This window comes from Methylovulum psychrotolerans, assembly GCF_002923755.1.
Classification (GTDB): domain Bacteria; phylum Pseudomonadota; class Gammaproteobacteria; order Methylococcales; family Methylomonadaceae; genus Methylovulum; species Methylovulum psychrotolerans.
In genome coordinates this window covers 761,959-874,890 of sequence record NZ_PGFZ01000001.1, presented here as the reverse complement: position 1 = coordinate 874,890, position 112,932 = coordinate 761,959, and the positions used below count along the sequence as shown (strand labels likewise).

109 protein-coding genes and 4 tRNA genes (1 of these 113 only partly in view) are annotated in these 112,932 nt (G+C 51.0%); 84 read left to right on the top strand and 29 right to left on the bottom strand.

All coding sequences use genetic code 11. The features are described from left to right. The 6 genes from AADEFJLK_RS04045 to AADEFJLK_RS04015 form a co-directional block, all read left to right on the top strand. Positions 1-37, top strand: the final stretch of a protein-coding gene (locus AADEFJLK_RS04045) for an S-methyl-5'-thioinosine phosphorylase (RefSeq protein ID WP_088619300.1). 704 nt of this gene lie to the left of the window's left edge; the window shows 37 of its 741 coding nt (coding positions 705-741); its start codon lies off the left edge, out of view; it ends in the stop codon at positions 35-37. A 21-nt stretch (positions 38-58) separates the two neighbouring features. Next, positions 59-544: a DUF6882 domain-containing protein gene (locus tag AADEFJLK_RS04040; RefSeq protein WP_103973371.1), complete on the top strand. Its 486-nt coding sequence runs from the start codon at positions 59-61 to the stop codon at positions 542-544. 340 nt (positions 545-884) lie between these two features. After that, entirely contained in the window at positions 885-1,541 is a 657-nt protein-coding gene (gene nth / locus AADEFJLK_RS04030) for an endonuclease III (RefSeq protein WP_088619302.1), read from the top strand. A 163-nt stretch (positions 1,542-1,704) separates the two neighbouring features. After that, on the top strand, positions 1,705-2,316 hold the full coding sequence (locus AADEFJLK_RS04025) for an HvfA family oxazolone/thioamide-modified RiPP metallophore (RefSeq protein WP_088619303.1): 612 nt from the start codon (positions 1,705-1,707) through the stop codon (positions 2,314-2,316). Positions 2,317-2,475: 159 nt separating this feature from the next. Next, on the top strand, positions 2,476-3,327 hold the full coding sequence (locus tag AADEFJLK_RS04020) for an HvfB family MNIO-type RiPP peptide maturase (protein ID WP_088619304.1): 852 nt from the start codon (positions 2,476-2,478) through the stop codon (positions 3,325-3,327). An 8-nt stretch (positions 3,328-3,335) separates the two neighbouring features. Next, positions 3,336-4,082 carry an HvfC family RiPP maturation protein gene (locus AADEFJLK_RS04015; RefSeq protein ID WP_088619305.1) on the top strand — a complete coding sequence of 249 codons (747 nt, stop codon included), beginning with the start codon at positions 3,336-3,338 and terminating at the stop codon, positions 4,080-4,082. A 63-nt stretch (positions 4,083-4,145) separates the two neighbouring features. Here AADEFJLK_RS04015 and AADEFJLK_RS04010 read toward each other — a convergent pair whose 3' ends face one another. Both AADEFJLK_RS04010 and thiO read right to left on the bottom strand, forming a co-directional pair. Then, on the bottom strand, positions 4,146-5,159 hold the full coding sequence (locus tag AADEFJLK_RS04010; protein ID WP_103973370.1) for a quinone-dependent dihydroorotate dehydrogenase: 1,014 nt from the start codon (positions 5,157-5,159) through the stop codon (positions 4,146-4,148). A 69-nt stretch (positions 5,160-5,228) separates the two neighbouring features. Beyond that, positions 5,229-6,329, bottom strand: a complete 1,101-nt coding sequence (thiO, locus tag AADEFJLK_RS04005) for a glycine oxidase ThiO (RefSeq protein WP_103973369.1) — start codon at positions 6,327-6,329, stop codon at positions 5,229-5,231. Between the two features lie 356 nt (positions 6,330-6,685). On the opposite strand from thiO, the gene AADEFJLK_RS04000 reads away from it, so the two are divergent. The 5 genes from AADEFJLK_RS04000 to AADEFJLK_RS03980 all read left to right on the top strand — a co-directional run bounded on the left by AADEFJLK_RS04000 (position 6,686) and on the right by AADEFJLK_RS03980 (position 9,846). Beyond that, positions 6,686-7,630, top strand: coding sequence for a porin family protein (locus tag AADEFJLK_RS04000; RefSeq protein WP_232463802.1), 945 nt, complete (start codon positions 6,686-6,688; stop codon positions 7,628-7,630). 139 nt (positions 7,631-7,769) lie between these two features. Next, a complete protein-coding gene (locus AADEFJLK_RS03995; protein WP_088619308.1) occupies positions 7,770-8,024 on the top strand; it encodes a type II toxin-antitoxin system Phd/YefM family antitoxin in 255 nt (84 codons plus the stop codon). Next, a complete protein-coding gene (locus AADEFJLK_RS03990; protein ID WP_088619309.1) occupies positions 8,017-8,292 on the top strand; it encodes a Txe/YoeB family addiction module toxin in 276 nt (91 codons plus the stop codon). The genes AADEFJLK_RS03995 and AADEFJLK_RS03990 overlap by 8 nt, the downstream gene beginning before the upstream one ends. A gap of 22 nt (positions 8,293-8,314) precedes the next feature. Then, positions 8,315-9,274 carry a prolyl aminopeptidase gene (gene pip / locus AADEFJLK_RS03985; RefSeq protein ID WP_103973368.1) on the top strand — a complete coding sequence of 320 codons (960 nt, stop codon included), beginning with the start codon at positions 8,315-8,317 and terminating at the stop codon, positions 9,272-9,274. Next, positions 9,271-9,846: a UbiX family flavin prenyltransferase gene (locus AADEFJLK_RS03980; RefSeq protein WP_103973367.1), complete on the top strand. Its 576-nt coding sequence runs from the start codon at positions 9,271-9,273 to the stop codon at positions 9,844-9,846. The genes pip and AADEFJLK_RS03980 overlap by 4 nt, the downstream gene beginning before the upstream one ends. Positions 9,847-10,269: 423 nt before the next feature. Here AADEFJLK_RS03980 and AADEFJLK_RS03975 read toward each other — a convergent pair whose 3' ends face one another. Beyond that, positions 10,270-11,727: a M48 family metalloprotease gene (locus tag AADEFJLK_RS03975; RefSeq protein WP_088619312.1), complete on the bottom strand. Its 1,458-nt coding sequence runs from the start codon at positions 11,725-11,727 to the stop codon at positions 10,270-10,272. A 221-nt stretch (positions 11,728-11,948) separates the two neighbouring features. Here AADEFJLK_RS03975 and tusD point away from each other — a divergent pair, with 221 nt between their 5' ends. The 3 genes from tusD to AADEFJLK_RS03960 all read left to right on the top strand — a co-directional run bounded on the left by tusD (position 11,949) and on the right by AADEFJLK_RS03960 (position 13,123). Continuing rightward, positions 11,949-12,338, top strand: coding sequence for a sulfurtransferase complex subunit TusD (gene tusD, locus AADEFJLK_RS03970; protein ID WP_088619313.1), 390 nt, complete (start codon positions 11,949-11,951; stop codon positions 12,336-12,338). A gap of 1 nt (position 12,339) precedes the next feature. Next, on the top strand, positions 12,340-12,696 hold the full coding sequence (gene tusC / locus AADEFJLK_RS03965; protein ID WP_088619314.1) for a sulfurtransferase complex subunit TusC: 357 nt from the start codon (positions 12,340-12,342) through the stop codon (positions 12,694-12,696). A gap of 91 nt (positions 12,697-12,787) precedes the next feature. Beyond that, positions 12,788-13,123: an ASCH domain-containing protein gene (locus AADEFJLK_RS03960; RefSeq protein WP_088621573.1), complete on the top strand. Its 336-nt coding sequence runs from the start codon at positions 12,788-12,790 to the stop codon at positions 13,121-13,123. Positions 13,124-13,218: 95 nt separating this feature from the next. Here the strand turns inward: AADEFJLK_RS03960 and AADEFJLK_RS03955 are convergent, their stop codons facing one another. Beyond that, positions 13,219-14,769: an oligosaccharide flippase family protein gene (locus AADEFJLK_RS03955; RefSeq protein WP_103973366.1), complete on the bottom strand. Its 1,551-nt coding sequence runs from the start codon at positions 14,767-14,769 to the stop codon at positions 13,219-13,221. 123 nt (positions 14,770-14,892) lie between these two features. Here AADEFJLK_RS03955 and AADEFJLK_RS03950 point away from each other — a divergent pair, with 123 nt between their 5' ends. From AADEFJLK_RS03950 to AADEFJLK_RS03920, 7 genes are all read left to right on the top strand, one after another. Further along, positions 14,893-15,516 carry an acyltransferase gene (locus AADEFJLK_RS03950; protein ID WP_249027968.1) on the top strand — a complete coding sequence of 208 codons (624 nt, stop codon included), beginning with the start codon at positions 14,893-14,895 and terminating at the stop codon, positions 15,514-15,516. 106 nt (positions 15,517-15,622) lie between these two features. Beyond that, the gene (locus tag AADEFJLK_RS03945) at positions 15,623-16,114 is read left to right on the top strand and encodes an SRPBCC family protein (protein ID WP_088619317.1); all 492 of its coding nucleotides are present in this window, start codon (positions 15,623-15,625) and stop codon (positions 16,112-16,114) included. Between the two features lie 2 nt (positions 16,115-16,116). Next, the gene (locus AADEFJLK_RS03940) at positions 16,117-16,578 is read left to right on the top strand and encodes a PAS domain-containing protein (protein WP_103973364.1); all 462 of its coding nucleotides are present in this window, start codon (positions 16,117-16,119) and stop codon (positions 16,576-16,578) included. A gap of 69 nt (positions 16,579-16,647) precedes the next feature. Beyond that, positions 16,648-17,496 carry a sterol desaturase family protein gene (locus tag AADEFJLK_RS03935; protein ID WP_103973363.1) on the top strand — a complete coding sequence of 283 codons (849 nt, stop codon included), beginning with the start codon at positions 16,648-16,650 and terminating at the stop codon, positions 17,494-17,496. 81 nt (positions 17,497-17,577) lie between these two features. Further along, complete coding sequence (locus tag AADEFJLK_RS03930) at positions 17,578-18,843, top strand: glycosyltransferase family 4 protein (RefSeq protein ID WP_103973362.1); 1,266 nt, start codon at positions 17,578-17,580, stop codon at positions 18,841-18,843. Next, complete coding sequence (locus AADEFJLK_RS03925) at positions 18,840-20,066, top strand: glycosyltransferase family 4 protein (protein WP_103973361.1); 1,227 nt, start codon at positions 18,840-18,842, stop codon at positions 20,064-20,066. The genes AADEFJLK_RS03930 and AADEFJLK_RS03925 overlap by 4 nt, the downstream gene beginning before the upstream one ends. A 26-nt stretch (positions 20,067-20,092) precedes the next feature. Continuing rightward, positions 20,093-22,285, top strand: a complete 2,193-nt coding sequence (locus AADEFJLK_RS03920; RefSeq protein ID WP_146054505.1) for a hypothetical protein — start codon at positions 20,093-20,095, stop codon at positions 22,283-22,285. An 82-nt stretch (positions 22,286-22,367) separates the two neighbouring features. Here AADEFJLK_RS03920 and AADEFJLK_RS03915 read toward each other — a convergent pair whose 3' ends face one another. Next, a complete protein-coding gene (locus AADEFJLK_RS03915; protein ID WP_103973359.1) occupies positions 22,368-22,955 on the bottom strand; it encodes a Uma2 family endonuclease in 588 nt (195 codons plus the stop codon). Positions 22,956-23,201: 246 nt separating this feature from the next. Between AADEFJLK_RS03915 and AADEFJLK_RS03910 the strand changes: the two genes are divergently transcribed. Both AADEFJLK_RS03910 and corA read left to right on the top strand, forming a co-directional pair. After that, complete coding sequence (locus AADEFJLK_RS03910) at positions 23,202-24,410, top strand: hypothetical protein (RefSeq protein ID WP_249027967.1); 1,209 nt, start codon at positions 23,202-23,204, stop codon at positions 24,408-24,410. Between the two features lie 9 nt (positions 24,411-24,419). Next, on the top strand, positions 24,420-25,409 hold the full coding sequence (gene corA, locus AADEFJLK_RS03905) for a magnesium/cobalt transporter CorA (RefSeq protein WP_232463805.1): 990 nt from the start codon (positions 24,420-24,422) through the stop codon (positions 25,407-25,409). 467 nt (positions 25,410-25,876) lie between these two features. Here the strand turns inward: corA and AADEFJLK_RS03900 are convergent, their stop codons facing one another. Continuing rightward, the gene (locus AADEFJLK_RS03900) at positions 25,877-26,257 is read right to left on the bottom strand and encodes a hypothetical protein (RefSeq protein WP_103973358.1); all 381 of its coding nucleotides are present in this window, start codon (positions 26,255-26,257) and stop codon (positions 25,877-25,879) included. Positions 26,258-26,512: 255 nt separating this feature from the next. On the opposite strand from AADEFJLK_RS03900, the gene AADEFJLK_RS03895 reads away from it, so the two are divergent. From AADEFJLK_RS03895 to AADEFJLK_RS03875, 6 genes are all read left to right on the top strand, one after another. Further along, positions 26,513-27,451 carry a glycosyltransferase family 2 protein gene (locus AADEFJLK_RS03895; RefSeq protein WP_088619328.1) on the top strand — a complete coding sequence of 313 codons (939 nt, stop codon included), beginning with the start codon at positions 26,513-26,515 and terminating at the stop codon, positions 27,449-27,451. Between the two features lie 120 nt (positions 27,452-27,571). Then, positions 27,572-30,829, top strand: a complete 3,258-nt coding sequence (locus tag AADEFJLK_RS03890) for a response regulator (RefSeq protein WP_103973357.1) — start codon at positions 27,572-27,574, stop codon at positions 30,827-30,829. 220 nt (positions 30,830-31,049) lie between these two features. After that, complete coding sequence (locus AADEFJLK_RS03885; RefSeq protein WP_103973356.1) at positions 31,050-32,282, top strand: hypothetical protein; 1,233 nt, start codon at positions 31,050-31,052, stop codon at positions 32,280-32,282. A gap of 363 nt (positions 32,283-32,645) precedes the next feature. Then, a complete protein-coding gene (locus AADEFJLK_RS24355; RefSeq protein ID WP_103973355.1) occupies positions 32,646-32,996 on the top strand; it encodes a hypothetical protein in 351 nt (116 codons plus the stop codon). Next, entirely contained in the window at positions 32,993-33,163 is a 171-nt protein-coding gene (locus AADEFJLK_RS23840; RefSeq protein WP_157679133.1) for a hypothetical protein, read from the top strand. Before AADEFJLK_RS24355 ends, AADEFJLK_RS23840 begins: the two co-directional genes overlap by 4 nt. An 11-nt stretch (positions 33,164-33,174) precedes the next feature. Beyond that, positions 33,175-33,690 carry a YMGG-like glycine zipper-containing protein gene (locus AADEFJLK_RS03875; RefSeq protein ID WP_088619332.1) on the top strand — a complete coding sequence of 172 codons (516 nt, stop codon included), beginning with the start codon at positions 33,175-33,177 and terminating at the stop codon, positions 33,688-33,690. 201 nt (positions 33,691-33,891) lie between these two features. On the opposite strand, the gene AADEFJLK_RS03870 is transcribed toward AADEFJLK_RS03875, so the two are convergent. The 6 genes from AADEFJLK_RS03870 to moaC all read right to left on the bottom strand — a co-directional run bounded on the left by AADEFJLK_RS03870 (position 33,892) and on the right by moaC (position 41,925). Beyond that, positions 33,892-34,248 (bottom strand): exosortase system-associated protein, TIGR04073 family, encoded by a 357-nt coding sequence (locus AADEFJLK_RS03870; protein WP_103973354.1) that lies wholly within the window; start codon positions 34,246-34,248, stop codon positions 33,892-33,894. Positions 34,249-34,430: 182 nt separating this feature from the next. Then, positions 34,431-36,095, bottom strand: coding sequence for a glutamine--tRNA ligase/YqeY domain fusion protein (locus AADEFJLK_RS03865; RefSeq protein WP_103973353.1), 1,665 nt, complete (start codon positions 36,093-36,095; stop codon positions 34,431-34,433). Positions 36,096-36,321: 226 nt separating this feature from the next. Then, the gene (locus tag AADEFJLK_RS03860; RefSeq protein WP_103973352.1) at positions 36,322-37,899 is read right to left on the bottom strand and encodes a PhnD/SsuA/transferrin family substrate-binding protein; all 1,578 of its coding nucleotides are present in this window, start codon (positions 37,897-37,899) and stop codon (positions 36,322-36,324) included. Beyond that, positions 37,886-39,988, bottom strand: coding sequence for a PP2C family protein-serine/threonine phosphatase (locus AADEFJLK_RS03855; RefSeq protein ID WP_103973351.1), 2,103 nt, complete (start codon positions 39,986-39,988; stop codon positions 37,886-37,888). The genes AADEFJLK_RS03860 and AADEFJLK_RS03855 overlap by 14 nt, the downstream gene beginning before the upstream one ends. A gap of 342 nt (positions 39,989-40,330) precedes the next feature. Continuing rightward, positions 40,331-41,380 (bottom strand): UDP-3-O-(3-hydroxymyristoyl)glucosamine N-acyltransferase, encoded by a 1,050-nt coding sequence (gene lpxD / locus AADEFJLK_RS03850; protein ID WP_088619336.1) that lies wholly within the window; start codon positions 41,378-41,380, stop codon positions 40,331-40,333. Positions 41,381-41,448: 68 nt separating this feature from the next. Then, positions 41,449-41,925 (bottom strand): cyclic pyranopterin monophosphate synthase MoaC, encoded by a 477-nt coding sequence (moaC, locus tag AADEFJLK_RS03845; protein ID WP_088619337.1) that lies wholly within the window; start codon positions 41,923-41,925, stop codon positions 41,449-41,451. A 74-nt stretch (positions 41,926-41,999) separates the two neighbouring features. On the opposite strand from moaC, the gene AADEFJLK_RS03840 reads away from it, so the two are divergent. The 4 genes from AADEFJLK_RS03840 (at position 42,000) to AADEFJLK_RS23835 (ending at position 46,090) form a co-directional block, all read left to right on the top strand. Further along, on the top strand, positions 42,000-42,233 hold the full coding sequence (locus AADEFJLK_RS03840) for a MoaD/ThiS family protein (RefSeq protein ID WP_088621575.1): 234 nt from the start codon (positions 42,000-42,002) through the stop codon (positions 42,231-42,233). Between the two features lie 2 nt (positions 42,234-42,235). Continuing rightward, on the top strand, positions 42,236-42,691 hold the full coding sequence (locus AADEFJLK_RS03835) for a molybdenum cofactor biosynthesis protein MoaE (RefSeq protein WP_428839020.1): 456 nt from the start codon (positions 42,236-42,238) through the stop codon (positions 42,689-42,691). Continuing rightward, the gene (locus AADEFJLK_RS03830; RefSeq protein WP_346222555.1) at positions 42,691-43,293 is read left to right on the top strand and encodes an IMPACT family protein; all 603 of its coding nucleotides are present in this window, start codon (positions 42,691-42,693) and stop codon (positions 43,291-43,293) included. Before AADEFJLK_RS03835 ends, AADEFJLK_RS03830 begins: the two co-directional genes overlap by 1 nt. 331 nt (positions 43,294-43,624) lie before the next feature. Beyond that, positions 43,625-46,090 carry a calcium-binding protein gene (locus AADEFJLK_RS23835; protein WP_146054503.1) on the top strand — a complete coding sequence of 822 codons (2,466 nt, stop codon included), beginning with the start codon at positions 43,625-43,627 and terminating at the stop codon, positions 46,088-46,090. A gap of 208 nt (positions 46,091-46,298) precedes the next feature. On the opposite strand, the gene AADEFJLK_RS03820 is transcribed toward AADEFJLK_RS23835, so the two are convergent. The 3 genes from AADEFJLK_RS03820 to AADEFJLK_RS03810 form a co-directional block, all read right to left on the bottom strand. After that, the gene (locus tag AADEFJLK_RS03820; RefSeq protein ID WP_211299139.1) at positions 46,299-47,312 is read right to left on the bottom strand and encodes a tryptophan--tRNA ligase; all 1,014 of its coding nucleotides are present in this window, start codon (positions 47,310-47,312) and stop codon (positions 46,299-46,301) included. A gap of 202 nt (positions 47,313-47,514) precedes the next feature. Further along, positions 47,515-48,300 carry a hypothetical protein gene (locus AADEFJLK_RS03815; protein ID WP_146054502.1) on the bottom strand — a complete coding sequence of 262 codons (786 nt, stop codon included), beginning with the start codon at positions 48,298-48,300 and terminating at the stop codon, positions 47,515-47,517. Between the two features lie 80 nt (positions 48,301-48,380). Next, on the bottom strand, positions 48,381-49,751 hold the full coding sequence (locus AADEFJLK_RS03810) for a phosphohexomutase domain-containing protein (protein ID WP_103973346.1): 1,371 nt from the start codon (positions 49,749-49,751) through the stop codon (positions 48,381-48,383). A gap of 106 nt (positions 49,752-49,857) precedes the next feature. Between AADEFJLK_RS03810 and AADEFJLK_RS03805 the strand changes: the two genes are divergently transcribed. The 4 genes from AADEFJLK_RS03805 (at position 49,858) to AADEFJLK_RS03790 (ending at position 53,531) form a co-directional block, all read left to right on the top strand. Further along, the gene (locus AADEFJLK_RS03805) at positions 49,858-50,532 is read left to right on the top strand and encodes a metal-dependent hydrolase (protein ID WP_103973345.1); all 675 of its coding nucleotides are present in this window, start codon (positions 49,858-49,860) and stop codon (positions 50,530-50,532) included. A gap of 16 nt (positions 50,533-50,548) precedes the next feature. Continuing rightward, a complete protein-coding gene (locus tag AADEFJLK_RS03800; protein ID WP_103973612.1) occupies positions 50,549-51,856 on the top strand; it encodes an ATP-binding protein in 1,308 nt (435 codons plus the stop codon). Next, positions 51,853-52,494, top strand: coding sequence for a response regulator (locus AADEFJLK_RS03795; protein ID WP_103973344.1), 642 nt, complete (start codon positions 51,853-51,855; stop codon positions 52,492-52,494). Before AADEFJLK_RS03800 ends, AADEFJLK_RS03795 begins: the two co-directional genes overlap by 4 nt. Positions 52,495-52,784: 290 nt before the next feature. After that, on the top strand, positions 52,785-53,531 hold the full coding sequence (locus AADEFJLK_RS03790; RefSeq protein ID WP_103973343.1) for a hypothetical protein: 747 nt from the start codon (positions 52,785-52,787) through the stop codon (positions 53,529-53,531). 183 nt (positions 53,532-53,714) lie between these two features. On the opposite strand, the gene AADEFJLK_RS25445 is transcribed toward AADEFJLK_RS03790, so the two are convergent. Next, positions 53,715-54,092 carry a transposase family protein gene (locus AADEFJLK_RS25445; RefSeq protein WP_346222580.1) on the bottom strand — a complete coding sequence of 126 codons (378 nt, stop codon included), beginning with the start codon at positions 54,090-54,092 and terminating at the stop codon, positions 53,715-53,717. A gap of 13 nt (positions 54,093-54,105) precedes the next feature. Continuing rightward, entirely contained in the window at positions 54,106-54,573 is a 468-nt protein-coding gene (locus AADEFJLK_RS25440) for a transposase family protein (protein WP_249027948.1), read from the bottom strand. Positions 54,574-54,822: 249 nt separating this feature from the next. Between AADEFJLK_RS25440 and AADEFJLK_RS03780 the strand changes: the two genes are divergently transcribed. The 6 genes from AADEFJLK_RS03780 (at position 54,823) to AADEFJLK_RS03760 (ending at position 59,766) form a co-directional block, all read left to right on the top strand. Continuing rightward, on the top strand, positions 54,823-55,317 hold the full coding sequence (locus AADEFJLK_RS03780) for a DUF3782 domain-containing protein (protein ID WP_211299138.1): 495 nt from the start codon (positions 54,823-54,825) through the stop codon (positions 55,315-55,317). 21 nt (positions 55,318-55,338) lie between these two features. Further along, positions 55,339-55,494 carry a PIN domain-containing protein gene (locus tag AADEFJLK_RS23830; RefSeq protein ID WP_211299137.1) on the top strand — a complete coding sequence of 52 codons (156 nt, stop codon included), beginning with the start codon at positions 55,339-55,341 and terminating at the stop codon, positions 55,492-55,494. Between the two features lie 76 nt (positions 55,495-55,570). Then, positions 55,571-56,107, top strand: coding sequence for a hypothetical protein (locus AADEFJLK_RS03775; protein ID WP_103973341.1), 537 nt, complete (start codon positions 55,571-55,573; stop codon positions 56,105-56,107). 173 nt (positions 56,108-56,280) lie between these two features. Continuing rightward, positions 56,281-57,489: a DUF4331 family protein gene (locus AADEFJLK_RS03770; protein WP_103973340.1), complete on the top strand. Its 1,209-nt coding sequence runs from the start codon at positions 56,281-56,283 to the stop codon at positions 57,487-57,489. Then, complete coding sequence (locus AADEFJLK_RS03765; RefSeq protein WP_103973339.1) at positions 57,470-58,681, top strand: tetratricopeptide repeat protein; 1,212 nt, start codon at positions 57,470-57,472, stop codon at positions 58,679-58,681. Before AADEFJLK_RS03770 ends, AADEFJLK_RS03765 begins: the two co-directional genes overlap by 20 nt. Beyond that, the gene (locus AADEFJLK_RS03760; protein WP_103973338.1) at positions 58,678-59,766 is read left to right on the top strand and encodes a HupE/UreJ family protein; all 1,089 of its coding nucleotides are present in this window, start codon (positions 58,678-58,680) and stop codon (positions 59,764-59,766) included. Before AADEFJLK_RS03765 ends, AADEFJLK_RS03760 begins: the two co-directional genes overlap by 4 nt. Positions 59,767-59,840: 74 nt before the next feature. On the opposite strand, the gene glnE is transcribed toward AADEFJLK_RS03760, so the two are convergent. Continuing rightward, the gene (gene glnE / locus AADEFJLK_RS03755; protein ID WP_103973337.1) at positions 59,841-62,714 is read right to left on the bottom strand and encodes a bifunctional [glutamate--ammonia ligase]-adenylyl-L-tyrosine phosphorylase/[glutamate--ammonia-ligase] adenylyltransferase; all 2,874 of its coding nucleotides are present in this window, start codon (positions 62,712-62,714) and stop codon (positions 59,841-59,843) included. On the opposite strand from glnE, the gene AADEFJLK_RS24350 reads away from it, so the two are divergent. The 3 genes from AADEFJLK_RS24350 to AADEFJLK_RS03740 all read left to right on the top strand — a co-directional run bounded on the left by AADEFJLK_RS24350 (position 62,713) and on the right by AADEFJLK_RS03740 (position 64,699). Beyond that, positions 62,713-62,868, top strand: coding sequence for a hypothetical protein (locus AADEFJLK_RS24350; RefSeq protein ID WP_170065027.1), 156 nt, complete (start codon positions 62,713-62,715; stop codon positions 62,866-62,868). The genes glnE and AADEFJLK_RS24350 overlap by 2 nt on opposite strands. A gap of 37 nt (positions 62,869-62,905) precedes the next feature. Further along, on the top strand, positions 62,906-63,691 hold the full coding sequence (locus AADEFJLK_RS03745; protein ID WP_103973335.1) for a Stf0 family sulfotransferase: 786 nt from the start codon (positions 62,906-62,908) through the stop codon (positions 63,689-63,691). 63 nt (positions 63,692-63,754) lie between these two features. Next, the gene (locus tag AADEFJLK_RS03740; protein WP_103973334.1) at positions 63,755-64,699 is read left to right on the top strand and encodes a formylglycine-generating enzyme family protein; all 945 of its coding nucleotides are present in this window, start codon (positions 63,755-63,757) and stop codon (positions 64,697-64,699) included. A 71-nt stretch (positions 64,700-64,770) separates the two neighbouring features. On the opposite strand, the gene AADEFJLK_RS03735 is transcribed toward AADEFJLK_RS03740, so the two are convergent. Further along, positions 64,771-65,421 carry a FlgO family outer membrane protein gene (locus tag AADEFJLK_RS03735; RefSeq protein ID WP_088620008.1) on the bottom strand — a complete coding sequence of 217 codons (651 nt, stop codon included), beginning with the start codon at positions 65,419-65,421 and terminating at the stop codon, positions 64,771-64,773. A 338-nt stretch (positions 65,422-65,759) separates the two neighbouring features. Here AADEFJLK_RS03735 and AADEFJLK_RS03730 point away from each other — a divergent pair, with 338 nt between their 5' ends. Then, complete coding sequence (locus AADEFJLK_RS03730; RefSeq protein WP_103973333.1) at positions 65,760-67,802, top strand: TonB-dependent receptor; 2,043 nt, start codon at positions 65,760-65,762, stop codon at positions 67,800-67,802. A 61-nt stretch (positions 67,803-67,863) separates the two neighbouring features. Here the strand turns inward: AADEFJLK_RS03730 and AADEFJLK_RS03725 are convergent, their stop codons facing one another. Together AADEFJLK_RS03725 and dcm are read right to left on the bottom strand one after the other, a co-directional pair. Beyond that, positions 67,864-69,117: a glutaredoxin family protein gene (locus tag AADEFJLK_RS03725; protein WP_146054500.1), complete on the bottom strand. Its 1,254-nt coding sequence runs from the start codon at positions 69,115-69,117 to the stop codon at positions 67,864-67,866. Positions 69,118-69,299: 182 nt separating this feature from the next. Next, positions 69,300-70,529, bottom strand: coding sequence for a DNA (cytosine-5-)-methyltransferase (gene dcm, locus AADEFJLK_RS03720; protein ID WP_088620006.1), 1,230 nt, complete (start codon positions 70,527-70,529; stop codon positions 69,300-69,302). A gap of 112 nt (positions 70,530-70,641) precedes the next feature. Between dcm and AADEFJLK_RS03715 the strand changes: the two genes are divergently transcribed. Both AADEFJLK_RS03715 and AADEFJLK_RS03710 read left to right on the top strand, forming a co-directional pair. Next, the gene (locus tag AADEFJLK_RS03715) at positions 70,642-71,358 is read left to right on the top strand and encodes a PmeII family type II restriction endonuclease (RefSeq protein ID WP_088620005.1); all 717 of its coding nucleotides are present in this window, start codon (positions 70,642-70,644) and stop codon (positions 71,356-71,358) included. Positions 71,359-71,441: 83 nt separating this feature from the next. Continuing rightward, on the top strand, positions 71,442-74,237 hold the full coding sequence (locus tag AADEFJLK_RS03710; protein WP_103973332.1) for an NACHT domain-containing protein: 2,796 nt from the start codon (positions 71,442-71,444) through the stop codon (positions 74,235-74,237). A gap of 171 nt (positions 74,238-74,408) precedes the next feature. On the opposite strand, the gene AADEFJLK_RS03705 is transcribed toward AADEFJLK_RS03710, so the two are convergent. Beyond that, positions 74,409-75,797 (bottom strand): DUF2252 domain-containing protein, encoded by a 1,389-nt coding sequence (locus tag AADEFJLK_RS03705; protein WP_103973331.1) that lies wholly within the window; start codon positions 75,795-75,797, stop codon positions 74,409-74,411. Positions 75,798-76,195: 398 nt separating this feature from the next. On the opposite strand from AADEFJLK_RS03705, the gene AADEFJLK_RS03700 reads away from it, so the two are divergent. Both AADEFJLK_RS03700 and AADEFJLK_RS03695 read left to right on the top strand, forming a co-directional pair. Continuing rightward, positions 76,196-76,717, top strand: a complete 522-nt coding sequence (locus tag AADEFJLK_RS03700; RefSeq protein ID WP_088620002.1) for a phosphatase PAP2 family protein — start codon at positions 76,196-76,198, stop codon at positions 76,715-76,717. Further along, entirely contained in the window at positions 76,717-77,766 is a 1,050-nt protein-coding gene (locus AADEFJLK_RS03695) for an MJ1255/VC2487 family glycosyltransferase (RefSeq protein ID WP_103973330.1), read from the top strand. The genes AADEFJLK_RS03700 and AADEFJLK_RS03695 overlap by 1 nt, the downstream gene beginning before the upstream one ends. 92 nt (positions 77,767-77,858) lie before the next feature. Here the strand turns inward: AADEFJLK_RS03695 and AADEFJLK_RS03690 are convergent, their stop codons facing one another. Further along, a complete protein-coding gene (locus AADEFJLK_RS03690; RefSeq protein WP_088620000.1) occupies positions 77,859-78,680 on the bottom strand; it encodes a UDP-2,3-diacylglucosamine diphosphatase in 822 nt (273 codons plus the stop codon). Between the two features lie 466 nt (positions 78,681-79,146). On the opposite strand from AADEFJLK_RS03690, the gene AADEFJLK_RS03685 reads away from it, so the two are divergent. From AADEFJLK_RS03685 to AADEFJLK_RS03620, 14 genes are all read left to right on the top strand, one after another. Next, positions 79,147-79,461 carry a type II toxin-antitoxin system TacA family antitoxin gene (locus tag AADEFJLK_RS03685; protein WP_103973329.1) on the top strand — a complete coding sequence of 105 codons (315 nt, stop codon included), beginning with the start codon at positions 79,147-79,149 and terminating at the stop codon, positions 79,459-79,461. 1 nt (position 79,462) lies between these two features. Continuing rightward, positions 79,463-79,915 (top strand): GNAT family N-acetyltransferase, encoded by a 453-nt coding sequence (locus AADEFJLK_RS03680; RefSeq protein WP_103973328.1) that lies wholly within the window; start codon positions 79,463-79,465, stop codon positions 79,913-79,915. A gap of 119 nt (positions 79,916-80,034) precedes the next feature. Beyond that, the gene (gene argH / locus AADEFJLK_RS03675; protein WP_103973610.1) at positions 80,035-81,423 is read left to right on the top strand and encodes an argininosuccinate lyase; all 1,389 of its coding nucleotides are present in this window, start codon (positions 80,035-80,037) and stop codon (positions 81,421-81,423) included. A 148-nt stretch (positions 81,424-81,571) separates the two neighbouring features. After that, positions 81,572-82,843 (top strand): serine--tRNA ligase, encoded by a 1,272-nt coding sequence (gene serS, locus AADEFJLK_RS03670; protein WP_103973327.1) that lies wholly within the window; start codon positions 81,572-81,574, stop codon positions 82,841-82,843. A gap of 49 nt (positions 82,844-82,892) precedes the next feature. Next, positions 82,893-83,360 carry a tetratricopeptide repeat protein gene (locus AADEFJLK_RS03665; RefSeq protein ID WP_249027965.1) on the top strand — a complete coding sequence of 156 codons (468 nt, stop codon included), beginning with the start codon at positions 82,893-82,895 and terminating at the stop codon, positions 83,358-83,360. Positions 83,361-83,364: 4 nt separating this feature from the next. Then, positions 83,365-84,768, top strand: coding sequence for a glutamate--tRNA ligase (gltX, locus tag AADEFJLK_RS03660; protein WP_103973325.1), 1,404 nt, complete (start codon positions 83,365-83,367; stop codon positions 84,766-84,768). A gap of 48 nt (positions 84,769-84,816) precedes the next feature. Beyond that, positions 84,817-84,892, top strand: a tRNA-Ala gene (locus tag AADEFJLK_RS03655). A 29-nt stretch (positions 84,893-84,921) separates the two neighbouring features. Then, positions 84,922-84,997, top strand: a tRNA-Glu gene (locus tag AADEFJLK_RS03650). A 39-nt stretch (positions 84,998-85,036) separates the two neighbouring features. Further along, positions 85,037-85,112: transfer RNA gene (locus tag AADEFJLK_RS03645), tRNA-Glu, on the top strand. Positions 85,113-85,398: 286 nt separating this feature from the next. Then, positions 85,399-85,788, top strand: coding sequence for a hypothetical protein (locus tag AADEFJLK_RS03640; protein WP_088619996.1), 390 nt, complete (start codon positions 85,399-85,401; stop codon positions 85,786-85,788). 220 nt (positions 85,789-86,008) lie between these two features. Continuing rightward, a complete protein-coding gene (locus AADEFJLK_RS03635; RefSeq protein WP_088619995.1) occupies positions 86,009-86,395 on the top strand; it encodes a hypothetical protein in 387 nt (128 codons plus the stop codon). A gap of 336 nt (positions 86,396-86,731) precedes the next feature. After that, complete coding sequence (locus AADEFJLK_RS03630; protein ID WP_103973324.1) at positions 86,732-87,361, top strand: Crp/Fnr family transcriptional regulator; 630 nt, start codon at positions 86,732-86,734, stop codon at positions 87,359-87,361. A gap of 72 nt (positions 87,362-87,433) precedes the next feature. Then, complete coding sequence (locus AADEFJLK_RS03625) at positions 87,434-88,279, top strand: SDR family NAD(P)-dependent oxidoreductase (protein ID WP_103973323.1); 846 nt, start codon at positions 87,434-87,436, stop codon at positions 88,277-88,279. 8 nt (positions 88,280-88,287) lie between these two features. Further along, positions 88,288-88,920: a glutathione S-transferase family protein gene (locus AADEFJLK_RS03620; protein WP_232463716.1), complete on the top strand. Its 633-nt coding sequence runs from the start codon at positions 88,288-88,290 to the stop codon at positions 88,918-88,920. Positions 88,921-89,134: 214 nt separating this feature from the next. On the opposite strand, the gene prmC is transcribed toward AADEFJLK_RS03620, so the two are convergent. From prmC to hemA, 4 genes are all read right to left on the bottom strand, one after another. Continuing rightward, positions 89,135-89,971, bottom strand: a complete 837-nt coding sequence (gene prmC, locus AADEFJLK_RS03615; protein WP_103973609.1) for a peptide chain release factor N(5)-glutamine methyltransferase — start codon at positions 89,969-89,971, stop codon at positions 89,135-89,137. Between the two features lie 151 nt (positions 89,972-90,122). Then, complete coding sequence (locus AADEFJLK_RS03610) at positions 90,123-91,070, bottom strand: Rpn family recombination-promoting nuclease/putative transposase (RefSeq protein ID WP_103973322.1); 948 nt, start codon at positions 91,068-91,070, stop codon at positions 90,123-90,125. Positions 91,071-91,141: 71 nt separating this feature from the next. Continuing rightward, the gene (gene prfA, locus AADEFJLK_RS03605; protein WP_088621007.1) at positions 91,142-92,227 is read right to left on the bottom strand and encodes a peptide chain release factor 1; all 1,086 of its coding nucleotides are present in this window, start codon (positions 92,225-92,227) and stop codon (positions 91,142-91,144) included. Further along, positions 92,224-93,483 carry a glutamyl-tRNA reductase gene (hemA, locus tag AADEFJLK_RS03600; protein WP_088621706.1) on the bottom strand — a complete coding sequence of 420 codons (1,260 nt, stop codon included), beginning with the start codon at positions 93,481-93,483 and terminating at the stop codon, positions 92,224-92,226. The genes prfA and hemA overlap by 4 nt, the downstream gene beginning before the upstream one ends. A 230-nt stretch (positions 93,484-93,713) precedes the next feature. On the opposite strand from hemA, the gene AADEFJLK_RS03595 reads away from it, so the two are divergent. The 14 genes from AADEFJLK_RS03595 (at position 93,714) to AADEFJLK_RS24995 (ending at position 104,528) form a co-directional block, all read left to right on the top strand. Next, the gene (locus AADEFJLK_RS03595; protein ID WP_249027964.1) at positions 93,714-95,468 is read left to right on the top strand and encodes a tetratricopeptide repeat protein; all 1,755 of its coding nucleotides are present in this window, start codon (positions 93,714-93,716) and stop codon (positions 95,466-95,468) included. Positions 95,469-95,470: 2 nt separating this feature from the next. Next, a complete protein-coding gene (gene lolB, locus AADEFJLK_RS03590) occupies positions 95,471-96,055 on the top strand; it encodes a lipoprotein insertase outer membrane protein LolB (protein ID WP_103973321.1) in 585 nt (194 codons plus the stop codon). Continuing rightward, positions 96,045-96,917 (top strand): 4-(cytidine 5'-diphospho)-2-C-methyl-D-erythritol kinase, encoded by an 873-nt coding sequence (gene ispE, locus AADEFJLK_RS03585; protein ID WP_103973320.1) that lies wholly within the window; start codon positions 96,045-96,047, stop codon positions 96,915-96,917. The genes lolB and ispE overlap by 11 nt, the downstream gene beginning before the upstream one ends. A gap of 4 nt (positions 96,918-96,921) precedes the next feature. Next, positions 96,922-96,996: transfer RNA gene (locus AADEFJLK_RS03580), tRNA-Gln, on the top strand. Between the two features lie 40 nt (positions 96,997-97,036). Continuing rightward, complete coding sequence (locus AADEFJLK_RS03575; protein WP_088621010.1) at positions 97,037-97,990, top strand: ribose-phosphate diphosphokinase; 954 nt, start codon at positions 97,037-97,039, stop codon at positions 97,988-97,990. A gap of 42 nt (positions 97,991-98,032) precedes the next feature. Further along, positions 98,033-98,620 carry a 50S ribosomal protein L25/general stress protein Ctc gene (locus AADEFJLK_RS03570; RefSeq protein ID WP_103973319.1) on the top strand — a complete coding sequence of 196 codons (588 nt, stop codon included), beginning with the start codon at positions 98,033-98,035 and terminating at the stop codon, positions 98,618-98,620. A gap of 32 nt (positions 98,621-98,652) precedes the next feature. Continuing rightward, on the top strand, positions 98,653-99,219 hold the full coding sequence (gene pth / locus AADEFJLK_RS03565; RefSeq protein ID WP_088621012.1) for an aminoacyl-tRNA hydrolase: 567 nt from the start codon (positions 98,653-98,655) through the stop codon (positions 99,217-99,219). Positions 99,220-99,451: 232 nt separating this feature from the next. Then, positions 99,452-99,853 (top strand): RidA family protein, encoded by a 402-nt coding sequence (locus AADEFJLK_RS03555; RefSeq protein WP_088621013.1) that lies wholly within the window; start codon positions 99,452-99,454, stop codon positions 99,851-99,853. A 44-nt stretch (positions 99,854-99,897) separates the two neighbouring features. Continuing rightward, a complete protein-coding gene (recG, locus tag AADEFJLK_RS03550) occupies positions 99,898-101,979 on the top strand; it encodes an ATP-dependent DNA helicase RecG (RefSeq protein WP_103973317.1) in 2,082 nt (693 codons plus the stop codon). A gap of 5 nt (positions 101,980-101,984) precedes the next feature. Next, positions 101,985-102,545, top strand: a complete 561-nt coding sequence (locus AADEFJLK_RS03545) for a chorismate--pyruvate lyase family protein (RefSeq protein ID WP_103973316.1) — start codon at positions 101,985-101,987, stop codon at positions 102,543-102,545. Between the two features lie 39 nt (positions 102,546-102,584). After that, a complete protein-coding gene (locus AADEFJLK_RS26210; RefSeq protein ID WP_487246523.1) occupies positions 102,585-102,701 on the top strand; it encodes an AbrB/MazE/SpoVT family DNA-binding domain-containing protein in 117 nt (38 codons plus the stop codon). Positions 102,702-102,845: 144 nt separating this feature from the next. Next, positions 102,846-103,616: a Crp/Fnr family transcriptional regulator gene (locus tag AADEFJLK_RS03540; RefSeq protein WP_103973315.1), complete on the top strand. Its 771-nt coding sequence runs from the start codon at positions 102,846-102,848 to the stop codon at positions 103,614-103,616. 346 nt (positions 103,617-103,962) lie between these two features. Further along, entirely contained in the window at positions 103,963-104,292 is a 330-nt protein-coding gene (locus AADEFJLK_RS25000; protein ID WP_211299136.1) for an AAA family ATPase, read from the top strand. After that, on the top strand, positions 104,289-104,528 hold the full coding sequence (locus tag AADEFJLK_RS24995) for an AAA family ATPase (RefSeq protein WP_211299135.1): 240 nt from the start codon (positions 104,289-104,291) through the stop codon (positions 104,526-104,528). Before AADEFJLK_RS25000 ends, AADEFJLK_RS24995 begins: the two co-directional genes overlap by 4 nt. Before the next feature lie 531 nt (positions 104,529-105,059). Here the strand turns inward: AADEFJLK_RS24995 and AADEFJLK_RS03525 are convergent. Both AADEFJLK_RS03525 and AADEFJLK_RS03520 read right to left on the bottom strand, forming a co-directional pair. Beyond that, on the bottom strand, positions 105,060-106,370 hold the full coding sequence (locus tag AADEFJLK_RS03525) for a hypothetical protein (protein WP_211299134.1): 1,311 nt from the start codon (positions 106,368-106,370) through the stop codon (positions 105,060-105,062). A gap of 1 nt (position 106,371) precedes the next feature. Beyond that, positions 106,372-107,052: a PspA/IM30 family protein gene (locus AADEFJLK_RS03520; protein WP_103973313.1), complete on the bottom strand. Its 681-nt coding sequence runs from the start codon at positions 107,050-107,052 to the stop codon at positions 106,372-106,374. A 146-nt stretch (positions 107,053-107,198) separates the two neighbouring features. On the opposite strand from AADEFJLK_RS03520, the gene AADEFJLK_RS03515 reads away from it, so the two are divergent. From AADEFJLK_RS03515 to AADEFJLK_RS03495, 5 genes are all read left to right on the top strand, one after another. Then, positions 107,199-108,668 carry a sigma-54-dependent transcriptional regulator gene (locus AADEFJLK_RS03515; protein ID WP_103973312.1) on the top strand — a complete coding sequence of 490 codons (1,470 nt, stop codon included), beginning with the start codon at positions 107,199-107,201 and terminating at the stop codon, positions 108,666-108,668. 127 nt (positions 108,669-108,795) lie between these two features. Next, the gene (locus tag AADEFJLK_RS03510; protein WP_103973311.1) at positions 108,796-109,689 is read left to right on the top strand and encodes a hypothetical protein; all 894 of its coding nucleotides are present in this window, start codon (positions 108,796-108,798) and stop codon (positions 109,687-109,689) included. 12 nt (positions 109,690-109,701) lie between these two features. Then, positions 109,702-110,352 carry a methylamine utilization protein gene (locus AADEFJLK_RS03505; protein ID WP_249027963.1) on the top strand — a complete coding sequence of 217 codons (651 nt, stop codon included), beginning with the start codon at positions 109,702-109,704 and terminating at the stop codon, positions 110,350-110,352. Then, positions 110,339-112,252, top strand: a complete 1,914-nt coding sequence (locus tag AADEFJLK_RS03500) for an adenylate/guanylate cyclase domain-containing protein (RefSeq protein WP_170065026.1) — start codon at positions 110,339-110,341, stop codon at positions 112,250-112,252. Before AADEFJLK_RS03505 ends, AADEFJLK_RS03500 begins: the two co-directional genes overlap by 14 nt. Before the next feature lie 242 nt (positions 112,253-112,494). Beyond that, entirely contained in the window at positions 112,495-112,821 is a 327-nt protein-coding gene (locus AADEFJLK_RS03495; protein ID WP_103973309.1) for a hypothetical protein, read from the top strand. Positions 112,822-112,932: the final 111 nt, after the last annotated feature.

Here is a 112,932-nt window from a genome sequence, read left to right as displayed (position 1 = left end):
CGCCCAGCTTTTGCAGGCCTTTATTGCCGGGCAGTAGCTCCGGGTCTGGGTGATAGCGATGACTAACGAAGAATTTGGTGATTTGCTGACGCAAGCCTTGGCTGAGCTGACGGTCAAGCAAGATCACTTACAGGACGTTTATGACTTGGGCCAATGGGCGAGTTGGTGGTGTGACCAGGAAGCCGAGCTGTTGCAGTTTTTTGACGGTAATGACCGAGTTGCGGTTGAAGCGGACATTATCAATTTGGGCAGTTATTCTGCACCCAACCACAGTTGGAAATGGGGTTGGAGCAATCCGCCCATATTGAAGTCTTTGCGCGAAAAGGCCTTGCCCATTAAGGAGCTGGCAAAAATAACCGGTTTCCCCCTGTTTGCCAATGAAGCGGCGTTTGAGTTGGATGAGCCGATGGTGTGGGAAATGATGGCGATTGTCGTTAAGCATTTGGGGGCGATGGGCTGTTACCGCGCCCCTACCGAAAATGGTCTGTATATCTTTTTGGCGATCAACGCCTTGCGGATACTGACACCTAGGACATTGCACTGATGCCGGGTGTTTGTTTACTGATGTTACACAGACCTATTCTGCGATTTAAAAAAACAAATAATGAGTCGCTATCGCGAGGTTTTTTAATCGGGTTTTCGCACCCGAAGGCGAGATACTTTCTTTTGCTCCGCCAAAAGAAAGTATCCAAAGAAAAGGCGGCCCGATTGCCGCTTGATCCTGCGCTTCTCGGTTTTGTCGGGGGTCGGCAGAGAGGGCTCCTGCCCTCCTGCCGACGCGCGGCATCCCTGCCGCGCCCCTTCGGGCTGATCCCGACAAAACCTGCGATGCTCGGCGCGGCAAACGGGATAAAAGCGACGTTACTGCGTAACGTTAGTTATTTATGAACGCCAGCAAACGCTTGGCGTTGTTTGAGCGCCTCGCCGCCGCGATTCCTGAACCGGCCACCGAGCTGAATTACCGTACCGATTTTGAATTGCTGATTGCCGTAGTGCTGTCTGCGCAAGCGACCGATAAGGGGGTTAATAAGGCGACCGCGCAGTTGTTCCCGGTCGCCAATACTCCGGCAAGTCTGCTGGCGCTGGGGCTGGATGGCTTAAAAGCGTATATTAAAACTATTGGCCTATTTAACAGCAAGGCCGCAAATATCATGACTTTATGCCAGCAATTGTTAGACAGGCATGGCGGGCAAGTGCCAAATACCCGTGAGCAATTGGAAGCGTTAGCGGGGGTAGGGCGTAAAACGGCTAATGTGATTCTTAACACGGCGTTTGGGCAGCCGACCATCGCTGTCGACACCCATATTTTCCGGGTCGCCAACCGAACCCGTCTGGCAGTCGGCAAAAATGTTCTGCAAGTGGAACAAAAGTTAGATAAATCGACTCCAAAACACTATAAGCAAACCGCCCACCATTTGCTGATTTTGCATGGGCGCTATACCTGCACCGCCAGAAAGCCGCGTTGCAGCCAATGTGTGCTGGCTGACTTATGTGAATATCCAGAGAAAACGTCTGCCGCTCAGGTGCTTAGTGTCCATTAGCCTAGATTGGACAGGCATTTTGGCGGCGGATACCCCGATTTAAACATTGTAATTTTTTGCAATCCCCTTATATTTACCGCGTGTTCGGGTATACTTGGACATGCACGGCGACACGGGCCCCGTGCCGTTTTATTACACAATCCACTTTTAGGAAGGATTTACCATGAAAATAACTAACAATAAATCACCGTTGATCGCTGCTATGGGCGTAGCCATCATGTCCTCTTTTTCAGCCTCTGTCAGTGCGGAAACTAACCCTTTCGGCATGACTGAGTTGTCATCCGGTTATATGCAGCTTGCCGAAGCAAAGCCTGCTGAAGCCAAACCAGCGGAAGCCAAGCCAGCCGAAATGAAATGCGGCGCGTCCATGAATATGGGCGGTACGGCAAAAGCGGCCGAAGGCGCTTGTGCGGGTGCTAAAACGCCTGCGAAAGCGGCTGAAGGCAAATGCGGTGAAGGTAAGTGCGCGGCCATGATGGAAGGCGAAAAAATGAAAAAAGGCATGGAAGCCACTTGCGGTGAAATGATGAAAGGTAAAGAAGGCAAATGCGGTTCGGCTAACGGCAAAATGCCAGAAGGCAAGTGTGCGGCGCAATGCGGCGAAGCCATGCAAAAATGCCCAACCGAAAAAGCTAAAGACGGTTCTTGTGGTGCGCAAATGAAAGGTTGCGGTGAAGCGATGCAAGGCTGTGGCGAGATGATGAAAGGCAAAGAAGGCGCTTGTGCCGCCACTAAAGCTGTACCTGCCGTACCTGCTGCACCTGCGAAACACTAAAAGGTTTATAAGCCAGGACGGTTTGGGGTAATTATATCGGTTAAGACTTTTCAGGTTACCAAAACTTGGATGGCTACAAATATTTCATGCCCCTTCCTAAATGGGGGGATAGCGGTTGCTGTCCCCCTTTTTTCCTTTAATTTTTGCACAGGTGTTCTGATGGACACGATACAACCCGCTTTGAAGGGGGCTGGCTTAGGCTTGCGGCGTAGTTTTTTGAGTGAAGTTGTCGGTTCGCCGCCTGCTGCGGTCGATTTTTATGAAGTCGCTCCCGAAAACTGGATAACCATGGGCGGTAAGCTCGGCAAGCAATTTCGTGCCATGACCGAACGCTGTGCTTTTGTCTGTCATGGTTTGTCGCTGTCTTTAGGCAGTACTGACCCGCTCGATGAGACCTTTGTTCTGGCTGTTAAGCGGTTCATGCGTGAGCATGGCATCAGGCTTTATAGCGAACATCTGAGCTATTGTAGCCAAGGCGGGCATTTGTATGATCTGCTGCCTATTCCTTTTACCGCTGAGGCTGTCCGTCATGTTGCGGCACGCATCAGGCGCGTACAGGATATTCTTGAGCAAAAAATGGCGATTGAGAATGTGTCTTACTATGCCGCCCCCGGTCAGGAAATGACTGAACTCGAATTTTTTAATGCTGTTGTGCAGGAAGCCGATTGTGACGTGCTGTTAGATGTGAATAATATTTATGTCAACAGTGTCAATCACGGCTATGATGCCGAGGCCTTTTTAAAGGCCATTCCCGCACAGCGTATTGTCTATGCCCATATTGCCGGGCATTATGTGGAAGCCGAAGATTTTTTGGTGGACACCCACGGTGCGGAAATTATCGACCCCGTGTGGAAATTGCTGGGCAAGGCTTACGAATGGCATGGCGTGTTTCCGACCTTGCTGGAGCGTGATTTTAATATCCCTCAGATGGCCGAACTGATCCGCGAAGTCGATACGATCAAATCCATACAAGCGGCATGGCAACACCATCATGCCCAACAATCCGCTTAAGGGCTGCGATGAAAACCGATTTTGCCGCGACGCAACGCAAATTTGTCGCCCATATCCGCGACCCCGACCACCAGCCTGTGCCTGCCGATGTGCCGCCACCGCGTATGGCGATGTATCGGGAGTTGTTGTTTAATAATATCGACAATTTTTTGGCCAGCAATTTTCCGGTGATAAGGCAATTGCTTGATGATGCCCAATGGTACGCGTTGGCGCAGGATTTCTTCGCCCGCCATGCTTGCAGTTCGCCGTATTTCTCGCAGATACCTGAAGAGTTTTTGGCTTATCTGCAACAGGAGCGCGATAATGCCGGGGACTTTCCGTTTTTGCTGGAGTTGGCGCATTATGAGTGGGCGGAAATGGCGGTCGCCGTTGCCCAAGAACCCAATCCGGCCATTACCCTGCTGCCGGACGACTTGGCGAGGCAGGTGTTAGCCTTATCACCCGTCGCTTGGCCTTTAGCCTATCAATACCCCGTCCATAAAATCGCCCCGACGTTTTTACCTACCGAAGCCCCCGCCCAAGCGACGTTTTTAATCGTCTACCGTAACGTCTTGGATGATGTCCAATTTCTGGAGATTACGCCGATGACCTACCGCCTGTTAGCGCTCTTGCAGGATAATGGGCAAAGCCCAGCCATTGCCAGCCTTGAGCAAATTGCCGCCGAAATGCAGCATCCCCAACCTGAGTTGGTGATTAACGGCGGTTTGCAGATATTAAGGGGCTTGGCGGAAAAGGGTATTGTAATTGCCGCTTAGCGTGGCTTAAGCCAGCCGTTCACGGTACGGCAAGGTTTTTCGCCTTGCCGTAATGGCAGTAGCCTAGAGTCCTGCTAGCACGTCCGCCACTAGCTGTGGGCCGCGATAAATTAATCCGCTATACACTTGCACCAAGCTTGCGCCTGCCGCGAGTTTTTCTTGGGCATCTTCCGCACTGATAATCCCACCTGCCGCGATGATCGGCACCGTCCCATTCAGTTCTGCCGCCAAGCCGCGCACGACATAAGTCGCCTGCTCCTTAACCGGCGCACCGCTCAAACCGCCGGTTTCCTTCGCTAAGGCATGGCCCGCGATGTTGGCGCGGACGATGGTGGTATTGGTGGCGATGACCCCGTCAATGGCGTAGCTTTTTAAGAGCTGGGCGATGTGGCGGATTTCTTCGTCGCTTAAATCAGGGGCTATTTTCACCACTAAGGGCACATAGCGGCCTTGTTCCTGGTGCAGCCTGAGCTGCTCTTCTTTTAGGCGGGCGATGAGGTTTTTGATCTCGTCGCCTTGCTGTAACTGGCGTAAGTTTTGGGTGTTGGGTGAAGAGATGTTAATGGTGATGTAACTGGCGAGCGGGTAGGCTTTGCGTAGGCCAATCAGGTAATCGTCCGCCGCATCGGCAATCGGGGTGTCAAAATTTTTGCCGATGTTAATGCCCAATATGCCATGGTACGCGCTGTTGCTGACTTGTTGCAGCAAATGGTCTATGCCCAGATTATTAAAGCCCATGCGGTTGATGATGGCTTGGTGTTCGGGAAGCCGGAACAGGCGCGGCTTGGGGTTGCCGGGTTGGGGGCGCGGTGTGACGGTGCCGATTTCGATAAAGCCGAAGCCTAAGGCGGCGAGGGCATCAATATAATCGCCGTTTTTGTCTAAACCTGCGGCCAGCCCGACCGGATTTTTAAAGGTTAAACCCATAATTTCGACGGGGTGGTCGGCCAAGCGAGGGGTGGTTAGCTGGGCTAGTCCGGTGCGGTGTGCGGTTTGGAGCAGTTTTAAGGTGACTTCGTGGGCGGTTTCCGGGTCTAGCGCAAAGAGCAGGGGACGTAATAGCGGGTAAAGGTTCATAAGGTGGGCTTATAGGTAATACGGGGGCAAAAGACGATGCTGTTGTCCCCGTTGGTTTTAAAAAAGGGGTTATTGCAACCTGCCGAATTGGTATAGCTCAGGGTTGATGTGGGGCGGGCGGTTTAGCACTAAATCGGCCAGCAATTGTGCCGAGGCCGGCCCCATGACCAAACCATTGCGGAAATGCCCGGCATTGATGCTGACGTTATCAATATCAGGGTGTCGGGCGATATAGGGTATGCCTTGGGTTGTGCCTGGGCGTAAGCCTGCCCAATGTTTGACCAAAGGGTAGTTGTGCAGCGCGGGCAACAGGTTTAAGGCAAACTGGTTCAGGTCGGTTTTGGCGGTGGCGGTAGTGGTTTTGTTAAAGTCGTCATGTTCGACGGTACTGCCGACCAGAATTTTGCCGTCACGGCGGGGGATCAGATAATGGTCGCCTTCCAGCACCATAAACGGCAAGGTGTCGGGCTGGGCATCGAACAGCAGCATCTGGCCTTTAATCGGGGCAATATCGGGTAAGGTGTCGGTAAGCCCTGCAAACAGGCGTTGGTACAGTCCGCCGCTCCACGCGCCGCTGGTGATGGCCAGATGGTTGACGGCAAAGCGTCCGCGCGTGGTGTCAATGGCTTCGACGTGCTGGTTACGGCAGTGCAGGCCGGTCAGTTCGCAGTGTTCATAAACCGTGATGCCTTTGTTACGCAAATCTTGTTGCAAGGTTTTTAGCAGCCGGGGATTGCGTACTTGGGCAATGTCAGGTAACCATAACGGCTTACTGGGATTGCTGTTGAGATATGCAAAGTAGGCTTCCTCCGGCGCACTATAAGTAACGCCATAGCGTTGGCACCAGCTTATTGCCGCCTGATCATCGGGGTTTTGGGTGATTAACATGCCGCAGGGGGTCCATTCGGGATCCAGTCCGGTATCGGCGAACAATTGCGCCATCAGATTAGGGTAGATTTTCAGGCTTTGCAATACCAGGTCGCTAATGGCTTCGGCTTGTCGCCAAGGGTAGATTGGCAGTAAAATGCCGCCGCCGGCCCAAGAGGATTCTTGGCCGATAAAGCCTTTTTCAATGAGCGTGACGCGGGCGCCGGCGTTATGGAATTCGCGGGCGGTCAGTAAGCCGATGATGCCGCCGCCGATAAGGGTAATGTCTGGAGTTAGGGTCATGGATGTCTGTAAGTGTAAGTGTGCCGCCCCAGTGGCTCTGCTTGGCGTTAAGGCCAAAGTTAGTAAAGTAGTGGGGTAAAGGCGCGTTCAGTGCCGATTATAAGCCAAACTGACAGTGTCCGAAAAAGTATTGCGGGCCTTGGGTGGGGGGATTATTTGTTGTTTTTCGCAGACATAAGGCTTGTTTTAGCTGATTTTTGCTGTTACCTGTTGATAAATAATAAAATATTTGTTAATAAAAAGTTACGTTAATGCTTGTGGGGAAATAGATTTACTGCTAACATGTGTTCCGTCACAGACATTTTGTTGTATTTTAACAAAAGATAACTATAAACAACCTTCACGAGGTCGAAACGATGATGAAAAAAACTAAATTAGTTCTTGCTATCGCTACCGCAACATTAACCATGGCAGGCCTGTTAGTTGCGCCGCAAGCGGATGCAAAATCTAAAGCCAAAAAATACAAACGCAGTGTCACCAGCAGCTACTCCACTAGCAGCTCAGTGCAACGTTATGCAGTGCCTAGCTCCAATGCCCGTGTTGAAGCCTTAGAAGCGCAATTGCAAGCCATGCAATATGAAGTGCAATCTTTGCGCTCACAAGTTAACCGCCCTGCGGTTGACCCAGATTCTGCCAAAGTCCAAGAGTTGGACCAATGGATGAACACGGTTAAGGCTGAGCCTAAGTCTAACGCCAAAAACAATATGGTATTCTTCCGTGGCGGTTATGGTCACGCAGACAGCAACAGAGGCGGCACATTGGATCCTACCGCAGCAGGCGGCAATTCAGGTGGTGTATTGAATGGCGCGATCGGTAATCAAGATGCATGGTACTTTGGCGCTGGTTTTGACTGGAGCCTGAATGACAATCTGTTTGGCATGATGAGCGGCACTGAAGTGTTTGCTGAATTGATGTTTGATTATAAAGAATTGGGCGACCGTGCCGCTAACGGCATTACCCCAGCGATAGGCGCTGCTACAGGACTGCCTGGCGTTAACACCCAAACCGCAACTGTCAACCAATTGACTTTAGCGGCTTCACCAAAAATCAAATTCTTCAAAGGCCAAGCGTTCAGACCATGGGTAGTGCCTGTCGGTTTCGAACTGAGCGTCATCAGCCCACCATCTGACGCGATTACCGTATTAAACCCAGGTATGCAGTTCGGTCTGGGTGCTGACTATAAAGTCTGGCAAAACCTGTATGTCGGTGCGGATGCCCGTTACCACTACGCCCCAGACAATGTTGACGGCATCAACACCAACGGCGTAACTGCTGGTGGTTACCTCGGTATCGGTTTCTAAGCACAACGCTTAAAACCCGGCCAACAAAGGAGGGCGTAACAGCCCTCCTTTTTTTATGCCCGCAAAACAGGTTTTTATTGAGCTGTCGTGTGCTTTGCTTTAGACTTGTACAGATTAAAGTACAACTACAAGGTGGGCTATGCGTATCCTCTCGTTTACCCAAGCAAGAAATAATTTAAAGTCCGTGCTCGATGATGTCATCAACGATGCCGATTGTACAGTTATCACCCGCCGTGATGCCGCTGATGCTGTGGTGATGTCTTTGGATTACTACACGAGTTTGATGGAAACTGTCCACCTGCTCAAATCCCCAGCCAATGCGGCCCATCTCGCCAAATCAATTGAGCAATATCAGGCCGGACTGCTAACCGAGCGTGAGTTGCCGGATGAATAGGCCGGCCAACCACTGTTTGGCGTGGACAGATGCGGCTTGGCAAGATTATTTATATTGGCAGGAACAGGACAGAAAAATCCTAAAACGCCTCAACAAACTCATCGCCGATACGCAAAAAAAACCGTTTACCGGCATAGGCAAGCCGGAACCGCTGCGCGAAAACTTAGCCGGCTTTTGGTCACGGCGCATTGATGAAACCAACCGCTTGGTCTATGTGGTGAATGATAGCCACTTGACTATTCTTGCCTGCCGCTATCATTATCAATGATTAACTGACTCTCCTTTACCTCATGAAGACTCTCTACCCAGAACTCCAACCTTTCCTCACCTTTTTCTTAGAAACCAGTTCGCCGCATTCGGTGTATGTCGAACAAAGCGGCAACCCTGACGGTATTCCGGTCGTTTTTTTACACGGCGGCCCCTGTTCCGGCACCAAGCCCGACCATCGGCGGTTTTTTAACCCCGAACGCTACCATATCATTTTGTTTGACCAACGCGCTTGTGGGCAATCGTTGCCGTTTGGCGAGTTGGAGGGTAACACCACGCAGGATTTGCTGGATGATATGGAGCGTATCCGCCAGCATTTAAAGCTGGAGCAATGGCTGGTGTTTGGCGGCTCTTGGGGCGGGGCGTTGGCCTTGTTGTATGCCCAACACTACCCGGTGCGGGTGTCCGGCCTGGTTATCCGTGCGGTTTTTCTGGCACGGCAACAGGATTTGGATTGGTATGCCAAAGACGGCGCCAACCGGATTTTCCCTGAGCAATGGCAAAAGCTGCTCGACAGTTTGCCGGATCCGCACAACGGGGATTTGTTGGCTACCTTGTATGCGGTTTTTTGGGGTGAGGATACCGCACTGCAAACGCGGGTCGCTAAGGAATGGTTGGCTTGGGGGGCGTTGACTGCCTTAGGGACAGCTTATCCGTCTAGGGATATGGAGATCACCGGACGCACGTTTGAGCAAATCCGCATGGAATTGAATTTTGCCCGCCACCGTTATTTTATAGCAGAAAATCAGATTCTGGCGCGGTGCGGGGTATTGCAGGCCATACCGACACGGATTATTCATGGCCGCCAAGATTTTCTCTGTCCGCTGGAAGCTGGCCATAAACTGCATCAAGCCTTGCCTAACGCCGATTATGTCATCCTGCCCAACGCAGGGCATGTCGCCCAGCATGAGGAAATGATCGACGCGCTGGTCACCGCCACGGATGACTTTGCCCGCCAAGGTGGTTTTGGTGCGCCGTTATGAGCGCGAAAAAACGTCTGATTATCGCCATGACCGGGGCGACTGGGGCCATTTATGGGGTTAGGATGCTGCAAGTGTTACAGGCGCAGGAACAGTGGGAAACCCATCTGATTATCTCGTCGGCGGGGGTGGTCAATCTTAAGCACGAGTTGGGCATGAAACGTGCCGCCTTGTATGAGCTTGCCGATGTCACCCATGGCATTAATGATATTGCCGCGAGCATTTCCAGTGGCGGCTTTAAGACGGAGGGTATGATTATCGCCCCTTGTTCCATGAAGACCCTGGCTGCCGTTGCGCACGGTTTTGGCGATAACCTGATTTCCCGGTCTGCCGATGTGGTGCTGAAAGAGCGGCGGCGGTTGGTGGTGATGCCGCGCGAAACGCCGTTGAACCTGATCCATATCCGCAATATGGCCAGCGTCACCGAAATGGGCGGCATTATGTTTCCGCCGATGCCGGCGTTTTACAGCAAATCCGACTCGATGATGGCGATGGTTAATGAAACGGTCGGGCGGGTGTTGGATATGTTTGGGGTTGACGTGACGGGGTTGTATACGCCTTGGGAGGGGCTGTAGCGGTAGCTAGGGGCGAGGTTTTTAGTGGTTTGCAGGATTGCCCGGCAAAAATGCCGGGCAATAAAAAGCCCGCATAAAGCGGGCGTATTGAGTCGTTATTATTGTTATTATTAGTTAAAAAATTTAACTTAACCCAACTAAATTGACTGATTTTTATTATTGTTATATTGAGCCTTGCGGCTCCTCCTCCCCCTTCTTAGCCAGCTTTTTATGCTGGTCTAACTCTCTAAAAGGTGAGCTATTGTATCCTGACGAAAACTACCCTGTCTATAAAATGGAAACAGTTTATTTGTAAAAAATCTGTAATAAATAAAAAGCCTAATAAATAGAATTTGTTAGCGAGTCGATAAAATAAAAAAATTTAAAAGTCGGCGGCAAAGACTGCGTTTTGTTAAGCTTGCGTTCAGTTAACGTCATAACGCTTTAGCGGTTTTGTCGCGCTTGTATTTCCTCGGTCATGAAAAAATTAAGCCGTTCGGCCAAAATCGCCGACAATCGTTCGGTCAGGCCTTTGGATTTTTGCGCCAGACGGATTTGCAGGATAGCATCGCGCACTTGTCCGGTCGCATAATAATATTCTGCCAGATAGCGGTGCGATTCGGCGGGTTGGTTGAGGCGGCTATAGACTTGCGCCAGCAGTTCCCAATAAATCGGCAACCGCTGGGTGTTGAGGTTGAGTTGGCTTAAGTTGTCTTTGGCCTGTTCGGCTTTGCCGACCTTAATCAGGGCACTGATATAGTCGAGCTTGAGGGCTTCATTTTCGGGGTATTGCTCCGACAGTTGCCTGTAGCGTAGCACCGCCGTGCTGAAATCGCGTGCCTCTAAGGCTGTCCGCGCCAGTGCCGTGGCATATTGCATCTGGTTGGGGAAGTTTTTGTGCAACTCTTGGAAAATGGCTTCCGCGTCTTTAAACTTCTGCAATTTTAGAATGCTTAAGCCTAAGCCGTAACGGGCGACCAAACGTTGGTCGGCGGTACCTTGGTTGAGATGTGACTGGAAATATTTTAGGGTATCGGTATCATCAGTAGAGGTGATGACGCGGATTTTGGCTTTGATGAGCTGATACGCCAGCGAATCGGGGTATTGTTTATAGGGATAGGTTTCGGCGCGGCCACGGGTGTCGGAAATCCGCGAGGTGGTGACCGGGTGGGTGCGTAAAAATTCCGGCACGTTTTGGCCATAAAAGCGTGTCGATTGCTGCATCCGCTCAAAAAATGTCGGCATACTGCGCGGGTCAAAGTCCGCACCCGCCAAAGTTTGCATCCCTACCCGGTCGGCTTCGGCCTCGTGTTCGCGGGTAAAGTTGATTTGGAATTGGGCGTTGCCCGCTTGGACGGCGATAACGGCCGCCTGTGCCGCCGCAGCGGATTGGGTGCCGAGTAAAATCGCCGCCAGCGTCGCGGCCATGGTCGGGATGGACATGCGGCTGGCGGCTTCCGCGCTACGGTATAGATGCCGCTGGGTAACGTGGCCGATTTCATGGCCGATAACCGAAGCCAGTTCGCTTTCGGCTTCGGTCATTAAAATCAGCCCCGAATTGACCCCGATATAGCCGCCTGGGCCGGCAAACGCATTGATGTCGTTTTCCATAACCACAAAAAAATAAAACGGGTAGGCGGGCGCGTCGCTGTGTGCGACTAAGCGCTGCCCTAAGGTTTGGATATACTGTTGGATTTCGGCATCTTGGCTGACGGTGATTTGGGAATGCAGGCTACGGAAAAAAGCTTGGCCCAATTCTTTTTCTTCTTCGCCAGTCAGCAACGAGCCGGAAGAGTCGCCCAGTTCCGGCAGGTCGATTTTGCCGTTTTCCAACGCGTAGTGGGTGCTGGGAAAAAGGGCGAGGCTTAGCCCTAACAGGAGTGTGGCAGGTTTCAGTGTCATGGTGGAGTATCGGCAAGAGAAGAGGGGTGGAACATAACGTTAAACTAACAGACCGCTGAGGCCGGAGATAGTTTTTAGGATGCGCAAACGGGTAAAATAATAAGTTCTGATTATAAATCATCCCCACCCTTGTCGCCACTGCCATTACGGTAGTTAATTGCCATTAAAATCATATTATTAGGCTTTTGTTAATTCAGGCTTGCCGCCGCATCGTAGAAATTATGAAATTTGTTTTGCAAATCAATTCCAGCCCTTACCAAGCCAATGCCGGGCGTAGTGCCTGCGCGTTTATTAACGCCGCCTTGGCACAGGGCCATCAGATCCGGCAGGTGTTTTTTTACCATGACGGCATTTACCATGCCCTGAAATATGCCACACCGCCCGATGACGAACCCGCGCAAACGCTGCAATGGCAGGCTTTGGCGCGGGAACACCAAATTGATTTAGTGGTGTGCATTTCCGCCGCGCAACGGCGCGGTTTATTGTGTGCCGATGAGGCGTGGCGGCAAGGCAAGCAGGATGATGATGTCGCGGAGGGCTTCCGTATCGGCGGCTTGGGGCAATTGCTGGCCGCGACCTTAGAGGCCGACCGTTTTATCGTCTGGGGTTAAGATGAAAAAGTATTTGTTTGTGTTGCGCAAACCCGCCCATAGCGGCGCGTTTGTCCAAGAAATGCTCGATATTATCCTCACCACGGCGGCGTTTGACCAAGCTGTCAGTGTGTTATGGTTGGACGCGGGGGTGTTTGCCCTTAAGCGGCATCAGCAGCCTGAGGGTTATGGTTTTAAGGATACCGCCGCTAGTTTGGCGGCGTTAGCCTTGTATGATGTCACCGATCTGTACACCGAAGCCGAAACCTTGGCGGAATATGGCTTGGTGGCCGATGATTTGGCCTTGCCTGTGCAAGTGTTGCCACGTCAGGCTATCGCCGCGTTTATGCAGGATTTTGAGGTGATTTTTTCGGCTTGATCTAACATCTTTACTGATAAAAATAAGCCTTTATGGGGATTTGCGCCATAAACCTTTTATAATGGCTGGTTTTATTGACAAGGAATCCGCTATGGAAAATTTACCGCCCAAAACCTGTGCAATCGAGCGTCTGGTCACTCAGCCTAAATTAGTCGCCGCTGTTAAGGCAGGCGCTAAGACCCAACAACGCCGTGATGGTGTGTATGGTTGGGTCGGTGAGTGTTTCGACTTAGAAGGCATGGCCTTTATTATCACCGATTTAAGCCGCCAACGTCTGGGGGATATGACCGATGAGGATGCCCGTGCGGAAGGCTTTCCGGGTTTGGCCATGTATAAGGACATTATCTTAAAAATGCACACGGGTATGAGCTGGGATGACGACCACTTGGTGTGGGTGCATAGCTTTGCCGCCAAACCGGAAGTTTGACCGACAGGCATTGGTTTTGTAATAGGCGGTGTTAGCGGTAGCCAAGGCTAAGGCCGTTGCAGGGGTGTTTATAGCGGGGCTGTCGCCGCTAACCATCACCCTCGCCGCCGTAATTTCTGCCGGATTTGCCCTTGTTCTTCCGGTCCGCACATAAAGGCATAGAAAAAGCCTGCCGTCAGCAAAACGTAAGCTACGCCCAGTACCCCTAAAATACCGATCCATTGCCAGCGGTTGGCTTGTAATAACCCTAGCCACGGCAGCAGTGCGGCCATTAAGCCATAGCCGAACAGGTAGGGTATGATGCCGGGCATGAGTACCGAGCGGATAAAGCGCCAGAGCGTAAGCTTTAAGCGGAAATTGCCGACCAACAGGTAAATCAAGGCGCTGAGGATACGCGCAGCCATGACCAGTACGGCGATGGTGACGATAGTAAAGCTAAAATACTGCCAGACGGTGATTAAGCCGACACCGACAAAAGCCGCTTGCCAGCCGATGTAGCCAAAGGTGCGGGCAGGGTGGTTGATGCCTTGATAATACGCCGATAAGGGGCCGGTCAGGACGTGCAACTGATAACCCGCACAAGCACAGGCCAGCACTTTGACGGTGTCGGCCATGTTCATTGTGGTAGAGTTGCCTATCCACGCAATAATCAGCCAGGTTGCAAACGGGGCGAGAAAGCCCATCGCCAAGCCATTGAGCAAGTTCAGGTAACGTAAACCTTGGGTGTACAGGCGTTGGATGTCTTCCTGTTTGCCTAAATGATGGGCTTCGGTGATGGCGGGCAGGAAGCTGGCGTTCATGGAGGAAAACACTTGGCTGGCCATGACCGGAAATTTTTGCCCCAAATCTAAAACGGCAATCGCCGCCAAGCCGCTTAAGTAACCTGCCAGTACCCGTTCAATAGAATACATGGCGACACTCAGCAAGCCGGACACTTGCAAGATGCCACCATATTTTAAGAAGGTGCCGAAAAATTTGCGGTTGACCAGCCATAGGCTGATGCGCAAGTCAGGGATGGCACGGTAACACAGGGCGATATACACCAGCGTGGAAAAAATATACCGCGCGAAAAACGCCCAGAGCAACGCTTCGATACCGTAATGCAGGAGCAGTAAGGTGACGATTAAGGCGGTTTCCAGTAAGAAGCTGATAATCCAGACCAGGGTTTGCTGGGCGATTTTTTGTAGCCCGTGCAAGATATAGGCAAACGCGCCGAGGGTCATATCCAGCAACATGGTCGCTAAGGTGCCGAGGATCAGCACTTGCGCGGTGTGCTGTAAGTGCGGTGCGACCTTGAAGGTTTGCAGCAGCCACGGCATAGCCAGCCAAATGCCTGACAACGCTAGCACGCTGAAGGTGAATGTTAGCAGTAAGCCTGTGCTGACTAGGCCGCTAATGGCCTCGTGCTGGTTTTTGGCGTTGTATTCGGCGACATAGCGGATATAGACGTTAGACACACCAAACGCGCCCATGCTAACGTAGCTTATCAATAAAAAACAGGTCGCCCACAAACCGTATTCTTCCAGTGACACATAATGCAGAATTAACGGCGGCAGGCCGACGCGCGTTAACAGGTATAACAAACGGCCTGCGGTTTGCGCTAAGGTGTTACGGAAAAAAGAATTGCCTGAACGGGGCTTTTTCATAGTCGTCACTGTAATTTTAATAGGCGTTGGCGTAGAGTATAGCCTTGTTGCCCGGTTATCAATACAGGCGGGATTAAGATGCCGTAAAGTTGCGGCATAACAATAATTATAAGGGGGTTACTGATGCGCTTACTGTTGCGTAAATTATGGTGTGCTTTTTTGAGGAAAAATGCCATGCAGTCGGGGCGTTTTGTCGGCCTGTACCGCAAGTTTTGTCGGCCTGACGGCGAGGAATGGGCGCAGTTTTTAAAGCGCCACCATATCCTGTATCAGATGGGTGAGGATTGTGTCGTTCAGATGAATGTCGAAATCACTGACCCTAAGCATGTCCGGCTAGGTAATAATGTGCGGATGACCGGTTGCACCTTGTTCGGGCATGATGGCTCTATCAATATGCTGAAAAAAATGACCGGACGGTGTTTGGATAGCGTCGGCAAGATAGACATACGCGATAACGTGTTTATTGGCCATCGGGCGATTATCATGCCGAATGTGACGATAGGCCCTAATGCCATTGTCGCGGCGGGTTCGGTCGTCACCCGCGACGTGCCGCCCAATACTATCGTCGGCGGCGTACCGGCCAAGCCTATCGGTACGGTCGATGCCTATCTTCAGCGTTGTGAAGAGCGCACCGAAGCGTTGCCGTGGCGGCACTTGTTGGCGGCGGATAATTTTGCCCCGGCTACGGAGGAATTGACCCGTTTACGTTGTGCGTATTTTTTCCCGCCGGAGGAAAGTGCCGGGTAGTTGGGGGATACGCTGAAGGTCGGGCTTGCTATTGGCGAAGTTAAGGATAGAATGAAACGACAGCCGAATAAAAATTAAAAATGGCGTTAAGCTAGGAGAAAAAAACATGTTTCCGTTTGACACGACAAAGCCCGTAGTGGGTGAGGCCAGTGTGCTGATTAATCAGCCAAGCACCGATATTTTTATTTTTATTGGCGAGCGTTTTTTTGAAAATTACCCAAAATGGGCGTTGGAAGTTACGCAATTCCAACCCCTTAACGGTTTGACGGTGTTTGTCGGCGCTAAAGCCGAGCAATTGCGCCGTGACCAAGGGCAGGAAATAAAATCCGTTTTTGAAATCACCGAATTTCATCCCTTCATCAAGCTGACCTTCAAAGGCCTTACCGCGCCGTATCAGAATACCTATTATCTGGAGCCGGACGCTAGCGGCGCAACCTTATTGACTTTTAGTTTCGCGCTGTTGGAACTGGAATTGTTCATGCGGCCATTTGAAAAGCTGATCCGTTCCGCTATTGAAGAAGGCGCGGAAAACACCGTCGAAAATATTAAAAAACTCTTATCGGATGATATTGAGGCCTATCACAATCTTGGAGCGTAACCATGAGTTTTGTTGTTGAAAAAGATAATGGCTTAATACCACAAATCCTCTCCGCCATTTTAGACGAGTGCGTCAATGGGGTGACTTTGGCCGACCCGGATATTGAAGGGGCGCCTATTGTCTATGCCAATAAGGCATTTGAGCGTTTGACAGGCTATGGCAATGACGACATCATCGGCCATAATTGCCGTTTTTTGCAAGGCGTGGACAGGGAGCAGCCGGAGCGTTATCTGATTGCCGAGGCAATGAAAGCCGGGCAAGGCGTTGAGGTGACGTTACGCAATTACCGTAAAGACGGTGAGCTGTTTTATAACCACCTGAAAATAAGCCCTTTGTATGACCGTAAAGGCCGGGTGATTTATTATCTGGGTGTGCAGTACGATGTGACGTATCAAGTCAATGCTAAGCATGAGATAGCGGAGCTGACTAATTTGTTGGGTGCCCTTTCGGGTAAGGGCGAGTAATCGGGCAATGCCAGATAGCGGCTTGGCATTGGCTAAGCCGACACAAACCATCATCCTATAGGTATCATAATGAGTCCGGCAGAATCCCCCGCGCTGTTGGCAGAAGCCAGCCAACAGGCCAGTTTGTTGTTTAATGAAGTGCTGTTTGGCTTGGCGATGCTGGCTTTTGCTGTGCTGATGGTGATGGAGCATATCCAACCTTACCGAAAATTTACGAATAAAATCAGTAAGGAATCGTTTGTCACCAATACGACGGCATTTTTGTTTAATAATGTTATCCTGACCGCTTTACGCGCTTCGTCGCTGTTTTTTATCGCCCAACGCTTTTCCGGCTTTGGCTTGTTAAGCGAGATGGCTAATGGCCCGTTAAAATGGCTGTTATCGTTTGTTTTGTTCGATTTTTCGATTTATCTCTGGCATTTGGTCAGCCATAAGTATGAATGGCTATGGCGTTTCCATAAAGTCCACCACAGCGACAAAAGCTTTAATGTGTCGACGGGCTTCCGTTTTCATGTCTTTGACCTGTTCTTGGAAATTTTATATAAATGCCTGTTTGTGATGATTATTGGCGTGGATGCTTATGTGGTCTTGGCGATTGAGATTATCGAACTGTTTTTTATCTTTTTTCACCATGCCAATTTGGCTTTTAAATACGAAAACCTGATTTCCCAATTCATCATCACGCCGTCTTTGCACCGTGTCCACCATTCCGCCTTACGCAAAGAGCATGACAGCAATTATGGCATTGTCCTGTCTGGTTGGGATAAACTGTTCGGGACGCGTAAGGAATTGGTGCCGGAAAAAATTGGTTTGGATACGATTGTCGCGGAAAATTTTTTGCAGTTGTTTTTTCTGGCTTTTGTCACCGAGCGGCATATCCGGCGGCTGTTGCAGATTATCCCTAAGGGGAAGAAGTAGTTTAAGTGGTTGATGAAGGCAGAAGACGGATAAGCTTAATCAGTATAAATTTTTAACGCCTTTTCAATAAATAGGCAGTCCATGAATAATAACAATAAAATCCGTCTGTTACTGTCAGCTTATCAATGTGGTGTCGGGATGGGGTCGGTATCGCAGATTGGCTGGGAGTGGTATAGCCGCTTGAGCGAATCTTGCCATGTTACTTTGCTGACCCATAGCCGCAACCGTCCGGCGTTGGCGGCTGCGGGTGCGCCGTTGGCGGATTCCGAGATTATTTATATTGATAGCGAATGGTTTGCGGGGCCGTTGTACCGCTTTGCGGGCTGGTGCTTTCCGCGTAGTGAGCATCCTAAGTTTCTGATCGCCTCGTTAGATTTTTTCGTTTATGACTGGCTGTCTGTCCGGCAGATGCGCCAACGCCTGAAAGCGGGGCAAGCGTTTGATATTGTCCATGCGGTGACCCCTGTTTCGCCGTTGGCGGCTACCCGTTTGTATAAGCTCGGTTTGCCTTTGGTGCTGGGGCCTTGGAACGGCGGTTTGGCATCGCCTAATACGTTCCCGGAAATTATGCAGGCAGAGTCAAAATGGCTGTATTCCTTACGCAATTTGGGGCGGGTGTTTGATAGGTTGGTGGGGTCTACCCGTCATGCGGCACTGATTTTTACCGCCACCCAAGCCACTTTTGCGGCGATACCCGTACAATATCAGAGCAAATGCCGCTATTTGTTGGAAAATGGCGTTAATTTGGACTTATTCCCGCCCGCACCCTATCCGCCCACCGCTTCCGCCAGCAATCCGTTACAAGTGGTGTTTACCGGGCGGTTGTTGCCGTTTAAAGGTGTGCCGATGTTATTGGAAGCGGTAAAGGCTTTGGTTTTTCCGGTGCAATTGACGATAGTCGGCGAAGGTTCCGAGCGGGGCCGCTTGGAGCAAATGACCGCAGAACTGGGTTTAAGCGATACTGTCCGTTTTACGGGGAATTTGCCCTTAGCTGAGGTTGCGCAGATTATGCAGCAGGCGCATGTGTTTTGCTTGCCTTCGGTGCGCGAATCCGGCGGAGCGGTGTTGCTGGAGGCGATGGCGGTGGCGCGTCCGGTGATTGCTGTTGATTTTGGTGGGCCTTCGGAAATTGTCGATGCGGCGGTGGGAGTAAAGTTGCCCGCCACAGGTAAGGCGGCGGTGGTGGAGGGTCTGATTGCCACATTGACGGATGTCTATGAGCGTCCGCAACATTGGCAAGCTTTGGGGGCAGAAGGTCGCCGCCGGGTTGAGGACAATTTCAGTTGGGCGGCGAAAATCGCCGCCGCTATCGGGTTTTACCGTCAATTATTGGAAGTACGCCAATGAGCCATTCTATCGCCTATTTAGTCAGTCAATATCCGGCCTATTCGCACACCTTTATTTTGCGTGAGGTGTTGCAATTGCGCCAAGCGGGTATGGCGATTGCCGTCGCTTCGATTAACGCCCCTGATCGCCCCTTGGATAAGCTGACCGAGATTGAACGTGGCGAAGCGGAACAGGTTTTTTATGTTAAAGCCCAAGGGATGTTGAAAGCGGCCTTGGCGTTAGGCAAAACGTTGTTTACCCATCCGGGCGGTTTGTGGCGCGGCGTACGCCATGCCATTAAGTTGGGCGGTTGGGATATTAAGCGCTTGTTGTATCATGGTTTTTATCTGGTCGAGGCCGTACTGGTCGGCCAGTGGTTGCGTAGCCGCCAGCTTAAGCATCTGCATGTGCATTTCGCCACCCCCGCCGCGTCGGTGGGGATGCTGGTAAAAACGGTGTTCGGCACGGGGTTTTCTTTTACTGTCCACGGCCCTGATGAATTTTATGATGCGGCGGGCTATAACTTGCCGGAGAAAATTTTGGCGGCGGATTTTATTTTCTGCATCAGCCATTATGCGCGTAGCCAAGTGATGAAGCTGTCGCCTGTACAGGCATGGCCGAAGTTTGATGTCTGCCGTTTGGGGGTCGATACCCAGCGTTTTACCCCCAATCGGACTTCGCGCCCTGCTACGCCTTATTTGGCCGAATTGTTGTGTGTCGGGCGTTTGACACCTGCCAAAGGCCAAGCGATTTTACTGGCGGCGGTGGCGCAATTGCACAGCCAAGGCTTTCCGGTCAAGTTGACCTTGGTCGGCATGGGGCCGGATGCCGAAAGCCTGCAAGCTTATGCCGAGCAATTAGGGATTAGCGGTCAAGTCGAATTTACTGGCGCGGTCGATCAAGACCATATTTTGGCGTTTTACCAAGCGGCTGATATGTTTGTCCTGCCCAGTTTTGCCGAAGGTTTGCCAGTGGTATTGATGGAGGCGATGGCGGTGGAAATCCCTTGTATCACCACGGCGATTACGGGTGTGCCTGAGCTGATCCAAAACGGTGAGGATGGCTTGTTAGTCGCCGCTTCGGATTGTGATGGTTTAGCGGCTGCTATCCGTGCTTTGGCGACCGATGCCCGGTTGCGTGGCCGCTTAGGAGCAGCCGGACGGCGTAAGGTGTTGGCGGAGTATGATTTATATAATAATACGCAGCATCTGTTGGCGGCTTTTGACAAGCGGCTTAAGGGGTAAGCTTGTTGCCTCTGATGTTGGAAAGCATGGGTAGGACGCACTTTAGCCGCTATGGTTATGCTTTTTGCTGCGTGGTTTTCTGCTGTCCGGTGCTGGCGGCTAGTCCTGAGCGGCATTATCAGGTCGAACCTCAGGCGATCAGTGCCCAAGTGCCGCGTCTGGGCGTTAATTTGGGTGAATGGGTGGCTTGGGGAGCGGGGCAGTTATCCGCGAATGTCTTAAAAAATCCGGGCTTTGAGGGCATTATTGACCGCGCCATTGTGCTGGTGAAGGCAGCGGATGGTGTAAGTTTTAGCGATGATACCGCCTGGACGAAACGCCCCGATGGTTTTTGGGCGGGGGCGCGTTACGATGTGCGTAGCGGCGGGGCGGTCGGACAGCAAGGGTTACTGTTCGATTCTAAAGCGGTAGGCAAAATGGGCTTGCCGGAATTTACCGTCATCGGTAATGCCCCGCCGTTAAGTCCCGGCGATGTGGTCAGCTTGACCCTGACCAATGATAGGCGTTTGCCTAGCCAGTGGTGGTTTGATAACGGCTTATTGCCGGGGCAGTTGACAGTGGTCTCGGATGATGTCCACCCGGACAGCCCTGGCTTAAGGTCGCTGGCACTGAGTCCCTTGGCGGGCAAGCCTGTGGAGGTATTGTCTTATTTGGATAGCATCGGGGATAGGGCAGGGAAGCTGTTGCCCGTTAACGGTAAATGGAAATTGCGCTTGTGGCTGAAACAAAAGTCCCCTGGGGCTAAGCTGACGGTCAGTTTCCGCCGCTTAAACGGCGGGCCGGCTTTTTTTCAGGAAACCCTATCGGCTAGTGGGCAGTGGCAGCAGCTTAAGCGTGAATTTACCGCTCAAGATGTCGGCGCGGCGGGTACTTTATCGTTAAGCTTGCGGGTTGAGGGTACGGAAGGCCAGATAATTGTCGATGATATTGAGTTGGGGGCTGTGGTTAACGCCGCTGAGGGGGCGTTCCGCCCGGAAGTGGTCGCGGCTCTTAAACGTTTGCAGCCGGGCTATTTGCGTGATTGGCAAGGCCAATTGGGCGATACCTTTGCTAACCGCATTGCCGATAGCTTTGCCAGACGCGCCAGCCGTTACCGTCCTGGCGCGGAAAGCACCTTTAGTTATGGTTTGCCGGAATTTTTGCAGTTGGCCGCGACGGTGGGGGCGCAACCGTGGGTGGTTGTGCCGCCGACGCTAGGGGATGAAGAATTGCAGCAGTTTGGACGTTATTTGGCTAGCCAAGCCGACGTGTGGCATTTTAAAGAAGTGCTGGTGGAGTTCGGCAACGAAAATTGGAACTCCGTGTTCCGTCCGGCGGGTATTCCCGCCTATCAGGCGCATGGCGAAGCGGCTACCCGTGCGTTCCGGTATTTGTTGGAAGGGGCAAACCACCATTCCGCCTTACATACCGTGGTCAATGGCCAGTATGTCAACCCGTGGCTATCAGCCAAATATCTCGGCGGTGTCAGTAATGCCCAAACCTTGGCGGTCGCGCCGTATTTTTTGTTTAAACTCAATGCTGATGATGACCTGTTAAGCAAATTGTTTAGCCAAGATGATTTTTACCGTGAGACCCGCGATGCCACACGGATGCAGGGTAAGGAGCTATCGGTTTATGAGGTCAATTTGCACACCACCTCAGGTACGGCCTCTGTAGCCAGCCGCAATACCGCGACCACCAGTGCGGCGGCGGGGGCAGCGTTGGCCCAGCGTTTGTTGACCGGGCTAAATGCGGGCATATCCCGACAATGTTTATATACCTTGGCGCAATACGATGCGTTTGTCGAAGGTCAGCAAAACCCGCGTGAGTTGGTCAAATTATGGGGGATTGTCCGTGATCTGGGGGCTAGCCCCCGCCTGAGGCCGACGGGCTTGGCAATGGAAATGCTGAACAGGGTGTTACCTGCGGCAGTGTATCCGCTTAGGCCTTTAGAGCCGGAAGATAAGGCGCTGACCTTAACGGCGTTACAAACCCCTAAAGGCTGGGCGTTAGCCGCCGTTTCCGCTAAGCCGGATGTACAAACGATTAAAGTCCGGTTTCCAGATGGGGCAGACAAGCAACATTGGCGGTTGTTAACATTGGCGAGTGCGGCACCGACTGATAATAACGAAGATGCTGAGCAGGTGCGGATTTTGGAAACGCCGTTGGCGGCTCAGGGAGGGGAGTTGGGTTTTGCCATACCTGCGTATGGGTTTGTGGTGGTGTCGGCGGGGGAATAGGGCAGGGATCGCTGGTACCCAAGGCAGCGGAAAATTGCCCTTTCCCGAAAGCTGGGGGAACAATAAAGCCTAACATACTGGGCTACTGTCTAGCTGTGCTGTTCAGGAATTCCAGCATATCGTCATTTTGTACACGATGATATATTTCTGCTACAGATAAGGTTAAGCCAATGGCCTCAAAAGTGATTTCATCGCCTAAAAAGTAATGTTTCTGTAGCCACCCTTCGCTTCTCCTGATGACCTGAATATCCACCATGTCTTGTTCGATGATCACATATTCTTTTAGGCTGGGGATGTTTATATACGCCATCAGTTTGATGGTCTTGTCTATTTTATGGGTTGTTTTGGACAGGACTTCAACAATGATGATAGGTGTTGTGGTGAAATAAGGTTCGGAATTGTCAAAGCTGCAATCTACCATCACATCAGGATAGAAAAAATTTGAATGGATTCTTAATTTCATATCTGAACCAAAAGGTTCGCAGGGTGAGTTTTTCAAGTGGTGTCTAAATTCTGATAAAACATTTACCGATATTCTTTCATGATTAGCACTCGTTCCAGCCATTGCATAAACTTGCCCGTCAATCAATTCATGCTTGACTTCGCTGGTCAGTTCCCATTTCAAATAGTCTTCCACGCTGGTCAAACCGATATTTTTTATAGTTAACATGTCGTTACTCCAAAATAGGTGATGTATTTTACCGGGTATTGAAATCTTTTTTTAAACTTTGGACTATTTTGACAAATAGCAGCAACTGTATTTCAATCCACGCCTCCTCTTGAAAAGCTGATGCCCATTTGGCTGCAAGGCCAACGTTTAGCCTGTGTTTTATTGTCGTTTGCTTGACACGGAACGCTATATAATGGGTTGCCTATCTATTTTTTTTGAGTGCTTACCAGTCCTTTAATTTACGCCATGATGACTTTGTTTTGCCAACACCCTAGCAAGAAACTGCAACGGTTAGTGTTATTAGGCTGGTTTTGCTGTTTGCAAGGCTGCGTGTCTTCGCCCGCCTTGCTCGATGATGCGGTGATTTCTTATGACAAATCCATTACCGAAACCCTATCTAAGCAATTGTTGCTGAATATCGCCCGCGCCCATCAGCACCAGCCCATGCACTTTACGGGCATCTCTAATATTGCCGCGACCTTCGGCTTTCAGTTTACCGCCGGGGCGGGGCCTGCATTTACGGGCGATAGCGGGGCTTTATTGGTGCCGTCGTTTGGCGGCAGTATCTCGGAGAACCCGACCATCAGCATCGTGCCGATGGAGGGGGAGGAGTTTACCCGCCGTTTGTTGGAACCTTTGCAAGAAGCTAAGCTTACTATGCTGTTGCGGCAGGGGGCGGATGTGGATTTGATTTTGCGCCTGCTGATTGATGAATTGCGCCTGACTGATGCCAAGGGCGATCAGGTTTACCCGAACCAGCCTGCCGATGCGCCAGGCTATCGGACATTCCGGCAAGCCATGCTGCATTTGTCGGCGATACAAGACCGCCATGCTTTATATGTGAATCCTTTGCTGTTTGACAGGAGCTGGGTGTTGCCAGCGGCGACCTTTAGCACCGACCAATTTTCAGACCTGCAAAACGAATTTACCGTACACTACGATATTGAACACCAGCAACTTAAGCTGACTAAACGCGTTACCGGACATATCATCTTAAGCAACTACAATCCGGTCAGCCTGAGTAATGCGGAACGCGAGCAATTGCAACAAGAAGCGGACAGCCTGCACAGCAATGAAATTATGGTTGATATCCGTCCGGGCTATCCGGGTGGCGAGTGGCCTTGGCACGGGACATTGCGCCTGCGCAGTTTTCATAATGTCTTAAACTTTATTGGCCAAGGCATCAGTGACAGCCCCGAATACGCGGTTGCCCAACATCCGCAAACGCCGCCCGTTAAAGAAAACCCTGCCCAGACCTTGGCGGTTATAGTATCGGATAACGAGCCAAAGCAGGCGGATTTAAGCGTTAAATTTGCTGGCCGTTATTATGCGGTTAAGCCGGAGGTGGGTTATCAATGGAACCGCGAGGGTTTTCGCCTGTTGTATCAGGTGTTTCAAATGACCATGAGCGAATTGTCGCAACAAGACGCGCCCAGTATCACTATTGCCAAATAAGGAGGCTTTTTGAGTTTTAATACGGATCCCAGCATGATTATGAAATGTGTAGCTTATCGGCGCGGCATCAGTCTTGGCGATGTCACCATCGAAGATATTAGCGAAGTGCTAAAACACCCGGAAACCTTTGTTTGGCTGGGGTTGCGGGAAGCCGACACTGAGTTGTTGCTGAAAATACAAGAAGAATTCGGCTTGCATGAATTGGCGATTGAAGATGCCTGTGCCGCCCATCAGCGGCCTAAGATAGAAGAATATGGCGACTCGGTGTTTTTGGTTTTGCATACCGCGTTGTTGACGGTGGACAGTGTCGAGTTTGGCGAAACCCATATTTTTGTCGGGAGCCGTTTTGTCGTCACCGTCCGCCATGGCGCGTCGCTGGATCACCGGAAAATCCGCCAGCGTTGCGAATCCATGCCGCACCAGCTCGCCAAAGGCCCCGGCTTTGTCTTGTATGCGATCATGGATTTTATCGTCGATAATTATATGCCGGTGATTGACGGCCTACAGCAACGCTTTGAAGGTTTGGAACTGGCGATTTTTGAGAACCGCTCCAGCCGTCAGACCTTGGAAGATTTGTATGAGTTAAAACGGGAATTGCTGCTGCTGAAGGCGGCGATCATGCCGATGATTGATATTTGTAATGAGCTGATGCGCTTTCACAGCGGTATTGTGCCTAAGGACGTGCAAGTGTATTTCCGTGACATTGCCGACCATATTAAACGTGTCGACCAAGCTATTGACGGTATGCGTGAGATGCTGGTTTCAGCCATGCATGTCCATCTGACCTTTGAAAGCGTCCGGCAAAACGAGGTGGTGAAGGGCTTGGCGGGCTGGGGGGCGATACTTGCCATCCCGACGATGGTGTTCAGTTGGTATGGGATGAATTTCCGCTATATGCCTGAACTGGCGTGGGAGTACAGCTATCCGTTGGTGATGGGTAGCGTTTTGCTGGGTAGTTTGTTGTTATATCGGCGTTTGAAGCGGTCGGGATGGCTGTAGGTGTTATTGGGGCTTGCTTATGGTGTGCTAGGTTAGCAAGCTGCGGTATAAATAGAACGGCTGTTTGCTTTTATCGTGGCGAGGATTATTTCTGCCCGTTTCTCGCCCGTGTTGGGGCGGCTAGATAGTGTGAGGACACAGATTAACTACCGAAGAAACCGCAAGCAGCCACCAGATAAGCTAAGTGATGATGCAGAAGCTTTTTGACATAAGTTTTTGCAAGGCTAACGCCCTAATATTTTCATCAAAAAATTAAGGAAGCGTCGTCATTCCGGCATACCCACGGGGCATAAGATGCGGTTTTGCGTATGGTCTACATTTCCGAAATTGTTGGTGTCAACGCTTTTCTGGTTCACGCGCTTTCCGGGCAAACGGCGTGCTTTTATGATGCGAGTGGATTTTATCCGTCACCAATCAATGCCAAAGCGCTGTTTTTGCCCTTATCCGAAGTATAGGCGCTACGTTGATCACTTAATTTTTACCAACCAGCCATCCGAACCTTTGCAGTTGTTTTGCGCTTCGGCGTTGATCACAATCCGCGCATAGGTGTTGCTTAAGGCGGCGGGGAGGGTGCCGCTGACTTGGAAGCTGCCGTCGTTATCGGGGGTGATGCTGAGTTGGGTGGGCAGGTCTTTGACGGTGACGGTCAGGGTGCTGGGATAGGTGTTTTTTGAGGCGTTAAAGCTAAAATGGCTTTGTGCCGCCACTTCGGCATTGTCCGCTGGCGCAAACGCGGTGAATTTGGGTTTGCTACAGGCTTTGGTGCTACTGCTGCTGCCGTAAGGCCAAGCGGTGGTGCTGGCTAGCATCAATACTAAAAATCCTAGGCTGTGTTTGGCGTTCTTCATTGTGTTGCTCCGGTTGTTGTTATTATGTGGGGTGCGATGACTGTCAGCTTATCGGTTTTCGTGCTATTGTCAAAATTTAGGGGTTGCGCGGTATTCTGCGCTATTGCAATTTTTAAGGTGAAATGGGATATTTGCCTTGTCAGTTTTGGCAAGTAGGGTCTTAGGGGGGGCGTGACCGCTAATAGCGGTGTAAAAACTCATGGGTTATGCTATACAGATATTCCCGTTTTACTATCCGCCTGATAAGGGGAATTTATGATTACTGCTTCTGTTTTTATTGTGACGCAGAATAGTGCGCCGTATTTGCGGGCGTGTTTGGAGAGCTTACGCGCCCAATCGTTGGGGGATTTCGAGCTGATTGTGGTCGATAACGCGTCGTCTGACAATACCGTTGATCTTATCCGTCATGCTTATCCTGAAGCACAAGTGTTAGCGAATAATTATAATTTAGGGTTTGCTAATGCGCATAATCTGGCCTTGACTTTGGCGCGGGGGCGTTATGTGATTTTGTTGGATCCGTCGGCGGCACTGCCGCCCGACCTGTTACAGAGTGCTGTTAAGTCTATGGAAAAAGTGCTTGATGCCGGGATAGGCGGGGCGCTGCTGCAAGACCGGCATGGGCAAACATTGCTGTCGGCACAGTTGTTTCCGTCGTTATTCAATGAAATTTTGGCGTTAGCTGATTTGTCTGCATCCCATTTTTGGGGTCGGTTTGTGCGTTTTGGGGCGAATCCTGCCGAGGCGGCCGCCGTTGATTGCTTGCCTTGCGGTTTTACGATTTTACGCCGCAGCCTATTGACCGAAATTAGGCTGTTCGATTCGCGGTTTTTTATGTATTACGGTATGGTTGATTTATGTCGGCGTATCCATGATGCCGATTTTAAGGTGTATTATTGGCCGGATTTACAAGTGACCCTTTTGGGCGACGCTAGGGCGGGTACTAGGGTGGACGGTGATAAGCTGCTGGCTTTGTGGCGGATGCGTAGCCAACTGTTGTATTACCAGAAATGGCATGGTGTATTGTATGCGCAGTTAGTGAAAGCATTGGCGCAAAATTGCTATAGGTTTAAGGCGTGGCGTAATGGCCGCCGTGCTCCGAATGCCGCCGCTGAAGCGAGGCTGATGGTGCAGTTATGGCGGCAAGCGTGGCAAGAGACGAAAGGCGGTTTGATTTCTCCGCCGCAGCCGTGGTGAGTGCCCGGATTGTTTGCCTTGGTGTGGGCCGCTTGCACGGTGCGGCTATTTAGGCTGGTTGTCAATAGCCGTTGTCGGGTCGGTTGGTGGCCCAAAATTTTTTTAAAATAGCCTAAAACCATGATCCGTTCTAAACTCATTTGCGTGCTGTTAGTTGAAGATGACCCTATAGCGGCACAGCGTGTCCAAGTATGCCTGCGGCAATTTAAAGAAATTCCTTTCGAGGTCGTCCGTGCGGGCAGTGCCGAGCAAGCCCCCACCAAAACCGTGGATTCCAGGGCTAGGGATATGCGTTTTGAAATTGTTTGGGTGCAGTCTTTAGACGAGGCTTTGCCTAAATTGGCTGAATTTCATTTTGATGTCATTGTTTTGGCCTTATCGCTGGCCGATTCCCAAGGTTTGCCGACTTTACAGGCCTTCCATCAACAGAATCAAGCTTTACCTGTCATTGTGTTATTGGGCAACGATGATGACCCGCTTGCCCAAGCGGCGTTGAAGGCGGGCGCAAAAGCCCATGTCGTCAAAGATGATGCGGGTTACGAGGGCTTGGTACGGTTAATCAAGTATGTTTTGCACCGTGCCGATATTGAAACCCGTAACCAATTGCTGATTGCCGCTTTAAAAGCGACCTCCAACGCTATTATCATCACTGACCGCGACGCGCGGATTGAATGGATAAACCCTGCTTTTACCCAGTTGTCCGGCTATAGCTTTCAGGAGTCTTTAGGCCGCCGTCCTATTGATTTGCTAAAGTCTGGTGTCCATGATGCCGTTTTTTACCAGCAAATGTGGGCTAAGTTGGCGAATGACGAGCATTGGCAAGGCGAAATCGTTAACCGCCATAAAGACGGCAGTCTTTATAATGCCGATGTCGGCATTTCTCCAGTCTTCGATAACGCTGGCGTATTGTCTGGTTATGTGCAGATACAACGTGATATTACCGATAGTGTGGTATTGCTGAACGTCTCTGAAGTGTTGCAGAAAACCATCCCCTTAGCGACGCGCTTTGGGCAAGTGTTGCTTATTCTGTTCAATCTTAAGGCCTTCGACTTGGCTCATAAGGGCTGCGTGTTGTTACGTTCAGCCGATGATCCGCTGGCTTTGGTTGAGTTTGTGTTGAGCGGCGACTTAACCCCAGCGTTTCTCGATAGGGAAAAGCGCCTCGATCACCGAGCCTCTTTATCGGGACAAGTATTGCAGAGCGGCGAAGTATTGGTGGCCGATGACTGTTATTGTAGTGTCAGCGACCAGTATCAACTGCTGGATATGCAGGCGCATGGGCATTACGTTGTGCCTTTAGTATTAGGTAATGAAGTTTTGGGTACGCTGTTTTTATTTACCGACTGTTATCCTTTACAGACTGAAAGCCGTTTGACCATGTTAAAGCAAGTGGGTGAAATGATGGCTTTAGCTGTCCGGCAAGAAGAAACCAAAGTGGCTTTGGAAACGGCCCGCGACTTGGCGATGCAGGCTTCATTGATAAAAAGCGAGTTTTTGGCGAATATGAGCCATGAGATCCGTACCCCCATGAATGGGGTGTTAGGTATGTTAGATTTATTGCGCGAGACCAAACTGAGCCCTACCCAACAAGATTGGGTGGATACCGCGTGCAGCTCCGCCGAAGCCTTATTGGATATTATTAATGATATTCTCGATTACTCTAAGCTGGAGGCGGGTAAGTGTGCGGTTGAGCAGATCGAGTTTAATCTGGCCGATTTGGTTGATGATATTTGCGCCTTATTGGCCGTGCGGGCGTACGGCAAAGGTTTAGAACTGAATTGCGCCTTACCCGTGCCTATGCCTTTACAGTGGCTTGGCGACCCTATGCGCATTCGCCAAGTATTGACCAACTTGGTGGGCAATGCCGTCAAGTTTACCGAACAAGGCGAAATCTATATTAAAGTCAGCCGCACGCCACTGACAATGAATCAAGATGAAGTGCGTTTTGAGGTCCGCGACACGGGTATCGGTATCTCCCCAGAGGCGCAACGCCAGTTATTCAAGCCTTTCTCGCAGGCGGACAGTGCCACGTCACGGCGCTTCGGTGGCTCCGGTCTGGGCTTGTCAATCAGCAAGCGCTTGGTCGAGCTGATGGGGGGGCATATCGGTATGGATAGTCATCCGGGCGCTGGTACTTGTTTTTGGTTTACCTTACCGCTGACCTATACCCAAACTCAAGAGACGCGGCAGTTGTCGTGCGATTTGTCCGGCAAGCGCACATTGGTGGTCGATGATAACGCCACCAACCGCGAAGTGTTGGCTAATTATTTGGCGAGTTGGGGATTGGCCGTTTCGGAAGTCGATAACGGTAGTGCCGCGCTGATGCAATTGCAAACCTCCGCCTTGCATGGGATTATTTATGATTTGATCTTACTCGATGTACAAATGCCTATTATGGACGGTTTGACGTTGGCGAAATGTCTGGCGCATATCCCCACTTTAGCCGCCATCCCTATTATTTTGATCTCTTCAGGGGATCAGTTTAATAGCGATGATTACCAAAACACCGCGATTGTGCAGCGTTTGTTAAAGCCGGTCCGGCAGCTGCAATTGTTTGACGTTATCGTTAATGCCCTGCACTGTGTCGATGCGCTGCCGCCAGAGGCCGCCGCTGAGCCGCCTGTACCCTGTTATCGGGGTAAAGATGTTCTGGTCGTTGAAGATAATAAGATTAACCAAAAAGTCATTACGGCCAAATTGGCAAAATTTGGCCTAGTGCCTGAAATTGCCGAAAACGGGCAGGTCGCCCTTGATAAACTGGCCCATCAGCCGTATGACCTGATTTTGATGGATTGCCAGATGCCTGTACTGGATGGCTATAGTGCCACCCGTGAACTGCGTTTGTTGGAACGCCGTCAGGCATGGCCACGCCAGACGGTTATTGCCTTGACCGCGAATGCCTTGGAGGGCGAGCGGGAAAAATGTCTGGCGGCGGGGATGGATGATTATTTGACCAAGCCCATTGTGAGTGAACAATTACAAGCGGTTTTGGCGCGGACTTTAGGTGGCTCTGATGATGGCGGCGTACCCGACCCGGGTCTTGCCACCACACAAGTGCCTGTCTGGGATGAAGCCCGCGCCCTGAAGCAGTTGGATGGTGATCAGGAGTTGCTGGATGAGATGATTAGCTTGTTTTTGGAAGAAGGCGCTAAGCAATTGGCTGTGTTAATGGCAGCGCAGGGGCAAGCGGTGGCGGTGGCAAATGCCGCGCATACCATTAAAGGGACTTTAGGGCATTTTTGTGCCGATACGGCAAAAACGGCGGCCAGTATATTGGAGAATGCGGCGCGTAGCGGCGAGGTAGCCGATTTAAGCGATCTGGTTGAAACGCTTAAGCAAGCCGTTACTGTGCTCATTGGCCAATTGCAAAATCGCTAGGGGCGTTAACGCGTGGCACTGGCTGGTTTTTCTACGGGTTGAGAATTAGGTGCTTTAGTTAATAATCCATTCATAATAGGGTCTGTATAATAAAGCTGGGATTTACAAGAGTAATAGGTCGTAGTATAGTAGTAAGATAACAATAATTTGACAAAGTAAACGGTATTTTACCCCTTCCCATAATCCAGCATATTTTTCACCTTTAAACAATAAGGCAGACATGGCGACCCAACTTAAAAATCTGGCTGATGCGACAATTATTTTCGATAGCCAAACACCGGCTCCACAGAATAATACCGATACGGCGTTACCCAGCATTATCCCCGCAGCAATTGACAGTGCCGATACTACGGACAACAGCACGATGAATACCGGACAAACGGATACCGTTGCTACAGCGGCGGCTGATAATGCGGCAACCAGCACTGCGCCAGTTATTGGTAGTGACAGCACAGCGGATGAAGTGGTGGCAGGTAACGATAGCCCTGTTGATGCTACTGGTGGGTCGCCTTCCGATATAAATGCAACTGTGATTGATAGTGGTGCGGATACCATTATGATGTCTCATGGCGCTGTTTTTGAAATGGTTAATTTTTATTCGTCCGTAATCGTGACTGATATGCCCGATACCACCAGCACGGACGGCGGCGCGATAACCGACCTGACCGACCTCGGCAGTGTAGACGGCACGGACGGCGGCGCGATAACCGACCTGACCGATCTCGGCAGTGTAGACAGCACGGACGGCGGCGCGATAACCGACCTGACCGACCTCGGCAGTGTAGACGGCACGGACGGCGGCGCGATAACCGACCTGACCGACCTCGGCAGTGTAGACAGCACGGACGGCGGCACTGTGACCGACCAAAACGACACCGTTAGTGCGGACGGCACGGACGGCGGCGCGATAACCGACCAGACCGACACCGCTAGTGTGGACGGCACGGACGGCGGCGCGATAACCGACCAGACCGACACCGCTAGTGTGGACGGCACGGACGGCGGTGCTATGACTGACCCTGCCATTGTGGACATTACGGATGGCGGCACGGCAACTTATGGCATAATATCTTGGGTTATTTTTGATGAGCCCATAGAGATAAGCAGTCTGGTAGATGTTTCTTCTGACGGGGATAGCGCAGTTGCTGCGGATGCTGGCACTGATACGACCGACAGCAGTGCGGCAACCGATGACACCATTATTTCGTTAGACGACGGCAATATAGATTTATCGGCTTATACGCCTGATTATAGTAGTACCTGGGGTACTTATGCTTGTATATTCACGATAGCACAAGTTGATATGTTTATATCTTTTGATGCTAATGGCACGGCCTTACAAGATTCAACCTCTTTGAGTGCTGATGCCAGTCTGCCGTTAGTCGGAAATGATGCCTCCTTAAGCTATATTGGTGTTGCGGATGCCAGCAGTGTCATACCGTTAATCGCCTAGTTTCGGCCTATTGCGGTTGCGGTCAAAAAGCCCCTTTTTTAAGGGGCTTTTTTATGGGTTTTGCTGAGTAATTCCCACTTGAGCCCCTACATTAACACGGATGCTTTTTGCAATGGTGCAAAAATAATGCTTCTCCGTTTTGAGCGTCTTATGGTCACTTGTATTTTTACACGCTTGCCATTTTTAGCCTAAAAACCTAGCTTATGCAGTTTAGTTAATCCGCGAAGGCACTTGTATAGCCTATTGCTGTCGATAGGTCACGGTGGTTTAAACAAGAGTAGGCGATGAAAAAATATACCTTGGCGGTAGTGTTACTGGTTGTACTGGGCGGCTTGTCTAGTGAGGGTTGTTGGGCAGAAGGTCATGGCGGAGGCCATGGAGGCGGGGGCGGTGGAGGCGGTGGGCATGGAGGCGGTTATGGTGGAGCCGGTGGACATGGAGGTGGTGACCATGGTGGCGGAGGCGGTTACGGTGGTGGTGGGGGCGGCGGCCACTTTGGGGGTGGTGACCATGATCATGGCCATTTCGGTGGCGGTCATTTTGGCGGATATGGAGGTGGTCGCTTCGGATACGGCGGGTATGGTGGCCGTTTCGGCTATGGCGGCTATGGCTATGGCGGTAACCGTTTGGGCTTTTATTTTGGCGCACCGTATTATACTTATCCCTATTACGGCTATCCGTACCGCAATTATTATGCGCCGCCGCCTGTGGTGATTACTGTGCCGCCCACGCCGCCCGTCTATATCCAGCAGCAAGCGGCCCCGGATTATCCGTCCGGTTCTTGGTATTACTGCGATGATCCGCAAGGCTATTATCCTACTGTCAGAGAATGCCCGGACGGTTGGCAGCGTGTGCCGCCGACAGTCCCCCCGCCCCGTTAAGGAGTTTGTTTATGTCTATAAAGTTGAAAAGTGTGCCGATACTGTTGTTAGCGGTCAGTGGTTGTGCCAGTGTGCCGGAAGGGCCCAGTGTGATGGTTTTGCCGGGTAATGGGCTATCTTTCGAGCAATTCCGTAATGATGATGCGGTGTGCCGCCAATTTGCTTTTTTTCAGTCGGGTGGGGTAGACAGCAATTCGGCTGGGATGAGTAGTGGGGTCACCAGTGCGGTAGTCGGTACGGCGTTAGGCGCAGCGGCGGGAGCGGCGTTTGGTGGTGGGCGCGGGGCGGTGATTGGGGCGGGTAGCGGGTTGTTGTTGGGCAGTGTGGTCGGGTCGGGTGCGGCTGGCGATTCCCAATCGGCGGCGCAACAAGCTTATGATAATGGCTATGTCCAATGTATGTACGCTAAAGGCCATCAAGTGCCTATGGATGGGCAGATTATGCAAGCACCGCGTTCGGCGGCGCCGGTAGCTGACGATATACCGCCACCGCCACCCGGATTGCCACCGCCGCCGCCTGTGCGCTAAAGCCGGGTAACATTGCCGATGGCCTTATAGGAATGTGCATGAAATTAAGTAGGTGTTCCATTGCAACACAGCGTGTTGAACCCCACCCCAGCCCTCCGCCTTTCCCGTCGTACAGGCGAAAATCAAGGGGAAAACGCCCCTCTCCCTGCCAAGGGAGAGTCCTTCTGCTTCGCTCAGGGAATGCGGAGGCTGGGGGGCTATTTAACGCAGTTCCCACTTAGGCCGGAAAGAGGTTTCTTTATCGAAATCCTGCCAGATATAATCGGGGGTGACGATGGGTTTGGTGGGGATGAGAAATGTCGCCATATCGTAAGCACCGTTTAGGGTACGCGCTACCATGTAAACCATGCCGGTGAAAAATCCGGCGGTGGCCGCATAAGCCCAACCTTGTCTGCGCTTGGTGATGATAATGGTTTTAGGCACTTCGGCTATGCCTGTTACGGCATTTGCAACGCCGTTGCCGAATTTGCTGCTAAAGCGGGCAGGGTAGCTGGACGCATTGGCATCGTAAGTGCTGAGTAAGGCCAGTACCAAAAGAATTTTTAACAGAGGTTTCATAAAGGCTTCCAAAAGGGTAAGCAAGCGGGTGGTGAGAGAGGTTAATGTCAGGGGGCATAAACCCTAACCGTACAGCCGTAGCTCTTTTTTAAAACGCGGTTTCGGCACCAATGAGAAGAAGGCCACAGGTTGGGCAAGCGCCAGCGGTTTGCCCAACCTGTGGTGTTATGCCGATTTGCCTATCAGTCCTTAACCCAGCCGTCGCGTAGGGTGACCGTGCGGTTAAACACCTTTTTGCCGTCCACGCTATCGACGGTGTCCAAGCAGAAATAGCCGGTACGTTCGAATTGGTAGCGGTGCTCGCCCGTGGCTTCGGCCAGGCTGGCTTCGATACGGCAATCGCTCAAGACTTCTAAGGAATTGGGGTTTAAAGCATCCAGGAAGTTGGCCTCGTTATCCGGTTGCGGGACGCTGAACAGGCGGTTGTATAAGCGTATTTCAGCGGGCAGGGCGTGGGCTTCGGATACCCAGTGGATAACGCCTTTGACTTTCCGGCCTTCGGGGTTTTTTCCTAAGGTGTCGGGGTCGTAGCTACAGCGCAGTTCGGTGATATTGCCGTCGGCATCTTTAACCACCTCATGGCAGCGGATGACATAAGAGCCGCGTAGCCGCACTTCTTCGCCCAGCACCAAACGTTTGTATTTGGGCGGTGGGTTTTCGGCAAAATCATCTTGTTCGATCAGGATGGTTTTCGCAAACGGCACACTACGCTTGCCCAGTTCATGGCGTTGCGGATGGTTGCTGATTTCCAAGTTTTCGGTTTGGCCGTCGGGGTAGTTGGTGATGACTACGCGCAATGGCGCCAGTACGGCCATGACCCGCAGGGCGTTTTCGTTCAGGTCTTCGCGGATGCAGTATTCCAGCACCCCCATTTCTATCCAAGAATTTTGCTTGGTCAGGCCGATGCGTTCGCAAAAATCGCGGATAGCTTTGGGGGTCACGCCTGCTCGGCGCAAACCCGCTAAGGTCGGCATCCGTGGGTCATCCCAGCCGTTGACGTGTTTTTCTGTGACCAACAAATTCAGTTTGCGCTTGCTGACGATGGTGTATTCCAATTGTAAGCGGGCAAATTCGATTTGTTGCGGATGACTGGGGGTTTCCACTTGCTCCAGCACCCAATCGTAGAGCGGGCGGTGGTCTTCAAATTCTAGGGTACACAGCGAATGGGTGATGTGTTCGAGCGCATCCGAAATGCAGTGGGTGTAGTCGTACATCGGATAAATGCACCACGCGTCGCCGGTGCGTTGGTGGTGGACGCGGCGGATCCGGTAGATGGCGGGGTCGCGCATATTGATGTTAGGCGAGGCCATGTCAATTTTGGCGCGTAACACATACTGCCCGTCGGCAAATTCGCCCGCCCGCATCCGTTGGAACAGGTCGAGGTTTTCGGCAATCGGGCGGTCGCGGTCGGGGCTGGGTTTGCCCGGTTCGGTCAGCGTGCCACGGTAGGCGCGGATTTGTTCGGCGGACAGGCTGTCGACGTAGGCCAAGCCTTTTTCGATCAGGACGACGGCGTAGCCGTACAATTGCTCGAAATAGTCGGACGCGTGACGCAGTTCGCTCCAGCTAAAGCCTAACCATTGCACGTCGCGCATGATGGATTGCACATATTCGTCGCTTTCTTTTTCGGGGTTGGTATCGTCAAAGCGCAGGTTGCAAGTGCCGTTGTTTTCTATCGCCATGCCGAAATTAAGGCATATCGATTTGGCGTGGCCGATATGCAGGTAACCGTTCGGCTCCGGCGGAAAACGGGTGGCGACCCGGCCTTTATGTTTGTCGGTTTTCAGGTCGTTGGCAATAATTTGCCGGATGAAGTTGGGGGCTAGTGAGGGTTCGTGTGTAGACATGCAAATGTTATTATTAGTTATTGAAATAATTCAAAAACTTGTCATTGAGGGTTAATGGGGGGGCGGAACGCTGTGGAAAGTCCGCAAGACGGGTATCAATACTACTGTAATCTGTCAAGCCAGTAAAGCGTGAGTCTTGATATTGGCTGATTTTGCTGGGGGGAAAGCAAGGTATGCCCGCTGCCCAAAGGCTTGGGTAGCGGGTTTATGGGGGGGCTGGACTTTGTTACGCGGCGACTGGGGCGTAGCGGTTGAACAGCATCGCCAGCATATCGCATTCGTCCGGGGTGGGTTTGACCCAGCCAGGGATACCTAAATCGGCTAAGACCTGTCGGCCTTGGCTGTCTTGGTTCATGTCCAGCAGAACTTCGGCCAAGGCCGTGCCTACGGCTTCGCAGCGGGGCGAAACGCTGAAAATATGGAAAGCGAAGGCGGTTTCGCTTTGGTCGATTTCGCGGAGCATTTTGCGGGTCAGGCCGGATAGGCCTTGGTAGGTATCGCTGAGCATGAACAGGATGTCCGCCGAGCCTTTCAGTAACATTTGCAAGGCTTTAATATCATGGCCGGAGAAAATGTACTCCATGTCACTGAGTGAGCTTTCGCTTTCTTCCAATAAGAAGCGGCCCAGCAGATAGACAAAGTTGTCTTGGGCGGCGGTGACGATCTTGCCGCCTTGATAGTCCGCTAAAGTGACCCGTTTGTCTTCGCTACGCACCAGAAGGGTGACTTCATCGGTTTGGTCGATAGGCCGCAGCAGGGGCTTATACTGGTGTTCCAGCATCAGGCGCGTCGCTTCAAACGGTTTGGTGAAGACGATGTCCATTTCTTCAATTTTTTTGCGCCGCTCCGTCATAGCGCCGTGGCTGAGTTCTAGATGCACTTCGCGGCCTAAATGGCGTTGCAGGTAGGTGTTGAAGAAATACCAGCCGTTCATTTGTTGGCTGCTTTGCGCACTGACCCAGAGGTTCAGTTTGTCGCTGGTGTTGGCTTGGATGATAGCAGGGGCATCACTGATGCGGCGTTGCACTGGGGCGGCAACGCTGGACTCGGTGGCACGGGCTTGCGGTACGGCACTGCCTGGCGGCACGATAGTGGCTTTGGAAGGGGCTTCATCAGCCAGAAAACGGGTCAGTCCAGTCATTTTGAACAATACGCCGATCATTCGGTTGGCATTGACCACGCGGATGCTAATATCCCGCTCTTGCCAATGCTGAAACAGTTTGAGCAATTGTGCCAAGCCCATCGAGTTGACCCGCGCGACCTCGCTAAAATCTAAGGTTACTGAGGCGTTTAGCGGCACTATATACAGGGTTTGTAAGGCATCAACAGCGTTAACATCGACCATGCCATACAGTTTGAAACGTTGCTCAGGGTTGGTGCGTGAGGGCTGTGGCTGGATTTGCAGTTTTTCTGACGTTAAGATAGTCGGTGGTACGGCGGCAGGCTCAGACGTAGCTACGGCGGGAGTTGCTTTGGCAATTTCCATACCTAGGTCTTCCGCCAAAAATCGGGTCAGGCCAGTCATTTTAAACAATACACCGATCATGCGGTTGACATTGGTGACGCGGATTTGGTTATTGCGGTGTTGCCATAGTTCAAACAATTTCAGCAGTTGTGCCAAGCCCATCGAGTTGACCCGATCCACTTGGGAAAAGTTAAGTTCTACGGTACAGTCGGGGGGGAGGATATAGAGCGTCTCCAAAATATCGACGGCTTCGATATCGACAGTGCCGACCAGAAAAAATTGTTGCGACAATTTGTCGGCAGACGGTTGCGGCAGTATTTTTAACTTAGATGTATTCATGGTTAATCGCCTCAAATAATTCGGTATGGTAAAGGAATTGGAAACCTTTATCCGCCTCTGGGTCAAAAGGATTGTACAAATCAAGGAAAACGCATACTTGGGTTTGCCGGTTTGGCAGTACCCGCATTTGCAGGTAATCGGACATGCGCCAGATCAGGTACAGGCCACCGCCACCTATGCCGGCATCCAAACCTAAGCCTTCAATATGACGGGTCAGACGGTTTAAAAAGACTTGGGGGGTTAACGTTCCCCAAGAATCCGTCAGAGAGATGCCCAATAAATTGCCTTGTAGTGAGACATCTAAGCGTAATTTTTCATCTTCGGCCAATTCGCGCGAAGTGCCTTTGGTGTATAAGGCGCGGCCTTTGCCGTCACGCGGAGCGGCGCATAAGCCATTTTCAATCAGTTCGTCCAATAAGAACACGGCGGCATCTAGGCGGTCAGGGTCACCTGTCGCCATTTCTTGTAACCATGCATCCACTTCGGCAATTATAAATGCTTTGTCATCGCTATGGGTGAAATCAAATTCGCGGCGTTGTTCGGGGTGGCGCAACAACATGGCTAAATCATCTGGCCAAGGTTTCTCATGTTGGCTGAGTAAAATATCCCAACCGAGTTGGTGGTTAATGGGACGGTCTTGGGGGAGAATCCGCCGGATGCCCTGTTGGGATAGGCTGGGGATTAAATCGGCAAAACGGTTATTTGCCAAGAACACCACTTCTTGGCGGTTAAGCTTACTGGACACGGCGACGGGATTGGCGCGGTAATCGGCATCGAACAGATAAGTTTGCTCCGAATCTTGGGCTTTGGCGGTAAGGGTGTTTTCAGTGGTGGCAGTGTCGTAGGTTTTTTCCAGATAGTCAACGGAAAATAAGGTCAAGTCGTCTTCAAAAGTGCTGCGTTGTAAAAAGTTAGTCAGCTTAAGCAAAATAATGTCGTGTAAAGTGGCAATGTCGCTGTCGGCATGGTCGGTCAAGAGGGCTTCTAGGCGTTCATAACCGAAACATTCGTTGGCGGCATTCTCTTCTTCGACAATGCTGTCGGTATATAAAAATAAGCGGTCACCCACATCCATTTCGGTGGCCGCTTGTTCGTATTCGGTATCGGCGTTTTTACCTAAGGGCAGGCCGCCGATTTCCAGGCAGTCTAAAATTCCCAGCATGGGCCGGTAGAGGTAGGCGAATTGGTGGCCGGCATTGGCGTAGCGCAATTCTCCCGTTTGGGTGTCCAAGCAGATGGCGAACATGGTCATCAGCAAGGATTGGTGGGCGGTGTTAAAAATGATGTGGCTAAGACGGCTAAGGATTTTATGCGGTTCTTTTTCCTGCTCGGCTTCCAAGAAATTAACCGCCGCTTTGGCGGCGCAGACGATGGTGCCGGCGGCGATACCGTGGCCGCTGACATCGCCGACTAAAATAATTGCCCAGCGCTGAGCGACGATGTAATAGTCATAAAAGTCACCGCCCACTTCGCTGGAGGTGAGCATGGTGGCCAGCCCGGTTATGCCTTGTAAGCGGATCTGTGCCGGGCGTAATAAGTTTTGCTGTAGGGCCGCCGCATTGGCGACTTCGTCATTGAGCCGTGCGCTTAATTGCTGCATGGTCTCGATCAGGTTGCCTTGGGATTGGGAGATTTTCAGCATCATATCGGCGATCTTAACAACGCCGACGATGCCTTTGTCATCAATAACGGGCAAGGCTTCGTAACGGATGCTGGGGTCTTTGTTGAGGAAGTTGGCGATGACTTTGTCGATACGGTCGTTGACATCGACGATCATGGGGGCGACAAAGATGTCGCTGTTGCTTTCCAGCAAGATGGCCAGCGGCTTACGCGCGTACAATTCGCGGGCGAAGGCGCGGGTCATCAGGTTAAGATAGTTGCGCCGCGAAATAATGCCAAAAAACAGTTGCTCGTCGGTGACGACGGGTAATGCCGCCAGTTCCGGATTTTCCTGGAATAAGCCCAGCACATCCAGTATTGCCATATCCAAGGTGATAGGCTTAACAGTCTGCGTCAATTCCATAACGCTAGGGGCTGTGAAGGTGACGGAACCGTTAAGGTCGCGTTTGTTTTGGGTACGACTAAGCATAGACAACCTAAAAAACTGTACAAAAAGCAGGAGAGTGAGTCATTCACCCGCTATTTTATAAGGTTTAGATGACAGCTTGGTTACAGGAGGGGGGTAAATAAGAATAGTTCGTATTTGAGAATAATTAAAGGTAAGGCCAGTTATTAAATAGTTGTTGGGCGTATCGTCTATAGCGGGCTATATCCGCTCAATTAGGGGGTTTAAGCGCTAATATTGCCTTTTTATCATGACATTAGCGGATAATTGCACTATCAATGGTAATCAATTGCGGCCGGTTAAAAAGATTGGACGCCGTCCTGATGCGGTCGTATTAGCCACATCAGGCGGTAACGGCAACCGTAACTAGCGGCTCTCGGTTTGCGGTTGCAGTTGCTCTAGCTGCTCTTCCAAGTATTTGACTTTTTTCAGTAACTCCGGCAATTTGCTGAGGGCAACCTGTTCTTTATAAGCGACACGCTTATCTTTAGCCGGGCTACCAAAGACTTGGGTTTGGGCGGCTATGTCTCCCGCCACGCCCGCGCGGGCCATCACCACCGCCCCTTGGCCAATATGGACATGGTCGGCGATGCCGGCACTGCCGGCGAGTATGGCGTAGTCGTCAATTTGGCACGAGCCGGATACGCCGACTTGCCCGCACATGATGACATGGCGGCCGATTTTGTTGTTGTGGCCAATCTGTACCAAGTTATCAATTTTGCTGCCTATACCTAGCGTGGTACTGCCCAATGCCCCCCGGTCGATACAGGTGTTGGCGCCGATTTCGACATGATCGCCCAGTACCACGTTGCCGACTTGCGGGACTTTGATATGCTGGTGGTTGCGGAATTTATAGCCAAAGCCATCGGCACCGATGACCGCCCCGGCATGGATGATCACATGATCACCAATGACCACATCGTCATAAATAACCGCGTAGGGATGGATGCGGCAATGCTTGCCGATGGTGACATGGGCACCGATATAAGCTCCGGCCAACACCGCGCTATGGTCGCCAATTTGGCTATGCTCGCCCAATACCGCATAAGGGCCGATGGATACGCCTATGCCTAGGCTAACGGTATCTGCCAACACGGCTTGCGGAGCAATGGCGGGTGGGTAATGGCGTTCCGGGTGCAGCAAGGTGATGGCATGGATAAAGCCCATTTCCGGGTCGGCACAGACCAATAAGGCCATTGTAGGCGGCACGTCGGGCAGGGCGAAGCCTTCGGCGACAAAACAGGCGCTGGCCGCCGAGCCTTTGATATATTTGTTGTAGCGGCTATTGGTCAGTTGCGTGACTTGCCCGTGTTGTGCGGAGCTAATGTCTGCCGCCGAGGTCAGCAAAGCCGTAGGGTCGCCGCCTTCAATACGGGCGTTACACGCTTGGGCGAGTTCTTCTAAAGTCATTGGCATAGGGAATCCCTGTGATAAGTTTTAAATAGGAGGTGAGCGGTCAGGATACGGATGCTGGTGGCCGGGCTTCACGTCCGTTGCCAAGTTCCCGATTTGCCGCCCGCTTTTGCCAGCACTTGTAGCGAATGGATAACCATGCCCCGGTCAACTGCCTTGCACATGTCGTAAATGGTCAACAAGGCGCAGGCGGTGGCGGTTAACGCTTCCATTTCCACGCCGGTTTGGCCTTGAGTTTTGACGGTGGTTTGGCAGCGGATGTGGTTAAGTTCGGTATTGGGGCTTAGGGCAATATCCACATGGGTTAAGGCTAGCGGGTGGCAGAGCGGGATCAGGTCGGCGGTTTTTTTGCTGGCCATAATCCCGGCGATGCGGGCTATCCCTAAGACATCGCCTTTTTTGTGGCCGCCGCCGATAATCAGCGCTAAGGTTTCCGGCTGCATGTCGATGTAGCCTTCGGTAATGGCGGTGCGTTGGGTAACGGCTTTGTCGCCGACATCGACCATGTGGGCTTCGCCAGCTTGATTAAAATGGGTGAGTTGGGTCATTTGTCGGTAAAATTAGCGCAAAATGTTGGTTGTGTCTGACATTATCCTTAGATTTTGTAGCCGCGTGAATGAATATGTCAATTAAAGTACGTTATTTTGCCAGTTTAAAAGAACAGTTGGGGCGTTCGGATGAGACCTTGCCCGCCGTCGGCATCGCGTCGGTACGGCAAGTCTGGACTGCCGCCAATCCCCAACAACCCTTGCCGGACAATATCTTAGCGGCGGTCAATATGGATTATGCCGACTTGGACAGCCCTGTCCGGGCAGGTGATGAAGTGGCCTTTTTCCCGCCCGTCACCGGAGGCTGATGATGACGGTTATTGTGACGGGAGCAGGCTTCGACCCTTGGCAAGAACTCCAAGCCTACCAACAAGCCGCGCAAGGCCTGGCCGGGCAAGTTGGCGCGACCAGTGTTTTTGTCGGTACGATGCGGGATTTTAACGAGGGCAGCGGTGTGCAAGCCATGACCTTAGAACATTATCCGGGTATGACCGAAAAGCAGTTAGCGGCGATTGTCGCCGAAGCGGGGCGGCATTGGCAAGTGCTGGATGCGTTAATTATCCATCGGGTCGGCGAGTTGTTGCCCAATGACCCGATTGTGTTGGTGGCGGTATGGACATCGCACCGGGGGGATGCCTTTGATGCCTGCCGTTACATTATGGAGGCGTTAAAATCTAAAGCCCCGTTCTGGAAAAAAGAACGCTTGCTGTCAGCCGACGAGCGTTGGGTGGGTAAGAATACCGATGGCTATCATCGCGCCCCTTAATGATGATTGCCGTTAAAAATCCCGCCAGTGTAGAGATTGTCCTGAAAAAATCCCGGTTTATTGGGGCATTGATCCCGTGTGCTGATGAGCAGGACGTGCCGCGCCATCTTAAGGGCTTTGCCGATGTGCATCCCCATGCCAGCCATATTGTCTATGCGTACCGCATGAAAACCGCCAATGGCATCATCTACCGCTTCCATGATGCGGGTGAGCCGACCGGCACGGCGGGCAAGCCGATTTTTCAGCAATTGGAAGGTAAGGAACTGATTAACGTCTTGCTGGTGGTGGTGCGCTATTTCGGGGGCGTTAAGCTGGGAGCAGGGGGCTTGACCCGCGCCTATAGCAATACCGCCAGTCAAGTGATCGCCGCCGCCGAGCTGTGTCCGTATATCGATTGGGTCACCGTGCCGTTGACGTTGGATTACAAGCAAATCCAGCCCTTGGAATATTTGTTGAAAAAGCTCGACGGGCGCATTGTCGCGCAAGATTTCGCCGGGCAGGTCAAGGTGCAGGTGCAGGTGCCCGCTGGGCAGGTGGCGGTGTTGTTGGCGGCTTTTGCGGGAGATGGACGGGAAGCGGTATACGTTGCCGGATCGGGGTGAGGGTTGAGGAACCCATGGTTAAAAAACGCTTTATCACGAAAGGCGTGACGTTATTTGGGCTGTTTTTTTCGTGTCCTCTGTTCTTAGTGGTGAATGGCAAGATAAATAAACTATGGCTTTCAATGCGGCTAGGGTTTAAGTCCGATATGCCGTATTTTAAGTGCTTTCGCTGTGCCGAGTCGTTTTTTACCGGACAAGTGAAGTATTTCCTAGGTATTTTGGTGGCTGTTGTTTACAATCCGCCCGCTGCTGGAATAGCACATTTTTTGTGCTACATAGGCGGCTTAAATTTGTATCCTACCTTTCTTAAATTACGTTTGGAGATGGCAATATGGCGGATTATATCGGTGATGATAATAATAATACCTATATCGGTACGGATGAAGATGATTCGATGTTTGGTAATGGCGGCAATGATAGGCTGTTGGGCGGGCTAGGGTTTGACATGCTCAGCGGCGGTTTGGGCGATGATAAACTGGATGGCGGGTTGGATGGCGATGTCCTCTATGGTGATGAAGGCAATGATCGGCTATTGGGCGGGCTAGGATTTGACACGCTCAGCGGCGGTTTGGGTGACGATAAACTGGATGGGGAAGAGGATAATGACACCTTGTCCGGCGAAGAGGGTGATGATGTCCTGCGCGGTGGGATGGGCGTTGATTTCCTGTCGGGCGGTTTGGGTAATGATAGCCTAGATGGCGGTGCCGATGACGATATGCTTTATGGCGATGATGGTGATGACCGCCTAACGGGTGGGGCAGGATTTGATTCCCTTTATGGCGGCTTAGGTGATGACAAACTGGATAGCGGCGCGGACGGTGGCAATCTGTTTGGTGAGGATGGTGATGACGTGCTGTTGGGTGGGGCAGGATTTGATTTCCTTTCCGGCGGTTTGGGTAATGATAGATTAAATGGTGGTTCTGACGGCGACATCCTGCAAGGTGATGAGGGGGATGATATTTTGCGGGGCGGGACGGGCTTCGACACGCTTTCTGGCGGTTTGGGTGCGGATAAGCTGGATGGCGGTTCGGACGACGATGCCCTACAAGGTGATGACGGTGATGATGTCCTGTTGGGCGGGACGGGCTTCGACACGCTTACTGGCGGATTGGGTGCGGATAAGCTGGATGGCGGCTCGGATAACGATAGCCTGCAAGGTGATGACGGCGACGATGTCTTGCTAGGCGGAACGGGCTTCGACTGGCTTACTGGCGGTTTTGGCAATGATAAGCTGGATGGCGGCTCGGATAACGATACCCTGCAAGGTGATGACGGTGATGATGTCTTGCTAGGCGGAACGGGCTTGGACATACTTTATGGCGGTTTTGGCAATGATAAGCTGGATGGCGGCTCAGATGACGATACCCTGCAAGGTGATGATGGCGATGATGTTTTATTGGGTAAGGCAGGGGTGGATTTTCTATTGGGTGGCCAAGGCAATGACAGGCTGGATGGCGGTTCGGAAGATGATAACCTGCAAGGTGAGGACGGTAATGATGTCCTAATAGGGGGGCTGGGTCATGATTCTCTTGATGGCGGTCTTGGTACTAATGTTCTTGATGGCGGCGAAGGTAACGACACGTTAAGCAGTTACCTTGGTCAAGGTACCTTGATAGGCGGACAAGGTAACGATACTTATAATGTGGCATATAGCTCGATAGTGATTGATAATTACGATACTGATGAGGGATTTGATGTTGTTGTTGATGCAGCCCCGCTTTCGCAAATGACGGGATTAAGCCGCTTTGGCGATAATTTGGTTATTGGCAACCAAAATATCATGCAGATTACGCTTAAAAACTACTTTTTGGGTGCGTCTTCTAGGGTTGACCAATTTACGTTTGCGGACAGTGAAGCGTTAACGAATTTCGTTGTCGGCACTAACGCAGATGATGTTGTAGTGGGTACGTCCGCTAATGATGGCTTGTCGGGAGGGTTGGGCACTGACAGCGTCAGTGGCGGCGAGGGCGATGATGTCTATTTCGTCGATAGCAGCACCGACACTGTGTCGGAAAAGCAAAATGAAGGTAGCGATACAGTAGTCAGTTCGGTAGATTTTAGCTTGTCGGCGAATGTTGAGCGCTTAATTTTTCAGCAACACAGCAAAGATGTGATCGGGTTCGGTAATGGGTCGGATAATAGCATCATTGGCAGTGATGGCGATAACCGTCTGTATGGCTTAGAGGGGAATGACAGCCTGGAAGGCGGGCGTGGTGATGATTTCCTGGACGGTGGTGCAGGTAACGATACTGTATCGTATGCTTCTGCTTTGCTGGGTGTGCTGATCAATTTAAAAATTACGGCGGGTCAAGATACGAAATGGGCTGGTACCGATACCTTAATCAATATCGAAAATATCATCGGCAGCAACGGGGACGATATTCTCATTGGTAACACTGGGGACAATGTATTCAATGGTGGTTATGGCAATGACAGTATGAATGGCGGGTTGGGCAACGACTTGCTGGTAGGCGGTTTGGGTCTGGACTCGTTTGCTTTCAATACCAGTTTGGGGCAAAGCAATATCGACACTATTAGCGATTTTAGCGTTGCTGACGATACCATTAGATTGGAAGATGCCGTTTTTACGGCATTGACACCAGGTGCATTAACTAAAAGTGCGTTTAAAATCATCGGTAACGGCGGCCTTGAAGATGCTGACGATCATGTTCTTTATGATACTGCCGCAGGGACGTTGCTTTATGATGCCGATGGTAACGGCGCAGTTGAGGCGCAAGCGTTTGCCATTATCGGTACGGGGCTGGCGCTGACCGCTATGGATTTTGTCGTTGTCTAAAACGGCATAACTTTCGGGCGTTACCGCACGGCGGATGCTTGCCGCCGTGCGGTAACGCCTCATTTACATCATTTCTTTGTCGTCTTTTATAGGCACGGGTTTTGGGGCATGGGTATCTTGCAGGCAAGATGCTCACGCGCCAAATGGGAAGCTGCCTTGTGATTAGCCGATATTATTTTCTGTACATCCCTAAGGTCAGCTTTAGGGCTTACGCACTTATTCTGGAAATCCCCACCGCCTTACGCAGTTTTTGCATAAAGGGAACGCTGATGTCGCGGGCTTTTTGCGCCCCTTCCTGTAACTGTTCTTCGATATGCTCAGGGGCTTGGAGCAGGGCTTCGTAACGCTCACGCGCCGGGGTAATATGGTTGTTGATATGTTCAAACAGCACTTGTTTCATTTCACCCCAAGAGATGCCCTCGGCATAGCGTTGGCGGATGTGGGTAACTTCGTGCGGGGTCGCAAAGGCTTGGTAAATACTGAACAGGGTGCAGCCTTCGGGGTCTTTGGGTTCGCCCGGTTCCAGCGAGTTGGTTTTGATTTTGTTAATGAGTTTGCGTAACTTTTTTTCCGGCTCGAACAGCGGGATAGTGTTGTTGTAGCTTTTGCTCATTTTACGCCCGTCCAAACCGGACAAGGTCGCGCCGTGTTCTTCCAGCAAGGCTTCCGGCAGGATGAAATGTTCGCCATAGATATGGTTGAAACGCGCCGCCATATCGCGGGCCATTTCGATGTGTTGGATTTGGTCTTTACCGACCGGGACTTTATTGGCGTTGAACAGCAATATGTCGGCGGCCATTAAAATCGGGTAGCTGAACAGCCCCATGGTGATGCCTTTGTCGGGGTCGTGTTCGCCGCTTTGCTCGTTATCGGCCACTGCCGCTTTGTAGGCGTGGGCGCGGTTCATCAAGCCTTTGGAGGCGACGCAAGTCAGCAGCCATGATAGTTCCAATATTTCCGGCACATCCGACTGGCGGTAAAATACCGCGTTAGAGGTATCCAATCCTAAGGCCAGCCAAGTGGCGGCAATTTCTAGGCTGGATTGTCTGACCCGTTCCGGCTCTTGGCATTTAATCAGCGCGTGGTAATCGGCTAAAAAATAAAACGGCAGGACATCGGCGTTTTTGCTGGCGGCAATGGCCGGGCGTATCGCGCCGACATAGTTGCCCAAGTGCGGGGTGCCGGTAGTGGTGATACCTGTTAAAACAATGGCTTTCTTCATTATCTGTGACTCAGTCGTTCGATGGGGTTAATGTGGACGACAATCTTACCTAAATTCCGTGCAAGTTACAGTCTGATGTTACGCTCTGCCAAGAAAAATGCCTAAAAAGTCATGGTTAGCGCTGGTTTGGCAAGCTTACTAGGGCTAGCAATGAAAAGGGTGGCGGTACCGTGATGCCTGAAACACTTGCGGTACCGTGCGTTTAGCGTTGGAATTTACTGAACAGGTTTTTGATCGGGTCGGCAATTTTGGGGGTGGGTTCGGCAAGCATATCGCCGTCTCTGTCTCCGCCATTGTGAAAAGGGGCGATATAGTCCAAGATGGCGGCCCTATCTTGGGCGGAAATGTCAGGATGGATAAAGCGGTTGTCGCGGCGCATAAAATAGCCGAGCAAGGTATCTAAGAAGCAGTCGTCCAATTGTTCCGGCATAAAGGTTTTTTGAAAAACTTGGAAGTTTTCATGGTTAAAAATACCTACTTTTAATACGGCTTTTTTATAGTCGACCATGATCCGGAAATGCACTGGAATTTTCCGCTCGACAATAAATAAAGCCCCGTCCATGCCCCTATTTTTTTGTTGGAAACGTAAGCCCCTATCAAATAAGAAAGCATGTTCTTTATCAATGAGGGATTTGCCGTTTAAGGTATAGCTAAAACTGCCTTCTGCTTCGCACAGGAAACGGACATTAATTTGCATGAGCCGATTATAATCGGCCATGCCCATACGCCCATCCGTATTGATTTTGTAGTTTCTTTGAAACAAAGTGCCAAAATGCGGGTATTTAGGGGAATAATGCGGTACCAGCACCGGTTCTTCGAGAAAATTGAGATACTCGATCAATTCCTGGAAGCTATCAAACAAAAATTGCATTTTGGGCAATAATATTTTTTGATAAGTTTTTTCATGCTGGGCTTCCTGGGTTTTATGCTCGTGCAGCGCCCGTTTTTTTTCTTCGGCTTTCTGTCTTAATTCATCCAGTATGTTCATACGGTTATCCCGCCACGGTCGCTTATGGCTTAAGCTATCAAAAGGCATTATGTTAATGGGAAAGTGCTTTTAGGGCTGGTTTAAGCGCTTAATAAAGCCAATAGCTCGGCTGTTTTCGCCTGCATCAACGGGGTGTCGTTGCGGGATTCGACATTGAGCCTGACCAGTGGTTCAGTATTTGAGCAACGCAAGTTAAAGCGCCATTGGGCAAATTCCATGCTTAGGCCATCGGTAAAATCGACGGCTAAGGCATCCGCTTGGTAGTGTTGCCCGACTTTGGCCAAAATTGCCGCCGGGTCAGCGATAGTGCGGTTGATCTCGCCGCTGGCAGGGAAGAGCCGCATCCGTTCGTCCACTAGCTGTGATAAGGATTTGCCCGTCTGGCTTATTAAGGCGACGACCAATAACCAGGGGATCATGCCGCTGTCACAGTAGGCAAAGTCGCGGAAGTAATGGTGGGCGCTCATTTCACCGCCGTACACGGCATCTTCGCTACGCATCCGTTCCTTAATGAAAGCGTGGCCGGTTTTACTTTGGATGGCGGTGCCGGCCAAGCTGTTGACAATATCGATAGTGTTCCAGGTCAGGCGCGGGTCGTGGACGATTTTCGCGCCGGGGTTCAATTTTAAGAAGGCGGCGGCGAGCAGGCCGACGATGTAGTAGCCTTCGATAAAGCGTCCCGTTTCGTCAAATAAAAAACAGCGGTCAAAATCGCCGTCCCAGGCAATGCCCAAATCCGCTTGTTGGCCGACAATCGCTGCGACGGTGCTGGCGCGGTTTTCCGGCAACAGCGGGTTAGGGATGCCGTTAGGGAAGTTGCCATCCGGGGCATGGTGGATCTTAATAAATTCTAACGGAGCCAAGGCAGGTTCCAACCAGTCGATGACATGTCCGGCCGCGCCGTTACCCGCATTGACGACGATTTTTAAAGGCCGCAGCGGTTGTCCACCCAGATAGCCCAATAAATGTTGGGTATAGGCGGCACTGATGTCTATCGCCGTGATGGTGCCGGGTGTCGCACTGGGGGCGGCAAAGGCGTTGCGCTCGGCCAGCGCTTTGATGTCATGCAGGCCGGTATCGCCGCTAATCGGTTTGCTGAGTTCGCGCACCAGCTTCATGCCGTTATAGTCTTTGGGGTTATGGCTGGCAGTGACCATAATGCCGCCGTCCATTGCCACGCCTTGGTTTTGGTAGGCGAAAGTGGCAAAATAAACTTCTTCGGTGCCGCATAGCCCAATATCATAGACGTTAACCCCTGCATCCACTAGGCCTTGGCTGAGAGCCGCCGCCATTTCGTCACTGGACAGACGGATGTCGCGCCCGACAATCACCGCTTTAGGCTGGAGGTGTTCGGCATAAGCGCGGCCAATACGGTAGGCGATGTCGGCATTCAGCTCATCGGGTAAGCGTCCGCGAATATCATAGGCTTTAAAGCAAGTTAATGGCATCATTAGAATTATAGTAGAGTATTAAGAAAATATCAGTAAGCATCCGCCAGTATAATAGGCAACTATTTTATGACCAATACATTTTACCCGCGCCCTTTCAACAGAATTTATGGCAAACTTTAAAACCCATGTCGCTGTAGCCGCCGTTGCCAGTGCGGCAGCGGCTTCGCTGATGGCGTATATACGCTTAATTAGCATGGATCAAACCCTGTGGCTGACCTTGTTAGGGACAGTCGGCGGCATGTTACCGGACATTGATGCCAGTAATTCCAGGCCAGTGCGCCTCTTATTTACCGTCTTAGCGTTAATATCGGTGAGCCTAACCGCTAAAACCCTACAATACCGCTATGATGCTTATATAGTCCTGGCTCTGGCGTTGGCGGCGTATCCGTTGACGCGCTATGGCCTGTTCGCCTTATTTAACCGTTTCACCGAGCATCGCGGCGTGTTCCACTCGCTGTTGGCGGCGGCGTTTTTTGGCCTAATGGCAGCGGATATCAGCTATTATTTACTGCATTGGAGTGTGTTGCAAGTATGGTTGAACGGTTTATTTGTCGCCTTTGGCTTTATTGTCCATTTGCTCTTAGATGAGCTGTACAGTGTTGATTTAAGTAATAAGCGCATGAAAAAATCGTTTGGTACGGCTTTGAAGCTATACCATTATAGGAACTTTTCCGTATCATTATTATTATTGGCGGCAACGGCCTTACTGGCATGGGTTGCCCCACCCACCAAGCAGGTCTGGCAAGCTATTGCTTTGAGCCAGTGGCATGTTATCCATTAGCCGTTGGGGGGTGCCTATGAGTTTACGCCATCAAATTAACCTGCGCATTATTCTGACTAGCTTGATGATTTTGGTGCTGGGCGGCGCGGTCGCCGTTTGGCAAGCACGGACGGCGGTTAGCAAGGAGATAGATTCGTCGCTGAACCTTGCCGCCCAGCTTATCCAACTGAACTTCCCGCAGGGCGGGCAGAGCGCGGTCGATGTCAGCACTTGGTTGCCGCGTTTTGTGTCGCTTGAGCAAACCCGCCACTTACATATCCAGTTGCAGAAGGCTAGCGGCGAGGTGCTGCGCTTTAGTGCAGTCCCTAAGCATATCAGCGACGCGCCGCCGACTTGGTTTGTCAGCTTGGTGTCGGCGCGATACCCTGATGTCGGCCAACAAGTGACCACGGCTGACGGGCAACAACTGACACTGATCATTAGGGCGGACCCGATAGACGAAATCAGCGAGGCATGGAAGGAAAGCCGGGCGTTTTTTGTCTCGTTATGTGTGATGGCGCTGTTGACGTTTTGTGCCGTCAATCTGGTGTTTAAAAAGGCTTTTCAGGCCATTGCCGTGATTGTTGATGGGGTGGCGGCGATAGGCCAAGGCCATTACCGGCAAAAATTGCCCGATTTTGCCATACAGGAATACGATCAAATCGCCAAAGCCATTAACCATTTGACCGAAGTGCTGGATGCCGCGCAACAGGAAAACACCGCCTTGACCCTGCATTCTTTGCAGATTCAGGAAGAGGAGCGCCAGCATTTGTCGCAAGAGCTGCATGACGAACTGGGGCAATCTTTGACGGCCATTAAGGTGATGGCGGTGACTGCCAAAAATCCCCAGGCCGACACCGGCCAGATCACCGATACCATTATCAGTATCTGCGACCACCTCATTGCCGTGGTACGTTCCATGATGCGCCACTTGCACCCTTTGGTGCTGACGGAGCTAGGCTTAAAGGCGACGCTGGAAGATTTGCTCAACCACTGGGCAGGCCGCCAGCCCGGCTTGGCGGTGACGCTGCATTGTGACGATGCGGTTGACCTGTTGCCGACCGCTATGACCATCCAATTGTTTCGGGTTGTGCAAGAATGCCTGACTAATATCGTCCGCCATGCCGAAGCCAGCGAAGCGACTATCCGCTTAGACATTCGTGACGGTAAGCAATTATGCTTAGCCATTGCCGATAACGGCCAAGGCTGTACGCCTGCCAACCTGAAAGCGGGCTTTGGTCTGCTGGGTATGCGCGAGCGCATCAAAAGCTTAGGCGGCGATTTTTCCATCGACACCCAAGCCCAACAAGGCTTGCGGATTAGTGCCATTATTCCCTTATCATGAGCGGACTTATCAAAATTTTGTTAGTTGATGACCATGCCATTGTCCGTGCGGGCTTCCGGCTGTTATTGGCCTCGGAGGCGACGCTGGCGGTGGTGGCCGAAGCCGAACGCGGCGAGGCCGCTTGCCAGTTGTATTGGGAACTGCAACCGGATGTGACGGTATTGGATTTGTCCATGCCCGGCATCGGCGGCTTGGAAACCCTGCGCCGTATCTGCCAACGCGACAGCCAAGCGAAAGTGCTGGTGTTTAGCGTCCACGATGAAAGCGTCTACGTTAACCGCGCCATGGCGGCGGGTGCGAAAGGTTACATCACCAAAAGCAGTGCGCCCGGTATTTTGGTCGCCGCCATCCAAACCATCGCCCAGGGTGGGGTTTACATCGAACAAGGCCTGCTGAACGCGCCGCCCGCCGCCCAAGCTGCCGATTATCGGGCTATTATTGAGACGTTGTCGGCTAGGGAGTTCGATATTTTCCTGCTGCTGGCTAAGGGGTTGACCGCCCATAAAATCGCTGAGGAGTTGTGTTTGGGTTATAAGACCGTCGCCAATTACGGCACGCAAATTAAGGCTAAGCTGAAGGTCGCTAGTGTCGCCGAATTGGCGCATATTGCTATGGTGTTGGGGGTTATGAAGGGGTGAGGGTGGTTTGGGTGTTTTTTATTCCCTAAGGGATCAGTAAAATCCAAAGTGCTTAACCAAGCACTTATTTTCCTAACTGCTTAGGTTTCTGGGCAGCTAAATTATCTGGCGGGTATTGCATAAGTTATAGGATGTGCTAAATTCCGCTAAGTTTGTAAAAGAAAAGAACTATATATCTTTAAAATAACTATGGATAAACGGATGACGCAATATTTTGCGTCATTTAGGCTGTCTACATTACGTTAGGGATTCCCTTCCACGCCTGATTTACCTGTTTGGAGAAACTGCGGATGTTTAAGAAAATGTTTGAAAAGCTGTCTGGCTCAAAACCGCCGGAATTTAAGGAATCTCAGATGGATCCAAAAACTGAGGCACTAATTCATGCGATACGCGAACGAAGCAAAGATGATCCCCTAGTGGGCGCAAAGCTTGGCGGTAAAGAGATATTTCAGCGCTTACTTGATAGCATGAAAAACGAAAAAGGTGTTCATGTCGAATCATTACTATGCGCTTTAGGTGCTTTAGCTGGTTATTCATGCCAAGCCAATCTTCGTGCCCAAGCCTTAGCGAAAAACATGCCGGAAACAGCTGCTTTTCAAATCATCGCAACCAATGATGGTAAGCAGTACTTCTTTGGCGATCTGTTAAATGATGCTCTTGCAAACAATCAACATTCCGTTTGGGGTTTGGCAGCTGGAGCCGCACAGCGTGCGGGTGCTAATGAATTTCCTGATATCAACGAAATTTTTCAACACACTGCATCAGTGCTGGGTGGTGAGCAGTTTGGCATCCCCCGCATATCAGAGAATAATAGGGCTAGTGATACACCAATCAACTACTTAAAAGCTATTTGGCCGTTGTTTTTTCCAACAGTAAAGCTGTTTTGCCCCAACCCTGTCGATTGGCCAATCCTTTATGGCCTGGCAATTCAAGAAGCCATAGAGGCAGGCAAAAGCGTTATTGATCCATCTCTAGCACTAAAGATAGTAATGGAAAGTGCCGTACCAATGTCAAAGGTTGATCTTGCAAACCTCTAACAAGCCAATCAAAGGGACTGCCCGCCATTCCGGCTGGCGAAGTTTTTGTTTTTATGGGTAAGCGGCTTCGCCGTAGGCCATCGGGCGGGTCTTTTATTTAATTTTCTAAATCAGGCTATTAAAAAGCGGTTGGTGAACTTGATCGCTTTTATGGTGAGCATTGCAAAAGATTAGACATCTTTCCTAAATGTTGCCATATCTCAGGTTAACCAGTGCGGCCACCAGGCTCCATGTCAGGGAGTAGTTTTTGTGTTTGCCCCGGTAAACGTCCTTGACGATCCTGAAAATTTTGCAGCGGCGGTTGACATGCTCAATGAAAACCCGCTGTTTTGAAAGGGCTTTGTTATGGGCTTTGTCCTCCGCAGAAAGCGGTTTGCCTTTTTGTTTCTTGATGGGCAATACCGAATTTTGGTGGAGGCCGTGCATCCCTTGGTATCCCGAATCTGCCAACAGCAGGGCGTCGGGGTGCAGCAACAGGCGGCATCCTTTGAAGACCGAAAAATCATGTTGACTGCCTTTGCCGACCACGACCGAGAGGATGGAGAGCGTCAACGCGCAAATGATGAGTTGCGCCTTAACCGTGTGGCTTTTTTTTTCCGGAGTAGAAGTCTTTTTGGCCTTTTACGGGGCGTTCGATGCGCTGCTCCGACGCGTCAATACCCTCTGGGGCATAAATGATCAGGGTGGCGGACTGCCCCTCTTCCAGCAATGCCTTACGGTTGGGGAGCTTCTCAATTTTGGCCAACATCCTGGCCGTGCGCGAATACACCTTATGGCAATACGATTCGCTGATACCAAAAACCGCCCCCAAATTTATCAGGGTCGGATAGTGGCGGAGGTAATAGAGGGTCAGCAACAGGCGGTCTTCCGTGGTCAGTTTGGAGTCTTTCCGGCCTCGCCTTGTCAACGGGCTGAGGGCTTTTTGTTCGCCGATGTAAACGCACAGCTTGCTGTTGAGGTGCTGGAAATCTTCTTTTGACAACCCGACAAGGCGTTTGTATTCTTCGGGGTTGTCGGTGGGTAGCTGGGCATACGGTTTCATGGCTTTTTGGTGGGTCAGGATAAAGCTTGGTATTTTAACCTGTCAACGTTTATATAGTCAGCAACATTTAGGAAAGATGTCTATTCTTGCTACAACGTTTAGCGTATAATAACGTCTACTCTTATGCCCCCCCTTAATCTATCACTATGACTGACCAAGAATTAAAAGACCTTGTTGCTAGTTTTAGCCATCAACCATCAAAAAATGGCTTAGGAGTCGGCAATTTCACGCAAGAAACTCAATGAAGAATTGGCGGCTTCGCGTAAAGAGGTCGATAAGGCCATTAAAGAGCTTAGCAAACAAATTGGCGGTATTGCCAATAAATTCGGCAGTTTTACCGAAGGTTTAGCCTTGCCTTCCATGACCAAAATTCTGTCCGAAAAATTTGGCATGACCACTATCAACCCTAGTGTGCGAGTGAGGGATAAAAACGGTAATGAGCAGGAAATTGATGTGTTGGCTTACGCGAACGGTGAAATCAATACGGCGATTATCGTGGAAGTAAAAAGCCATCTGCGCGAAGAGGGCATTGAGCAGTTGTTGAAGCAATGCCGTGATTTTCGTGTGCTGTTTCCAGCACTGGCGGATAAGAAACTCTATGGCATTCTTGCGGCGGTAGATGCCAGCCAACAATTACAGCAAAAAGTATTGGCGCAAGGTTTGTATTTTGCCAAAATCCATGATGAGCAATTTTCATTATGTGTGCCCAAGGATTTTAAGCCGTTTTGCTTTAGCCCACGCTGATTGGCAGTTTTAGAAAGTATAGTGGAGCCAGTAAAGCTAATATTTTCCAAGTTTGTGGCGATTGATTTTCTGCATTTTGCCACCGCCAAATACTACCATTTGGAACTGCTCACTTACGATGGCGATATGCAAAAGCTGGCGGCTATTTATCAACGTTGGCCTGCTTCCCAAGCATAAGCCGCTGGTGTTGAACTCTACGCAGGTCTGTAAGCTCTGAAAGAAGATTTCCATTTTAATACGACAAGGTATCCAGATGCAGGCCTATAAATTCGTTTTATTAATCGCTGTCGGTATTGGTATTGTCGGCAGCGCGTGGGCTGAGCCGTTAACGGTTGAGCAGGCTTACCGTGCGGTGCCGCATCAGCAAACGCGGTTTGATCCGGTGTCCAGCGCGATTATGGATGCGCAGGAGACGGAATTTCTTGCGCTATTTTTCGAGCTGACTGACTTGGCTTTGGTGGCAAGGGTTTCCAGTCAGGTGGCGCAAGCTGAAAGTGCAGCGGTCGCCGGACGTTATGCCGATATTTTGCCGCGTTTGCAAAGCTTGTCTGTCCCGGCACGGTTGGCTTTAGCGCATTTTTTGGTGGTTAAGGCCGTCACCGAGCAGCAAGCTTATCTGGAACAACGCCCATCTGGCACGAACGGGTTTGATGCCAACGACCCTTTGGTGGCCAGTTCCCATCTGAAATTGCAGCAAGCCTATGCTGAACTGATGCGCCTTTATCCACAAGAAAATACCCATAATAAACAGGCTTTTTTTGACCATTTGTGCAGCCTTGATTTTGAATGAGCGGGCTTTTTTGTCATGTTAGCCAACAAAATAAACGTTTTTTGCCGTTTCCTTTTAAAAAAAATTTCATATCCTTTGCATCCATTTCCTAAAGGTTGGCGTAAAGACAGGTGATAGGATGGTTTTTATTTTCCTATCTGTGTCTTTAATCCCTTAACCCATAGGAAACTAGCATGAAACCCATTAAGAATCCTTTATCGACGTTGGCCTTAGCGGTCGCGTTGGCTTTATCCACGCCGTTGTTTGCCGCCGACCATGCCGAAGCCCCTTTAGTGGAGTCCGATGCCGCCAGTGACATTGCCGATGTGTATGCGTTTTTAGATCCGAATGACAATAGCAAAGTGATTTTGGCTTTTGATGTCCACGGTTTTATCGTTCCCGGTGAAAACGGTAACCTCGGCGGCTTTGACCCGAATGTCCGCTATCAATTCAATATCGAAAACACTGGCGATGCCGATCCTGATAAATTCATCACGGTGAATTTCAACGAGCAGGCCTCGCGCGGTAAATCCCAACGCGCCACTGTTCAGTTGGTCACTAAAGGCAGTACCAATAAACTAGGCTTTTATGCCCCCACCACCGTATCATCCGCCACCGCCGCTACCGCTCCTACACCTGCGGTAAAAACCGACGCGGCGACCGGGATAGCCTTTTTTGCCGGGGTGGTTGATGACCCGTTCTTTTTTGACATTCCCGGTTTTAACCGCTTTGCCGCTTCCGTCCTGGGCGGTGCGCCCGATATTAGCTTATTAAGCCGTGGCCGCGATACTTTTGCGGGCTATAACTCGCAAATGATCGCCTTAAGCGTTCCTGTCAGTTTGTTGAAAGGTTCGGCAGGCAGTGTTATCGGTGTCAGTGCCACCACGTTGCGCAGTACCCATACCTTGCGCTCAGCGAGTGCTGATCCGGTTAATTCTGGCGCGTATCAGCCAATAGACCGTATGGGTGTGCCGACCATCAACACCGTGCTGGTCCCGTTCCCGCGTAAAAATGAATATAACCGCGCCAGTACCGTTGATGATGCGGCGGGCATGTTTGCGGGCGATATTGTCGGTACCTTAACTGCTTTAGGTACGGATAATACCCATATCGGCATCTTGGCGGGTGTGGCGGTGACACACGGCGATTTGTTACGTTTGGATACGGCAGTCGCCAATAGTGGCAAACAAGGAGGCAATAATGCCGGGGCAGGCTTTCCTAATGGTCGCCGCCCCGTTGATGATGTGATCGACACTGTGCTGTTTTTGGTCACTAACGAGGGTTTGACCACCGGCGACAATGTCAACGCCAATGACGTGACGTTCCGTGATAAATTCCCGTTCTTCGCCGCTTCACACCAGCCGCTTCCTACAGGCACTTTGGATGACAATACGCGCAACTAAAAACCGTGCGCTCATTGCCGTTTTGGCTTGGGTATTAGTCGCGCTGCCGCTGGTCGGCGGCGCGGCGGATACTTCGCTGGCGTTTCTTGAAGCCCGCGCCCGGCAAGACCCGCTGGACTTTACGGCCCATAACCGCCTGTCCGCGCTGTATATCAAATACCTGCGCGAGACCGGGGATTTGGCCTATTTGCAACGCGCCGAACAAGCCGCCCGCGCTTCGCTGGCGGCTGTGCCTGCCCCGCCTAATGTCGGCGGCTTGGCGGCTTTGGCGGTCAGTGAATTTGAAAATCATCATTTTAGCGAAGCTTTAGTGTTGGCGGAGCAAGCGTACCGCACCGACCCGCGCCAGCTGGGGGCTTTAGCGACCATAGGTGACGCGCACTTGGAATTAGGCCATTACCCGGACGCGGAACGTAGTTATACACAATTGGCGGTACAGCAAGGGGCAGACGCGCCGCCTGTGTTGGCGCGGCAAGCCCGGCTGGCCGAGCTGCATGGCGATACCGCCCAAGCAGTCGCGTTATTAAAGCGGGCAGGCAATGATGTGTGGTTTAAGGTGCGCTTAGGCGAGTTGTCTTTTCATAGCGGTGACTGGCTACAGGCCGGACAATTTTACCAAGCGGCCTTAAAGCAACAGCCGGACAGTTTTGTGGCGGTAGAGCATTTGGCCGAACTGGCTGCCGCGCAAGGCCATTATGATGAGGCGATAGCTTTGTACCAAAAAGTGCTTAAACAAACGCCCAGGGCGGAGTTTTTTCAGGCTTTAGGTGATGTCTATGCCTTTATGGGCAAAGCCGACTTGGCGAAACCGTGGCACGCTAAAGCCTTGGCGGCTTATTTGCAATCGGTGGCGGCGGGTAATGCCCATTATCTGCACCATTTGGCGGGTTTTTATAGCGATTCCCAAGAAAACCCCGCTGAAGCGGTGCGCTGGGCGCAGCAAGATTTGGCTATCCGGCAGAGCATTTATGCTTATGACACCTTAGCATGGGCTTTGTATAAACACGGTGACTTTGTCCAGGCGCGGGATATGATGGCGAAGGCCTTAGCGTTAAAAACCCGCGATGCCCATCTGTTTTACCATGCGGGGCTGATCTATTCACGGGTGGGTGAGCTTGCCCAAGGTCGGCAATTCCTTCAACAAACGGTGGCGATTAACCCATCGTATAACGCTTTTCATGCCCACCGATGAACAGATTCCTGATGTTATTGTTGCTATGGCCCGTGCTGGTTTTCGCCCATCCGGTTTCCCAAGGCGCGTTAGCTATTGACGTAGCGTCTGGGCAATTAATTGTCCAGGCGAAGGTGTCTACTGAAGAGGTGTTTGTCAGCAGCGCCTTTGCCGATAGCCAAAGCCAATCCTTAGCCGAAGCTTGGCGGGAACATGCCCAGTATTTCTTACGGCATGTCCATATCCAAGCCGACCAACAGGAATTGGTGGGGCAGGTGCAGGGCATCAGCGAAGCGGGCAGCGAGCATATCCTCTACACCTTTGTTTACCCATTAGCGGCAGCGCCCAAACAACTTCGCATCAGCCAGAATCTGCTCAACGAATTTATGTACGCGCCCGGCAATCCGTGGGAAGCCAGTTTTGTGGTGCGGATGTTGGCGCAAGGCCAAGCCCAGCAGCAAGGCCAGTTACTGACCGCGAAACAGCCGTTAACGTTGACGCTTGCCGACAGTTCCGCCAACGATCTGAGCCGCATGTTCGGCGCTTATCTGGCGCACGGTGTTAACCATATCCTCACGGGTTACGACCATTTGCTGTTCATCATCGCCTTGGTGCTGGCGACCGTGACGCTTTGGGATTTAATCAAGGTCATTAGCGTCTTTACCTTGGCGCATACCCTGACGCTGACCTTATCGGTGCTGGACATCGTGCGTTTGCCCTCGGCAGTGGTTGAGCCGATGATTGCGGGCAGTATTGTCTTGGTCGCCTTGGTCAACGTGTTTTGGCCGCAGCAAAGCCGTGGTGGTTTGCGGCTGTTGACGGTGTTCTTTTTTGGCTTGTTCCACGGCCTAGGGTTTGCGGGGGGTTTGCTGGACGCAATGGCGGGAATGCCCGTACAGACTATCGGCTGGGCGATTGCCGCTTTTAGCTTGGGCGTGGAATTAGGGCATCAAGTGATTGTCTTGCCGATCTTTTTTGCCCTGCAACAGTTGGTGCGTTTTAGTCCTGCCGATAAGCCGCGCCAGTATCGGTTGGCGGTGATGCGGGGCGGCTCGTTGGTGATTTCGCTGGCGGGGATGGTGTATTTATGGGCGGCGGTGGGTTGAGGTCGAGTGCTGGTGTTTGTGGCCTTTAGGTTATAGGTAAAGGCCTTCGCGTTTCAATACCTCTGCCATGACCGTTATTTCCCCAATAACTGATCCCAAATTTCCCCGACCAATAGGCTCAGCTCCGCCACCTCGGCTTGGTCGATTAAGGCGTTGTTGTCTTGTAGGGCTTGTTTATGGCCTTTATCCCGATAGAGGCAGTAGGCGGTTTTTAAAGTGTCGACGGTGCTTTGCGGCAGTTTTGCGGTACTGGCCAAGCTGTCTAGCAGGCGCATGTTGTCGGTGTAAAAGGTTAGTCTAGGGTAGTTAAAGGCGTAAGCCAGCACCAAAAATTGGACGATAAATTCAATGTCAGCAATACCGCCTTTGCTGTGTTTTAGGTCAAATTTACCGACGGCTTTGCTGGCCAGAGCGGTGCGCATTTTCTCGCGCATAGTCCGCACATCGGTTTTTAAGGACTCATACACCCTGGGTTTGCTGAGAATGCGGTAGCGGATAGCGTCGTAGGTAGTTTTTAGGCGTAAATCCCCAGCGATGCAGCGGCTGCGCACCAAGGCCTGATGTTCCCATGTCCAGGCTTGGTTTTTCAGATAATCTTCGTAGGTGTCGATGTGCGTGACCAGTAAGCCGGAGTCGCCGCTGGGGCGCAGGCGCAGGTCTATTTCGTAGAGGATGCCCGACAACAGGCGGGTATCGAAAATGTGGCGGATTTTTTGCCCTAAGCGGCCATAGAATTGGCAAGTAGGGATGGGTTTGTTGCCGTTGGTCAGGGCGTTGCCGTCGGTGTAAGTGCAAATGAACACCAAATCTAAGTCCGAGCTGTAGCCCAGTTCGATGCCACCAAATTTGCCGAAGCCGAGGATGGCGAAACCGCTGTTATCGCTGTCGCTGTCCGGCGGCGTGCCATGTTTGTCGGTGAGGAGCAGCCAAGCGCGGTGCAGCACTTGCCGGGTGATGCTTTCGGCGATGGCGGTCAGGTAATCACTGACCACCATGAGCGGGATGATGCCCATGATGTCGGCGGCGGCAACTTTCAGCACTTGTTGCTGTTTAAATTGGCGCAAGGCAATCATCAGTTGTTCGAGGTCTTGGGTGGCAATAGGGCTTAACAGGTGGTGCAGTTGTGCGTCCACATCGTCGGCTTGCAAGGGAGTGAACAGGGTGCGGGGATCGAGCAGTTCGTCAAATAAAATGGGGAAACGCGCCAGAGAGTCGCAAAACCAGAGGCTGGCGGATATCAGCCGTAACATTTGCGCTAAGGCATCGGGATTTTCGGCGAGCAAAGACAGGTAAACCGTCCGGCTTGCGACGGCTTCAAATAAGCCCAGCACCCTTTTTAGGGTTTCGTCGGGATTATTGACGCTGGCTAGACCTACGAACAGCAGCGGCATGAGCCGATCCAGCACTGCCGCGCCTTTGGTGCTGAGCCGTTTGATGGCGGCGGCGTGTTTGAAGTGCTTGAGGGCGGTCAGTCCGCTTTCGGGATCGGTCAAACCGTAATGCTTTAGGCTAGCGAGCAGACAGTCGGTGTCCGCTGTGCCTGCCCAAAGCTGCTGAGCTTGGTTGTCGCCTGTCTCTTGTTTGGATAGGGAAAAGACTTGGTCAAAAATGCCGTGGACTTGCGCCCTGACGGTAGCCAGTTCGGCGGTGAAGCTGGCCCAATCGGGATAACCCAGCGAAAAGGCCAGGCTTTGTTGGGCTAAAGGGTCGGTCGGTAAGGTATGGGTCTGTTTGTCTTGATATTCTTGGATATGGTTTTCGACCCGCCGTAAGAAGCAGTAATTTTGCCCCAGTTGTTCGGCATCGTCTGGGGCGAGCAGGTTCAGTTCGCCCAGTCTGTGCAGGACGCTGAGGATGCAGCGTTGTTGCAGGGATTTTTCGCTGCCGCCGCGTATCAGTTGGAAGGCTTGACCGATAAACTCCACTTCGCGGATACCGCCTGCGCCCAATTTGACATTATCCGGGCGGTCTTTACGCCGCAATTCCTGCATGATTTGCTGTTTGAGCGCCCGCAGTTCGGCAAACGCGCCGTAATCCAGATAACGCCGATAGACAAAAGCATTGAGCATTGCCATGAGCGGTGCGCCTTGCGCCATATCGCCTGCAACTTGGCGGGCTTTAATCATGGCGTAGCGTTCCCATTCGCGGGCTTGGGTTTGGTAGTAATGCTCCATGCCGTCAAAGGTCATGACGATGGCGCCGCTATCGCCGAACGGCCTTAAGCGGGTGTCGGTACGGAACACAAAGCCTTCTTCGGTGATGTCGTCCAGCACTTTGACGAGGCTTTGGCACAATTTGGTAAAAAACTCACCGTAGCTGGTGGCTTTTTTGTCGAGCAATACGCCGTCTTCGGGGTAGGCAAAAATCAAATCAATATCGGACGAGAAATTCAGTTCGTAACCGCCCAGTTTGCCCATGCCCAACACCACCAGCTGCTGAGGGGTGCCGTCCGGCAATACGGGTGTGCCGCGTCTGCGGGTGGCCTGTCCGTACAGAAACACTAACGCGTATTGGATGCAGGCTTCGGCCAGCAAGGACAAGTCCATTAACGTTTCTGCCAAAGGTGCCCAGCCTGCCAAATCCCGCCAAGCTATCCTGACCATTTCGCGCCGCCGGAACTGCCGCAGCCCGCGCATCAGTCCGGCTTCGTCGGCGGGCTTAAGGGTTTGGAGTTTGTCATGATAGGTCTGCCCGGTGTAGGGCGTGGCTAAATCGCCAGACTGTTGCAAATCCGATAATAAATGCGGTTGCCGTAAGCAACTTTCAGCAACAAATTGACTGCTTGCCCATATTTGGGGCAGACTAGGCGGCAATTGTGGTGCGTTATAGATAGCGGAATTGGGGGTGTTGAACTTTTCCTGCCATTTCTGCATAAACAGAGTGACAGAATAGTGTAAGTCGGCGGGTAAGGTCGGCCCTTCAGGCGGAGGCTTGGGTGTTTGTGACATGGCAAAAGAAAAGTTGGGTAAAATTCACCTTATCATACCTAAAAACATCACAGATATTAATATTAACGGTCGGTATAGTATTGTAAAAGCCTTGGCGGATATTTTGCTTGTTAAAACTAAACTCACCAGGCAATTTAAAAAAACTATAAGCTAGGCCGCAACGGCCCGGCAATAAAACGTCATCTTCTTTTATGAATACTATTACAGACATTTTTAGTAATCCTGTCTTAAATGGGCAAGTATTGCAGGATTTAGAAGCGGTGCCCGAACCGCGTAGCCGCTATATTATCGCGATGACCCCCCGTTCGGGCAGCACTTATTTATGTGATGTCATTAAAAATACCCGCCGCTTAGGTATCCCCCAAGAGATATTGGGGGCGATTGCCGTGGCTAGCCGTATTGGTAAAAATGTGCCGGGGCGTACTCCCGATGAGTATCTGCGTAACGGTATCCGCGTGGCCAGAACTGCCAACAATGTCTCTGGCCTTAAGGCCAGTTGGTTTCAATTTGAAAACTTCACCCAGGCTATGGCCGATTTTCGGTATCTGAATGGCTTTAAATTCGTTTATCTGACCCGCCGCGATTTGGCGGCACAAGCCGTGTCTTTATATCGGGCGACTTCATCGGAAGTGTTCCATAGCCATGTTGCCCATAGCGAAACTGCTTTAGCCAAGCTTGAGGCGTTGAAGTATGATTATCAGGCTATTAAATATTGGTACGATCATATCGTTGCCCAAGAAAAAGGTTGGCAACGCTATTTTTATGAGCGGCGGATCTATCCTTATTGCCTCAGTTATGAAGATATTGAAGACGATATTCTGACGGTGCTCAAACGCCTTGCCGTTTATATTGATGTTGACCCCAACAATATCCTGTTGCCGTCTGCTCCGTCCACCATCCAAAAGCTCCGCGACGGGCGTAGCCGCGAATGGGCGCAACGCTTCCAAAACCAATTGGGGCTGAGTTTGGCGCATTAAGTGGGGTGTGCGTGAGTCTGTGAACGTGCGATACTTGCCTTTTGCCCAGACATTCACTTTTTTATGCCGATTATGCTCATTTTTGTCCTGCTGGCTGTAGGGTTTAGCGTGCCTGTGCCTGCCGAACCACTAGTCCGCACTTTAAAAAAACCGTTGCAACAACACGGTCCGGCTTTGTTACCGCCGCTGGTGACTTTGCCTTCCGGTTGTTTTGTGATGGGTAGCCCTGAGTCTGAAGTAGGGCGTGGTGATAACGAAGGGCAGCGTCGGGTGTGTGTGCAAGGTTTTAAGTTAAGCCAATACGAAGTCAGCGTCGATGAGTTTACGCGTTTTGTTGAGGCTACCGGATTTGTCTCCGATGCCGAACGCAATAGCGAGGAAACCGGCTGTTGGAGTTATGACCATACCGCCGAAGCGCGTTGGCAGTGGTGGGAGTGGGCGCAATGGCGGCGGCCTGTTAAGGATTTGGCGATTAAGCCGGATTATCCGGTGGGCTGCGTCAGTTTTTATGATGTGCAGGCGTATATTGCCTGGCTAAACCAAACCAGCCACCAGCAATACCGTTTGCCTTCCGAAGCGGAATGGGAATATGCCGCGCGGGCGGGTACGGCGACCGCCCGTTATTGGGGCAATAACCCTGATATTGCTTGCCGCTATGCCAATGTCGCCGACCAAAAAACCATTAAAGAACTGGCATGGGCGCAAACCCATCAGTGCGACGACGGGCGGTTTTTTTACGCGTTGACCGGCTCGCTGTTGCCTAATCCATGGGGTTTGTACGATATGCTGGGGAATGTCTGGGAGTGGACGTGTTCGCGCTATAAGGAAGGCGAGGCTACCGGAGGCGAGGGCTGTTTGCAAGATAAGCCTGGTTTTGATGATTTGCTGGTGTTGCGGGGCGGTGGCTGGAACGCCGACGCGCCCAGAGTCCGTGCCGCTTACCGTAATTGGGGTACGGCATGGTCTCGGCAGGCGAACTTGGGCTTTCGCTTGGTTTTAGGCCGTTAGGCTGGGCTGGCAACTACAAAAGGCTATTATTGTGGGAAACGGCCAAGATAGCCACCGTTCCCGGACGAATATTATTCCAAGCTGTCGGTAGTGGTTTTCTCAGCGGCGGGTTTGGCGGTGTCTGTCGCCGCCGCCTCAGGGCTGGCCGCTTCGGCCACCGTCTCGCCCCGCGCTCCGGCAGAGCCGACTTCTTTAGGTGTCATCAGCAGTTTGGCATCTGGCCCCATCGGTATCGATACGTCTGTTGAGGAAATAATGGCTTTGCTGATGGTGTCAACCATGCGTAGGGAAACGTAGGAGTTCTTTTTTCCAGGGGCATAAACACCGCCGACCAAGACGGACGCATGGTAACGTTTGAGCAGTTTTTTGGTGTCGTCAGACAATTGCAATGAACCGTCTTCCTTCATAATAAACAAATCAATCGGCAGTTCCATGCCAATAACTTGGTAGCCGGATTGGTGGAAGGCCGAAGCGATTTGGTCGGAGACGATGCGCCCAAACGCCGAAGTTTTGTTCAGGTTATCGACGTTGAGCAGGGTGGTGACGATAATCAGCGAGTTTTTCGGCAGTTTTTGGGTCAGACGTTTTTGCATGTCACCCACCGCATCGTAGCTGACCGTAACCAGATTGGCATCTTTGACTTCGTAAGTACGGAACAAACCGCAGCCACTCAAGGTTGTTGCCAGCAACGCCGGAATGAGGAGGGTGGAGATTTTAAGCATGGTAGTTTTCCTTGCGATAATAAAAGTAGGGCATGGCTAAGTGGGCGGCGTATTATACGGGCGGTTCGTGGTTTTGGGGCTAATACGGGTATTTCTAAGCTTGGGCATCATTATGGTCACGTTTTTTATAACCCCGCCTTTTACTTGAACAGCAAATATGCGGAAATACTAGCCTATCGGTGCGTGTGAGGCAAGTTAAGGTCAGCGGCTGTCATAAAAATCCCTGATTAACCGCGCTATGATGGCGTTATGTTATTGGCTGGTTTTGGCCTTGCAATATGATATGTTATAACATATCATTTAGATCAGCCCTTATTTAACCCTACTCAATCCGTGTTATGAAGAAAAAATTTGCCTTGCTGTATGTTTCGGTCTTGGCTATGCCTGCCTATGCCAAAGACAATGTTATATCTGAATTGGAACAAGTGATTGTTACTGCGCCTATAGAAGAAAGTCTCGCCGACACGCCTGTACCCGTTACTGTGTTGAGTGATGACGAATTGCGTCTGAAAGTTGGGCACAGCATCGGTGAGACGCTGAAAAATGAACTCGGCATCACCAGCCAATCCTTTGGGCCAGGGGTCGGCACGCCTGTCATCCGCGGACAAAGCGGGCCACGGGTGCGGGTATTGGCGAACGGTATCGGCAGCAACGATGCATCGGCTATTAGCCCTGACCATGCCACTAGCGTTGAGCCCTTATTGGCCGAGCGTATAGAAGTGTTGCGTGGCCCGGCAACGTTGCTTTATGGCAGCGGGGCGATAGGGGGTGTGGTCAATGTCATCGATAACCGGATACCCGAAAAACTGCCTGAAAAACGGCTAGGTGGGGCATTGGAGCAACGTTTTGATTCTGTCTCTGATGAAACCGCCACCACTATGAAATTGGAGGGCGGCAAAGGTCACTTAGCTTACCATTTAGATGGTTTTTTCCGTGACCGCAACAATGTTGATATTGGTGGGACGGCCATAGATGGTAATGCGGCGCGGCAAGTTGACCTGACGTTGCCGGCCAACTTGCAAAACACCAAGGGCGTTCTTGCCAATAGCTCCGCCAGTGCCATTAGCGGCTCAGCAGGTTTATCGCTGATCGGTGCGCCGGGTTTTGCTGGGGTCGCCATTAATCGTTTGGAGAGCAATTATGGCATAGCGCCCGATGGTACAGGTGGCGAGATTACCCGCATACTGCTAAAACAAAGCAAATACGATTTTAAAAGCGAATTGAAAAATCCCTTCTATTTTGCCGAAGCCCTGCGCATGAAGCTCGGTTATACCGACTATCGCCATACTGAAGTCCCGAACAGTGTGGAAGCGGCGTATTTTACCAATAAAACCTACGAGAGCCGTCTGGAATTGGCCCACAAGCCGATAGGCGGCCTGCACGGTGCGCTCGGCTTTCAGGCCATTGCCAGTGATTTTACCGCCATAGACAAATCAACCCTCACTACCCTTGTGCCGGAAACCCTGACGCACAGTTACGGGGTGTTTGCGGTGGAGTCTTTTTCTCTGGGAACACTCAATAACCAGCTCGGTTTCCGTGTCGAAGATACCACGTTAGATCCGCAGGGGCTAAACAGCCTTAATTATCTGCCGGTCAGCGCCTCCGCAGCTAGCTTGTGGAAAATTAACCGACAGAATAGCCTGAATTTGGCGCTGACCCGTTCGCAACGGGCGCCGCAGGTGCAGGAGTTGTTGGTGCATGGTTATCACGATGCCACGCGCAGCTTTGAAATAGGCAATAGTCATTTGCATGAAGAAACGTCGTATAATTTGGACTTGGGCTATAAGTTTACTGCCGATTGGCTGAGGGCGGAGCTTGACCTGTTCCACAATTGGGCGAATGATTATATTTACCAACAGCGTACTGGCGTGTCGGTCACTGAGGACGGTGGGGTCTGTCCGGTCGGTAGCGCTTGCGCACCTATTGTGCAAACCCGCCAAGCCGATGCCGCTTTTATGGGTTACGAAAGTAAGCTCATTTTCCCGCTTATGGAAAACCATTATGGGTTGGTCGAGCTGACCTTGTTCAGCGATTACACGCGCGGCCAATTTGTCAGCGGCGGCGATGTGCCGAGAATGCCGCCGTTACGCTTTGGCTTTCAAATAGACCATTTTCAGGACGCATGGAGCAGTAATTTGCGGGTGACGCGCGGCGAAGCCCAAGACCATCCGGGGGCGTTCGACAGCGCTACTGCCGGGTATGTGCTGGTTAACCTGTCCACGCAATACCAGCTTAAACAATTTAAAGGCATGGAGGTTTTGCTGTTCGCCAAGGCGAATAATCTGCTGGATGAAAATATCCGCAACTCGACTTCGTACCTGCGCAATTTCGCGCCGGAGCCGGGACGGGGGGCGGAGCTTGGGGTTAGGGTCAGTTATTGACCGTGTAAAACCGATAGCTTGCTAAGTGGCGGTGATCTTTTGCGGCGGCTTTGCTGGCTTTTTATCCTGCCACCAGCAAATATAAGCCCAGCCCCACCATCACCAAGCCGCTGAGCAATTTCAGCCAGCGGCCTTCCTTTTCTTGTAGCCTGCGTTGGCTGAGGGTGATGATGCCGATGCCCAGCACGATAATGTCATCCAGCATATAGGCGATATTGTAGAGCAGCAGATAGCTGTAATAGCCTAAGGCACCTGTTTGGTGCAGTGTCAGGATGCGGGTGTAGAGCATGGGGAAGCCTGAGGTACATAAGAACTCAACGACCTGCACCAGCACCGCCAGCACTACCGCCCCCACTATGGCCGCCAATAGGTTTTCGGCTTGTAAAATTCCTCTGATTCTGGCGTAAATGCCCGGTTTTGCCGAGGCGGGGATAGACAGCGAAGGGCCGCGGCCAAAAGCCCAGAAGTCTTTGAGGTTAATGCCGCCCGCCAGTATGGCAATGGCGGCAATCACAATTTCCGACAGCCGTGATAGGCCGATCAGTAAAAACAGATTCAGCCACGCCGCCATAAACACAAAATAGGCGATGCCTTCGACGGCGACAAACGTGCCGGCTACGGCGAGCATCCGTCTCCGGTCGTGCATGGGGGCGAGCAGTGAAATCATCAGGATCAGCACCCACATCGAACAGGGGTTGAAACCATCTAACAGCCCCATGGTGACTGTAAACAGCGGCAAGCCGACTTGTGCTAAGGTAATGTGCCTGCCCAGAACATTCAGTTCAAAGTCGTCTTTGGCCAGGGGAGGGGCGGTACAGGACAGTGTATCGGCTGCTTCGCAACTGCCTGAATTGTCGGTTGGCGTGGTGACGGCAGACTGTTGTGCTAACTCTGCCTTAAGCAGTTTCCCGGTGCTGGTTTCGTCGGCATAACCGACCAGCAAGTGTTGGCGCAAATAAAACGCCGGCACCCTGGCGGCAGTTTGTTGGCTTTTGGCGATAGCTTCGAGGCGCTCCAATGCGGTCGGGTCGTCGGCAATATCGCGGATCAGCAAATGCAATTGTGGCTGTTCGTGCTGCCAAGCCTCCAGAAAAAGTTTGGCTTTTGCGCAATGCGGACAGCCTTCTTTGACGAAGACTTCAATATCGATGCCGGGTATGGGTTTGACTGCTTCGGCAAAGACAGTACCGGAAAGGGGTGCGAAAAAGGCCAGCAATAGCCATGCCAAAATGCAAAAGCGGGCTGGGTGGGGCTTGTGCTGATAGCCTGCTGCCGATTTTACCGGAACTGTCAGGGACTTTGTTAATGCCGTCATCAAAAAATCCTCTCAATCACGTTATTGGCGAAATGGAATGGGGGTAAACGGTTACAGTGAGCAGGCTCCAAGGGTATAATAGCCGCTCGTGGAGAGCCTTGCCGAACCAGGAATTGAAGGCAGTGCCGCACAGGCCAAGAGGTGCGGGCAGGATGCCCGCGCTCTTGTGTTATGGGTATCCTTTAGTTATGCCGGCTATAAAATTCGTTCAGCGTTCTGACAATCGCCCCGCCGACGGCTTCGGCAAGGTTAACCGGGACGGCGTTGCCGATTTGCGCATATTGCGAGGTTAACGAGCCGGCAAATTCCCAATCGTCGGTAAAAGTCTGGATTCTGGCGTATTCCCTGACCGTAAACGGGCGGGTTTCATCAGGGTGGCAGCGTTCGGTCTGTTTTTGCGCGGGGGCGCAGGTTAAGGTCAGACAGGGCTCATCCCAGGAAATTCGCCGTGCCATGCCAGTTTTGCCGCCGCTTGAGTGGAACGAGCCTTTCATATAGTCTTTTTGCAAATCCAGCGGCAAGTCCCGCCAATAGCCGCCGGGCGGGATCAGTTCCATAATCTCCCGTTTGCCCTTAGGGTAGGCTTGTCCGGCGGAGGCGGGTACGTCGTTGGGGTAGAGACGGCCTTTTTTTAAGGCATCCTTAATGGTGAATATTTCTTGGTTTTCCGCAGGCCAAGTAAATTTGAGCCCCGCGCCTTTTTTCAGGCCGACGATAAAGACCCGTTCGCGTTTTTGCGGGACGCGGTAAAAAATGGCCTTTAACAGGCGGGGCGGCACGACATCGTAACCTAGCTCATCCAATACCGAGATCATCCCGGCAATGGTTTCGCCGCTTTGATGTTCCAGCAAGCCCCGGACATTTTCAGCCAAGCACAGCAACGGCTGGGTTTCTTTGACCGCGCGGGCGAATTCAAAAAATAGCGTGCCTCTGGCATCTTCAAAGCCTAAGCGTTTGCCCGCGAAGGAAAAAGCTTGGCAGGGAAAGCCGCCGGTTAAAACATCGGCTTTGCCTTGGTAAGGGGTAAAATCAATCGCGGTTACATCACCTTCAATAACATGCCAGTGGGGGCGGTTTTGCCGTAAGGTGGCGCAGGCATTTTTATTGATTTCACTGAGCAGGATATTGCTCAGGCCGGCTTTTTCCAAGCCCAGTGCCAAACCACCCGCACCTGCGAACAGTTCTATGGCATTATATTGCCGTAAAGGTGCACAGCTGGCTTGCTCAGGAGCCGGTTTGGGCAGGCAGCCGATTTTTTCAAACTGTGCCAAGTCTCGTGCCGTATAGACCCGGTAATTATTGATAGGATGCCGCACTGGGGTCAGTTTGCCTGATTTATCCCAGCGCCTTAAGGTTTCTGTGGTTGTCCCTAACATATCGGCAACTTCCGATACTGAATAAAAATCTCTCATTAATAACCATGTGTAATGTTGTTGTGATGGTTATTCTATCTGACTTTACGAATTTATGTTGGGCTATATTCATGCCAAAATCATCCTTATCCCCTCATGCAGATAATAGATTATGACCGAACAAGAAAAACAAGCGATTTTAGAGAAGGTAAAAACCTGGTTTAGGGAGGTGATTATCCCTAACCATATAAAAAACACCTTAAAATTGGCTAATCCCAGCGAGTTTGACATTAACCCGTTTCTCGTCCCCTATATCGCGGCGTTTTTGACGGGTGAGCTGACCCCGCAATCGGTGGCTAAGGCTTTATTGTATCCTAGGGTGCTGGGCTCATCCATCACCACATCGTTTGGGCAGAATATGCAGACCTTCATTTCGGGGGTGCTGAATTCTTATGGGTCTTTGGTACAAGGCATTGATATTGAGTTTACCGATGCGCTCGATGGCCGGAAAAAATATTGCCAAGCGAAATTGGGGCCGAACACGATTAATAAGGATGATGTCGAAACGATCCACAACCATTTTCGTCAAGCCAAGAATTTAGGGAAGACCAATAACCTGCCTGTACAGCAGCATGATTTGGTGGTGGGGATTTTATACGGTGAACCCGGCCAAGAAAGCAGCCATTATAAAAGTCTGCGCGATAAGCATGATTACTCGTTATATATTGGCCAAGATTTTTGGTACCGGCTCACGGGCGACCCTAGCTTTTATTCGGAACTGAAAAAAGCCATCGCCGATGTCGCGGTCGAGGCCAAAGGGGCGGATATGCTCAATGAAGTGGCGGATATTCTTGCCCAAACTGAGGTGATTAAGCGTTTGGTGGGATAGCTATGCCTTATGATGGGCGGTTGTGTCTTTTCGCCGCAGATGTATAACTGAATGCAGGTAACTATAAAAAAACAGGTAATCCCATGCAAGGTATCGATAAGATAAATCCCCAATTTAATAAATGGCTACAAGCGTTAAGCTCTGATCCTATAGCCTGCATTAGTGGTTTGGCTTGCATGGCAATGGCGGTGGTTATGCCTTATTTGGGCAAAAAAGTGGCTGATAGCTTACCTGGCATAATTAATAACGCTTTCAGCCGGCTGACGCTGGTCGGGATTCAATGGTTTTCGCCTTGCTGTTTTACCTTACGCTATAAGCGACAGGTCTTGTTTGGGGGCGAAGTATTGGCTTCTTCAGGCTTATCTGTCCCCGGCATCTTGGCTTTGGCTGGCGAAAAAACCTATATCCAATTAAATCTATCGCCTTGCCTGTCTCCCAATAAACCGGCTTGCTTTAGGGGTAAGGCATTACAAGGCAATCGCCCTATCTGGGCTTTTTTGCCGGAAAAACAGGCTTTGGCAGTCCTCGGTGTACCGGGCGGCGGCAAGAGTGCCTTATTGCGGCATATTGCCGTAACGTTTGCCGCCAATCGGCAACTTATGTATCAGGCTACGGCGCGTACCCCTATGTGGCTGTCCTTGCGCGGGCATGTCGGCGCTATTATGGCTGGGCAAATGGATTTGGCCCAGCTTGCGCAAGCGCATTTTAGCGATAAAAACCGTTACCCCGGCTTAAATCCGCCTGCCCAGTGGTTTGCCAAACAGTTGCATAAAGGCAAAGCCATTGTATTGTTGGATGATTTGGCTGACATCGCCGATACAGCCACCCGCCGCCGTGTTGCCTTATGGATAGATCGGCAAATTAGTCATTACCGCCACTGCCTGTTTGTCGTTACCTCGCGCCCGGAAGGCTATTGGGATACGCCTTTGCAACACGCCGATTGTTTGGAAATCTTGCCGCTTGCCGGGCCGCAAGTGCGCGAATTTGCTTGCCGTTGGTATGGACAACAGGCATTGGTAGAGGCTGATAGAACAGCGGGTGAGCGTAAAGCCGATGAGTTATTAGCTTGCCTGCGCCACCCGCCTGCTTTGGATATACTAAAGGCTAATCCTTTATTATTAACGATGCTTGCGGTTGTGTACAGCCGGCATCAGCAAGTACCTGAACAACGGGTGGCGTTATTTGCCCAAACGTGTGCCCTAGCCTTAGGGCAGGGGCGGGCAGGTGGTTTTTATGATAATTTAACCGCCGCACAAAAGCAGATCGTGTTACAGCCTTTGGCGGCGGCGATGCGGGGCCATTATCAAAGTGACATAACAGAGGCAGAGGCGTTAAGGCTGATCGCCGAACCCTTAAGGCGATTAGGTTTTGATTCCCAAATCTTGGGTGGGCAGTTTTTGACAGCCGTGGCCACTCACAGCGGCCTGTTGCTTGGTGACACAGCCCAAGGTTGGCGTTTTGCCCATTTGGCGCTGCAAGACTATTTGACCGCCTGCCATTGGTTGGCATATCCCCCCGACCAAACATGGCAAGCTTTGGTTGCGGATAACGTGTGGCATGAAACTCTCCGGTTTTATAGTGCCCAAGCGAATGCCAGCGCGATTGTCCGTGCCTGTTTACAGCAAAATACTTGGGCTAGCCTAAGCTTGGCCAGCGATTGTGCAGACGTGGCAGTGGCAGTGGATGAACCGGTTTTACAAGCGTTACGCACAACGTTGGCAGAAAACGTAGTAAGTGGCGATACAGGTTTGCGGCAATTGGCCGCTAACGTCCGCTTAAATAGCCGATTGAAAACGTTGCAAACACTCAATGGCCAAACGGAGATTACCGCGGAATGGCTCAGTTGCGCCGAATACCAATTGTTTGTAGATGCGACAGGTGGCACCGAGTATCCGCCAGGTGGTTCTCCAGATAAGGCGCAACAAGCCGTTTTAGGCATAAAGGCGGCTGATGCCCAAGCGTTTTGTGCGTGGTTAAGCCAAAAAACGGGCCAACATTACCGCTTGCCAACCGTGTCAGAGGCTCAACAGGGCATAACCGCTTCGCCCCAGCCGCCTTATGCCGTTTGGTGTTGGGAGCAAGGCAATTATGCCTTGGTTTGGCAGGATGTAAGCCATAGCAACCATTATCTGCGGCAATTGTCCGACCTCCATCCGTTAGCGGTCAGATTCGGTTATGGGTTGCTAAAAAATCCGGCTGACCGGGCCGCCATCGCCCTTTATCTTGCAGGGTATTTTTACTCGTTAGACCTTGAACGTGGCTTCGATTCTGATTTCGATCCTGACCTTTGTCCGGCACTTGAACAGATCCTTGACCTTGCCCCCCTCCCTACGCCTAGCCGTAGCCAAGACCGTGCTTTGGTCTATGCTATCGCCCATGCCTTTGAACATGTCCGTTCCCTAGATTTTTCGCTAGACTGCGGCCTTGATTTAGGCTACATGCAAGGCCTTGAGCGGGTGATGGATATTAAGCTTGCCAAGCAGTGCATCCCTGACTTAAAAGAAGTTGTTGGCCGTTTAGGGATGTCGCCGTTAGCGCCGTTATTCAAGGAATTATTGGCCGCTATTGAAAGTCCCCAAGCTAATGGCATCAGCATCCGCCAAGCCGCCAGAGCTATCATTTTATATGATTTGGACGTTTTGTTAACGGTGCGTTGGGAGGCCTTTTGTAGGCAATTAAATTCCCTGTTAACACAACAGAAACGTTTGCTCTTTTGGAGGAAAACGGAAGCCGTCGATAGCGAATTATTAAAAGAAACCTTATTGGCATGGTTTTGGGCCTATAAAATCACGGCGGCGCGTAGCGAAGGTTTGCTGCCCGCATGGGAGGGCATAAAAATAGTCCGGGAAAGAGGCGGGTGTGGCAAAGGATGGGCATGAGACAGGTTTGCCAGCCAAGCCAGGGTGCAGATGTCAGATTGTATGCCCTTCGGTTTTGTCGGAGGGCAGGGGCAGCCTTACGCCCCGTGGATACTTGCCGCGCCTTTTGGGGTTAGCCCTGAGCGAACCTGAGGTGTCCGGCGCGGCAAACGGGGGATATGTTACTGCGTTTTAGTAAAGGGTGAGGCCGCTGTTTTTGGCGCTGACAAAATCAGCATAATCTTGTTTGACTTGGGCGGCATAATTCAGTGCATAGTTCAGGGTTTCGGTTTTCAGGCCAGAGACATTGCCGTTAATCACATCGGTGATTTCTTTGTCCATGCTGTAGGGAATCAGGGTGGCATCGTAATCCTTATCTGCTAAAGCGTGGTCTTTGGCGAGGATAGCCCCCATATAGTTGACCGCGTCATTAAATTTCGCGTAAGTGGTGAGCAGGGTGTAATCGAAATCTTCTTGGTAAGGCGAGCGTTCGGATAAGGCAAAGGGCAGGCTGCTCATGGTCGTGTAGCCGGCCAAGACATCGGTGTTGCTGAGCAGTGCTTTCATGCTTTTGATGGCCCGTTCGCCGTTGTGCGAATCATAAACCCAAGTCGGCATGTTACCTGCGGCAGCCAAGGAGACGGCGCTGTTGGTTTCTTGTTTCATTTCTAAAATCACGTCATCACTGGTTGCTGACGTAGGGCCTTCGATTAACAAATAGTAACGGTAACGGCCTAGGCTGCCCGTGCCTGAGCCTAAACGCAAGGCTGCATCTTTAAGCAGATAATAGCTGTTGCTATAGCGTTTGGATGCGGCGATAGAGCTGATGTAGCCGGACATGGCGGAATTAAGGGCCGAAAATGTGCTGCTGTTGACGGGTTGTAAAGAGCCGCTGATGGTTTGGAAGTAACGCAGGCCGGAACTGACGGTCGTGTATTTGGCCAACAGATTAGAGCGGGTTTTGCCGTCGGCGGCCTGAATAGTGTCTTTTACCACCCCGTTAGTGTTGCTGGCGGTCAGGCGGTAGGTCAATTCGTTGTCGTTGCCTTTAAAAGCGGCCATTTGTGTGGCATAGCTGTCGATAAAGTTTTTCACTAAAGTTTGGCGGTCACTGCTGCTGATGGCGTTTTCTTCTGCCGCCAGTAAAATGGCGACGGCCATACGGCGTAAATCCCAAGTGTAAGATCCCCAGTAACCTTCATCAAAATCATTGCTGTCGAATACCGCATTGCCGTTGGCATCGCGTGAACCGCCCATGTTCTGCATATGCAAATCACCTTCCAACCAGACCCCATTGGTGGAGGTGTTGGTGTACAAAGAAGCGGGCCAAGAGGCGGTATTTTTCGTATCTACATAAAACAAATGCGCGGTGCCGCGATAAAAACTAAAGGCGCTGACTGACATTTTGGTCATTTTGGTCGCCAACTCAGTAGGTAGGTTAGCGGCAAAAGGGTGGTTGTAATTATAGATTTGTTGCACCAGCCATGCCTTGCGGCTTGCTGCGGCTTCGGCTGTGCTAGGGGCTATGGAGGCTAGGCTGGCTAGAATGAGTCCGGCGGCAACTATATTGCGTAATGTCATAAAGGATCCCGGTGTGTTAAGGGGCTAAAGGTAAAACCTGAGGATTCTAGCTAGAGTACATGACATTTTGATGAAATCATTTAATTGCAAATTTGCGCCGCCCTTGGTTTTACCGTTAGCCGCACGGTTTTCTTATGGGCGGGCTTTCCGCCCGACCGATAGCAATAAGTGCTTGTTAAGCTAAGCTAAAAAAGGATAAGCCAATGTTTTGGCTAGTATTTGGTTTCGGCTAAACAATACTGTCATTAAATCGTAAACAAAGCTTCATTTCCTTGTCACAGAATCGCTTTAATCTTAAGAACCCACAACAACAATAATTAGAATAAAAAATCGTAAGATTTCTTTGCTGCAAAGTCTAAGGATAGCCTCGGCAGCTTATCTATTGAGAGGATAACGACATGAAGCTATTACTGTCCATACACAAATATGACGTGTTTATGTTTACTTGGTTGCTTAACGCCAAAATTCATAGCACGCTGTCTAACATTAGCCGTTATTTGTCGAAAACAGGCGACGGGCAATTGTATGTTTTGATCGCCGCCGTACTGTATTTTAGCGAAGGCCTCGAAAGCCCCTTGCTACGCGCCATGCTGTTAGCGTTTTTAGTGGAACGGCCTTTGTATTTTGTGTTGAAAAATAGTTTTAAACGCAACCGTCCAGAAGCGGCCTTAAAGAATTTTCGCAGCATCATTAAACCTTCCGATAAGTTTAGCTTCCCGTCTGGGCACACTTCGGCGGCGTTTATGGTCGCGACCTTACTGGCGTATTTTTTTCCTGCCTTGTTGGTGCCGCTATATGGTTGGGCGGCGGCGGTCGCATTGTCTCGGGTTGTTTTGGGGGTACATTTTCCGACGGATACCTTAATGGGCGGTATTTTGGGTATCTGCACAGCACTTTTTAGTTTAGGACAAATCATCTGATGAGAATTTTTTACGGGGTTCAGGGAACGGGTAATGGCCACATCACCCGCGCTAGGGTCATGGCAAAAGAACTGCAATTGGCAGGTATAGAAGTTACGTTTCAATTTACCGGGCGGCCTATCGATAAATTTTTTGATATGGAAGTTTTCAATGGCTACCAAATCCGCACTGGGCTAACGTTTAATACCCATAAAGGCCAAGTCAGTTATTTGAAAACCGCTTTGGATGCGAAGCCCCTGACTTTTTTAAAGGACATAAAAACCTTAGATTTAAGTGGCTATGACCATATTTTGACCGATTTCGAGCCGGTTACTGCTTGGGCGGCTAAGCGCCAGAAAAAACCCGTGCTGGGCATTGGCCATCAGTATGCGTTCAATTATCCTATCCCTAGGGCGGGAGCTGATCCGATCGCCAATCAGGTCATGAAGTATTTCGCCCCAGCCGATATCGGCGTGGGATTGCATTGGCACCATTTCGGCGAAATGATCCTACCGCCGATTATTGAAACCCCCGAAACGCCTACCCGCATTATCAAAAATAAAATCATTGTGTATTTGCCTTTTGAAGACCAAGCTGCCGTTATCAATTTGTTGGCGGGGTTCACGGATTTTGAGTTTCATCTTTATGCACCTGAGGTGGTGGCATCACCTTACCCGCATATCACCTGTAACCCGTTATCGCGCACTGGCTTCCAAAAAGATTTATATGATTGCGGCGGTATTATCAGTAACGCGGGTTTTGAGTTGGCGAGCGAAGCTTTACAATTAGGTAAAAAAATCTTGGTTAAGCCGTTGCATTCGCAAATGGAGCAAATTTCCAACGCCGCCGCCTTAAAAGAACTGGGTTATGGCCATACCATGAAAACGATGGATAAGGCGGTGATTGAGCCGTGGCTGCATGACAACCATGCCACGCACATCACTTATCCTAATGTGGCGAAGGTTCTGGTGCAGTGGCTGCAAGACGGTATGCCGAAGATGGATGCTGATTTTGTCGAAAAAGTGTGGGACGGCGTCAATGTCATCAAGCTTGATTTGTCTAAGGCTTAAGATGGGGATGTACGCTTAACATCGCGTTACCCTAAATAAAGCAAAGGGCGGCGGAACAGGGGGATGTTCCGCCGCCCTTTGCTTTTGGCGGGTTAGCCTAACGCTTCGTCAGCCATATCTTCCACCAATGATTCATCTGTCAGTAGCGGTATGGTTTCCGCTAGCCGGTTATATTCGATGATATGGAATTCGCCATTCCAATCTTCGGCAATCAAGGTACACGATTCCACCCAGTCGCCGCAATTCAGGTAATGGATGTTGTCTATGTATTTATTGGCGGCTGAATGGATATGCCCGCACACTACGCCGTCTAAGCCCCGGCCTTGGCATTCGTTGGCGACTACAATTTCAAACTGGGTGATGAACGACACCGCCGACTTGACTTTGTTTTTGACAAACTTGGATAAAGACCAGTAGCCAAAACCCAGATGCCGTCTTATCCAATTAAAATGGCGGTTAAAAGACAGTAGGGTTTCGTAGCCAATATCGCCCAAGACGGCAATTTGTTTATGGTAGCGGGTTACGATGTCGTAATTGTCGCCATGGGTGAGCAGATAGCTTTTGCCGGATGCGCTGTTGTAGACCATTTCATCGTAAATTTCCACATTGCCGATATTCAAATCGCCATGCGATAAAAAATTGCGCAGAAACTCGTCGTGGTTGCCCGCGATATAAACGACCCGTTTGTTTTTCGAGTATTTCAATATTTTTCTTAAAAAATTGGTATGGTCTTGATGCCAATACCAGCCACGCCTGATTTTCCAACCGTCAATAATATCGCCGATCAGATAAATTTCATCAAACGACAGCCTTTTTAAGGTTTTTAGTAAAAACTCCGCTTTACAAGAACGAGTGCCAAGATGAATGTCAGAAACAAACACGGCTTTGTAAGGTGCTTTGATTTTTTTGCTCATTATGATGGGTTACGCGCTGAGTTAAGGGTTGCCTCGGAGGCGGGCAGGCGTGCTGGTTAGGCTGACACAGGCCTTTCGGCGGCGAGTGAAGGCCTAAGGCGATGGGGTTGCCTTGCCGTCCCACGATATGGAAACTTTCAGGTTTTGCTGTAAAAACGGTGTCTTAATCATAAATTATCAATGTGACTTTATTGTGACGGTAGCCATGGACATTGCGGTATTTATGCGGGTTAGTCAGAACTGGCTTTCAGCTTTTGATGGGTTAATACAGGGAGGCAATTCAGCAGAAAATAATGGTGTCATTTTGACACCATTGACATATAATAATCGTTAACGAAGCTAACAGGAGAATGAAGCGGAAAATAAGTAAGATAAATGATAAAGCATCCATAATCCCCCCGAGTCAATATCTAACAGTAAAAAATATTGACATATTCTGCCTAACATGGGCGCATAGGTAATTAATATGCAGCAAAAATCAATAGAACGAGGCCGTATTACGGCAAGAGTCTCCCTCTCTATCCAAGAGAAAATTCAGGAGGCGGCAGATTTAACAGGCGCGACGCTAAATCAGTTTCTGGTGCAAAGTGCCCTTGAAAGGGCAGAGCAGTTAATTGAGCGTGAAACGATTATTAGCTTGACCCATAAAGATGCCGCTATGTTATTCGACATGCTTCAGAAGCAATCACCCCCTAATAGTATTTTGGCAAAGGCATCTGAACGCTATAAAAACGAGGTAAAAAGTGGGTCTCTCAATACAACCGTTAGATCAGACATATAACTTGAAAAATTTCAATTGCGGCAATAGCGACCTTAATAGTTGGCTGCAAAATACTGCACGGCAACATCAAAAGAAAGATCTATCGCGTACCTTTGTTATGGTGCGGGATTCTTTGCCCACTATCATTATAGGTTACTATTCGTTGGCTATCCGGGCTTTAGTATCCAAAGAAGCGTTGCCGCAAGCACTGCAAAAAGGCCTGCCGTTAAATGTTCCCGCAATGATGGTGGCCCGTTTGGCTGTGGCGTGCCAAGAGCAAAAACAAGGTTATGGTGAGCTTTTGTTACTTGACGCTATGGCTCAGGCCAAAGTCGCTTCTAGGATAATTGGCGGTAGGTTTTTGTTTGTTGATGCCAAGACTACAGAATTGGCGGTATTTTACGCCCGTTACGGCTTCGTCGCTCTTCCCGATAATCCGCTATCTTTGTGTATGTTGATTGCAGGCATTCCTTAAGGACTTATGGCGGATATTCTTGCCCATCCCTAAAAATAACAGTTAAGCCGCGTTTTTAAACATGGATTGGCCGCTAAGCGGTATAATTGGCGAATTTTTCCGATGGCTTTAAAAACACCATGACTTCTGTTAATTCTGAAAAACTTTCCAGTGCCCGTTTTGCACAAGCAACCGATGCGTTTGTTGAGGTCTTTACCGCTTCGGTGGATTTTGATCAGCGTATGGCGGCTCAGGATATTCAAGGCTCTATCGCCCATGCCACGATGTTGTGCGCGGTGGGTATCCTTACCGAAGCCGAGCGCGATGCCATTATCGGCGGCCTGACCCAAATCGGCGGCGAGATTGACCGTGGCGAGTTTGTCTGGTCGATCAAGCAGGAAGATGTCCACATGAACATCGAGGCGCGTTTGACCGACCTGATTGGTATTGCAGGTAAAAAACTGCATACTGGCCGCTCACGCAACGATCAGGTCGCCACGGACATCCGCTTGTATTTGCGTAGCGAGATAGTCCAGATCACCGCGCAATTGACCCGTTTGCAGGCCGCTATTGTCGAGTTGGCGGCGCAACACGCCGACACCATCATGCCGGGCTTTACCCATTTACAGGTCGCCCAGCCGATTACTTTTGGGCATCATTTGATGGCGTGGTTTGAGATGCTCATCCGTGACCGCGAGCGTTTGGACGATTGCGCCAAACGTTTGAATGTGATGCCGCTGGGCGCGGCGGCTTTGGCGGGGACCAGTTATCCGATAGATCGCCAGTTGACCGCTGAGCTGTTAGGTTTCAGCCGCCCGTCGGCGAATTCTTTGGATTCGGTCAGTGACCGGGATTTTGCTATTGAATTTACGGCGGTCGCCAGCCTGATTATGATGCACTTGTCGCGGTTTTCCGAAGAGCTGATCCTTTGGTCTAGCGCCCAGTTTGATTTTATTGACATGCCTGATGCCTTTTGCACGGGTTCGTCGATTATGCCGCAGAAAAAAAATCCCGATGTGCCGGAGTTGGTGCGTGGTAAATCGGGTCGGGTAACAGGGCATTTGGTGGCTTTGCTGATGCTGATGAAAAGCCAGCCTTTGGCGTATAACAAGGATAACCAGGAAGATAAGGAGCCGTTGTTTGATACTGCCGACACGCTGGTTAACTGCTTACGCGCGTATGCCGATATGGTGCCGCATATCACCGCCAAAAAAGCCAATATGTACCAATCCGCCAAGCGCGGTTTTGCCACGGCGACGGATTTGGCGGATTATCTGGTGCGCAAGGGTATGGCCTTCCGCGATGCCCATGAGGTGGTCGGTCTGGCGGTGCGCTTGGGGCTGGAGACCCAACGGGATTTGTCTGAGCTGACGCTGGCTGAACTGCAAGGCTTTTCGCCGTTGATTACCGAAGACGTGTTCGGCTATTTGACCTTGGAAGGCTCGGTGGCGGCGCGTCGGCATATCGGCGGTACTGCGCCGGAAACGGTCAGGCTGGCGATTGAAGCGGCGCGGCAACGTTTAGTCTAGGCTTGGGCTTTAGGGGCGGTGCTGACGGCTTGTTGGGTGTCTGCCCCTGAAAGGTTTTCGGGCAAGCGGGTAATCCGTTACAATTTCGCCGCTTTGCGCCAGATCCTGTCTCGCCCTATTTTTAACATTTATACACTGTAAGGTACTTATGCTAGACCCCCGTTTATTTAGAACTGAATTGGCTTTGGTTACGGAACAATTACAACGCCGTCATTTTGCTTTTGATGCCAGCGCTTACGAGGCTTTAGAAAGCCGCCGTAAGGCGATTCAGGTTAAGACGCAAGAATTGCAAAACGAACGCAATAGCCGCTCGAAAGCGATTGGCCAAGCGAAAGCGAAGGGCGAGAGCGTCGAGGCGTTAATGGCGCATGTCCAACAGTTGGGCGATGATTTGAAGGCGGCGGAAGTGGCGTTGGCGGATGTTCAGGCCGCTATGACGGCGTTGATGGAAGGTATCCCCAATATTCTCGACGAGGCCGTGCCCGACGGTAAGGACGAGTCGGCTAATGTGGAAATAAGCCGTTGGGGCGAGTTGCCCAGTTTTAACTTTACCCCGAAAGATCATGTCGATTTGGGTGTCAGTAAGGGCATGGAATTTGAATTGGGCGTAAAAATCGCCGGGAGCCGTTTTGTCGTGCTGAACGGTGCGCTGGCGCGTCTGCAACGGGCGATTATCCAATTGATGCTGGACACCCATAGCGGCGAGCATGGCTATTCGGAAACCTATGTGCCGTTTTTGGTCAATGCCGACAGTTTGTACGGTACGGGGCAATTGCCGAAATTCGCCGCCGATTTGTTTAAGGCCAGCGATGATCCGGCCTTGTACCTGATCCCGACCGCCGAAGTGCCGGTAACGAATATTGTCAGGGATACGATTGTTGAGGCGAAGGAACTGCCGCTGAAATTTGTCTGCCATAGCCCGTGTTTCCGTAGCGAGGCGGGGGCTTATGGCCGTGACGTGCGCGGCATGATCCGCCAGCATCAGTTTGAAAAAGTCGAAATTGTGCAAATCGTCAAACCGGAAGATTCCGCGCAAGCGCACGAAGAGCTGACCCGTCATGCCGAAAGTATTTTGCAAAAGCTGAAACTGCCGTACCGCCGGATGCTGTTGTGTGCGGGCGATACCGGGTTTTCTTCCAGCAAAACTTACGATTTGGAAGTGTGGTTGCCGGGGCAGGGCGCGTATCGGGAAATCTCTTCGTGCAGCAATTTTAAAGATTTCCAAGCCCGCCGCCTGCAAGCGCGGTGGCGTAATCCTGAGACGGGCAAACCGGAATTGGTGCATACCCTGAACGGCTCCGGTTTGGCGGCGGGGCGGACGCTGATTGCCATTATGGAAAATTATCAGGATGCCGATGGCCGTATCCATATTCCTGAAGCGTTGCTGCCTTATATGGGCGGTGTGACGGTGATCGGCTAAGGCCGTTTTGCTAAAACAATACTGACTAATGCCCTTAAGGAGTGACTTTATGCCGAAAAAAATCCGTTTTATTCTGTTAGCCCTGGCTCTGGCTTTGGCCCCACAAGCGTGGGCGGAGGAGCCGACGGCTTTTGCCGTTGCGCAACAAGCCGCCGACCAAGGCCAAGCCGCCGCCCAAGCTAAGCTGGGGGCGATGTATCTGCTTGGTAACGGGGTTGATAAAGACGAAGCCAAAGCCGCCGAATGGCTGTTAAAAGCCGCCAAGCAAGGGTATCTTGACGCGCAAGTGCTGGTCGCCGCCTTGTTTGACAGCGGCGTGGGCGTAAAAAACGATGTCAAAGAAGCGACTTACTGGTACGAAAAAGCGGCGGCACAAGGCCACACGGCGGCGCTGGCGATTTTAGGCAAAAATCCGGTTGCGGCTGGCGGGGTAGCTTTTAGCTACCAACGGATGCGCTTAAGCGCGTCGAAACAAATCCCTGGCGAATATGCCAAAAAAATCTTACTGACGAAATAATTTTATGACTACCATTACTCGGTTCGCCCCCAGCCCTACGGGCTACCTGCATGTCGGCGGTGCGCGTACCGCCTTGTTTTCTTGGCTGTATGCGCGTAAACAGGGCGGCACGTTTATCTTACGCATTGAAGACACTGATTTAGAGCGTTCCTCGCAAGAATCGGTCGATGCCATTTTGCACGGCATGGATTGGTTAGGTCTGGACTATGATGAAGGCCCGTATTACCAAACCCAACGCTTTGACCGCTATAAGGAAGTGATTGCCCAATTGCTGGCGCAAGGCGACGCTTATCATTGCTATTGCAGTAAAGAAGAACTGGAGCAATTGCGCAACGAACAGATGGCGAATAAGGAAAAACCGCGCTATAACGGCAAATGCCGCGACCATGCCGTCGCCATTGAGGGCAGGGAGCCGGTGGTGCGCTTTAAAAATCCGCTTGATGGGGTGGTGGCCATTCCCGATTTGGTGAAGGGCGAGATTGTCGTCGCCAATAAGGAACTGGACGATTTGATTATCGCGCGGGGCGACGGTACGCCGACTTATAACCTGACAGTGGTAGTCGATGATATGGATATGGGCGTGACTCATGTCATCCGTGGCGATGACCATATCAACAATACGCCCCGGCAAATGAATATTCTTAAGGCATTGGGCGCACCTGTGCCGTTCTACGCGCATTTGCCGATGATTTTGGGTGCCGATGGCGCACGCTTGTCAAAACGCCATGGCGCGGTCAGTGTGATGCAATTTCGCGATGACGGTTATCTGCCGGAGGCCTTGCTTAATTATCTGGTGCGTTTGGGCTGGTCGCATGGCGACCAGGAGATTTTCTCCATCGCCGAAATGGTCGAGTTTTTTGACTTGGCTGATGTTAACGGTGCGGCCTCGACCTTTAACATGGACAAGCTGTTATGGTTAAACCACCACTACATCATGCATAGCGACCCTGAGTTGGTCGCTATGCATTTGCTGTGGCATATCGGGCAACGCGGCATTGATCCTGCCGATGGCCCGGCTCTGGCGGAAGTGGTCAAAGCCCAGCGCGAGCGCAGCAAAACGCTGGTGGAGATGGCTAATGCCAGTGTCTACTTCTATAAAGATTTTGACAGTTACGACGAGAAGGCGGCGAAGAAAGCCTTTACTGAAGGCTCTGATAGCGTGCTGGCGCATATTTATGAGGCATTTGCCGCCGTTAATGATTGGCAGGGCGAACAGTTGCACGACATCATTGTTGGGCTGGCCGAAACCTTGGCTTTAGGTATGGGGAAGGTTGCGCAGCCGTTGCGGGTTGCTGTGTGCGGTTCTGGCGTATCGCCAGCGATTGATGTCACTTTGTCATTGTTAGGTAAGGAAAAAACCTTAGCCAGACTACAAAAAGCGATTGAGTTTATAAAAAATAGCAAATAATGCTTTACAGGATGAAATTATCCTGTAAAATGACTGGCTTTACTGGACGGGGCCATAGCTCAGCTGGGAGAGCGCTTGCATGGCATGCAAGAGGTCAGGAGTTCGATCCTCCTTGGCTCCACCACCGTTTTTTAAAGTTAGTAATAGTGTCTGGTCCCCATCGTCTAGCGGCCTAGGACATCGCCCTTTCACGGCGAGAACAGGGGTTCGAACCCCCTTGGGGACGCCACATTATTGTTACTTTATAGGCCGGACTAATCCCAATTTAGTCCCCATCGTCTAGCGGCCTAGGACATCGCCCTTTCACGGCGAGAACAGGGGTTCGAACCCCCTTGGGGACGCCATACACAAAAGGTTATCATTCTGATAACCTTTTTTTATGCCCGTCACTTTGTCGGCTTGTCCGGCGGGTGGCGGTTTGCGCTATGCCCTTGCAGCCTTTACCGACCGTAGAAATATCGCGATATTTTTTGCCCGTTAAGACGGTTACATTCGGTTTTAGGGCGTTTTTTTATGCTAGAATCCGATCCTGAAGATAGCTATTTGATTTTATTTCCTATTTTTCGTAGGGTATTGTTGGCACGCTAACTTCACTATCAAAATTATATATTAACTAAAAGGCTTAATTTAATGAAACAATTGAAAAAAACCGTTCTTTCTATGGCTATGGCCGCAACTATGGTGTTGGCTTCATCCCCTATTTTCGCTGAAGCAACTGGTGAAGCGTCGGTTAAAGCTGCGGCAGAAGGCACTATTGCTAAAATTGAAGAAGCGGTTGGCTTAGCCGAAAAAGGCGCTGATAAAAAAGACATCGTTAAGGCGATTAACGATGCCCGTCAGCTGCAAAAAGAGTTCCGTTATGAGTTGACTGAGCGCCAACGCCAAAAATCTAACGATAAGCTGAGAATTGCGCGTGACACTTTTGAAGAAGGTGACAAGACCGCTGCTGAAGCCAAATTGCGTGAAGCGCTGACCGGTTACAAAGAAATGAAAGAAACTTACGACGCAAACCACAAATAAGTAGTTGTTTGCCTGTCAGGCCTATTTTGGCGGACTTATTTTGCCGATTTTGGGCCTGATGGGGGGCTATTAAAAATATTGCTAAAAAAGTGGTTTTTTACGCAGTTTGCACGATTGAAAACGCCTAAAATATGCTAGAATAATTTTGTCACATGGCTGTAAACAATGGCTGTGCAGGCGAAATTTTTACGAAAAATAACAACTAGGGGACTAGTGAAACATGAAAAACTTGAAAAAAATCTTACTTTCTTTAGTGATTGCATCGGCTTTAGGCGGTGTTTCATCAATCGCTGTTGCTGAAACTGATCCAGGCAGAGTCGTTTACGCCCCTGTGGAAGCAATTGACATGGTATCTGCTAAAGTAAAGTTAGCGATTGATGCGATTGCCAGCGGTTCCGATGGTGAAGCGGTTTCTAAATTAATTAAAGATGCCCTGGATGCCAGCAAAGAAATCAACGCTAACGATAAAGTTGATATGGCCCGTTCAAGAGCTAACAACAAATTGAAAGCTGCTAAAAACCACGCTAAAGACAACGCGTTACAAGAAGCAGAGCAAGAATTGAGAAATGCTTATAAAGGCTTCCAAGATCTGAAAGGTCTGTTGTAAGATTCTTTAAGCCATACCGGGAGGCTTTTCGGGGTTCTCTTGGTGTGGCTTTTTGCTGTTTCCACCACCCGGTCTGCGAAAGCGGGGGTGGCGGTCTTTTAAACGGGTAGGTTTATGATAACTGCCGGATGGGTTTTCTAAAGCAGTCCCATAATAAGTAAAAAAACCAGCTTCTATTCTATCCCCCGTTTTTGATACTCCGTTCCCCTTCCCACCCATTTTCGGGTTTGGTAATTTTCTTAGTCACTGCTTTGCCAGCGTTGTCCTTCCCTGATGGGACGGTTCCATTGTGGCCTGCCCGCTTATCTTATCCCTTTGTGTTTGGTAACTGTTGCTATGAATAAAGTGCTACGGCCCTGTGCCGAAACTTTGGCCAAGCAGGCCATACCCGCTTATCTCAACGCTTATCGGGTCTTGTGTCCTGAGCTTACCGAAGCGGAGCAGGATTTTTTGGCGGCAAGCGTTGTGGTGGCTGATTATAAAAGTCGGGCGTTATATTTGCAGGCCGGCGTTGTCCAAAACGCGATAGGCTTTGTTTATGCGGGTTTGCTGCGTAGTTTTTATATTGACAGTGACGGCAACGACATTACTATGGGCTTTGTCAAAGAAAACGATTACGCGACCGATTGCGCCGCCTTTGTCGCCCGCCAGCCTTCCCGCTATGCTTTCCAGTGCCTTGAGCCTTGTATCATCGTTGATTTGCCGTATACGGCGATGGCGGACGGGTTTGGCCGTTTTAAAAATCTGGAGACTTATGGGCGGCGATATAAAGAGCAGGTGCTGGCCGCGCAGCAGGCGCGAATAGAGGCGTGTCTGGTGGAGGTGGCCGAACAGCGCTACTTGAATTTTGTCCGGCAGCATCCCGATTTGTTTGGCAGGGTTTCTTTAACGCATCTCGCCTCTTATTTGGGCATTGAGCGGCAATCATTAAGCCGGATCAGAAAAAAGTTGGCTGACCGCCGTTAGTGTCACAAATGTGTCAGGTCTATTGGCGATAAATGCGGCATCATGACACTTTAACTCAACGGAGGAAAAGTGATGAAAAATACGGTGCTAATTACAGGGGTGTCATCCGGTATCGGTGAGGCGATTGCGCAAACATGTATAGACAGCGGTTACAGGGTGTTTGGGACGCTGAGAACCGCCGCAGATGCGGTCCGTTGCCAAGCTAAGTGGGGGGAATTGTTCGTGCCTTTGCTTGCTGACGTGCGGGACGAGGCTGCCTTGCGCCAGGCGGTTGTGACGGTAGAAGCGGCTTTGGCAGGCAGGCCACTCAATGTTATTGTTAATAATGCGGGTATTGTCATGCCCGCGCCGCTGCAATTGCAACCGCTGGATGACATACAGACGATGCTGGAGGTGAATGTGTTGGCGCCGGTTCGGGTCATACAGGCTTTTTTGCCGCTATTGGGGGCGGATAGTGCGGGCATTAGGCCTAAAATCGTCAATATCAGTTCGGTTTCTGGGCAACTGGCCATGCCGTTCTTAGGCGGTTATACGGCAAGCAAACATGCGCTGGAAGGCTTGTCTTATAGTTTAAGGCGTGAATTGCTGCTGTTGGGCATTGATGTTGTCGTGGTTGCGCCGGGCAGCGTCAGAACGCCTATTTGGGCAAAAGCGGCAACCCCTAATTTCTTTCCGGGGAGCTGCTACGAGCAGCCGTTTAAAAAATTTATCGCCATCTCTTTGGCGGGCGAGAAAAAAGGCTTAAGCCCTCTCGTTATCGCTAAGCTGGTGCTAAACATCATGCAGGCCAAGCGCCCTAAGGTGCGCTACAATCCGGTTCCGCAAAAATTTGCCAATTTTTATTTGCCAAAGCTGTTGCCCGCGAGGCTATTGGATAGGCTGTTGTTTGTGTTGTTGGGGGAGGGCAAGTCTGGCTAGGGGAAAAGGTGGCGTTTTTACTTCTTAATGGGGCGGATATGTACAAGCTTTATGATTTTTTGCCGTCGGGCAATTGCTACAAAATACGGTTGTTGCTTAAGCAGTTGGGCATTGCCTACGAAAGGGTTGATGTCGATATTTTAAGCGGGCAATCGCGTACTGATGCGTTTTTGCAGCTTAACCCTAATGGCCGGGTGCCGGTGTTGGCGCATAACGGCAACTATTTGCCGGAATCGAACGCTATTTTGTGGTATCTGGCGATGAATACGGCGTTTTTGCCGACCGATGCCTTTGCCCAAGCGCAAGTCTTGCAGTGGCTGTTTTTTGAGCAGTATAGCCATGAGCCGAATATTGCCACAGCACGTTATTGGATCAGTATTCTCAAGGCGAAAGACCATTATGCGGAGCCGCTGAAGGGTAAGATGGAGGCGGGCTATGCGGCTTTGGATGTGATGGAGCGGCATTTGCAAGCTAAGTGCTTTTTTGTCGCCGACCAGTATAGCATTGCCGATATGGCCTTATACGCCTATACCCATGTTGCCGAGGAGGGCGAGTTTGACCTGTCCGCTTATCGGCATATAAAGGCGTGGTTCGGGCGGGTGCAAGCCCAAGCAAACCATATCGGTATCCAATGCGCCTAGGCACGCGTTTTGTGGCTTAGCTGCAAGCGGCGGTAAGGTATCTATACTTTAAACGGTCAAGTTTTCGGTTTTTTTGGTAGGGTACGCTGTGCGTACCTTTAAAAAAACCTCATAAAATCAGTGCAAAAGGTACGCACAGCGTACCCTACGGTGAATTGTAAAAGCCGAAAACTTGACCGTTCAGAGTATACGTTCCAGGGCGTATGCCTATACTTTAGGTTTGCCCACCCGTCACCCGCGCTTGTCCCGATAAATCTTTATGCGTCCGTACATCCTGATAACCAGATGCTTTAAAAATAGCCTGTACGGCAGCCTCTTGGTCATAACCGTGCTCTATTAGCAAATATCCTTCTTCGCTCAGCCAGTGTCTGGCGGTAGCCACTATGGTTTTAATGTCCTGCAAGCCATGGTCGGCGGCGATTAATGCCGAATCCGGTTCGAAGCGGACATCACCCTGGTGTAGGTGTGGGTCTTGCGGATCAATGTAAGGCGGGTTACTGACGATGAGCTGAAAGCGTTGCGGCGGCAGGTCGGCAAACCAATTGCTATGATAAAAGCCGATATTGTTGAGATGATGGCGGGCGGCGTTTTGTTGGGCGACGGCTAAAGCCTTAGGGCTAAAGTCAGTGGCAGTGACGTGGGCGTTGGGGCGTTCGGCGGCGAGGATAATGGCAATGATGCCGGAGCCTGTACCTAGGTCGAGAATAGGGCCTGGTGCATCGTGGGCGACCAAGGCCAAGCTGAGTTCTATCAGCAACTCGGTATCAGGGCGCGGGATAAGCACGTCCGGGGTGACGATAAAGTCGCGTGACCAAAATTCGCGCTGTCCGGTGAGGTAAGCGATAGGATGGCCTTGTTGACGGTGGCGGCAAAGTTGCCAAAATTGTTCTTGCTCGGTTTCTGTAAGGGTGTTGTCGCACCTGGCGCGTAGATAAGAGCGGTTTTTTTGCAAAACGTGGCATAGCAGGACTTCGGCATCTAAGGCCGGGGAGCCGCTGCTGGCGTTTAGGTTTTGGCTGGCTTGTGCCAGAAGGGCGTTAATGGTGGGCATGGGTATTTGGTGTTGGGTAGGCGCGTTAAGGCCTACATGAATGGGCGTAGTGCCGTATTTCAGCATTGCATTTATAGCCGAAAGAGAAATGTCTGCCCATTATGCTCTGTGGAGATAGGGAATACTTGGAAAGGGAAAGTGCCTTTAATTCTTAGCAAGTGCGGCGCAGTTCGGCGATGGTAGCGGCGGGCAAGCCGGTTATTTCGGCAATCGCGACATCATCCATTGAGCTTAACAGCTTGCGGGCCGCATTGAGCAGGGCTTCTTGTCTGCCTTTCTGCAAGCCTTCTTGCAAACCTTCTTCTCTGCCTTTGACATAAAAATTTTGCCCATATTTTGCTAATGTTTCTGTTAACACGTTTGCCACCTTTTCTTTCGAATCATAGATTGTATTCACCAATTCCTGATAGCCGTCACCGGATACTTTCTCCCTTAGGATAAGCTGAATGAACCAGTTCAGCAAGTCCATGAAAGGTTGTTTTTCTTCGCTCCCAAGCGGGTCATATTTATCATAGAGCGCCAGAAACGCTTGGTTGATGGTTGCTATGTCGGTACACCGTTCCGCGATAATCAGGGTGGAAACGAGGTTGCCCATTTGCCGCAGGTTTTCAAGGTCGTATTGGCTTTCGTCAATCAGGCAATAGTGAAGCTGCGGGGTATATTTGCCCAATATATGGTTTGCCCCCAGTAGGCTGGCAAAATCGGTCGCCGCCGTCCATTTTGGGTTGCCGTTGTACAGCACCAGCGGGAATATCGGCGGCAAATCCTGCTTTTGGGGATTATCGCGTAGCCAGTCCATGTAAAAGTTGCCGACATAGTTGAGCATCCTGATGGCCATGTACCAAGGGGCGGTGGCTTGGAATTCTGTCAGCAAAAAGATGTAGGCATTACTGCTGCCTTTGAATTTGACCTGATAAATCAGGTCGCTTTCGGTTTCTTTGTAGTGTTCCGAGACAAAAGACTTATCCACCCTTTGGCACTGGCTAAAATCGCAGTTTTGCACCCAGTCCTCAAGGACAAAGCTTTCGATTAATTGGCGGAAAATCACCTTGTTGGAGAACAGGCGCTTGTAACCTTTGTCGTGCAGGGCTTCGGTCATGGTTTTATCGGCTAGAGGTGGTTTTATCGGCGACAAGGCCTAACAGCAGAATGTCATAAAGGCTGATTGCCTTAATCTTCGCCCAATTGCGTCAGCATTTCCGCCTGGTGTTCGTGGATTAGAGGCTGGATGACTTGCTCCAAGCCACCTTGCATAATGTCGTCGAGCTTGTATAGGGTCAAGTTGATGCGGTGGTCGGTGAGGCGGCCTTGCGGGTAGTTATAGGTGCGGATGCGTTCGGAACGGTCGCCGCTGCCGACTTGTAGCTTACGGGTTGCCGATTGTTCGGCATGGTGCTTTTCCTGTTCGGCGGAAAGCAGGCGCGAGGCCAGCAAGGACATGGCGCGGGCGCGATTTTTGTGTTGTGAGCGCTCATCTTGGCATTCGACTACCACTCCAGTAGGGATGTGGGTGATACGGATCGCCGATTCGGTTTTGTTGATATGCTGGCCACCTGCCCCGGAGGCGCGGTAGGTATCGACTTTCAGATCAGCCGGATTGATGTCGACGGCATCGACTTCGTCCACTTCGGGCATGATGGCGACGGTGCAGGCGGAGGTATGGATACGGCCTTGCGATTCGGTTTCAGGCACCCGTTGGACGCGGTGGGCGCCGGATTCAAATTTTAGTTGCGAATACACGTCACGCCCGGAAACGCGCAAAATGACTTCTTTATAGCCGCCGTGATCGCCATGGCTTTCGTTAATGATTTCGGTTTGCCAGCCACGCCGTTCGGCATAGCGTTGGTACATGCGCGATAAGTCGCCGGAAAAAATCGCCGCTTCGTCGCCGCCAGTACCTGCGCGGATTTCTAAAAAGATGTTACGGTTGTCGTTAGGGTCTTTGGGCAGCAATAACAGTTGCAACTCGTGGTCGAGCGCGTCGATTTGGTTTTCGGCATCCCGGATTTCTTCTTTAGCCAGTTCGCGCATATCGGCGTCGCTGTCATTGAGCATGTCTTTGGCCGAGGCGAGCATGTCTTGCGCTTGCTCATAGCGTTTATAGCATTCTACCAGCGGGGTGATTTGCGCGTATTCTTGGCTTAAGGTGCGGAAGCGGTTTTGGTTGCCTTGCACTTCCGGTTCTGAGAGCAGGGCGGCGATTTCGTCGTAGCGTTCGCACAGATTTTCAAGTTTGATTTGTATGGATTTTTTCATTGGGTATCGCTGAGTTTAAAAATTTCGCGGGCAGCGGCGACTAAGTCATGACGTTCGTTTTCGGCGGCAATCCTGATTTGGCTGCTGGGCGTATGGATGAGTTTATTGGTGAGGGTGTGGGCGAGACGGTTTAAGGTTTCTTCGGCGGACGCACCGTTTTTGAGCGCAAGTTGGGCTTTTTGTAAAGCTTCATCGCGGATGGTTTCGGCAGATAGGCGAAAGTCGCGCAGGGTCGATTGCGCCCCTTGGGCGCGTAGCCACGCCAGAAAATAGTCGACTTGGGTGTCGATAATCTCTTCCGCTTGGGCCGCCGCCAAGCGCCGGGAGTTCATGTTTTGGTCGATGGTGTGTTGGAGGTCATCAACCGTGTACAGGTATACGTCGCGCAATTGTTCGACTTCCGCCTCAATATCGCGCGGCACTGCCAAATCTACCATAAACATGGGCTTGTGTTTACGTTTTTTTAAGGCGCTCTCTACCCGCCCTTTACCTAATATCGGTAAGGAACTGGCGGTTGAGGAGATGACAATGTCGGCCTCGGCCAGGTGGTTAGGCAATTCCGACAAGTCGATGGCGTAGCCGTTAAACTGCGTGGCGAGGGCATGGGCTTTGTCAAACGTGCGGTTGGCGATGATGAGTCGGCCTATGCCTTGTTGGCTTAAATGCCGGGCGGTCAGCTCTATAGTTTCGCCCGCGCCGATCAGCAGGGCGGTTTGTTCGCTGAGCTTGTCGAAAATCTGTTGGGCGAGTTGCACGGCGGCAAACGCGACCGACACCGGGCTGGAGCCGATGGCGGTGTCGGTACGGACTTTTTTGGCGGCGGTAAAGGTGTGCTGGAACAGTTTGCCCAGATGTTTGCCTAAGGTTCCCGCGTCACAAGCCGCTTGGTAGGCGGTCTTCATTTGCCCTAAGATTTGCGGTTCCCCCAAGATCATCGAGTCCAAACCGCTGGCGACGCGGAAAATATGCCGGATTAAGGCGGGACCGGTGTGGCTGTACAGGTAGGGGGTAAGGTCATGGCTGTCCAAATGCTTGTTTTGCGCGACCCAATCAATCAGGATTTGCTGGTTGGTGGTGCTGGCGGCGCAGTAAAATTCGGTGCGGTTGCAGGTCGACAGGATCGCCGCTTCGCTAATTTCCTTAAGGTTATGCAGCTCTTGCAGGGAAGGCTGCAAGACGTCGGCAGGGAAGGACAGCCGTTCGCGGACAGAGACCGGAGCGGTTTGGTAATTAATCCCTACGGCAAGGAGTGTCATGGTATGGGTGGTCAATTGGACGTTACCGGTTTCGATATGGGTTTTGCCAGGGCTATAAGGGCTTAAATTAGGCCTGCGCCGATGGCTTTTTGCTAAATCAGCCGTATATTATCTCGCTCTATGCCAAGAAATAGAATAGCTTAATGAAAATGCTGTAATCAGCTCTCTAAATCAACGGCTTTTTCTGCTAATCTATAGCCCTACCTTTGAGACCTAAAATAGGATTGTGAGTGTTAACTTTTAGACTGTTTATTTTTAGATTATTCTCAGTAACTACGCTGGTCTTGCTATACGGCTGCGCCAGTGCGCCGGATAAGCCGCAGGTTTCCGACGCGGTCCAGGTCGCCGATAAGCCTGCCGTGATTAAGCCTAAGCCCAAAGATGTTAATACTTCTATAGACCCTGATGTGCTGTTTATGCTGTTAACCGCTGAATTGGCAGGACAGCGTGGTCAATATGATATTGCTTTGGAGGGTTATATGGAAGCGGCAAAGCGTGTCCATGACCCGCGTTTTGCCGAGCGTGCCGCCATGATAGCCATGTATCTGAAAAACGGCAACAAATTGGATGAAGCAATAAAGATTTGGTTGCGGCAAGACCCTAATAATGCCACGGCGCGGAAATTTGCCGCCTTATCGGCTTTGCAGGCGGGTAACAAAGCGGCGGCTGTGGAGCATATCGAGTCCTTATTGAAAAATGATCCGGCAAATTTTGACAAGGCTTTGTTGGAATTGGCGGGTGTGTTGCAAAAAGCCAATAAGTCCGCGCCGGTTTTGGAGGTGCTGGATACGGTTGCCGCCCGGCATCCTAACCAAGCGATAGTGTATTTTGTCGAGGCCTTGTTGGCAACGCAAATGGACAAGCCGGATTTGGCCGCCGCTAAAGTCGCCGAAGCGTTACGCATACAGCCTAATTGGGATAAGGCCTTAATGCTCCAAGCACAGTTGGCGATTATGTCGGGGCATTTCGATCAGGCGAAAACGGTTCTGAAAGCCGCCGTGCAGAAATCGCCCGATGACATCAAAATCAAAAAGGTGCTGGCGCAGGTTTTGATTAAAAACCGTGACTATGATGAGGCGATCACGCTGTATCAGGCGATTATTAAGGCCAACCCGCAAGAATCCGAGAGCCGTTTGGCTTTAGGTCTGGTGTATTTGCAGGAAGATAAGCCGGATGAGGCCGAAGATGCCCTCACGCCCTTATTGAAAGACCCGCAATGGCAACCGCAAGCCAGTTATTATTTAGGCAAAATTGCCGAGCAAGATAACGACATACCTAAGGCTTTGGCTTGGTACGATAAGGTCAATGACGAACGTTTGGGGTTTGAGGCGGGTATTGCCGCTGTCGGCCTGTTAGGTCGGGATAAGCAATTCGCCCAAGCGGAAAACCGCGTGGTGGCGTTGGCGAAGAAATATCCGCAACAAAAAGAGCGTATTGTTATTGTCCAAGCGGAGTTGTTTAGCCAACAGCGCCAGTATGCCAAGGCCTTTGAGCTATTAAGCAAAGCGTTGGTGGATGAGCCTGATAATAAGGGTTTGCTGTATGCACGCGCTTTGATGGCTGAGCATGTCGGTAAGCTGGACGTATTGGAAGCGGATTTGAAAAAAATCATCGCCCAGCATCCTGATAATGCCGAGGCCTTAAATGCTCTGGGTTACACCTTAGCGGACAAAACCACCCGTTACCAAGAGGCGGAGGGTTATCTGCAACGGGCGTTAAAATTGTCGCCTGATGAGGCGGTGATTTTGGATAGCTATGGCTGGTTACAGTTTAAGCTGGGCAATACCGCCAAGGCCTTGGATTATCTGCAACGGGCCTACGGCAAGCAGAAAGAGAACGAGATTGCCGGGCATCTGGCTGAGGTACTGTGGTTCTTGGGCAAGAAAGACCAGGCCAAAAAAATCTATAACGAGGCTATTAAAGAAGCGCCAAGCGACCGCTATTTGCTGGATTTTAAAACCCGCATCTTAGATCCCGCCCAATAGCCATGCGTAGGCCTATTTTTGCGGCGTTAGCCGTGGCGTTATGGTTGTCCGGCTGCAACACCGTTGAAGTCATCCCAGACGGCAGTTATTCAAGGGCGGTGCTGGCCAATAGCCCGCCCTTGCCGGACTGGGCGTTGGAGGGGCGCATGTCCCTAAGCGGCGGCAAAGAGGCCTGGTCGGCGAACCTGCTTTGGCAGCATGACCCGGCGCATGATGAGCTAAAATTGTCCGGTCCTTTAGGGCAGGGCGCGACAATCATCCGTTTGCAGGGCGAGACGGTCAGTATCGACCGGGGCGGCGGCAATGTGCAGACTTCGGCCCAGCCGGAGGCGTTTATTAACCAGCAATTGGGCATGGATGTGCCGATTAAGGCATTAGCTTACTGGATTGTCGGCTTGCCGGCTACGGAGCAGGCTTATGTGGACATGCCGTCCGGTTTCCGGCAAGCGGGTTGGCTGGTCGAGTATAAGCAAATGCAGACGGTGGGCCGCCGCGTATTGCCGCGAAAAATGACCGTGATGAACGGACAGGCAAAATTAAAGTTAATTATTGAGCAATGGGTCATAAAGGGTGAGGATGGGCACTAAACAGGCATTATGGGCGGCGTATTGGCCGGCTCCGGCAAAACTGAATTTAATGCTGCGCATTGTCGGGCGCAGGGCAGACGGTTATCACCTGTTGCAAACGGTGTTCCAGTTTGTCGAACTGGCCGATAAGATCCGCTTCCACCCCGATGCCAGCGGGCGGGTCAGTCTGAAACACCCCTTGCCTGGGGTCGCCGAAGCCGACGACCTGACAGTCAGGGCTGCGAATTTGCTGAAAGCGGCGACGGGCTGTAGCGAAGGGGTTTGTATTGAGGTGGAAAAAAAACTGCCGATGGGCGGCGGCTTGGGCGGCGGCAGTTCCGATGCCGCCACCGTTTTGGTTGCGCTGAATGTCTTATGGGGGCTACATTTAAGCACCGAGAAGCTCATGGAACTGGGTTTGTCATTAGGGGCGGATGTGCCGATTTTTGCCTTTGGTCAGGCGGCGTGGGCAGAAGGTGTGGGCGAAAAAATTCAGGCCATAACCGTTTCTGAACAATGGGTTGTTATTATTAAGCCGGATTGTCATGTCAATACGAAAGAAATTTTCTGTGCAGAAGGGTTGACAAGAGACAGCAAATCCATCAGAATATCTGACTTTACAGCAGGCCAACAACAAAACGACTGTCTTGATGTGGTCTGCCAGCGTTATCCATCCGTTAAAGATGCTTTAGTTGATTTGTCTGAATTTTCAGATGCAAAATTAACTGGAACTGGGGCTTGTGTTTTTGCACAGTTTGATTCAGAAACAAATGCGATTAGCGCGTACCAGTCACTTAAAGCTAAGTGGCAAGTGTACTTGACTAAATCCGTCAATGAATCACCTTTGTTTTCAATGATGAAGTCGGGTGATTTTATATCTTGATTATTGGGTCGTCGCCAAGCGGTAAGGCACGGGGTTTTGATCTCCGCATACCAAGGTTCGAATCCTTGCGACCCAGCCATTTTACCACACTGAGTTAAATTCTATTTGGGAGAGCTTGAATGAATGACACCTCGATGATGGTGTTTTCTGGAAATGCTAACTTAGCCTTGTCCGAAGGTATTGTTAAGAAGTTGAATATGCGCCTAGGGATGGCGGCAGTCGGCAGGTTTAGTGATGGGGAAATTGCGGTAGAGATTGAAGAGAATGTCCGTGGTAAAGACGTTTTTATTATCCAACCTACTTGCGCTCCTACCAATGAGAATTTAATGGAGTTACTGGTGATGATTGATGCGCTTAAACGGGCATCGGCATCACGGATTACCGCAGTCATGCCATACTATGGCTATGCTAGGCAAGATCGGCGGTCGCGCTCGGCGCGTGTGCCTATCAGTGCTAAGCTGGTTGCGAAAATGATTGAGCAGGCTGGGGCTAGCCGTTTGTTGACGGTTGACTTACATGCTGATCAAATCCAAGGTTTTTTTGATATACCTGTTGATAATGTCTATGCCTCGCCCATTTTGCTGGGTGACATTTGGCGGCAACAGTATAAAGATTTGATTGTCGTCTCCCCCGATGTGGGTGGCGTAGTCAGGGCAAGGGCGTTAGCCAAACGTTTGAATGATGCCGATTTGGCGATTATCGACAAACGTCGCTTAAAAGCCAATGTCGCCGAAGTCATGCACATTATTGGCGATGTCGATGGCCGCAGTTGTATCCTGATTGACGATATTGTCGATACCGCAGGCACTTTATGCCACGCAGCGGCAGCGTTAAAAAAGCACGGGGCCGTCAAGGTCTTGGCTTATTGTACACATGCCGTGCTGTCAGGTTCGGCAATGAAAAACTTGGCAGGTTCGGCACTGGACGAATTGGTGGTTACTGATACCATACCGTTAAGCCAAGAAGCTATAGATTCAGGAAAAATAAGACAATTGACAGTTGCCGAAATGTTGGCGGAGACGATAAGACGTATCGCCGTCGGTGAGTCGGTCAGTTCGCTGTATGTTGATTAAAAGTTTAATAAAAGCACGTTGAAGTGCGGGGTTGAAAAGAGAATGTCTAACGTATTTGAGTTTGTAGCCGAAAGTCGCGCCAATTCTGGAAAGAGTGCGGCAAGACGTTCACGTCGTCTAGGTAATGTGCCTGCGGTAATTTATGGTGGTCAAAGTGAACCTCAAATGTTGGTGTTGAACCACAATGAAGTGATCAAGCACCTTGAGCACGAAGCCGTTTATTCGCATGTTTTAGACATTACGGTTGACGGAAAAACCGAAAAAGCCATTCTGAAAGGTGTACAACGCAACCCTGCAAAATTCCAAATCCTGCATTTGGATTTCCTGCGCGTTGATATGGCGGCGACTGTTAAAGTCCATGTGCCTTTGCATTTTATCAATGAAAACTCTTCAGTCGGCATCAAAAAAGGCGGCGTTGCCACCCATTCAATGGTTGACGTTGAAGTGTCTTGTTTGCCATCTGCTTTACCCGAATTCATTGAAGTCGATCTGTCTAACTTAGATGTCTCTGAAACCCTGCATTTGTCCGATTTGGTTCTGCCAGCGGGTGTTGAAGTGGTTGCTTTGGCACAAGGCGAAGACCATAACCTGCCAGTCGTCACTATTTCTGCGACCCGCACCGCCAGCTAAGCTATTTGCTTAAGCCTTGATTAAACCCTGTCATGATTAAATTGATTGTTGGTTTAGGTAATCCAGGCCGTCAGTACGAAAAAACCCGGCATAATGCCGGGTTTTTGTTTTTAGACGATTTGCTGGCCAGCACGGGCGGCAGTTGGCAACTGGACGGCAAATTCCAAGCTTTTGTGGCGGAATCCGCCATTGCCTACCAAAAAGTCCTGTTCTTAAAGCCCGAAACCTTTATGAACCGTAGCGGGCAGTCGGTCGGCAAAGCGGTGCGTTATTATAAAATCCAGCCGGATGAAATTCTGGTCGTCCATGACGAATTGGATTTTGCGGTCGGCGTGGTTAAGCTGAAAAAAGGCGGCGGCCATGCGGGTCATAACGGTTTGCGGGATATTATCGCGCATCTGGGCAGTAATGATTTTTACCGTCTGCGCATCGGCATTGGCCGTCCTGCGGCGGGTAAAGTCGTCGCCGATTATGTCCTCTCGGAACCTGCCAAAGCCGAATGGCCGTTGCTGGAAGACAGTTTCGCCTTAGCCAAGCCTTATATAGGCCAAATCGTCAGCGGTGATATTGCGGCGGCTATGAATAAGCTCAATACCTAATTTCACTCCAGTTTTACCTTCGCCTCCCATCTCCTCCGCGTTTTACTGGACTTGTTGCAAGCCAGGTCGGCCTTTTTTGGCGCACCCCTACCGCAAAAAAGCAATTTTGGCGTAATTATTGGATAATTGCCGCTCACACAGGCGCTGAAATGCCCTATAATTGCCCTAAAAATAACCCTCTTAGACAATAGGGTCTTCTCGCCCTCCATACTTCCAATAACAAGGTAGCGCTATGACAAAAACCATTATCCAGACAGATAAAGCCCCCCAAGCCATCGGCACTTATTCGCAGGCGGTTAAAGTCGGCCAGGCGGTTTATCTTTCGGGACAAATTCCTTTGGTGCCAGAAACCATGACCTTGGTCGAAGGCGACATTGCCGCGCAAATCACCCGTGTGTTTGACAACCTGCAAGCGGTTGCCGAGGCGGCGGGCGGCAGTTTTGCCGATGTGGTTAAGTTAAATGTGTTTCTGACCGATTTGGCGAATTTTCCGGTGGTGAATGAGATTATGGGGCAGTATTTCCAGCAGCCTTATCCGGCGCGGGCAGCTATTGGGGTTGCGGCGTTACCGAAAGGCGCGGCGGTGGAAATGGATGCCATCATGCACTTGCCTGTCCAAGAATATCCCTTGTAAGCGGATAGCTTCAATAATAGGCTTAAGGGTGTAAGGTTCCCGTTATGAGCATCCTTAAGCAACCCGTCATCAGTTTAAGCGGCATCGGAGCGCAAACGGCCAACCGTTTGGAGAAGCTGGGGCTGCGGACTTTGCAAGATTTGGTGTTCCATTTGCCGCACCGTTATGAAGACCGTACCCGTGTCTACCGGATGGGCGACTTGGTGGTGGGCATGACTGCCTTGGTGTGCGGCAAAGTGGAATTTGTCGATATTTTGCCCAGAGGCCGCAAAAGCTTGGTGTGTAAAATCAGCGACGGCAGCGGAGCGTTGATGTTGCGCTTTTTCCATTTTTCCGCCAACCAGCATACCTTGTTCAAGCCCGATACTTGGTTATGTGTGTTTGCCGAAGTGCGGTATGGCATGGCGGGCTTGGAAATGGTGCACCCTGATTATACGGTAATCAGCGGCCCTGAGGCGGCAGTCGTGGAGACCCGCTTAACTCCCGTGTATCCATTAACCGAAGGCCTAAGCCAAAGCGTTATCCGTAAAGCGGTCAAACAAGCCTTACAGCATTGCCAGCAACAGCCGCACTTATTGGCGGATGCCGTGCCAGCGGAGATTTTGCAGGCTTACGGCTATCCGCCTTTAGCCGAAGCCATCCAAACCCTACATGCCCCCGATGAAAGCGTAACGGTAGAAGCCTTGCAAAACGGCACGGTGCCGGCCTTAAAACGCTTGGCGTTTGAAGAACTGCTCGCCCACCATTTGCGTTTATGTACGCTCAAGCACCAGGCGCGGGCGTGGCAAGCCCCGGTGTTTAGCGAAGAGGCACGTTTAACGGCGCAGTTTTTAAGTACCTTGCCGTTTGCCCTGACAGGCGCACAGCGGCGGGTGCTGGACGAAATCGTCGCCGATTGCCGCCAAGCCAAGCCGATGATGCGCCTAGTGCAGGGGGATGTCGGTTCGGGTAAGACCATTGTCGCCGCCTATACCGCTTTGCTGGCCATGGCGGCGGGCTATCAAGTCGCTCTAATGGCACCTACCGAGCTGTTGGCGGAGCAACATCTACGGAATTTTAGCGCGTGGTTTGCCGAATTTGCCGTACAAGTGGGTTTTTTAAGCGGGCAATCAAAAGGCCGCGCCCGGCAGGCGATATTGCAAAGCTTGGCAGATGGTTCGGTCAATCTGGTGATCGGCACCCATGCCTTATTCCAAGATACCGTGCAGTTCCAGAACTTAGGGCTGGTGATTATCGACGAGCAGCACCGTTTTGGGGTCCACCAGCGTTTGGCGTTGCGGGAAAAAGGCCAACAAGCGGGCTGCCGTCCGCACCAGTTGGTGATGACCGCCACGCCCATTCCGCGTACCTTGGCGATGTTACAGTATGCCGATTTGGACATTTCCATTATTGATGAACTGCCGCCGGGGCGGCAACCTGTGGTGACCCGCGTTATCCCGTCCGAACGCCGTGCCGAGGTGATTGGCCGCATTAACGAATGGGTGGGCAAACGCCGCCAAGTTTACTGGGTCTGTACCCTGATTGAAGAGTCCGAAGTCTTGGAATGCCAAGCCGCCGAAAAAACCGCCGAATTATTGGCGCAAGCCTTACCCGCAGTGCGGGTCGGACTGGTGCATGGGCGCATGAAAAGCGCGGAAAAAGACGCAGTGATGCAGGCCTTTAAACAGCACAGCCTGGATTTGCTGGTCGCCACCACGGTGATTGAAGTCGGGGTGGATGTGCCGAATGCCGGATTAATGATTATCGAAAATCCCGAACGCCTGGGCCTGTCGCAATTGCACCAGTTGCGCGGGCGGGTAGGGCGGGGCGAAGGCGAAAGTTTTTGCTTGCTAATGTACCAAGCGCCGTTATCGGAAACGGCACGGCAACGGTTGGGCATTTTGCGGGACAGTAACGACGGCTTTGTGATTGCCGAAAAAGATTTGCAACTGCGTGGCCCCGGCGAAGTGATGGGAACCCGCCAAACCGGAGCCATGCAATTTAAAGTCGCCGATTTGCAGCGCGACGGCGAGCTGATTGCCGCCATTGCCCAGATCAGCAGCCAGCTTTTTACCGACTCCCCCGAAGCGATAGCGTTGCTCTGCGACCGCTGGTTGGGTACCGAAACGCTTTACGCCGAGGTGTAGTAAGTTTGACCACAAGAAGCCTGTTAGTGACCCGTGACCCTTTATGGTTGGCGAATCGGCGCGGTATCCGCCAGCAATTGCCCAAGGCAGTGCAATCATGGACGTATGAAACCGGATCATTGACCCAACGCCTACGCCGCGCTTACGGCAGTGCCGTAAAAGTCAGCCTGCTGCATTTACAGTGGCAAACCCCATTCCTCAGCGAACAACAACGCTTGCAATTGCCCGCACGGCGTTACGCGCTGGTGCGGGAAGTCTTGCTACACGCCGACGGCCAACCCTTGATACTCGCCCGCACCGTCATCCCTGCCAGCACCATCGCCTTTGCCCATAGCAATCTGGCAAAACTCGGCACCCGCCCTTTAGGCGAAGTGATTTTCGCCTATCCGAAATTGGCGCGTTTGCAGTTGGATGTGGCGTTAGTGCAGCCTGTTTTATGGACACCCGCCACCTGTGCATTGGCGGCGGTGGCCGCTCCGGTGTGGGGGCGGCGTACGGTGTATGGATTACAGCATCAGCATTTGTTGGTTAGTGAGTTTTTTTTGCCGGGGAGTTTGGCGGTTTAGGGGGCTGTGGAAAATGAATGTTTATTGATAGGGATGCAGATGAAGCCCTGCTATAACTTAGAAGAATTGTTGGCGCAGTGCGATGCTACTGCCGACCTTGATGTTGCAGAGCAAGAATGGTTAAACGCCAATGCCCAAGGTGGGGAGTTGTTGTGATCGGCGGCTGTGGTAGTGGTTGCGCAAGCGTGATCAGATAGAAACTATTTTTTTCCGTCATAACGACATGAATTCACGTATACTTATACCATCCTGTATCGAATCTTAACAGCCTGTTAACTACTCCGTTCCAAAAACGCCGAAATGTCCGTCAAACCACAGCCGCAACACAATCATCTTTTGGCGGCTTTGTCGCCTGACGTTCAAAGCCGCTTGTTCCCGTACCTGGAACTGGTGCTACTGCCTTTGCGTGCGCTCCTATATGAATCCCGGCGTCCCATGCGCCATGTTTACTTTCCCACCGACTCCATAGTTTCGTTGCAGTATATGATGGAAAACGGGGCATCGACCGCGATCTCTGTGGTGGGCAATGAGGGGTTGCTAGGTATCACTTTGTTTTTGGGCGGCGAGAGCACTCCGAGCCGGTCGATGGTACAGAGCGCCGGTTACGCATATCGACTCCCCAGACTGCGGGTGAAAGAGGAGTTTAACCGCCACGGCCAGTTGTTGATGCTAATGCTCCGGTACACTCAGGCCTTGATCACGCAAATCTCTCAGACCGCAGTGTGCAATCGGCACCATTCTATCGACCAGCAGCTCTGCCGTTGGCTCCTGCTTTCCATAGATCGCCTGTCTCACAATCACTTGACCATGACTCAGGAATTCATCAGCCACATGCTCGGCGTTCGCCGCGAAGGTGTTACCCAAGCCGCATTAAAATTGCAGCAGCTAGGCGTGATTTCATATTCGCGCGGATTGATCAAGGTGCTTGACCGACCAAAACTTGAAGCTCTGAGTTGCGAGTGTTATAGCGTGGTCAAGAAGGAAACAGATTTGCTCCTTGATTACCTGCCGCAGCGCCGAGTGATTACGAATACCGATGCCATCCCCACTGCGACGCTTCCAACGCTGTAGGCAGTGAAACATCAATAAAAAGTGTACTTAAGGACAAAGGGCGCAGATTTTGAAAAAGCATATTTAGCAAACTGTCAGGCAGCTATCCGTTCAAGTGCAGTCACTCATGACGGTAACGTAGCTGTCCGCAATTGGCCTATTTCAGTCATTAGTCTGTACTTACCATTAAAATTGCCCAGGATTGATATTTGACAATATACCGTCAATGAGGCGAGTCTGCTCAGTAAATCCGCGTCAAGAACGGATGTATACTTCAAACGGTCAAGTTTTCGGTTTTTTGGTAGGGTACGCTGTACCCTACGGTGAATTGTAAAAGCCGAATACTTGGCCGTTCACAGTTACTTATTTGGATGCGGATGCCAGCAATTTAGCGCCATTCCTTCTGTATCTGAGAAAACATTTCTCGACCCGTTATCAAGAGATTATTTCAGCCATTAAAACGGTTGCCCCGTTTTTTCATGACTTCTACCTTGAACCTAGGGGCGAGAAAGGCGACGAATCCCTTTTATTGCGATGGATTCATATTGACTATGATACGCCTTTTTCTGCGAACCAGCTTTCAGATGGTACGGCCCTTTTTATTTGTCTGGCAGTATTATTTCTTCAGCCAATAATATCCCAACCCAAAACAATTGTTCTTGATGAACCGGAGCTGGGTTTGCATCCTGCGGCTTGAATGTGCTGGCTGAAATGGTCAAAGCTGCGGCAAAGACAAGCCAGGTCATTTGTTCGACGCAATCGGCAGCCTTTGCCAATCAGTTTGAACCCGAAGATTTTATTGTCGTGGATCAGCAAAAAGGCGTGTCTACGTTTAAAAGGCCTGATAAAAAGGCGCTCGAGCATTGGCTTGACAATTATGGCATGGGGGAGATTTGGTCGAAAAACCTGATCGGAGGCCGTCCTGAATGGTAAGGGTAGGTATTTCTAAAGCCCTCGGCAAAGGCTAAAGACCTTTGCACTCCACCGGAGAGGCCGCGCCGAACGGAGTGCAATGGTCTTCAGCCATTGCACGATAGCCTGTCGTTTGCCTTTATACTCGATCATCAAGTTTTTAACATTCGGATAAATAGTTCAGCTACTGGGTATTGAAAGTTTTAACAAATTAATTTAAAACAACAAGTTGCAATGGAATCCGGATCCCTCCCCTGATGGGGAGGGCTGGGGTGGGGAGAATCTAAACAAGGCTTTTTTCATTAAACGGACTGAAATCAGTCTGATTAAAATCTCTGGCTATATGTATAAGTCATTGATTTTATTCTCCCCGCCCCAACCCTCCCCATCAGGGGAGGGAGCCGTCTACCTTGACAAGCCTTGGCTCTTCGCTAATCTTTTCCACTATTTAGAGGTGACTTTATGAAAAACTTGATGATCGAGTTATAGCTATTTTTGCCTTACAAGCGGATTACCAAGCCAGTACAGAAGCATGGCAACCCGCTCCCGCATTTACCCCCAGCTTTGTAGCTCATGCCAGTAAGCGTCCACTTTTCCGATAATATGCTGTTGGCGTTTTTCCAAATACGATGCCGCCAGTAGTACGGCCAGGCCTAAGCCGATGGTGCTTAACCACGGGGCTTGCTGGTAAGCGTCGATGGCATAACCGCAATAAAATAACACCCCGCCTAAACAACACAGATGCCCGGCGAAAAACGGTACTTTTTCGTGGTATCTTAAGCCTACCACGCTGAGGCTGAGGCCTGTCGCTAAGGCTAATAAGGGCGCGAAGGCTTGCCCGTCCAATAAGCTGCCCGTGATTAAACCGCAAGCCAATACCGCACCCAAGAGGCGGTAGGTGGCAGAATAGCGGTCGACATACATCGACAGAATGAAGAGCAGCAAGGCGGCGGGTAACAATAATCCGTAGTGCTGGTAGCCTAAACCGAGCAGTGTGTCGGTGACGTTGAGCCAAGCCAGTAAGGCGGCTAAGGTGCCGACAAATTGGCCAGCGTCGATAATGCTGGCGGACTTGGTATAGTGTTTAAGGTCAAGGATACAGGTGACCGCTGTGATAAACGCCAGCACGATGCCCAGTAAACAGGAAGCTGGGTGCAGCAGGCTGCGCCCGATCAAGATCAATAACGGCAGGCTTAGCAGAACCCGCGCCGTTAGGCCTTCACCTAACCGCAGGGTACTGTCTTGTCTTAATTGCTGTTCTACTGCCCGGAGCGCGAAGAATAACAGGGTGATGAGTATGGGTGGCCAATAAGCATCCCGAACGGGCAACAGTAACAAAAAGCTGCCCAATAATAAGGCCTGTAGCAAGCGTTTGACTTGTCGCCTCGCCAGCATGGCAAAGCCCGCGTAACCGACCAACACCAATAACAAAACGGTGATGATAAAATCGGCCGCGATTAAAGAGGGGCTGACATTGCCAAATTGTAGCCAATGGTAGGGCAGTTGCAATGCCAAGCTGCCTTGGCTAAAGGCATAGAGCATGGCGCTGACTTGCGACACTTGCACGGGTAAAAACGCCACGCCTAAGGCAAAGAAAATCCTCGCCCCGGTCGTTTCCTTAAGTCCGTAACGGCAGATCATACCGCCTGCGCACAATAGTAAGGTGAGGCCTAAGCCTATCCAATAGCGGTAAGCGGGTAACAAATCGGCGCGGCTTTGCAGCATAAAGCCAATGGCGGAAATGACGATCAGCCCCGTGCCTGCCCAGCGTAGGTAGCCGATGATTTGTGTCGCAAGTGCGGGCGGGTGGGTTGCCGTGTCCAAAATAGGTTCTGGGTTGCTGTCAAGTTTATAGGCGTACATGTTAATGCTCCTGTCCGGCATCGGCTTTAGGGGCAGATGGGGTGGTTTGGGCGGCTAATGCCGCTAAAATTCTGTTCAGCTCTAAGGTTTCCTCGGCTTGGGCGAAGGCATCGGCAAACGGGTCTTGGCTGATGGGTTCGGGGTAGCCGCATTCCGCTCCGGTGATGGCTTCTTCCCAGCGGTTGAAAACCTTTTGCGCTTCCGCGAGCGGGTTGCTGTCGCCGCTTTTTAAGGCGGTTTGTAAGTGGAGGCGGTTTTGCCGGGCGGCAAATACGGCTTTTTGGGTATTCAGCGTCTGTAAGCGGGTTTGGACGGTGTTGAGGTCGGCGGCTAATTGGGCGTGTTGGCTTTGGGCGTTCTGGAGTTGGGTTTCCAGGGTTTTGATTTGTTGCTGGGCACTGACCATACGCTTGACGCATTCTAAGGCTTTTGGCTGGTCTGTCTCTTTGGTTTTTACTGCCCGTGCCGCCCAAGTGTCGGCTTCCTTATGCAGTTCGGTTAAACTTGCCTCGAATTGCCCGATCAGGGTTTGCAGGCGGTGTTGATGGATGCGGGTTTTACCCCGCCATTCTTCCAACTCTTTAATGGCTACGCCCGCTACGGCCTCATGGTTTTCAAAGTCATCGACAATAACGTCGACTTGGGATTTCAAGGAGATAAAAAGTCGCTTTAAGCTGTTCATGGTATGTTCCTGTTACGCTTGAGGGTTGTAATGCTTATAGCAAGACAGAGGCCATGTTTTTAATGATTAAAAAACAATTGGATAGCCAATTTTATTGGCTTTGGCTATAATTTTTTGACAAAATATGCCGACATGGAAAACAAAAAATGTACATATTAACGGCGGAACAGGCGGCTTTTTTTGCGAAAGTTGCCGAGTTGGTATTTTTGAACCCGTTTGGGTTGGAGCGGGAAAAAGCCGATTGGGAGGTGTTAGGGTTAGCACCGGAAGGCTTGGGGTTTGCCGACCGCCTCCAGTTGATTGAGGCCAAGCTGGACAGGGAATTTAAAGCGCTGGAGCGGCAAGCGGTTTTTGATATTCGCCATTATCAGGGTAAAGCCGAAGAAAACCTGCGCTTGGCGTGGTTGTTTTATGTCTTCCACCGTTATCGGCAGCGTTTCAACGGGCATATTAACGCCCAAAAACAAGCGGGGGATAAGGCGATTGAGCTGGCATTTGCGCGTGAGCTGATGGGTGATTTTGAACAAGCTGGGTTTAATCCACCCGAAACCGCGCACTATATCGCCTTGTTGTTTCAGGTGCAGCGGGCTTTTACGTTTATTGATGAAACGGTTTCAGGCGATTGCCCGGCACTTTATGAATTGCGGATGCGGCTGTGGAATAACATTTTTACTTTTAATCCGGCGTGGTATCTGAATTATCTTTGTGGCCGCATGGAGGATTTTTCTTTGCTGTTGTTGGGTGAGACCGGAACAGGTAAGAGTTTGGTGGCGAAAGCGGTGGGCTGTTCGGGTTATATCCCTTTCGATCTGGCGGTGCGGCGGTTTGTCGAAAGTTTTTCCGCCTCTTTTAAGGCCATCAATTTATCGGAATACGCCACGGGTTTGCTGGAATCGGAATTGTTTGGGCATAAGAAAGGCGCGTTTACCGGGGCGATTGACAACCATCCGGGCTTGTTCGCCAAATGCAGCAAGCATGGTTCGGTGTTTATTGATGAAATTGGTGATATTGATGCCACGATTCAAGTCAAGCTATTGAACGTCATCCAAGAGCGGGTCTACAGTCCGGTGGGTAGCCACGAAAAGCACCGTTTTGAAGGGCGGGTGATTAGCGCGACCAACCGTCCCATCGGGCAGTTATTGGAGCAAGGCTTGTTTCGGGCAGACCTCTATTATCGCCTGTGTTCCGATGTTATTGTCTTGCCTTCTTTAAGCCAGCGGATACGCGAAAACCCTAACGAATTGCCGGGGCTGATCGCCCGTTTGTTACGGCGTGTCATACCCACGCCAGATGACGGGCTGGTCGCCCATATTGAAAGCAAAATCCGCGCAACCGTACCGGCGGATTACCCTTGGCCGGGTAATGTCAGAGAATTGGAGCAATGTGTGCGGCGTATATGCCTGACCGGGACGTATCAGGCCACGCCATTAGCGGCGGCGGTTAATGCCGCTGAGGCCGGGTTTCGGGCAGCCGATGGCGAATACCTTTCGGCACAGCAGGTGATGCAAAACTACTGCCGATTTTTATACGGCCAGTTGGATAGCTTTGAGGCGGTCGCCAGAATTGCCGGGCTTGATAGGCGGACGGTAAAGAAATATATGGAATTGGATGGGTAAGGTGTTCTGGCAAAGGGCAGGTCGGGTAGTGCGTCTTATCAGGCAGAAATACCGTTGTAAAGAAGCATTCAAAGGCGGGTGTTTTTATGATATAACGTTAGCAGACTGACATTAACGGGCTTCTTCCATGAGTAAAATACCGCCGCCGATCTTTGCCATCGTATTATCTGCCACCGCCTTACATGCCCCGGCTGGCCGCGCCGAATGGGTAGAGTGGTTGGCCGATGCGGCGGTGGTGGGCGAGTATGACAGCAATATCAACCAGTCTTTTTTTTCCGCCTCGCAATTGGACGATTTTATTGGTAAAGGCTTGTTATCGGGTGGCCGGGCTTATCAGTTAGATAACTATTCACGGCTATATACCACGTTGGAATTGAACGGCGAGACTCACGAGAACTTCCAGAAGCTTAACCAATACAGCGTCGGCGGCAAAGGCGTGCTGACCCATAAATTTGGTTTAGGCCAGCAAGCCCCGATGTTACGCTTAGATGTGGCGGATGGGGAAATTTTTTCCGACAGCCAATTGCGCTCCGGCAACCAGTTGACGGCGGGGCTGCGCCTGTCTTTTTGGCACGGCGAATTTCAGCAACTTTATATGGGCTACCGTTTCGATGACCGCAACGCCGCCAGGGCCAATATCAGGCGTAAGGATTACCCCCATTCCGTTTTTGACATCAAAGGGCATACTGTTGAACTGGGCAGCAATATTGCCGTTAATGGGCGGATGCAATTGAATTTGGGTTATAACCACCGCTGGGGCGACATTGTCAGCAATAATTCGGAGAGCAGTTTCTCGCCCGCCGTATTGGAACAAGTGCGCAGCATTGGCGATGATGACGCATTGCCCGGTTGGATTTACCGCACCTACGGCAATACCGACACTTATAATGTGGGGCTAAGTTATGCCTTATTGGGCGGACATGCGGCGACTGCGTTAAATTACAGTTATATAGAAACCCAAGCTTTAGGGGCGAGTTATGCTAACCATAAAGTCCAATTCAGCATCCATTACAGTTATTGAGGCGAGTGACTTATGCAAACCCAACGGCTGCTGGTGATTTTAGGTTTATTGTGGGGCGTGGCCCAAGCAGAAACTTGGCAGGTTAAGGTAACCGATAATGACGGCGACCCGATTGCCCAGGCGGCGGTTTATGTCAGTTCGCAAACGTCGCCCCCTAAACCTGTCAAGCCTAAAGAGATCGTCATTGACCAGATTGACAAGGAATTTGTCAACCATTTGACGGTGGTCAGGACAGGGACTCCCGTGTCATTCCCCAATCATGACAAAATCCGCCACCATGTCTATTCCTTTTCGGCGGCCAAAGTTTTTGAGCTGCCGCTTTACCAAGGCTCGCCCGCCAAACCGGTGGTGTTTGACAAAGCCGGGGTGGTCAACTTAGGCTGCAATATCCATGATTGGATGTCGGCTTATGTGTTGGTGGTGGACAGCCCCTTTTTTGCGCTGACCGACAGCCACGGCATCGCCCAGCTTGAACTGCCTGATGGTCCTGGTTATGTGTTGTCCGCTTGGCATCCGCAGTTAAAAAGCCTCACTCCCGATACCTTAACTATTGCGGCCAACACCCCCCATAATGCCGGATTGGTGCTGACCATGAACTTGAAAAAAAATGTCCGGGCGATCCGCTTGCCGACGGAACTCGGCCTTAATATTGGCTACCGTTAAGCGGTTCCGGCACTTTACCCGCTTCCGTAGCCGTTTGTTGTTTTATATCATCGGCTTGTTGCTGTTAGTATTGGCGGGGGTGTTTGTGGTGGTTAACCATATTTTCCGGCAAAACACTGAAGAGACCATCCACCATGAGTTAGTGGTGACGGAGCGGGTGTTTTTGCGGCTGCTGAGTGAACGCAGCCAAGATTTAAGCCAACAGGCTACGGCTTTAGCCAGCGATTATGCGTTTAAGCGGGTGATCGCTACCCAAGACCATGACACCATCACCTCGGCGTTAATCAATTTAAGTGCCCGCGCCCAAGCCGATGCCGCTTTTTTGGTGGCGTTGGACAATACCGTACAAATCGACACCTTAAGGCCGGAACAGGCCGGACAGGCTTTTTTCTCCCCGGCGTTGCTGGAGCAGGCCGAAAGAGAAGGCGTGGCCAGCCGCTTGATGCTGGTCGGGCGAAAGCCTTACCAAGTGATTGTGGTGCCGATATTAGCCCCTGAGCCGATTGCTTGGTTGTGCCTGGGGTTTTTGGTCGATAACCCGGTCTTGGCGCAGCTTAAGCAACTGACCCAAGTGGAAATCAGTTTGTTAAGCGAACACGGCCAAACCCTGCAAGTCCACGCAACCACCTTACCCGCCCCGACACCGCAACAACTGCCCTTATACCCTGTCCAGAGCGACGGCTTTTTTTGGCATACCGGGCAAGAACGCTATCTCAGCCGATTGGTGACTTTAGAGCAGCAGGCCGACGGTAAATTAGTCGCTTTGATTGAACGCCCCTGGTCTAAAGCCCTAGAAAACTTTTACCGCTTGCAGTGGCTATTGTTGGTCATTGCCTTATTTAGCATCGGCTTGGCCAGTTTGGCGGCGGCGTGGCTGGCCAAATCCGTCAGCAAGCCAGTACAGATTTTGGCGCAGGGGGTGCAAGCCATCGGCCAGGGCGATTACCGCCATCAAGTGCAGATTGACAGTACCGACGAAATAGGCCAATTGGGTTTGGCTTTTAATTCAATGGGTACACAATTGCTGGAAAAGGAAAAAATCCGTACCTTGTTGGGTAAAGTAGTCTCGCCCGTGGTTGCCCAAGAATTGCTTAACCATGAGCTGGTGCTGGGTGGCGAAACCCGCGAAATCACTGCGCTGTTCACCGATTTGGCGGGTTTTACCAATATTTCCGAACAACTGTCGCCGCAAGACTTGGTGGCTTTGCTGAACGGCTACCTGACTGAAATGAGCGCCGCCATCAGCGCCCATGCCGGGGTGCTAGACAAATTCATCGGCGATGCCATCGTCGCGTTTTGGGGCGCACCCGTCACCGATACCGCCCACGCCCAGCAAGCCGTGGCTTGCGCGTTAGCCATGCAGCGGATTTTGCAGGACTTGCGCAAGGATTGGCAACGGCGCGGCTTGCCGTTATTGTACATGCGCGTCGGTATCAACACAGGTCTTGCGGTAGTCGGCAATATCGGTTCTATTGACCGTTTGGATTACACGATGATCGGCGATACGGTCAATTTGGCGGCACGTTTGGAAGGGGCGAACAAATACTACGGCAGCGGGATTTTGATTTCCGAATTCACCTACCAACATGTCAGCGGCCTGTTCGCCTGTCGGGAATTGGATAAAGTCAGGGTACAGGGCAAACAACAGCCCGTCGCCGTTTATGAGGTAATCGCCGAGCATAAGCAATTAAGCGTCCGGCAACGGCAGTTGTGTTCGGGGTTCGCCGAGGCTTTGGCGGCTTTTCGTGGACAGCAGTTCCAACAGGCTCAGGGGATGTTTGGTGTATTGGTTGAGCAGCATCAGGATGCGGCTAGTGCGTTGTATTTGCGGCGGATTGAGGAGTTGGTGAGTGACGGGGGCAGGGTGGGGTTTGATGGGGTTTATGATTTGGCTAAGTGAGGGGCTGGAGTCCTTTTTCTGGTGGGAATGATAAAAAGCCTCTTTCTGGTGGGAATATGCCGTTTTCGGATAAGCGGGGGTATATTAAATTGTTAGGTGGACGAACTGCAAAAGTCAATAAAATAAAGGGCTTGTATTTTTTAGCGAAAACATAGGGCGCAATACGCAAGCTATTGCACCCTATAGATTGCACCTTGCCGCGTTGAGTAGTTACAACAATTAAGTATTAGTTTAGGTGAGCAATGACATACTGTTTGGGATGGAAATCAAAAACGGCAGCATTTTTAATTGCAGATAGTGCTGTTACTAAAAGAATCGCTATAACTGAGGACAAAAAACTTTTACAAGAAAGCTCATTTGGTGAAAAGCAAGGGCAGATGAATACTGGAAAATATGTTTATGAGAGAACACTTAAGCTAAATTCCGTTAATAAAATAGCGATTACATTTGCAGGTGACGCTGACTTTGGTGGTAATTTTGTTAGTCTTATCAAAGATAATTTAGATTATGGTATAAATATAAAAACAGCTATACAATATTCTATAAATAACTATATAGTGGACCCATAAAAACAGACAATAATTTAAGATGGTGTCCATCATAAAACAGGTGGACGAAAATGAGTGAGAAAAAGCGTAAATTGATGACCGGCGCACAAAAGGCGAAGGTGGCGTTGGAGG

What these genes read in the sequence shown, in the direction of transcription:
- AADEFJLK_RS03960 (WP_088621573.1), top strand. Translation starts at nt 12,788, where the DNA reads ATGGAAAATTTACCGCCCAAAACCTGTGCAATCGAGCGTCTGGTCACT.
- AADEFJLK_RS03840 (WP_088621575.1), top strand. Translation starts at nt 42,000, where the DNA reads ATGTCAATTAAAGTACGTTATTTTGCCAGTTTAAAAGAACAGTTGGGG.
- AADEFJLK_RS03700 (WP_088620002.1), top strand. Translation starts at nt 76,196, where the DNA reads ATGAAGCTATTACTGTCCATACACAAATATGACGTGTTTATGTTTACT.
- ispE (WP_103973320.1), top strand. Translation starts at nt 96,045, where the DNA reads ATGGGCACTAAACAGGCATTATGGGCGGCGTATTGGCCGGCTCCGGCA.
- AADEFJLK_RS03995 (WP_088619308.1), top strand. Translation starts at nt 7,770, where the DNA reads ATGCGTATCCTCTCGTTTACCCAAGCAAGAAATAATTTAAAGTCCGTG.
- recG (WP_103973317.1), top strand. Translation starts at nt 99,898, where the DNA reads ATGAGCATCCTTAAGCAACCCGTCATCAGTTTAAGCGGCATCGGAGCG.
- AADEFJLK_RS26210 (WP_487246523.1), top strand. Translation starts at nt 102,585, where the DNA reads ATGAAGCCCTGCTATAACTTAGAAGAATTGTTGGCGCAGTGCGATGCT.
- dcm (WP_088620006.1), bottom strand. Translation starts at nt 70,529, where the DNA reads ATGAGAGATTTTTATTCAGTATCGGAAGTTGCCGATATGTTAGGGACA.
- AADEFJLK_RS03735 (WP_088620008.1), bottom strand. Translation starts at nt 65,421, where the DNA reads ATGCTTAAAATCTCCACCCTCCTCATTCCGGCGTTGCTGGCAACAACC.
- AADEFJLK_RS24350 (WP_170065027.1), top strand. Translation starts at nt 62,713, where the DNA reads ATGGCAAAAGAAAAGTTGGGTAAAATTCACCTTATCATACCTAAAAAC.
- AADEFJLK_RS03950 (WP_249027968.1), top strand. Translation starts at nt 14,893, where the DNA reads ATGCGCTTACTGTTGCGTAAATTATGGTGTGCTTTTTTGAGGAAAAAT.
- AADEFJLK_RS04040 (WP_103973371.1), top strand. Translation starts at nt 59, where the DNA reads ATGACTAACGAAGAATTTGGTGATTTGCTGACGCAAGCCTTGGCTGAG.
- AADEFJLK_RS03810 (WP_103973346.1), bottom strand. Translation starts at nt 49,751, where the DNA reads ATGATGCCATTAACTTGCTTTAAAGCCTATGATATTCGCGGACGCTTA.
- hemA (WP_088621706.1), bottom strand. Translation starts at nt 93,483, where the DNA reads ATGACACTCCTTGCCGTAGGGATTAATTACCAAACCGCTCCGGTCTCT.
- argH (WP_103973610.1), top strand. Translation starts at nt 80,035, where the DNA reads ATGACTTCTGTTAATTCTGAAAAACTTTCCAGTGCCCGTTTTGCACAA.
- lolB (WP_103973321.1), top strand. Translation starts at nt 95,471, where the DNA reads ATGCGTAGGCCTATTTTTGCGGCGTTAGCCGTGGCGTTATGGTTGTCC.
- AADEFJLK_RS03555 (WP_088621013.1), top strand. Translation starts at nt 99,452, where the DNA reads ATGACAAAAACCATTATCCAGACAGATAAAGCCCCCCAAGCCATCGGC.
- AADEFJLK_RS03745 (WP_103973335.1), top strand. Translation starts at nt 62,906, where the DNA reads ATGAATACTATTACAGACATTTTTAGTAATCCTGTCTTAAATGGGCAA.
- AADEFJLK_RS03890 (WP_103973357.1), top strand. Translation starts at nt 27,572, where the DNA reads ATGATCCGTTCTAAACTCATTTGCGTGCTGTTAGTTGAAGATGACCCT.
- AADEFJLK_RS03910 (WP_249027967.1), top strand. Translation starts at nt 23,202, where the DNA reads ATGATGACTTTGTTTTGCCAACACCCTAGCAAGAAACTGCAACGGTTA.
- AADEFJLK_RS03980 (WP_103973367.1), top strand. Translation starts at nt 9,271, where the DNA reads ATGAGCGCGAAAAAACGTCTGATTATCGCCATGACCGGGGCGACTGGG.
- moaC (WP_088619337.1), bottom strand. Translation starts at nt 41,925, where the DNA reads ATGACCCAACTCACCCATTTTAATCAAGCTGGCGAAGCCCACATGGTC.
- AADEFJLK_RS03790 (WP_103973343.1), top strand. Translation starts at nt 52,785, where the DNA reads ATGTTTAAGAAAATGTTTGAAAAGCTGTCTGGCTCAAAACCGCCGGAA.
- AADEFJLK_RS03940 (WP_103973364.1), top strand. Translation starts at nt 16,117, where the DNA reads ATGAGTTTTGTTGTTGAAAAAGATAATGGCTTAATACCACAAATCCTC.
- AADEFJLK_RS03710 (WP_103973332.1), top strand. Translation starts at nt 71,442, where the DNA reads ATGCAAGGTATCGATAAGATAAATCCCCAATTTAATAAATGGCTACAA.
- prfA (WP_088621007.1), bottom strand. Translation starts at nt 92,227, where the DNA reads ATGAAAAAATCCATACAAATCAAACTTGAAAATCTGTGCGAACGCTAC.
- AADEFJLK_RS03895 (WP_088619328.1), top strand. Translation starts at nt 26,513, where the DNA reads ATGATTACTGCTTCTGTTTTTATTGTGACGCAGAATAGTGCGCCGTAT.
- AADEFJLK_RS03770 (WP_103973340.1), top strand. Translation starts at nt 56,281, where the DNA reads ATGAAACCCATTAAGAATCCTTTATCGACGTTGGCCTTAGCGGTCGCG.
- AADEFJLK_RS03815 (WP_146054502.1), bottom strand. Translation starts at nt 48,300, where the DNA reads ATGAACATACTGGATGAATTAAGACAGAAAGCCGAAGAAAAAAAACGG.
- AADEFJLK_RS03765 (WP_103973339.1), top strand. Translation starts at nt 57,470, where the DNA reads ATGACAATACGCGCAACTAAAAACCGTGCGCTCATTGCCGTTTTGGCT.
- AADEFJLK_RS03730 (WP_103973333.1), top strand. Translation starts at nt 65,760, where the DNA reads ATGAAGAAAAAATTTGCCTTGCTGTATGTTTCGGTCTTGGCTATGCCT.
- AADEFJLK_RS03990 (WP_088619309.1), top strand. Translation starts at nt 8,017, where the DNA reads ATGAATAGGCCGGCCAACCACTGTTTGGCGTGGACAGATGCGGCTTGG.
- AADEFJLK_RS03935 (WP_103973363.1), top strand. Translation starts at nt 16,648, where the DNA reads ATGAGTCCGGCAGAATCCCCCGCGCTGTTGGCAGAAGCCAGCCAACAG.
- tusD (WP_088619313.1), top strand. Translation starts at nt 11,949, where the DNA reads ATGAAATTTGTTTTGCAAATCAATTCCAGCCCTTACCAAGCCAATGCC.
- AADEFJLK_RS03870 (WP_103973354.1), bottom strand. Translation starts at nt 34,248, where the DNA reads ATGAAACCTCTGTTAAAAATTCTTTTGGTACTGGCCTTACTCAGCACT.
- AADEFJLK_RS03540 (WP_103973315.1), top strand. Translation starts at nt 102,846, where the DNA reads ATGTCCGTCAAACCACAGCCGCAACACAATCATCTTTTGGCGGCTTTG.
- AADEFJLK_RS24355 (WP_103973355.1), top strand. Translation starts at nt 32,646, where the DNA reads ATGGCGGAGGCCATGGAGGCGGGGGCGGTGGAGGCGGTGGGCATGGAG.
- AADEFJLK_RS03925 (WP_103973361.1), top strand. Translation starts at nt 18,840, where the DNA reads ATGAGCCATTCTATCGCCTATTTAGTCAGTCAATATCCGGCCTATTCG.
- AADEFJLK_RS03635 (WP_088619995.1), top strand. Translation starts at nt 86,009, where the DNA reads ATGAAAAACTTGAAAAAAATCTTACTTTCTTTAGTGATTGCATCGGCT.
- AADEFJLK_RS03775 (WP_103973341.1), top strand. Translation starts at nt 55,571, where the DNA reads ATGCAGGCCTATAAATTCGTTTTATTAATCGCTGTCGGTATTGGTATT.
- AADEFJLK_RS03630 (WP_103973324.1), top strand. Translation starts at nt 86,732, where the DNA reads ATGAATAAAGTGCTACGGCCCTGTGCCGAAACTTTGGCCAAGCAGGCC.
- nth (WP_088619302.1), top strand. Translation starts at nt 885, where the DNA reads ATGAACGCCAGCAAACGCTTGGCGTTGTTTGAGCGCCTCGCCGCCGCG.
- AADEFJLK_RS03820 (WP_211299139.1), bottom strand. Translation starts at nt 47,312, where the DNA reads ATGAAGAAAGCCATTGTTTTAACAGGTATCACCACTACCGGCACCCCG.
- AADEFJLK_RS03740 (WP_103973334.1), top strand. Translation starts at nt 63,755, where the DNA reads ATGCCGATTATGCTCATTTTTGTCCTGCTGGCTGTAGGGTTTAGCGTG.
- AADEFJLK_RS03955 (WP_103973366.1), bottom strand. Translation starts at nt 14,769, where the DNA reads ATGAAAAAGCCCCGTTCAGGCAATTCTTTTTTCCGTAACACCTTAGCG.
- thiO (WP_103973369.1), bottom strand. Translation starts at nt 6,329, where the DNA reads ATGACCCTAACTCCAGACATTACCCTTATCGGCGGCGGCATCATCGGC.
- AADEFJLK_RS04000 (WP_232463802.1), top strand. Translation starts at nt 6,686, where the DNA reads ATGATGAAAAAAACTAAATTAGTTCTTGCTATCGCTACCGCAACATTA.
- lpxD (WP_088619336.1), bottom strand. Translation starts at nt 41,380, where the DNA reads ATGCCAATGACTTTAGAAGAACTCGCCCAAGCGTGTAACGCCCGTATT.
- AADEFJLK_RS03575 (WP_088621010.1), top strand. Translation starts at nt 97,037, where the DNA reads ATGAATGACACCTCGATGATGGTGTTTTCTGGAAATGCTAACTTAGCC.
- AADEFJLK_RS03610 (WP_103973322.1), bottom strand. Translation starts at nt 91,070, where the DNA reads ATGACCGAAGCCCTGCACGACAAAGGTTACAAGCGCCTGTTCTCCAAC.
- AADEFJLK_RS04025 (WP_088619303.1), top strand. Translation starts at nt 1,705, where the DNA reads ATGAAAATAACTAACAATAAATCACCGTTGATCGCTGCTATGGGCGTA.
- AADEFJLK_RS03760 (WP_103973338.1), top strand. Translation starts at nt 58,678, where the DNA reads ATGAACAGATTCCTGATGTTATTGTTGCTATGGCCCGTGCTGGTTTTC.
- AADEFJLK_RS03865 (WP_103973353.1), bottom strand. Translation starts at nt 36,095, where the DNA reads ATGTCTACACACGAACCCTCACTAGCCCCCAACTTCATCCGGCAAATT.
- AADEFJLK_RS03885 (WP_103973356.1), top strand. Translation starts at nt 31,050, where the DNA reads ATGGCGACCCAACTTAAAAATCTGGCTGATGCGACAATTATTTTCGAT.
- AADEFJLK_RS04020 (WP_088619304.1), top strand. Translation starts at nt 2,476, where the DNA reads ATGGACACGATACAACCCGCTTTGAAGGGGGCTGGCTTAGGCTTGCGG.
- AADEFJLK_RS03510 (WP_103973311.1), top strand. Translation starts at nt 108,796, where the DNA reads ATGAGTAAAATACCGCCGCCGATCTTTGCCATCGTATTATCTGCCACC.
- AADEFJLK_RS03715 (WP_088620005.1), top strand. Translation starts at nt 70,642, where the DNA reads ATGACCGAACAAGAAAAACAAGCGATTTTAGAGAAGGTAAAAACCTGG.
- AADEFJLK_RS03525 (WP_211299134.1), bottom strand. Translation starts at nt 106,370, where the DNA reads ATGTACGCCTATAAACTTGACAGCAACCCAGAACCTATTTTGGACACG.
- AADEFJLK_RS03690 (WP_088620000.1), bottom strand. Translation starts at nt 78,680, where the DNA reads ATGAGCAAAAAAATCAAAGCACCTTACAAAGCCGTGTTTGTTTCTGAC.
- AADEFJLK_RS03920 (WP_146054505.1), top strand. Translation starts at nt 20,093, where the DNA reads ATGGGTAGGACGCACTTTAGCCGCTATGGTTATGCTTTTTGCTGCGTG.
- AADEFJLK_RS04015 (WP_088619305.1), top strand. Translation starts at nt 3,336, where the DNA reads ATGAAAACCGATTTTGCCGCGACGCAACGCAAATTTGTCGCCCATATC.
- gltX (WP_103973325.1), top strand. Translation starts at nt 83,365, where the DNA reads ATGACTACCATTACTCGGTTCGCCCCCAGCCCTACGGGCTACCTGCAT.
- AADEFJLK_RS03930 (WP_103973362.1), top strand. Translation starts at nt 17,578, where the DNA reads ATGAATAATAACAATAAAATCCGTCTGTTACTGTCAGCTTATCAATGT.
- AADEFJLK_RS03515 (WP_103973312.1), top strand. Translation starts at nt 107,199, where the DNA reads ATGTACATATTAACGGCGGAACAGGCGGCTTTTTTTGCGAAAGTTGCC.
- AADEFJLK_RS23835 (WP_146054503.1), top strand. Translation starts at nt 43,625, where the DNA reads ATGGCGGATTATATCGGTGATGATAATAATAATACCTATATCGGTACG.
- AADEFJLK_RS03805 (WP_103973345.1), top strand. Translation starts at nt 49,858, where the DNA reads ATGGCAAACTTTAAAACCCATGTCGCTGTAGCCGCCGTTGCCAGTGCG.
- prmC (WP_103973609.1), bottom strand. Translation starts at nt 89,971, where the DNA reads ATGCCCACCATTAACGCCCTTCTGGCACAAGCCAGCCAAAACCTAAAC.
- AADEFJLK_RS03520 (WP_103973313.1), bottom strand. Translation starts at nt 107,052, where the DNA reads ATGAACAGCTTAAAGCGACTTTTTATCTCCTTGAAATCCCAAGTCGAC.
- AADEFJLK_RS03945 (WP_088619317.1), top strand. Translation starts at nt 15,623, where the DNA reads ATGTTTCCGTTTGACACGACAAAGCCCGTAGTGGGTGAGGCCAGTGTG.
- AADEFJLK_RS03665 (WP_249027965.1), top strand. Translation starts at nt 82,893, where the DNA reads ATGCCGAAAAAAATCCGTTTTATTCTGTTAGCCCTGGCTCTGGCTTTG.
- AADEFJLK_RS25440 (WP_249027948.1), bottom strand. Translation starts at nt 54,573, where the DNA reads ATGAAACCGTATGCCCAGCTACCCACCGACAACCCCGAAGAATACAAA.
- tusC (WP_088619314.1), top strand. Translation starts at nt 12,340, where the DNA reads ATGAAAAAGTATTTGTTTGTGTTGCGCAAACCCGCCCATAGCGGCGCG.
- AADEFJLK_RS03975 (WP_088619312.1), bottom strand. Translation starts at nt 11,727, where the DNA reads ATGACACTGAAACCTGCCACACTCCTGTTAGGGCTAAGCCTCGCCCTT.
- AADEFJLK_RS03900 (WP_103973358.1), bottom strand. Translation starts at nt 26,257, where the DNA reads ATGAAGAACGCCAAACACAGCCTAGGATTTTTAGTATTGATGCTAGCC.
- AADEFJLK_RS03495 (WP_103973309.1), top strand. Translation starts at nt 112,495, where the DNA reads ATGACATACTGTTTGGGATGGAAATCAAAAACGGCAGCATTTTTAATT.
- AADEFJLK_RS03505 (WP_249027963.1), top strand. Translation starts at nt 109,702, where the DNA reads ATGCAAACCCAACGGCTGCTGGTGATTTTAGGTTTATTGTGGGGCGTG.
- AADEFJLK_RS03695 (WP_103973330.1), top strand. Translation starts at nt 76,717, where the DNA reads ATGAGAATTTTTTACGGGGTTCAGGGAACGGGTAATGGCCACATCACC.
- AADEFJLK_RS03830 (WP_346222555.1), top strand. Translation starts at nt 42,691, where the DNA reads ATGATGATTGCCGTTAAAAATCCCGCCAGTGTAGAGATTGTCCTGAAA.
- AADEFJLK_RS03800 (WP_103973612.1), top strand. Translation starts at nt 50,549, where the DNA reads ATGAGTTTACGCCATCAAATTAACCTGCGCATTATTCTGACTAGCTTG.
- AADEFJLK_RS03705 (WP_103973331.1), bottom strand. Translation starts at nt 75,797, where the DNA reads ATGACATTACGCAATATAGTTGCCGCCGGACTCATTCTAGCCAGCCTA.
- AADEFJLK_RS03625 (WP_103973323.1), top strand. Translation starts at nt 87,434, where the DNA reads ATGAAAAATACGGTGCTAATTACAGGGGTGTCATCCGGTATCGGTGAG.
- glnE (WP_103973337.1), bottom strand. Translation starts at nt 62,714, where the DNA reads ATGTCACAAACACCCAAGCCTCCGCCTGAAGGGCCGACCTTACCCGCC.
- AADEFJLK_RS04010 (WP_103973370.1), bottom strand. Translation starts at nt 5,159, where the DNA reads ATGAACCTTTACCCGCTATTACGTCCCCTGCTCTTTGCGCTAGACCCG.
- pth (WP_088621012.1), top strand. Translation starts at nt 98,653, where the DNA reads ATGATTAAATTGATTGTTGGTTTAGGTAATCCAGGCCGTCAGTACGAA.
- AADEFJLK_RS03640 (WP_088619996.1), top strand. Translation starts at nt 85,399, where the DNA reads ATGAAACAATTGAAAAAAACCGTTCTTTCTATGGCTATGGCCGCAACT.
- AADEFJLK_RS03795 (WP_103973344.1), top strand. Translation starts at nt 51,853, where the DNA reads ATGAGCGGACTTATCAAAATTTTGTTAGTTGATGACCATGCCATTGTC.
- AADEFJLK_RS03835 (WP_428839020.1), top strand. Translation starts at nt 42,236, where the DNA reads ATGACGGTTATTGTGACGGGAGCAGGCTTCGACCCTTGGCAAGAACTC.
- AADEFJLK_RS03685 (WP_103973329.1), top strand. Translation starts at nt 79,147, where the DNA reads ATGCAGCAAAAATCAATAGAACGAGGCCGTATTACGGCAAGAGTCTCC.
- AADEFJLK_RS03855 (WP_103973351.1), bottom strand. Translation starts at nt 39,988, where the DNA reads ATGCTTAGTCGTACCCAAAACAAACGCGACCTTAACGGTTCCGTCACC.
- AADEFJLK_RS03875 (WP_088619332.1), top strand. Translation starts at nt 33,175, where the DNA reads ATGTCTATAAAGTTGAAAAGTGTGCCGATACTGTTGTTAGCGGTCAGT.
- AADEFJLK_RS03915 (WP_103973359.1), bottom strand. Translation starts at nt 22,955, where the DNA reads ATGTTAACTATAAAAAATATCGGTTTGACCAGCGTGGAAGACTATTTG.
- serS (WP_103973327.1), top strand. Translation starts at nt 81,572, where the DNA reads ATGCTAGACCCCCGTTTATTTAGAACTGAATTGGCTTTGGTTACGGAA.
- AADEFJLK_RS03860 (WP_103973352.1), bottom strand. Translation starts at nt 37,899, where the DNA reads ATGAATACATCTAAGTTAAAAATACTGCCGCAACCGTCTGCCGACAAA.
- AADEFJLK_RS03725 (WP_146054500.1), bottom strand. Translation starts at nt 69,117, where the DNA reads ATGACGGCATTAACAAAGTCCCTGACAGTTCCGGTAAAATCGGCAGCA.
- AADEFJLK_RS03570 (WP_103973319.1), top strand. Translation starts at nt 98,033, where the DNA reads ATGTCTAACGTATTTGAGTTTGTAGCCGAAAGTCGCGCCAATTCTGGA.
- pip (WP_103973368.1), top strand. Translation starts at nt 8,315, where the DNA reads ATGAAGACTCTCTACCCAGAACTCCAACCTTTCCTCACCTTTTTCTTA.